Genomic DNA, 115,343 nt, shown 5'->3' with positions numbered 1-115,343 from the left:
AAAAGTTATCAGCAAGCTTGGTGCCTTCTTCGTCATACATAGCAACACTGTAGCTGTTAGGCGATAATTCAACATAGTTAGTATAAGTATCGTTGGCTACTGTATCTGTTGTTAACTCTGTAGTACCACGAGTAATTGAGAAGCTAACAGGTGAATAGCTATCCATTGTATTAATGAATCGTAATTGGCCTTGTGCATCTTGATGATTTAGCTCCGTGACATAGTTATTATCAGTCACTATATCAAGCGTAATACCGTTTTTTTCGGTTGCATAGCTTGGACGGATCATAGCAACGTAGCTTGCTTCGTCGTAGTAATAAACTGAAGGTGATTCAAAAATAACATCCGAACTACCTGCCGCTGTCACATAAATTGTATAATACCCTTCTTCAAGTGTTTGCAGATCGGGCTCAGTCAAATACTGCGCAGAGGCAAATAATGTTGCGCTTTCAAATACACCATCATCCGTAGCTATATAAATATCATAGTTATTATTTTCATTCGTGGTATTAAAAAAACCTAAGTTAAATTCATCAGTGTCACTAGAGATAGGCACGCTAAGCTCTGTGAATATAGGCTCAGCAAAATCGCCACTCATCACAATTAATTGCGTTTTATCACCTTTAATCGACACTTCTTGTTCACTAATGGTTATGTAACTGTCGTTGGCATCAAGGTACTCAAAACTTACATCATAAGTGTCAGTACTGTAGTTGTGACGAGTAGTTACATCAGCAAAGTCAGTACCTGAACGCTCTGTTTCATCAATAAATAGTCGAGTGTATGGGCTGTTATAAGAGCCATTATATAATTGAATATAACCGGTATCACTTGAGCTATCATCGGAGCCACAACCGGCTAAGATAGAGATTAAACTAAGTGGTAAAGCAGCTTTAAACAGGGAGTTGGTCATTAGAGTTATTCCTTATTATTAAAATCCCTTTTATGACTCGAATACCCTATTTTAATTTCATAATTTACAAAGCATTACTCGCACTGACACTTCCTGACGTAAACGTTAAAAAGTGTATGAAAGTGTCTTTAATATTGATAATAGATTACAAAAGGGAAAGTTTGAGGGACAACCACAGCAAATGCTTAGCGTTTTAACGTCTGCGTTTAGAGGTTGAAAAGATCAGCTCACTACATACCTATTACGGCCAGTTTCTTTTGCTTTATACAAAGCAAGATCAGCTCGCTTCATTACCTCATCAAACAACTCTCGTTCAATGCGTTGTGCAATACCTATGCTTACAGTTATAAAGCGGTCGTTTTTCACATTAATTGTATGAGCGAGCTCTAAAATAGTTTGGGAAAAATCAGTCACATCATTAATATTACTTGGGGGGAAATAACCGGCAAACTCTTCACCACCAATTCGAGCAAAAATACTCGTGTCATCAAATAAAGCATTCACTTTATAGGCAAACTCTTTAAGTATTTTGTCTCCCATATCGTGACCGAAGTCATCATTTATAGATTTAAAATGGTCTATATCAATTATTAAAAGAGTGTATGCGGGTGTCGTCACATTTTTCACATATCGATAAAAACAACGCCGGTTATGCACATTAGTCAAATCATCCATAATGAGCTCTTTAGCTAGCCGATTATGCATTTTTTGCATAAATAACATAGTTTTAAACAAGCCAAAAGCGGTTATTGTCATGCCTATAGTTCGGCATAAATCTTCAACATACAAACTTACCCAGTAAGGCGGTATAACTACCTCATCAAGCACATCAGCCGTAATACCGACAATCCATAATAACAATCCAGTGCTTACATAAAAATATGCTTTTTTAGCTAACTTTGAGCACTGTACAACCCAAAAAATAGCAACAATGACTATTAAATTAATAACATCCGTCGTAAAACCATAAATATTATTTTTAAAATCTAAAAAAGGGAAATTCATTAAAGAATAAGCAGAAAACACCAAAATATAGGAAAGAAGTATAAACATTAAAAGCTTATTCAGCTTAGTGAGATGGACAAAGCGACTTAACTTTATACTTACTATTTCGGGATTCATTATCGTCCAATTTTACGTTAGGCTATATGAGCAACACGTAAAATTATAACACACGTTCAAAATTCAGATACAAAACCACTGCGTTAAATGAGTGTACTTACCCCCCATGTCCCTAGTATTAAAACACTTAAACCAATCATAGCCTTAGTTTTATGTTTACTAATTATCCGTTCAGCTTGATTACCCGCGTAATACACAATAATAGCCAAACTAAAATAACGAATAGAACGTGCAATAGCACTGGCTAACAAAAATAACCAAATTGAATATTTAGTTGCACCAGCAGCAAGCATCGCTATTTGAAAAGGGATTGGTACAATACCAAGCGTTATAACAAACCAAAAACCTTGTTCTTGCATTTGTTGCTGAACATTTTTAAATTGCTCTGGTGTTGAAAACGTATTAATGATCCAATCACCAACGGCGTCAAATAGGTAATAACCCAAAGCATAGCCAAACAGGGCTCCCACAATACATCCCAAAGTAGCCATAAATGCAATAAGCCAAAGTTTTTCACGTCGAGCTTGCATTAATGGCACTAAAACAGCCTCAAGTGGAATAGGGACTATGGTCGACTCTAAAAAAGACGCAACGGTAATACCACTTAACATATGCTTAGAATCTATAAATTGACGTGTTTTTTGTTTAAGTTTTTTTTGAATAGCCATTATAATTCCCTTCTATAATTTAAACTCTCGACAATATAAAGTAGAGGCCTTTATTTCTATTTATCAGATACTTAAAAAACAAAATATAAAGTCTATTTCACCTAAAAAACCACTACTGTAAATTTAACCTACAGAGATAAACCCACCAAAATCGAATGCTAATAAAGTTAAATTAACCTGAGATCTGGTTAAGATATTTACCAACGTATTGAATTATAGTGATATGTAAATTTATATTCTCTAGCCAGAGATTTTCAGTGAAAACAAGACGAACTTACGCGTCAATAGCTGGCCTGTTGCAAGTAAATTCAACGCAGTGAGCGCTGAAAATAGCTGCTTGAGATAGATTTATTATCCACAGTTCAGGTTAAATTAACCACCCTACAATCCAAGTAACAATATAACTAACTTGCGAAGTATCATCGCATATTCAGCTTAATACAGGATGAAAATACATATTTATGAGCAAGTCGCTATTTACTACATATGTTTCGCCTTATAAGCAATAAACGTTACAAGCTAAGTCCAAGGTTTTTACTGAAAACATATTCATGTAAAAAACACATCAATTAAATGAAAATGATATTGCGAATTGTTCGCATTTATATATAATGTGACGAAATTATTGCCCGCTCAACTGTATTATTTGTTTACTTAATTAGGAATTTATTATGCGTTTAAAAAAACTATTAACAGGTGTGATGCTACTCACAGTCTGTGCAACAAGTTATGCCCACACTCCTTATTTAGCGCCCTACTCTTTTGATGAATCAAGTCAAGATAACGTTACTTTAGACGCTGCTTTTGCAGAGAAATTTTTTGTTCCTGAGCTTGCGTTTAATAACAGTATTTTTACTGTTATTACTCCTAATGGTGAAACCATAAATCCTGATAATGTTGTTAAATTGCATTTACGTATGGTTGTAGAGCATCAGCTAAAAGAAGAAGGTACTTATCGCTTTAGCACAGGTAAACGCTTAGGCCGTGTGTTTAAAATGTATGAAATAAACGGTGTAAGAAAATCGCTAGAAAACCCAATGGATGCAATCCCTGAGGGAGGAAAGTTACTCGCCTTTTTCCAATCACTCACCTTAGCTGAAAGTTATGTAACCAAAGGTGCCCCAAGTGAAACAGCCCTAAAACCTTACGGTCAAGGCTTAGAGTTTATTGCTAAAAGCCATCCTAATGAACTTTTTGTTGGTGAACGTTTATCAATGGTTAGCGTGTTTAATGGAAAACCACTGGCTGACTTAACTGTTGATGTTTTTCAGGCGAACGATCAATTTAGCAATGATAAACCTTCCATCTCATTAAAAAGTAACGATAAAGGCGAGTTTAGCTTTATGCCACAAAAACAAGGCGTATACCTTTTACGTGCACGTTATAAAAGTGATGCACCTAAAGGCTCTCCGGCTCCTCAAATCAGTAATACCTACACCCTTGTTGTTGAAGCGACAGAATAAACGAGAAATAAAATGAACAAAATAATAACGATTACTTTTACTACTGTTTTAGCACTACTAAGTACAGTCACAAATGCAGCATCGCATAGCAAGTCGATTTACATAAACCAATACGATACCAACAATGACGGCAATGTGCACTTAGCTGAATTTGACAATGCCCGACAGAATAACTTTAACAACACTGACGAAAATAAGGATGGCGCAGTAAGTGAAAACGAATATGTTTTTGAATACCAAGACCGTATGGATAAACAACTAACCCTTGATAGGTTAGTGCAAGTTAAACAAACCACAGTACGCTTCAAAGCACTCGATAAAAATGAAAATGCTAAAATGGAATGGCAAGAATACCAAGCATCTGGTGTACGGAGTTTTACAAAATATGATGTAAATAAAGACGGCACAATTAACGACCTAGATCCTGAGCCAAAAAGAAAAACAGAAAAGAAAACGGTTGAAAAAACTGAGCAGCAATTAGCACAAGAAAAACAAAACAAATTAAACAGAGCAAAACGCCTACTTCGTATGCCAACAACGCACGATCGAAAAGGTTTTTTTATTAAATACGACCTAAATCAAGATAACATTATTACCCAAAAAGAATTTAACCAACGCCGCCGACAAGACTTTGATCGTGCCGACGAAGATGCTAATAATTGGCTAACAGAGCAAGAGTATATTTTTGAATATGAAAACCGTTTAGATAAAAAGATAGCCAGTACACGCAAAGCTGCATTAAAACAAACACACATTCGTTTTAATGTTTTAGATAAAGATGAAGATGGTGCAATGACCTTTGCTGAATACCAGCTGTCAGGGCATCGTAGTTTTACACGTTGGGATACTGACAAAGACGGTATCGTCAACAACCTAGATCCAGCGCCTAAAAAAAATGAATATGTGAGCAACAATAAAACGGCAAAATCATCAAACACTAATTACTGAATATTAAACGCCTCCCTGCCAATAAATTTACAGGCAGGGAGAACAATATTGAATTAAGGAATGTTGATAAATCATGTTAAAAAAAATATTCGGTGCTGCTTTATTACTTATTTTTAACACACAGCCAGCTCTTGCAATGGTAAATGCCCATTACGATAATGTATTAGGTACATCAATGGATATAAGCATTGCAGGTGTACCTCAACTGCAAGCCGAAAAAGCGATAGGTAGTACATTAAATGAAATAACACGCTTAGAAGGGATTCTTTCAACGTGGCAAAAAGAGAGTCAGATTAGCTTGCTAAACAAATTAGGAAGTAAACAAAACCTTCCTAGTGAATTAATTGAAATTGTTGAATTATGTGAAAAATGGCATGCCGCTTCGCATAAAAAATTCAGTTGCAAAATGGGCAAATTAAAAGAGCTTTGGTTAGCCGCTGAACGCACTGATAGCGTACCAGATAGGATTGCCGTACGTTATAAAGCTCGCGACATCCAACGCTCAACCATTAACATTGATGCTGTAAAAAGCAGTGTAATATTAGATGAAAAAATAGCACTTGATCCTGCGGGGTTAGCAAAAGGGTTTATTATTGACTTAGCTTATGCGCATTTGCATTCGTTATTGCCTGATGCAACGGGATTAAAATTAGATATTGGCGGTGATGCATATTATTGGGGAAAACCAAATAATAATGCTAAATGGCATGTTGCAATAGCCGATCCGACAAATCTAAACGATGCTCAATCAGCAGCGCCATATTATGTGAATTTATCAAATATGGCCATTGCATCAAGTAGTCACCATAATCGCTTTAGACAGATTCAAAGAAGAAAATTTAGTCATATTTTAGATCCACAAGATGGCTGGCCAATGGACTATGCGCCATCTGCAACGGTTATAGCTAAAGACGCCGTCACTGCAGATGCCATCGCAACGGCATTAAGCACTCAATCAATATCACAAGGAATAGATTGGGTTAATCAACTAGAAAATGTTGAAGCATTAATAGTATCGCCTCAAGGTTTAAAAGTGGCATCAGCTGGATGGCATACTTTTGTAGGCTCTGAAACTGAAGCCATTGATGAGCTTTCTGCTAACTCACTGCAAATAGAATATCAAATACCTAATTTACAAGTAGCTAAATATGAAAAACCTTATGTTGCTATTTGGATAAGCGATCGCCAAAACCGTAGTGTTTATAATTTACTATTACTGGGTGAAAGTAATCGATGGGCTAAAGAAAACAGTCGTTGGTGGCGACGTGTCGGTCGTAAAAATCCAGATTTATTAGATGGTATAGCTCGTCCAACTCGCCGACCAGGAGAATATAAAGTTCTTTGGAGTGGCCTAAATAACAATGGTGAATTTGATAGAAAAGCTAAATACTATCTAAATATAGAAGCGGCAAGAGAAGGTGGAGGCCACAACTATAAACGGATTGAATTTGAGTTTAGCCCTCATACTGAATCAGCCTCACTACCTAAAAAATTAGTCATTCCTGCTAAAGGTGAACTGGGAATTGTAAGCATAACTTATAAAACAACAAATAATAATCGCCTCTAACGCTTACTCATTTAAAGGTATTATTAAAAAATAAATGTGTAAATCGCAATCGTTTGCCTTTGCATTTAAATTAACATTAAATTAGGGATCATCATGAAATATAAAAAATCCATTTTAACCAGTGCAATAACCATTGCACTTAGTGGGCAAGCTTTCGGACAGACCATACAAACACTAGAAAAAACGGTTGTTAAATATCAAAGCATTGAGCGTGATGCGGTAGTAGAAGTACTTAGTAGTGAAGAATTAGCACTTCGCCAAGTTGATAACTTTGAAGATTTAGTAAAATTAGTACCTGGTGTATCTGTATCAAAAGGTGATGATCGCTGGGGTGCAAGTGGCTTTAATATTAGAGGATTAGATGAAGACCGAGTTGCTATTAATGTTGATGGCGTGCCACAGGGCGAAACACTAAAGTACGAAAGCGGACAAGCTTACGGATATTTTAAAGGTTCACGTAATGGTGTCGATATTGAAGCACTAAAATCAGTTGAAATTGTTAAAGGTGCTGATGCTATTTTATCGGGTAACGGTTCGCTTGCTGGTGCCGTTAATATGACAACGAAAGATCCTGACGATTTTCTTTCTTATCAAGGCGATGACTCAGGTTTTGCCATAAAAGCAGGCTACAGTGGTGAAAATAGCGAAACAATGACCTCACTCACTGCGGCTAATAGAACTGGTGCTCTAGAATCACTCATTATTTATACCTATCGCGATGGTAATGAATTTGAAAACTATGACATGAATGGCGCTGATATAGAAGGCTCTGCCAGAGAAATTCCTGACCCTCAAGATACTAAGTTAAATAGTGTACTAGCTAAGCTTATTTATGAAATTAGTCCTGACAATGAAATTGGATTTGTTGGTACTTATTACAAAACAAAAGTTATTACTGATACGCAATCATTTAATGGGGGTTGGTATTCAAACCGAGTAGGCAACGATATAAGTAAAACAACCCGAGTTGGTGTTTTTCATAAATACGAAGGTGAAACAGCTCTTTTTGATAAAATAACCACTGCATTAAATAAACAAAGTATCGACTTTGCGGCTAATACGAGCCAACACGCTAGATTTGGTTTTGGTGGTGGAATAACTACCGATGAAGACCGTGTTGATACACGTGCTTTTAATCAAGACCTATTCCAAGTAACAGTTGATCTAGAGAAGTCATTTAAGTTTGCGCAACAAAAACATAAATTAGTTTATGGTGCTGAAATATTAAATAAAGACTATGAAAACTCACAAGTACGAAAGTCTAACAGCATTTTAAACGATAAGGGTTGGGTAGAATCAAGCAGCCAAGCTTTGATCCCAAAATCAGAAGCCGACATTTATACTTTATACGCCTTAGATACGTTTAATCTTGGAAAAACAACTCAGGCGCGTCTTGGCGCACGATATGACCACTATACATATAATGCTAAAGCAGATGAAAACTATTCAGATGAATCAGGAACATTAGGAGAAATTTCGTTCTCTATGGCAACATGGACAGCTGGCATTGAACAAGCACTCAATGATTCATTTAGTATTGAAATGGGTGTATCAACTGGCTTCAGAGCACCTACCATTGAAGATATGTACACAACAAGTGGCACTCTCGATGATTGGAATGAAGTTCCCAATGCCGATCTAAAAGCGGAATACAGCACTAACTATGACGTTGCGTTAGTTGGTGAGTTTTCTAAAGGTAGTTTTCGTTTAGGTACTTTTTTCAGTAAGTATAAAGACTTTATTGATAGCGAAAAACGCCAAGGCATAAATACTAATACGGGTGAAACAGACCCAGATGGATTTTTTGTCAACTTTAATTCAGATACCGTTGAAATTAAAGGTATCGAGTTCTCGGCCGACCTTAACCTAAGCCGCACATTTGATTTAACACCCGGTTTAAAAACACGTGTACAAGCAGCTTATACAAGTGGTGAAAATAGCGAAGATACGCCTATCTACTCTATTCAGCCGTTCAATTTAACGTGGGGAATAAGCTACGACCAGCCTGAAGGTAATTGGGGCGTTCACACATATGCTTCTTACACTGCAGGTAAAGAAGATAAAGACTCCTTTACAATCGATGAAAATGGCGAAAAAACATACCCTCTTTATTCTAGTAATGCAGCAACAATTATTGACCTAACTGGGTATTACAATATTACTGAGTCTTTACGCTTGGTTGCAGGCGTATACAACGTAACAGATAAAGAATATTACCGTTGGGATAGTGTCCGCTTTGTTGACCAAGGTGATATGAGACCTGGGATCGGAGTGACTGATAACGGCATTAAACGCTACAGCGAAGCAGGCCGTAATTTAGGTGTAAATGTAAGTTATAAATTTTAAAGGTACACAAAATAATTAATATTTAGGCCGAGTTATGACTATAACTCGGCTTTTTTCCTTCTAGCCAAGATAAATAGTGCTTAAACAAAAAGCACGTTAGAAATAGCAGACAAATTAACTTACAATTAAAAGTAGTGAGTATTTTAATTGTAAGTAGTTATTAATTTATGCAAAGTGCGCGTTTTATTCCCTTTAGAAAACAAGGTATTGTTGATATGTGTAGCGAAGAGCTTAAAAGCAGTACACAAAAAACATCGTTTAAACAATTTTGCGATTTACTAGCAAGCCTTATTCATTACGATTACCACTCAACACTTGAGTCACTTAAAAACAACTACGCCCCTTTTGATCCCAACAGTGACACGCGATCGTTAGCGCCAGTATCGGCGGATCAAAAAGCGCAATGCCAACATGAGTTTGCTAAAGATTTTGCTAAGGTGCTTAATGCCGCTAATTTTGAAGTGATCACCAATGAAGACTTACAAGATGCATTAAACGAAGAGTCACTATTTAAGGTGCGCCTTGAAGTTGAATTTGACGACTTTGAAGAAGTGGTTTTTTATCGTCGTGGCGAGTCGCAACTCACTGAAACTATTACCAGCTTTTGGGGCTTGCGTAAAAAGCCGCTGCACTTTACTAATTACGACCGTGTTGCCGTGTTTATTCGCTTTAAAGACAGCGCTTATTTTGCAGCTAAAAATAAAACGCCACTGGGATTTGAGCCAAGCTCAACCATAGTAAAGCTGTTTCAAAATGTGCCAAAGGCCGATCTCGAAATGCTATTTCCTAATAGCGAAGTACGCATGCGCCCTATTGATAAAGCAATTATTGGCTCATCGGCTTTAGTTGGCGGTGCAGTGGTACTTATAACTAAACTTGGCGCATCAATCGTATTATTGCTTGCTCTGTTTGCTTTTTGGGGTGGTTTTAGAAGTGAAGCTGTAGAAATGACCCAACAACATTTTATTACCTTTGCTATTGGCATGGGAGTATTTGGCAGCTTTATTTTTAAAGAATGGAGTAAGTTTAAAAACCGTAAAATTAAATTTATGAAAGCGCTTAGCGATAACCTCTACTTTAAAAACCTCGATAACAACGCGGGTGTTTTTCACACGCTTATTGACGCCGCCGAAGAAGAAGACATAAAAGAAGCCCTGCTTGCGTATACCTTTTTACTCAAATCAGAAAGCGGCTTAACCGCCCAAACGCTTGATGAGCAAATAGAGCATTGGTTTAAAAGCAAATACCAGTGCGATCTTGATTTTGAAATTAGCGACGCACTTGAAAAGCTGGTACGTATGCGTTTGGTAACGTGCACTAGTGATGTGTATAGCGCAATCAATTTAGAACACGCAAAAACGATATTAGATGAGCGCTGGGATAACCTGTTTCAATATAATTAATGTAGTATTTTTACTAAATAATACCCAACTAAAAAAGCAGCTGTAAGTACAGCTGCTTTTTTATTACATTATCAGTAGCTAGTATTTAAGCTAATTCAGCTTCTGCTTTTTTAGTAAATTTAGAATGTACTAACTTATAAAGCGCAGGCAATATTAACAGTGTCAGTAAAGTTGATGAAATAATCCCGCCAACCACTACTGTCGCGAGAGGTTTTTGCATTTCAGAACCCGTTCCCGAATTAAGCGCCATAGGTATAAAGCCTAAACTTGCCACCAGCGCCGTCATCAGTACTGGGCGCAGGCGCTGTAATGCACCGCTGTGAATTGCATCAAACAAGCTTAAACCATCGCTTCGTAATTGCTTAATAAACGACAGCATAACCACACCGTTTAATACCGCGACACCACTTAGGGCAATAAACCCCACACCCGCTGAAATTGAAAGCGGCATATCGCGCAGCAATAACGCAAGTACACCCCCCGTTAATGCCAGTGGCACACCACTAAATATAATCAATGAATCACGAAGCGATCCAAAGGCGCTGTACAGTAAGCCAAATATAAGCAGTAAAGTGACCGGTACAACCAACGACAATCGCTTACTTGCTGATTGTAGCTGCTCAAACGTGCCGCCGTATTCAATCCAATAACCACTTGGTAAATTAAGTGATTCATTAATGCTTGCTTGCGCATCACTTACAAAGCTTGCTAAATCGCGCCCTTCTACATTGGCAGTTACTACTACATTGCGCTTACCACTTTCGCGGTTTATTTGATTAGGCCCTTTTTCAATGCTGATTGTCGCTACTTCGCCAAGCGGTACAAATGCAAGTTCTGGGTTACTATCTTTAGGTAAAGCAACTGGCAAACGAGCAAGTGCTGATACATCGCTAGACCAACGCTTATCAAGGCGCACTAATAACGAAAAACGTTTATCGCCCTCGTAAATTAGTCCGGTTTGCACGCCACCAACAGCGGCGGCAAGTGTTTGTTGAATGTTGTTTACGCTTAAACCTAATAACGCCATGTGGTCGCGCATTGGTGTTACCGAAAGTGTTGGCAATCCTTCCATTTGCTCCAAACGTACATCGGTAGCACCTGCAATATTACGCATTAGCCCTGTGGCTTTTTCGCCAAACTCTTTAAGTACGCTTAAGTCGTCACCATAAATACGCAGTGCCACATCGGCGCGCACGCCAGCAATTAACTCATTAAAGCGCATTTCTATTGGTTGTGTAAATTCGTAATTATTACCAGGGACATCGTTAACACGGGTACGAATTTGCTGAACCAATTCTGCTTTAGTAAGTGCTGGATTAGGCCACTCATCTTGCGGTTTGAGTATTAAAAAAGTATCGGCAACATTGGGCGGCATAGGATCGCTTGCTACATCGGCAGTACCAATTTTTGAAAATACGTTAGCAACCTCAGGCTGATCTAATATGGCTTGCTCAAGTTCTTTTTGCATTTGCACAGATTGCTCAATACCGGTGCCAGTAATGCGCAGCGCGTGCATAGCAATATCGCCCTCATCAAGTTTCGGTAAAAATTCTGCGCCCATGTTTTTAACTTTAAAACCAAGCACTAATACTAATGCAGTGGCAATACCCACCATCAGCCACGGTAATTTAAGCGATATACCAAGTAATGGCTTATACACTTTTTTAACGCCGCGCATGACTGCGTTTTCGGTTTCATCAACCTTACCGCGAACAAACACTGCAATAGCAGCCGGTACAAAGGTAACGCCAAATATAAGCGCGCCAATTAACGCCACAACTACAGTAAATGCCATTGGCTGAAACATTTTGCCTTCAACGCCGCTTAGTGCAAATAAAGGTAAATAAACTAGCATAATAATAACAATGCCAAATACAGCCGGTGTAAATACTTCTTTGGTGGCTGCGGTCACTACATTTAAACGCTCGTTTAAGGTAAGTAGCCTGCCATGTTTATGCTGAGCCATACCTAATTGGCGCAGGCAGTTTTCAACTACAATTACAGCACCATCAACAATTAAACCAAAATCGATTGCGCCTAGGCTCATTAGGTTACCCGATACGCGATTACCCACCATACCTGTAACGGCAAACAACATACTCAACGGAATAACCATTGCCGTAATAAGCGCGCCCGTTACATTACCCAGCAGTAATAGCAAAATTACTATCACTAAAACGGCACCTTCAAATAAGTTGGTTTGCACGGTTGCTATGGTTTTATCAACAAGAGTTGTGCGGTCGTAAACCGCTTCAACAATAACGCCAGCGGGTAAGCTTTTTTGCACATCAACTAACTTATCAGCCATCGCTTTTGCCACTATGCGGCTGTTTTCGCCAATTAGCATCATGGCGGTGCCGAGCACGGTTTCCTCGCCGTTATAAGTGGCCGCGCCGGTTCTAAGCTCTTTGCCTAAAAACACGTTAGCCACATCTTTAATGCGTACAGGTGCATCGTCGCGCTTAGCTATAACGGTATTGGCTATATCATCTATGGTTTTTAATTGCCCAGGCGAGCGTACTAAATATTGCCCGTCAAAGCGCTCAATATAGCCTGCGCCTCGGTTACTGTTGTTTACCTCAAGTGCACTAATTACATCGCTAATAGTAAGCTTATAGGCAATGAGTTTTTCGGGTACTGGCGCTACTTGGTATTGGCGCTCAAAACCACCTTGGCTGTTTATTTCGGTTACGCCTTTTACTTTTAAAAGCTGCGGGCGAATAACCCAATCTTGTAAAGTACGTAAGTCTTCGGCGTTGTAGGCAGTGCCATCTTCTTTTAACGCATTAGGCGCGGCGTGCACACTATAAGTAAATATTTCGCCTAAACCACTGGCAATAGGACCCAAGTTTGGCTCTACGTTATTAGGTAAGTCGGAGCGAATACTTTGAATACGCTCACCAATTTGCTGACGCGCCCAATAAATATCGGTGCCTTCACTGAAAATAACCGTTACTTGCGAAAGCCCATAACGCGAAAGCGAACGGGTGTAATCAAGCTTAGGTATGCCCGCCATGGCGGTTTCTACCAAATAAGTAATGCGTTGCTCTACCTCTAATGGCGTAAAACCCTGCGCTTTGGTATTAATTTGCACTTGTACGTTTGTTATATCGGGTACTGCGTCTACTGCTAAATTTTGAATGTTGTATACACCAAATCCAGCAAATAAAAATGTAAGCGCAAGCACCAGCATGCGGCGTTTAACCGCAAAAGAAACTATCCAATTAATCATGGTGCCTCCTAGTGAGCGTGGCTTGCGCCGCTTTTTAAAATATCAGCTTTAATGACATAACTATTGTCTGTTACGTATTCGCTACCTGCGTTTAAGCCTGTAAGTACTTCTACCCACTCGCTATTTTTTGCACCTAAGGTAACGGGGCGCACTTCAAATACATTATTTTTACGAACAAACACACTGGGTTGACCGTTAAATTCTTGAATTGCTTGTGGCTTTACACGCACGCTGGCATTTATTTTAGCCACACTTACATCGCTATTTATATGCATGCCTGGGCGCCAATGCCCGTCTGGGTTATTAAGCTCTATACGGGCACGCGCTATGTGCCCGCCAGTCATCATTGGGGCTATAAAAAACACTTTGCCTTGCGTATTTAAATGATGATGCAAGTCGTACACTTTAGCGCTTTGACCAATGGCTAGTTTTTCAATGTTTTCAGGAAAAGCCGACAGCTCAACCCACACTTTATCAAGGTTAACTACCTGCATCAGTGCGCTGGTGCTTGCAAGCTCGCCACGCTTTAAGTATTGCTCGGTTACAACACCACTAATTGGGCTTTTAATAGGGTAGTTTTGCAGTGTTTCCCGGTTGGTTACATTGGCAAGTACTTCGCCTTTTTTAACGTTTTGACCAATGCTTACAAAAATATCACTGATCAATCCTGTATACGGCGCCATTACTTCTACCGTGCCATGTTGTGTTGGTGCAATAACGCCAAAAAGCGTATCGGTAATATCCACTTCACCACTTTGCGCTATCTCGGTTTTAATTCCTGCGCGCTCAATGGCTCGCTCTGTTAGCGTGGTACGGCCTTCGTGTTGGTCGTATTCATAGCTAATGCTCTCGCCTTTATAATTAGCAGTAACGGCAAGTGCAAACGAATGTGGTTCGTTAATTGATTGCGTACTAACAAGATAGTCGCCCTCAGCTGCAAACTGTATATTTTGCGACCCTTCAACTAAGCGCTTTAAACTCATTGTTATGTTTAAGTCGTTTATATTAATTGGCTTATTTTGTTTATAGCCGTATACGCGCAGCTCAACATTACCTGCAAATTCTTGCAATTTAAGCTCAAGGGTTAATTTAGAGTCAGTTAATAAAAAGCCGCCGTGTGGACCTTGTTTTTTCTCGTGTTGCTCTGTTTCTTTATGACCTGACTCGCCATGTTCAGCAGAGGCAAATACATCAGTGCTTACAAAGCTGCAGGCAAACGAAAGTGATACTAGTAATGCGATTATATTTTTATTCATGATTGATGAGTCTCAATTAAAGATTGGCCTGTTAAACGCTCAAGAGTAAGTAGCACTTGGTACAGCTCTGCGTGAGTTGTAATTAGTGTGCGTTTAGAATCAAAAAGTGCTTGTTGAGCATCAAGTAATTGCAACACCGAAATTTGTCCGCGTTGATAACTTTTTAAGCTTTGCTCAATCAATGTTTGTGCCTGAGGAATAATTTGATCAGATAATAGCTTTGCCTGATTAGCTCGACCTTGATAATAAGCGTACAAAGTACGTACTTGCTGGCGTAACTGGATGCGCAATTGCCCTTGCTGCTCATTTAAAAGCATGAGCTGACTATTTGCAGCTGCAATATTTCCGCTATTTGAATTACTTAATTGCAGTGGCATAGAAAACGAAAACACTAATGAGCTGGAGTCGCTTTGTTGGTTATAGCGCACGCCTCCCCCTATATTAATATCGGTTTGTCCGTTTGCTTTTTGCAGTGTTAAGTTAGCTGTTTGCTGTAAATATTGCTGCTGTAATAATGCAAATTCAGGGGCTTGGTTAACCGCATCTAAAAGTGCTTGCGCTGATTTAAGCGCAGTAATTGCATTAATATTGCCAGCAAAAGTGTTGTAGGGTTGATCCTCACTCCACAGCTCGTTAAGCGATAAACTTGCTCGCTCAAATTCACTATTAAGCATGGCTTTATCAAGCTCTACTTGGCTAAGTGCATAACGCATGCGCGTTACATCAGCTTGCGACGCAGCACCCGCATTGGCTCTTTGTTCAATCGCTTTAAGCGCCTGGGTAACTACCTGTTTACGCTCGTTGTTCAAACTTAATAATGTTTGAAATTTAAGCCCTTGATAGTATCGCTCAGCAGTGGTTGCCAATAACGCTAAACGGGTATTTTCATACTGTATTGCTTGGGCTTTAATATTGGCGGTTGCGTAATTAATACGGCTTTGGCGCTTATCGCCCAGCTCTATTAGCTGGCTAAGCCCGAGTGTTATTTCAGCGCCTTGAATGCCACGCGCCTTGTTAGTGCCAAGTAAGTTTTCGGCTTCAACATTCAATACAGGGTTAGGCGAAAGTGCAGCTTGAGATTTAAGCGCACTCAATATTTTTTGATGATACGGGTAGCGTTTTAATACCGGATTTTGTTGTTCGGTATTACTCAGCGCTTGTTTAAGGGTTAATGTTTTAACATTCGCCAAAGTACTAAAAGCAGGTAACGCGCACATTAGCGCCACCAGCATAATTGGTTTTTTATTCATATAGCGTGTCCGTTTTTTAACAAACAGAGTTAACTTAATCACTACGCCTACTTTAAAAACAAGCGCGATCAAGTAACCTAAATATGCATATAACTAGCCTAATAGCGCATAAACGCAGGCTCTAATATACAAAGTATTTAAAATTAGAAACTAGCTATAAAAATTTGGTGGCGGTACATCTGGCGGGTAATTTAACCCGTTATAGCACGCAGGCGAAGTTGCTTTACTTTGCTCAGGGCTTATTGAATGGCTAGAGGTGCTGTTGTAGCCACAATGGCAATGTTGGTGGGCATGAATTTCGGTAGTTGATGTTTTATCGCTTTGGTTATCATCGGCTGTGGAGTCGCCTTGCGATAACGAACTGGTTACGTGATCAACATCTTCTTGCAAATGATACGCAGCGCCATCACAGCTAATAAAGCTGTGTACAAGCACTAATAATATCACTATTAAAAAACGGTTTGAGCGCATTACCTACCTAAAACTCTAAAATGCAATTTAAGAAATCGCACAATACCTTAAATTTATTCAAATGTAGAGAGCCGCTAACGTTATTTTCTAAATTCGCTTGGCGACACACCTACCGACTTCTTAAAACGTTTGGAAAAATTAAAAATATTAGAGTACCCCACATAATTTGCCACATGCGAAATTGGCCAAGCCGTGTTTAACAATAAGTTTTTAGCCCGTTCAATGCGTAAATAAATAAGTTGTTGTATTGGGCTTTTACCAAATTGGGCTTGGCATAAACGGTGTAAATGCGGCGATGAATAATGCACATGTTCGCACATTACCTCTATTGTCCAATCAAACTGCAAGCGCTTGTCTACCTCTTCAAACAAACTAATTAAACGATTATGCGCCGCACCCTGAGAGTTATTTTGCAGCGTAGCATTTAAGTAATGACTTAAAATAGGCGTTACGCTTTCGCGTAAATTAGCATTAGGCTCGCTGTATAAAAGCTCCATAGCAAGGTGTAACGGTTCAAGTTTTTGCTCGGTTAATACCAATGCTTGCGCTAAGTTTAAATGCTGCCAACGTTTAGTATTTGCAAGGTTTAACCAAATAACATCCCAATGATCAGCATCAATTTTCACTTCAAAGCTTTGCTTTGCTGGTAGCACAATAAGTGTATTGGCATTAAGTGTGTACTGCTCATTTTGTGTTGTTAATTTACCCTGCCCTGCAAGCGTATAAAAAAGTGTATGTTCTAGCGGTGCTGAGCGTGCTACGCAATAACGACCCGATAGGTTTGAGCAACCCGCAAGTGCTATTTCAAGGTTTGCCATTTGCGCGAGCGTTTGCGAATCAATAAAGCGCTCTGTGCAGTGCGGGCCAATATCGAGTATGTCTTTAATGTTATAGCGCATAATTACAATGATAGTTTTGGATAAATAAAGGAGAGCTTTAAGCATAACCCCTGCGATTATTTTTAGCTATATTTAGCGCATTATAATTGCCCGCTTATGCAATAGGATAAACATGACCTCTTTACAGCACATAATTAATCGCCGCGATTGGGAAAACCCAATTTCAGTACAAGTTAATCAAGTAAAAGCGCACAGCCCACTCAATGGATTTAAAAGCGTTGACCATGCCCGTACTAACACACAATCGCAAAAAAAAAGTTTAAACGGTCAGTGGGATTTTAAATTATTTGATAAACCCGAAGCGGTTGATGAATCGTTGCTAAGTGAAACACTAAACAGCGACTGGCAAAGCATTACAGTGCCTTCTAACTGGCAATTACACGGCTTTGATAAACCTATTTATTGTAATGTTAAATACCCATTTGCAGTTAACCCGCCTTTTGTACCAAGCGATAACCCTACAGGCTGTTACCGCACTGAGTTTACTATTACAGCGGATCAATTAGCGCAGCGTAACCATATTATTTTTGAAGGCGTAAACTCGGCTTTTCACCTTTGGTGTAACGGTCAATGGGTGGGCTACTCGCAAGATAGCCGCTTGCCAAGCGAATTTGATTTAAGCGAACTGTTAGTTGCAGGCACCAATCGTATTGCGGTTATGGTGATTCGTTGGAGCGATGGCAGTTATTTAGAAGATCAGGACATGTGGTGGCTAAGCGGTATATTCCGCGATGTTAACTTACTTACAAAACCACAAAACCAAATACGTGATGTGTTTATAACCCCCGATTTAGACGCTTGCTATCGCGATGCAACGCTACATGTAAAAACGGCGATTAATGCGCCAAATAACTACCAAATAGCAGTGCAAGTTTTTGATAATGAGCAAGCACTGTGTGAGCCGCAAATACAAAGCACTAATAATAAACGTGTTGATGAAAAAGGCGGCTGGAGCGATGTTGTATTTCAAACAATTGATATACAAAGCCCTAAAAAATGGAGCGCCGAAGCCCCTTATTTATACCGCTGTGTTTTAAGCCTGCTTGATGATCAAGGCAACACAGTAGATGTTGAAGCTTACAACATTGGCTTTAGAAAAGTAGAAATGCTTAACGGGCAACTGTGTGTAAATGGCAAACCGTTACTTATACGCGGTGTTAACCGCCACGAACACCACCCAGAAAACGGTCACACAGTAAGCACCGCCGATATGATTGAAGATATTAAGCTGATGAAGCAAAATAACTTTAATGCCGTGCGTACTGCTCACTACCCTAACCACCCTCGTTTTTATGAGCTATGTGACGAGCTCGGTTTATACGTAGTGGACGAAGCCAATATAGAAACCCATGGCATGTTTCCTATGGGCAGGCTTGCAAGCGATCCGCTGTGGGCTGGCGCATTTATGTCGCGTTATACACAAATGGTTGAGCGCGATAAAAACCACGCCTCAATTATTATTTGGTCACTAGGAAACGAATGCGGACACGGCGCAAATCATGATGCCATGTACGGCTGGTCAAAAAGCTTTGACCCTTCTCGCCCAGTGCAATACGAAGGCGGCGGCGCAAACACAACGGCTACCGACATTATTTGCCCAATGTACGCCCGTGTAGATACCGATATTAAAGACGATGCGGTACCTAAATACTCTATTAAAAAGTGGCTAAGCCTACCAGGTGAGACTCGCCCGCTTATTTTATGTGAATACGCCCATGCAATGGGTAACAGCCTAGGTAACTTTGACGATTACTGGCAAGCATTTAGAGAATACCCACGCCTACAAGGCGGCTTTATTTGGGATTGGGTAGACCAAGGTTTATCTAAAACAGACGAAAACGGCAAGCATTATTGGGCTTACGGCGGCGACTTTGGTGATGAACTAAATGACCGCCAATTTTGTATAAACGGGTTATTATTTCCAGATCGCACGCCGCACCCTAGCCTATTTGAAGCAAAATACAGCCAGCAGCATTTACAATTTACGCTGCGCGAGCAAACTAAAAATCAATACACCATTGATGTATTTAGCGATTACGTATTTAGACACACCGATAACGAAAAGCTCGTTTGGCAATTAATGCAAAATGGCATCTGTGTTGAACAAGGCGAGCAAATTATTAATATTGCTCCGCAAAGTACACACACGTTAACGATTAAAACTAAAACAGCGTTTGAGCAAGGTGCGCAATATCACCTTAATTTAGATGTAGCACTTATTAACGATTGTAGCTTTGCAAGTGCAGAACATATATTAAACACCGAGCAGTTTAAGCTTATAAATAGTAATAATTTAAACAGTAAATCATTTGCATCAACTACAGATCAAAGCGCTATAAGTGTTAGAGAAACCGACTCTCAACTATGTATTGAAAACGATAAATTTAAACTTGTTTTTAGCAAGCAATCAGGGCTTATAGAGCAGTGGTTACAAAACGATATCCAAGTTATTAGTAGCCCACTGGTTGATAACTTTTATCGTGCCCCACTTGATAACGACATTGGTGTAAGCGAAGTAGACAACCTAGACCCTAATGCATGGGAGGCTCGTTGGTTACGTGCAGGTATAGGGCAATGGCAGCGCACATGTAGCTCAATTCACGCCGTGAAATCAAGTGTTGATGTACGTATTACTTGTGTATTTAATTACGAGTTTAATGGCGTGCTACAGGCTCAAACACAGTGGCTATATACACTAAATAATACCGGTAAGATTAGCTTAAATATTGACGTACACTTAAACGATACACTTCCGCCAATGCCGCGCATAGGGCTAAGTACAACGCTTAACAAACAAAGCGATACAAAAGTAAACTGGCTAGGTTTAGGGCCTTTTGAAAACTACCCAGATCGCAAAGCCGCAGCTCGTTTAGGTTATTACAGCTTGAGCTTAAATGAGCTACATACACCGTATATATTCCCAACTGATAATGGCCTGCGTAGCGATTGCCAATTGCTGAGTATTAATAACTTAACCGTGACTGGCGCGTTTTTGTTTGCAGCCAGCGAGTATTCGCAAAGTACGCTAACGCAAGCAAAACATACTAACGAACTAATTGCTGATGATTGCGTACATGTACACATTGATCATCAACATATGGGTGTAGGTGGCGATGATTCATGGAGCCCAAGTACTCATAAAGAGTATTTACTTGAGCAAAAGCAGTACAGTTATTCTTTAACTTTTTCAGCTAAATAATTTAAACAAAAATAGCGGCCAAATTGGCCGCTATTTTTTAATTTAAAAACTCTATTTATTAGCTAGTTTTTTAACTAATACGTTATCAAGCGAAAAACTTCCCGCTCCCTGAATTGCTAAAACCACAGTTACAACAAGTAACGTTAATGCATATTCATAACCATTGTTTGCCATAAATAAGCCATTACTAATATGTACGCTAAAAATAGCAATCAGCATAGTAAAGCCAGAAACTACAGCAGCAGGGCGCGTTAACAAACCAATTGCTAATGCAATGCCACCAAAAAACTCAGCGCTACCTGCCATCATTGCTAACCAATAGCCAGGCTCTAAACCAATACTCGCCATCCACTGCCCAGTGCCTTCAAGCCCGTAACCGCCAAACCAAGCAAATAGCTTTTGTGCACCATGCGCCGCTAAAATAAGGCCAACTGGCACTCGTAAAATTAATGCTGCTACGCCTGCTTTTGAGCTAAGTAATGTGTTTAGTAATTTCATGAGTTTTAGTCCTGCTTTAATTTATTTAATCGTTAGGTTTTTCCTAACCGTTGAACACAGTTTACTATCATCATTAAAAAACATTAACATGGAATTTATTGGTTAATTAGCAACGCAGTATTTATAATAATCCATAAAAAAAACCGCCAACCTAAAGGTGACGGTTTTTTATTAACGTATTACTTAGTATATTTAAGTAAGCGCTTAGCTTTGAAAATTAAGCGACTGCTTGCTCTAAAATTTCGCGGCTTTCTTTAAGCGTAATAGCTTGGTTTTCACCAAGTGCTAACATGCCGTGCGCTTCAAGTTTGCCAATAATATTGTCAATAGCTGCAGCTTTATCATCGCCATGCTCAGTAAGCTGGGTCGCTACGTCAAGGCTGTGGTAAAACGCTTCAATCGCTAGAATTGTTTTCTCAGCCAGGTCGTCAGATTGCTCAAGACCAAACACATTTTTACCCATTTGCTCAAGCTTTGCTTTTTTAACTGCAAATTGGTTGCGCAGTAAAGAAGGCTGAACAATAGCAAGTGAACGTGCATGATCAACGCCGTAAGCGGCTGTAAGCTCGTGACCAATCATGTGCGTAGCCCAATCTTGCGATACACCAGAACCAATTAAACCATTAAGTGCTTGGTTAGCAGACCACATAAGGTTTGCGCGCCATGCGTCGTCTTGGTTTTCAAAGTTATCGCCCAGTGTTTTAAGCGCTTTTAATAGTGCTTCTGCGTAGCCATCTTGTACAAGTGCGCCTGCTGGGAATGTTAAGTATTGCTCACAGGTATGAACCCATGCGTCTACTAAACCATTTACAAGTTGGCGCTGTGGTAATGTTTTCATTACATCAGGGTCCATAATTGCAAACTTAGGTTGTACCGCAGGAGACATAAACGGAAGTTTTTGTTTAGTCGCAGCTTTGCTCACAACAGAACCTTGGTTAGACTCAGAACCTGTAGCAGGAAGAGTAAGTACTGCCCCAATAGGTAATGCGCTAGTTACTTTATGTTTACCAGTAGGAATATCCCAACCTTCGCCATCATAAACTGCAGATGCTGCGATGTATTTAACGCCGTCGATTACTGAACCGCCGCCGACGCCTAATACAAAGTCGATACCTTGTTCTTTACAAATTTTTACTGCCTGGTCTAATACTTCAATTGTTGGGTTAGCACCAACGCCCGAAAACTCTACCCAATCAAAGCCTTCAAGTGCTGCAGCAACTTGGTCGTACACGCCGTTCTTTTTAATTGAACCGCCGCCGTATACTACAAGTACTTTTTGATCCTTTGCGATCAAATCAGTTAGTGAGGCAATTTGTTCTTGGCCGAACTGGATAAGTGTTGGATTTACGTAGCTAAATTTCATTATTTTGCTCCTAGGTGACGGTTAATTGCTGAGTACTTTACTTAGTTACCTAATAAAGTATCGATGTGTGCATATTAATGGTAAAACAAACATAAAAAAAGCCCAATAACTCGCAAAAGCTTGCCTAAAACTATCAACGTTGTTATTTTACGTAAAATACACTCAATTAAAGATGCCTTTTATGCCCACCATAGCCAATATGTTGCAACAATACGCCGAGCATAATCAATTACTCAGCTTTGAAGGCACCATGGAAACTATTATTCCAGGCGTGTATTTTCATCGAGCAACTAAAAGCTCGCCGCGTCAGCCGCTTATATATAACTCAGGTATTATTATTGTTGGACAAGGTCATAAAATAATTCACTTTCCTGAACATCAAATAAGATACGGCGCAGGCGACTACTTAGTCCTTGGCGTACCGGTGCCATTAGAATGTGAAGCATTTACCGATAACGATTTACCCGTTATGGGCATTGCCATAGATATAAACCCTGCAATGCTACACAAACTCGTTAATCAAATAATGCAGCATAAGCCTCTTTCAGCGTCATCGTCGTCAGCACAAATTGGCGCAGTGCAGTCGGCAACTCTAGGTACAGCAATGGAGCTCATTACTCATCGGTTATTGACTGTTTTAAATAACCCACTTGAGGCAGAGATATTTGGCGAAGATATAGTAAAAGAATTGGTATATCGCGTACTCTGCGGCCCTCAAGGCAACACTTTAATAGGCCTTGCGATGCATGATGGGCATTATGCTCGCATAGCACGTACGCTCTCCACTATGCACAGTAGTTATGCAAACCAAATAACTGTTGAAGGTTTGGCGGAAGATGTAAACATGAGTGTATCGTCGTTTCATCGCGCCTTTAAGCAAATTACCTTTGAATCCCCTCTACAGTACTTAAAAAAAGTACGCTTGGCTAAAGCAAAAGAACTCATTACTGCCAGCGGCAGTAAAGCCAATGAAGCCGCGTTAAGAGTAGGTTATACCAGTCCATCGCAGTTTAGCCGTGAGTTTAAACGCCTCTTTAATAAAACACCTAGCGAAGTATTAACTCAGCTACATAGCTAGCCCACAAAAAAGCCACTATAAAAAGTGGCTTTAAATAGCACGAGTGAAAAACTATACTTTTTTAAATAAAACCTCTGGGTTAACCATGGTTTTCATTTCAAGTACATTGCCATTTGGATCTTCAATAAAAAATGTTTCTTGCTCAAACTCATCACCAATAAAGCGACGGTAAGGTTTATCAAGATACTCTATACCCGCACTTTGTATTCGTACTTTTAACGCGTTAAAGTCGGTTTCTGATAAATGAATACCAAAATGCGGTACAGCTACAGCGCCCATATCTACGTCGTGGCGCACTGTAGGAAGACGCTCAACACTTTGATGCAATGTTAACTCGTTACCCCAAAAGTCGATATCAACCCAGCGACCCTCTTCACTATTACCGGTTTTACAACCAAGTACGTCACAATAAAATGCTTTAGTGACTTTTAAATCACCAGCTGGAATAGCTAAATGCAAACAGTTAGACATAAATTACCCTTGGTTAACTCTTTTAATATACTAAATTACCCGCATTATACATAAATCTTAATTTATAGAACATTAACAGCCATATAATTAAGCATATTTAATACTTTCAAAATGATTAATAAACAACCTTATTAAAGTTAGTGAATACTTATGCAATTATATTTGCAGGCAGTGCTTTAAAACCAAAAAGGGTTACTTTAAAATGCGTGGACTATGATTAAATTCTTATCTTTAAAATTTCATCACTTTTTTTATAGGTTTTATATCCTGCTTTGTGATGCATACAACATTTAATGTTCCATTAGTGATTTCGGCCGCATTAACTGGGCTCATTGGCTCGTTTATACCGTTTCCTAAAAATGTTAAAAATCACCCTTATGCTGCTATTTATGCCGGTAGTTTTGCTGGCATGTGCTCGACTAATTTAATTACTAGTTATTGGGAGATTGTAATTATCTCGCTTATAGGTGCTAGTTTGTATGTGCTTACTATGAACTTATTTACTGGTTTTGGCGGCAAGTTAGGTGGTGTTGCTTTTGCAAGTGTTGCAATATTTGTATTAGCTAAAGGGATTGTATTATGAGCCTTGAATATCCGTTAATTGCGCTGCTAGGGGCATTTTTAACGTTTTTTTTAGCAAAACATAATCGCTTTGATGCCATAAGAGCATCAGCTGCGCTTTCCATTGTTGCCTATCTACTTCTTAGCGTGCTTAACTTAAACCCTGAGCTTTACAGCATTGTGTTTTTTGGCGGCACATTTATAGGCATGAGCGCCCCACATCGCTTTGGTATATATACTGTAACTAACTCAGCCATTATTTTTTCAATACTCTTTGAGTATTTAGTTCCAAGGCTCGATGGCTATGGCGGCGCACTTGGCATTAGCGCGTTTTTGTCTGTATGTATTTGCCATACTTTTATTCTACTAGGCGCACCAAGAAGTAAAAAATAGTTAGGATTTACGAGAGCATGTGGGGTAACCAAATAAAACGTTTAGCTTTGCTTTAATGCCTTTTACTCTATAAATGCTTTTTATCAAATAGTCCCATTGGTGAAATGTTATTTTAAATGGGTTGTTAGTCTTTAACTGTCCTACGATGCCATATTTACAGGTTTTATTTGGGTCTTCCTCAATAAAGGTGCCGAATAATTTATCCCAAATAATTAATACACCCGCAAAATTTTTATCCAGGTAGCCTGCATTAATTGCATGATGCACTCTGTGATGAGAAGGTGTATTAAACACCTTTTCAAACCAACCAAGCTTATTCACTATTTGTGTATGCACAAAAAACTGATACGCCAAGTTGAGCGCCACAACAGTTAGGACTGTCATTGGGTCAAACCCGATCAACATCATAGGTAACCAAAATATCCACATGCCCACCAAGGGATACATTAAGCTTTGCCTAAACGCGGTAGTAAAATTCATTTTAGTGGAACTATGGTGTACGACATGCGCCGCCCATAACCAATGAATATGATGTGATGCTTTATGAAACCAATAGTACAAAAAGTCTTGCAATAAAAAAGCACATAAAATAGAAAATACAGAAAGCTCTATATCAAACAAGCGGTATCCGTAAAGCCAATAAAAAAACGGCATGAGTATAATTAATGAAAGCGCATCTGCTCCTTGATGTATTAAAGCCAAAACCGTATTAGCTAGGCTGTCTTTTATACTGTAATAACGCCTAAACGCTATAAATTCAAATACTACAAAGGTTAAAAATACAGGGCTTAAGGCAAGTAAAATAATTTCAACACTCATGTTGTGCACTCCTTAAAATAGCGCTCTAATTTTGTAAGTGCGTTTTTAATATCTTTTTTAATGAAAAATTTAAGTATAAAACTGGGCATCCACCAAGGTGAAATACACTGTATAGAATAAGTAAGCTCAGTAGAGATAAATGCCTGCTTTTCGATAACAGTTAAATAAATATCACCTTGATGAGCAGCCACAGGCTGATTGCCCACAATTTGATAGCAAATGTGATTACCGCTAGCACTTATAACTTGCTCAGTAAAAGTATACCCTGATGTTCTAACTTGCCTCACGGCTCCTTTTCCGCCGTTTATCTGCCCGCAATTTTGCGGTTTCAATAATAAAAATTGAGCGTTAAAAAACCTATTTAAACGTTCATGATCAAGCAACACATTAATTATTTCAGTGGGAGGAGCTGCAAGGTTTTGTTTTAAATTTATTAATATCACTGCTATAACCTTAAAAATTATTCACCTAGGGCCCGTTTATCTTTCTAAGTTAAATTTGCAGCCGTATGCTTGGTTTTTAGGCAAGGCTGCGCCCATGTTGTGTGGTTATTTCCCATAAATAGACGATAACGCAGTATAAATACCAAACATGATCTCCCCTTGAGTTAGTCCTAGGGGCGGTAGCAGGATACAGAACTTTGCTCAGCTTTTAGGATGTAAGCCAGATCGGTAACACATGAGTAGGTACTTAGCCTTCTAGGTTACAAACCTCGCGCTGCGATTAAATTGCCCCTAAATAGAACAAACTTTAATCCCCAAAGGTCAATAGGTCCTAGCATAATAAAATTTTACATGGCAGACTTGCTCATACACGACCATTTTTTAGCTTTAGACGACAAATGTACTCACTTGCTGATCATTACTTTTCAAGTACTCTTGATTACTTACAAAGCCAAGGTATAGCCAATGAAGTGGCTTTGAAGGCCATCAAATTTACTGAGTACAGTGATAATAAAGCACGACAATTCGCACCTCGTATTACCTTAACTAGTTACAACGCATTACTTGAATATTCACAAAAAACACTTAACGATCCCCTGTTCGGCTTTAAGCTTGGGCAGCATATTCGCACAGCAAATTTTGGAATTTTAGGTTACTTAATAGAATCAAGCGATAGTTTAGCCAGTGCTATACAGGTACTTTTAAATTATGACAGCTTGGTCGCTGACATAGGTAAATCACAATTTGAGCAGCTCGGCGATATTGCAATTATTCGCTGGCTACCGCATCCAAGTTGTAACGAACAGGTTATTTTGCGTAATATGACTGCTTGGGTATGTGTAATACGTCAATTACTTAACTCCAAACTATCTCCTAGTTCAATATGTTTTACGCATCACTACTCAAAAGAACATTTAAATACATTGGCTACGTGGTTTAATTGCCCTGTAAGCATAAACGCTAAGTACAATGAAATTTCATTCCCGAGTAGTTATTTAACCCTGCCATTTAAAACCGATAACGCAGCAGTTCACTTAGCACTTAGGCAAATATCAGAGCAGCAGCTTTCTAACTTTAAAAGCCAGCAACATGTAAGCGAAAAAATTAACCATATGCTTATGGTAAAAACCGACTTGCAAGAGTGCGACTTAATACGTACTGCAAATGCGCTAAATATCACGCCAAGGACCCTTCAACGGCATTTAAAGCTAGAGCAAACATCCTTTGCAATATTACTCGAACAAGAGCGTAAAAGACGTATTCCCTTATTAATAGGAACACAATCCTTAGCCAATTTAGCTTTATCACTCGGCTTTAAAGATCAGAGTTCGTTTAATCGGGCATTTAAACGCTGGTACTCATATAGCCCTATTAAGTATTTTAAAATGCAAATAGGTAAATAAACCTACAATATAAAATTTACTTATTTCATACATTTGAGTATATATTTCAGACAAGAGTCTTTAAACTCAAGACATTGTAGTTAAAAAGATTATTGCTATGTATTTGCGTATTGTAGTTAATGCCTTTGTATTTATGTTTTGTAGTACGGTAAACGCAACTAGTCCACTTACCTTTATTGCCGAAGATTTACACCCTTATCATTTTCAAAACGAAAACGGTGAAGCAGACGGAGCCTCGGTAGATATAGCTAAAGCAGTATTAAGAGAAGCTAAGCTAAACGCGAAGTTTGAAATAATGCCTATGGCGCGTGCTTCCCATGAATTAAAAACCAACCCTAATACTATTATGCTCTCTTTTTTAAAAACCCCTGTTAGGCAAAATCAATTTAAATGGTTAGGTGCGATATACTTTACAGATGCGTACTTAGTTAGTTTAAAAGATCATAAAGATAATATTAGCCATTTAAATCACGCCAAATTTTACAAAGTAGCAACCATTCGCGGTTATACGAGCGCCAAATATTTAAAAGATATGGGTTTCGAAGAAGACAAAAATTTAATCTTAGTTAGTTATTATCAGCAGCTATGGCAAATGCTCTACAAAAAACGTATCGATTTTGTTGTAGTGAATACACTTACTTTAAATAATGAACTAAAAATGTCCGGGCTTGATCCTAGCTTAATAGCTAAACGAGTTCATTTAACTGATTTTCCTTCAACCCTCTATCTTGCTACTAATAACCAGTTTGATGAACAAACAGCCATCGCAATATCAAAAGGGCTAAAAACGCTAAAGGTAAATGGCAAGTACCAAGCTATTTTAAAAAAATGGCAACTCCCCCTCCCACCTACCATAAATTAAATGTAATAAAGCTGCCCTATACTCCTCACAAAGCTTGCTAACACTCACTTTGCCATGGCTATTATTAAGACTAAAAAAGGTATTAAACTCAGCTACCAAGATGAAGGCGATAAAACAGCACCAGCTATTATTTTAATTATGGGGCTTGGGGCGCAAATGATAGTTTGGCCAGACTCGCTCTATTATGGTTTAGTAAAAAAAGGCTTTAGAGCGATTAGATTTGATAACCGTGATGTCGGGTTATCTAGCCATTTAGATGATTACAAAAATCCTAGTTTATTTAAAACATGGTTAAGTAAGTACTTACCTATACGCTCGAATATTCCTTACCTACTTGATGATATGGCTGATGATGTACTCGCCTTAATGGCTGCACTTAAAATAAAAAAAACGCATTTAGTTGGCGCATCAATGGGTGGGATGATTGCCCAAATTATTGCAGCAAAACATAAAAAGAAAGTACTTAGCTTAACCACAATAATGTCGAGTAGCTCTACTTTTAAGCCAACAATAAAAAGTTTAAAGGTATTTTTAAAAGTATCTAAACTGCAACCAAAAACACTAACGCGCAGTGCCGCTATAAACTACAACATTCACTTAAACCAACTTATTGGTAGCCCAGCTTACCCACAAAGTGAAGAGTTATTAAAAGAGCATGCAATTAAAATAATTGACCGCTCATATAATCAAAATGGCTATAAACGCCAACTAATAGCCATAGCAGCCAGTAAAAACAGAGCCCAGTTAATAAAAAAAATAAAAGCGCCTACGTTAATTATTCATGGTAGTGCCGATATAGTTTTTCCATCTATTGAAGGTGAAAAAACGGCTAAACTCATTAAAAAATCGAAGTTAAAAATTATAGATGGTATGGGTCATAACTTTGTACCAGAGCTTACGCCTAAAATGACAAAGTGGATTGCTAAGCATATAAAAAAGTCTCAACGAAAGTATTTAGAAAAATTACGCAATAAAAAACACCAACTGGTTAACCAAAATAAACTTTAAAATAAGGTTTAATTATAAAAAACACAAAATTGGTAAGTTTTAATTTTTAAATTGGTATGTTAGATTGAAGTTGAGCGATGTCTTTACCGCACAATTTTTACTTCATCACACAGAGACAATAATGATAAAAAATACATCCACATTTAAACTTACGGCTTTAGCCGTTATCACACCTCTACTTTTTACGGCTTGTTCAAGTACCCAAAGCACTAATCAGCAAAGCGATGCGCCGGTACCTGCAACAAAGTTTGATTTATCACACTGGAAAATAAATGTACCAGTTGATTTAAACAACGACGGTAAAATTGATGAAATAGATGTAGAAGAAATTCAGACTTACGCACACCCTGATTTTTTCTATCTTGATGATAAAGGCTACATGGTATTTACCTCGCCTAATAAAGCGCTTACAAGTGCTAACTCTACTAATACTCGTAGTGAACTTAGACAAATGATCCGTGGATCAAATACTAAAATTAAAACTAAACACTCTAAAAACAACTTTGCTTTAGCTGTACATCCGTTATCTGACCGATTTGGTTCTGTTGGTGGAAAAATGGAAGCAACGTTAAAGGTAGATCACGTTGCGCTACGTGCAACTGATCCTGATAAAAAAGCAGCTTACTCTGTTGTTGTAGGGCAAATTCACGCAGGTAAAGATCAAGCGCTTATTGATACCAAGCTTGGTTATGGCTGGGGCAATGAGCCACTTAAAATATATTACAAAAAATGGCCAGGGCACAAAACAGGCTCAGTTTTTTGGAACTACGAACGTAACTTAGCTAAAACCAATCCTGACCGTACAGACATTACTTACCCAGTTTGGGGGAATACATGGGAAAACCCTAACGAGCCTGGCAGTGCCGGTATTGCACTAGGTGAAGAATTTAGCTACACGGTAAATGTGTATAAAAATGTTATGCACCTTACATTTAGCGCACAAGGCAAAGAAGACGTTAACTACTCTATTAACTTAGGTAATAACGTAGATGCTTATGGCAAAGTGGACGAAAAAGATCATCCACATGGTTACGCTGCAGATTGGCATTACTTTAAAGCCGGCGCTTATAACCAATGTAGTACTAAAAGCGCGAAAGGTATTTGGTACCCAGGTTGTTTAGGTACTGGCGATTGGACTACAGATAAACAAAATGGCGATTACGCTCAAGTAAGCTTTAGTAAACTAGCGTTAAGCCCAGCGACACCGCCAACAAAATAACTAGGCTATTACAGCCTCAGATAAGTAATTTTTTAGTGATGTAAACAGTGGCGTTGGTAGATTATTAATATCGCACCAGCGCCACTTTAAACATTTATTAGGCTCTTTAAGCTCAGGCTCTCCGCCTTCAAAGTCAGCTTTTACATACAGCGTAATATAGTGCTTGTTCTCTGCTGTAAAAATATCATTGGTAAAATCAAGCTTAGTAATTTTACTTACCTTTAAACCTGTTTCTTCAAACACTTCTCGTATTGCACATTGCTCAACACTTTCACCAAACTCTAAATGCCCACCAGGTGTTGCCCATGTATTAGCACCATGCGCGCCAATGCGCTCACCTAGTAAAATTGTGTTTTGATGCTTTATGATAACCGCAACCCCTACTCTTACTACGTTACTCATATCGTGTTTTCTCTTATTTTTACTGCCTGCCATGCTGAACCACACGCTTTGTATTGTCAATTTTGTATTTTTAAAACCAGTGTGTTGATTAACTTTTAACCGACCAAGGTCGAATAGCTTGCTTGCTAAAAAAAGCCTACATTTTGTAAGGTCTCTCACACACAAATTTAGCTTTAGGAGCCTTACATGTCAGGCGAATATAAACAGCAATATAATGGCTTTAAACAAAACCCAGCCCAATTTTGGCTCGAACAAAGTAAAAATATTCCATGGTATAAAACCCCCACAACAGCATACACACAAGACGACGACGGGCTTTATCATTGGTTTAGCGACGGGCAATTAAACACCAGTTTTTTAGCGCTAGACCAACATGTTATTGCCGGATTTGGCGAGCAAACTGCACTTATTTACGACTCTCCAGTCACTAACACAAAGCAAACTTATAACTACTCACAACTACAACAAGAAGTTGCTAAATTTGCAGGCGTAATGCAATCGTTAGGTGTTACAAAAGGCGATCGCGTTGTTATTTATATGCCCATGATCCCACAAGCTGTTATTGGTATGTTGGCGTGCGCTCGCCTTGGTGCTATTCATTCTGTGGTATTTGGTGGGTTTGCTGCACATGAATTAGCTGTACGCATTGACGATGCCAAGCCCAAACTTATACTTAGCGCCTCATGCGGTGTTGAAATAAACAGCATTATTGAATACAAACCACTTATTGATAACGCAATAGACTTAGCTAAGCACAAAGTAGAACACTGCGTTATTTATCAGCGCCCACAAGTAACCGCCACTCTTAAGCCTGAACGAGACATAGATTGGACTCAGGCAATGCAAACTGCTGCAAGCGCAGATCCGGTGCCTGTAAATGGAGATGATCCACTTTATATTTTATATACCTCAGGCACGACAGGCACACCCAAAGGCGTAGTGCGCGAAAATGGCGGTCACGCAGTGGCAATGCAATACAGCATGGCAACCGTTTATGGTATGAAGCCCGGCGACGTATTTTGGGCAGCGTCTGACATTGGCTGGGTAGTTGGGCACTCTTATATAGTTTACGCGCCGCTAATGTATCGCTGCGCAACTGTATTATATGAAGGTAAACCCGTTAAAACACCCGACGCCAGTGCATTTTGGCGCGTGGTTGAAGAATATAAAGTAAATGCATTATTTAGTGCCCCCACCGCATTTAGAGCAATTAAAAAAGAAGACCCAAATGCCAATGGTTTTAATCAATACGATACCTCTAGCTTAAAACGTTTGTTTTTAGCCGGCGAGCGATTAGATCCTCCCACTTACGAATGGCTTAAAGAAAAAACCAAACTGCCAGTGCTTGATCATTGGTGGCAAACAGAAACCGGCTGGGCTATTGCTTGTAACCCTGTAGGGCTTGAGTACTTAGCAACAAAACCTGGCAGCTCTACCGTGCCTACTCCTGGTTTTGACGTGCGAATATTGGATATGGATGGCAATGAATGCGCAGCTAACGAGCAAGGCGCCGTGGTAATTAAACTGCCACTTCCACCGGGTTGCCTACCAACTATTTGGCAAGATACCCCGCGCTTTAAAGCAAGCTACCTAAATGAATACGAGGGTTATTATTTATCTGGCGATGGTGGTTATATTGATGAAGACGGCTACCTATTTATTATGGGCAGAACCGACGACGTTATAAATGTAGCAGGACATAGGCTTTCTACCGGCGAAATGGAAGAGATAGTAGCCGCGCACCCTGCTGTTGCCGAATGCGCTGTTTTTGGTGTGAACGATCCTCTAAAAGGGCAACTCCCTATGGGAATGATCGTGCTTAAAAATGATTTTATGGGCTCAAGTACCGACGTGGAAGAAGCGCTTGTTTTAAGTGTTCGTAATCAGATTGGCGCTATTGCGTGCCTTAAAAATATAGTTAGCGTAGATAGGTTACCTAAAACTCGCTCGGGTAAAATACTGCGTAAAAATTTGCGCCAACTAGTCGATGGCGAAGAGCTACAAATACCTTCAACCATAGACGATGCCAATATCTTTGAAGAAATAAACCAACAACTAACACAAAGATAAACCCAACCAACCTATCTAAAGCCATTTTTATAATGGCTTTTTATTTCATCCTTATATTTGATCCTTTTACTTAAGTTTAGGCTTAGGTTTAAGTTTTAATTTAACTAACAACTGAAATTTTTTACGGCCTTGCACTCTCTTCTTTTAAACGTGTTATTAATTAATTTAAAAAAGAATGGTGTATGCCCCGCTTGCTACAAAAACTATTAACTACAGCCCTATTATTTATGGGCTTTGCCACACAAGCCTATGAAATAGAAGACCTAGGCAATGGCTTACACCGCTTTATAGACGACAGACACCGCTCAGTATTTTTAATCACTTCTGAGGGCGCGATTGTTACCGACCCACTTAATAAAAAAGCCGCCACCTGGTTAAGCGAGCAAATTAAAACTCGCTATAACGTGCCTGTAAAATATGTAATTTATAGCCATAATCACAGCGATCATATTTACGGCGCCGAGGTATTTAAAAGCCCGCACACCACGTTTATAGCGCATAAACTCGCTGCGCAAGATATTAAAAACACACAAATAAAAACGGTAATGCCCAGTCTTACTTTTGATAACGAGCTACTACTTACCCTTGGTGAGTCAACAGTAAGGCTTAACTATCATGGTCCAAACGATGGTCGTGGTTCGGTTAGTATATTATTCGAAAAGCAAAAAACGTTATTTGTGGTTGATTGGATTGTTATTGGCAGAATGCCATGGCAAAAACTGTGGAGTTACGATATTCAAGGCATGATTAACTCAACCCAAGCGGTACTCAAATACGACTTTAATACTTTTGTAGGCGGACATGCCGATATTGGCAGCAAGGCAGATGTAGCGCGTTACTTAAGTTATTTAGAGCTTTTATATAGGCAAGTAACAGCAGGCGTTTTAGCCGGTAATACGCTTGACGAAATTAAACAAAATGTAAAATTAGACCAATTTAGTGACTTTAAACAGTTTGATGCATGGTTACCGCTTAACATAGAAGGCGTGTACGAGCGTTTAATGGAAGAGTCAGGCATGGGCTGGCGCAGCGATCTATAAGCTTTAGTCTAATAATCATTGGTATTGCCGTATTTAACGCAATACCAATGTATTCATTAATTAAGGTTATTACTGATCAAACCTTTTTAATCTATCCCAATTACTTTAAGTAGTAACCTACATATAAACCGAGTAAGTAGTACTCCAAAAGCTCGCTAACGTTGCCAACATTTACTGCGTCTAGCTCATTTACACAAAACCACGCTTTGGAAATAACCATACTTTATAGGCTGGGTATATTTAGGTATTTTAAAAACTTCTTAGGTTTACCAAGCATTCATAGGGATTTTTAAAGGTACTTGGCTACCATCTTCATTCTCTAAAAGTAATTGTAAAATCTCTCCAGACTCCTTGCGCATTAATTCTTTTGCTTCACTGGCAGGGCAGCCTGGAATTTTACAATTTTCTATAGAAATTATTTTTTGCCCAGCAACAATCCCTGCTTTTTCAGCGGGTGAATTAGGTTCTACTTTTTGAATAATAAATGACGTTACCGTCGGGCTAAAAAAACCATCAGTTCCAACGTTCCCTAAAACTCCAAGTTTAACCTTCTCTGCAGCCCTAAACCGTAGCCAACATTAGCGGGCTTATTTGTGTTATTAGTCGCGTGCCGTATTAGTTTGTACGCTGTATTTACTATAGAGATCTCGCTGCGCAATATACCATTACCTTGATAGCCTGACTGGCTGCTTCATGCAGCAAGCGTACAACTAAGCGCAAGTAACAAACTGGTTGAGTGCTTTTTAAAATAAACCATTAATTATACTTAATTCATACCATTACGAGCAGTTTATTAGGGCGAGAGTTAAAGATGGGTTAAATGGGCACACTTTATGAGAGTAAATACAAAAATTATTGTTACGCCATATTTAGCTATTTCTAGATTTTCCCTAAATACCATCTCAACAGGTGTTTTTAAGATTGTAACTACGTTACTGCGTTTTCATGACTCCTTACTACATCACTTCTACTTTATACCTCCCATATTTATGTTTGAGTACGTCCTCAGCCTCAGAAAAACATACAACACAGGTATTTTCTACTCTTAAGCGTAGCTTCTCTGCCCCCTTTGTGAGCACCTCTTTTTAATTTCAAAAAATATAAACTATAGCCATTATTTATCGTCGGATATAAAAACGCCCATGTTAGTTAAACTATGGGCATTGCTTGAAATACATTTTAAGCGTGGGGTTACAAACCAAACACAACCTTTTCACTTTTCAGCATTCGGCCGCTTAAAAAGCTAAACACGCTAAATAATATTAATGTAATCAAGGTAGAAAGTACTAATTGTGGTACTGGCAATGGGTTACCTTTGATAAACTCAATAAGTGCATATTGCTGAGCCGCAATAGGAACCCACTGTATAATATCGGTGGCAATGTCATAGGTAGTTATCATACTTAGCGACATAGGAATAAATAACACCATAGTTACATATGACTGTGCCTCTTTGAACGACTTTGCCATAAACGAAACAAATACCTGCAAGCTTGCCGACATTAATGCAATAGGTAAGCATACTGCAAAACAAAACAGCATAAATGCTGGGGTAATAGTGATACTAAAGCCGAGCTGTTGCCAAGGTACTAAGCCGTATGTAATTTTAGATACAATTAAAATGATTACGAGTCCTAGCATCGAAAAGCTGGCAATAGCAGCCGATTTAGCAAGTACAATTTGTAAGCTACTCAACGGATGGCTTAATAATAACGACAGCGAATTACGTTCGCGTTCACCGGCGCTAGTATCTATAGCTAGGTTCATCGCAGCGTAAAATACCGTTAAAATTATAGACAACGTAGCAATGCCTAAAAACATACCGCCTTTAGAGTCTGGAGTCGCCTCATCATGCGTCTCTACCGCTAAGGTACGCATAATGCTTGGATCAATGCCACGCGATATTAAACGTAAACTAGCCACTTCAGCGTTATAACTTGCCAGAGCTTTTTCAATACGATTTATATGCTTACCAAGTTTATCATTTGATTTATCAGCAATTAATGTAACTGTTGCAGGGCGACCTTCACGCATATTTTTTTGATAGTCATCACTAATATTTAATGTAATAGACTTGAGTAGTTCGTCATTTTTATCGTTTGTACTCTGTATTTCATTGGCCTTTAAATGCGCAACTAAACTAGGGGCTTGCTCCGCATTTACTATGGTGATTTTGAGCCCTTCGGGCGATGTAAGCTGTTGCAGTAATACACTTAATAGTAAACACATTGCAATGGGAGTACCTATTGCGTAATACAAGCCCGCCATCACTGAACGTTTGTCTCGACTGGCATCAATGATTTCTTTTTTATAGAGTACTTTTAATAAGTTAATCATGCTGCTATTCCTTCATCACTACCAATTAGCTCAATAAATGCTTCTTCTAGTGTGGCTTTTCCTGCTTTTTCACACAGTTCATCTACCGAACCTTGCGCTATTACTTGGCCGTTAGCCATGATCACTACGTGGTCACATAATGCGGCAACTTCTTGCATCACATGCGATGAAAAAAGCACGCAATGTCCTTGTTCCTTTAGCTGTATAAGTAGATCTCTTAAAATACGTGTGCTCATTACATCTAAGCCGCGTGTAGGTTCATCTAAAATAACGTTAGACGGATTATGTACCACAGCCTGTGCTAAAGCGGTTTTCATGCGTTGGCCTTGTGAAAAACCTTGGCAGCGGCGATCCGCAATATCGTCCATATTTAATTTTTTTATTACCTCACTGGTTGCTGCTTTCGCTTTTACAGACGAAAGCCCGCTTAATTGTGCAAAAAAGGTAATATATTCTCTAGGTGTTAATCGCTCATACAGACCACACGGATCAGGAAATAATCCTAAATTTTTCTTAGCTTCCATAGGATTTTTTGCTACATCTATGCCGTCTATTTCGGTTTCACCGCTGTCGGCTTTTAATAACCCGAACACGGTACGTAAACAGGTTGTTTTGCCTGCACCATTAGGTCCAAGCAAACCTGTAATTTGGCCATTTTTCGCATCAAAGCTTAGGCCGTTAAGGGCGTTAACATCGCCAATTTTTTTAGTTAGATTAGTTACCTTAATCATACCTTTACTCCATACTTTGAATTATTGAACTGGCTGCGCCATTTATATTCATAAAAAACTTTTTATCGTTATTGTTATTGATACATTTTGTATCTATATCTTGCATATTTTGTTGATTAATAAACTGAGCAATTATTTTGGGCGCGCATGTTTGTGAGCCAATACCATGAGTTGCCGAAGGTGACACCAAATGAGTGGCATTTTTCATATTTACCATTGCCAACTCAGCCCAACTTGCAGGGGTTGCAGGGTCTCGCCCACCAGAAAGTAATAGAGTAGGCACTTCCGTCGTCACGGGCTTATAAAAGCTCTTATTTACTGGGGTTACATCCCAAATTGGGCACATTACATCAAACCCTTCAATCATCATTTTTCCCATGTAGCTTTTATTATATTTTGAACGCTTTTGCTCATTGAGCTGCGGCCAATCTTCACCACATACAATGGCATTGTGCATGCCCATTGCGAGCTGTTCAGTTATATCAACGCCCGACATTAACCCAACCCATGGCGAAAAATTACCATTAGCGGCTTGGCTAATTGCCAAAGGCAAAATTGCTCGCATTGAGTGGCTATAAAGTGCCATACGTATTGCGCCAAAAAACTTAGTTTTAGTCACCACTAGCGTTATGTTTTTGTATGTACGCGGGTGTTTCACTGTTGTTTCAATTGGCTGGCTATCTAACTGCGTCATTAAGGTATTAAATTGATTTTTTAACTGTGGATACTGTGAATTACAAAGCGTATTACTTTCACAACGTGCAAATAAAGCCGCTAACGAATCATCAATAGCTGCGCCTATTGCAGCCAAGCTTTGCTGCATAGGTACAACCCCATCCAATGTACTCGTTAATACTGAATTTGGAAATTGGCGGGTATATTCTTGCGCAATACGTGTACCATACGATACCCCGTACAAATGCAGCCCTTTATAACCTAAAGCTTTACGCACAGCTTCAAAGTCTTTTGCAGCAACAGGTGTTGAAAAGTGACTTAAATCAATATTCAGCTGCGCTTTACATTTTTGTGTTTCTTGAGCGCCCAGTAATGCGAGATCAGTCATTGAATCGTTAAATGCAAACTGTGTTTGCAGGTCATTACTTTCACATTGCAACTTATTTGAGTAGCCAGTGCCGCGTTGATCAACCAATAAAATATCACGCGTTTCGCGGACAAATCGTAAATTACGATTAAAAATAGCAGCTAGCTCTATTGCGCCCTGCCCTGGGCCACCAGCAAAAGCAAGCGCTGCTTCATCAGGGTGGCTAAGTTTAATAGCAGGAATAATCGCAAAGTTAATGTCGATTTCGCCATCAGCGCTGCTATCTGAGAGAGGGCGCTTAATACTGCCACACATTAATCTATCGGCTAACCCTTCCATATAACATGGGGTTAAAGCTGTATGTATTTGATCATTACTTTGAGCAAATACACTACTGCCACTTCCCGCTAATATTGATAAAAGCGTTAGCTTAGTTAGTTTTTTACGTAAATTAAACATGGTTTCCATTACTTTTCCCTTGTTGCTTTTTACACTCAATATGATAACTTTAACTACAGTGTATCGGTGTATTAATGTATTAATACAGTAGAGAAAGAATAATGTTAGAATTTATTAATGTCAACCCTAATAGTGGCGATCCAATTTATAAACAATTGCATGAACAAATTGTGCGGTTGATTGTGGGCGGGCAATTATCGATAGGCGAGCAATTACCTTCAGTAAGGAAAATAGCTGAGCACTTTTCGGTTAACCCTATGACTGTGTCGCGTGCGATAAGTCAATTGGTTGAACAAGGTTGGTTAGAACGAAGGCGTGGGCAACCAACCTGTGTTGCGCAAAAATCACAGCAGCAAACACAACAACAAGATACGCTATTATTTAATGGTGCCGATCAACTTATTCAGCAAGCCAAACAACTCGATGTATCGCAAGCTGTTTTAATAGAATTAATTAAAAAGCGATGGAAATAACCCCTATGGAACAACCACTCCTTAGCTACAAAAATGTATATAAAACAATTAACTCAAAAAATATTCTTAAAAATATTAATTTAGATGTGTATCCAGGTATGGTAATTGGCTTACTCGGTAAAAATGGCGCAGGTAAAACGACTTTACTACGCTGTGCACTTGGATTAGTAACTCCCGATATGGGTGATATTAGTGTTTTTTCAGAGCCAAGTTTACAAATTAATGCTGAAAACAAAGCTAAAATTGGCTATGTTGCTCAACAGTCATTTGGTTATGAGGGGTTTAAAATAGCCGATGCATTGGCACTACATCGTAGTTTTTACCCTAACTGGGATACCGAGCTTGAAACCAAATGGCTAGGTCGGTTTGAACTTTCAAGCACCGCTGCAATTAGCAACTTATCAATAGGTCAAAGACAAACACTTGCGTTAATTATGGCAATGGCATATCGCCCTAAATTACTTATTTTAGATGAACCAGTTGCAAGCCTAGACCCTATTGCCAGACGCGAGTTTATGAGCGATTTGTTCGATCTCGCACTCGATTCCGGTTCGGGGATTTTGTTTTCATCACATATCACTTCCGACATAGAGCGCGTTGCAAGCCATATTGCCCTTATAAAAGAAGGTGAACTGCTGTTATTTGATGAACAAGATGAGATTCGCGAAACTATCCGAAAAGTTAATTTTACCGATAACACTATTAACTTAACTGCTTACACTGTATTAGCTCAAAACAAAAATTCGGCCATTATTTATGGTTATAACAACGAAACAATTGATGGCGCATTGAGTATTAATCCGCTTTCTTTAGAGCAACTGTTTGTGGAGCTACATGCATGAGTTCGCCACAAAGCCGTAAGTGGTACCAAGGTTGGAGCGGTTTATGGTTAAAAGAAGCCGGTCCCGCTAGTTATTTTGTGCCATCAATATTTGCGACTATTTTTTCCCCCCTATTTATTGGTAGTGAACCTGTTATTCTTAATCTGCTCGCAATGTTTGCGATTATTTGCATGTACGCATCACTTGCTTTACAAAGTATTCGCTTACAAGCCACAGAGTGGCAGGCGCTAGTTGTTGATTATTGCCAACATGTAACGCAACAAGGCAAAGTGTTTATTGCAATAATAAATGGTTTCATGCTGATTAATGCAGCTATTGAGCAGAGTATTCATCTTTTATCTACTATCTTTGTAGCGAATACACTTGGTTTAGGGCTATGGCTTTTATGTAGAGTGAGCAGTCATTTATTTACCCTTGGATGTTACATAATATTCACCACAGGCATTATAAGTTGTGTGTTATTAGAAAAAACACCTATTTTTTTAATCCCTATAGCTATTGTTACTTACTTAGTCCTATTAGTATTTAGAGATAAATTTGGCCAACCATATCACTTTAGCAGTCATGCCTTTGCTAATTATCGTCATGGTGTGCAATCGGGGTGGTCGCCTGTTCCTGTTGGTTTTTTATCAAGTTACTCTAAGTATTTAAATAAACAGCTCTTCCCTTTGAGTTACTTTGTAGGTCCTTCACTATCTCAATTTGCTATTTTGCTAGTAGGATTGAGTGCCAGCGCAATAATCATTAACTTTTTTTACGATATATCTAAGCACTCAATGTTTAGTTTAACAAATGTCTTGCTTGCGCTATTCACGCTTTGCCAATGGAGTCGATCACAAAGGACGCAGTCATGGGAATTGCTTTACACTCTCCCTATTTACAATAGCACTGCACAAGCAAAAAGCGCTTTTATTCAAAGTGCATTAAAATTTACAATTTACGTAGGAATATTTTGTTTTATTGTTACGTTGCCATTAATTGGACAACAACAATGGCAGTTTGTATATGCCGCTAATTTTTCACTTACAGCATGCGCAGCTTTTTTAGTTAGTTTTATAATTGGTAACATTGTTAAAAACACCAGTATTATGGGTATACTTTTATGTTTTTCATATGGCGGCCACATGGCTTTAAGTACTTACATCATTCAAAGCGATAACGGCTTTACAGACCTTGTTTTGGTAAGCTTATATGTATGTTCATTAGCATTATTAAATCGTTTCTCTGCAAAATATTTATAGCTTGAATTAAATAGGAATAAACCAAGTAATGATAAAATTAGTGCTTATTTACATATCGTTATTATGCTGTAGCTTTTCAACAAGCGCGCTGGTGGTCGTTAAAAAAAACACCCTGTATTACAGTGGCCAAATTACTGAGGTTCAAAATAATAAAGCTTCTGAACTTTTAAAAAGCAATTCCTCGATAAACGCATTAACGATTACCAGCGGTGGCGGTAACATCGATTTTGGTATGGATTTAGCTGACTTGATCGCCGCTCATAAACTTAGCGTGAGCATAAAAGACTTTTGCTTTTCATCTTGTGCTAACTACATACTACTCGTAGGGCAACCGACAACCATTGAGAAAAATGCAATAGTTGGCTGGCATGGCGATGCAGCCTCTGCAAAATGGCTCGACAGTGATATAGACACTATGGTCAAAAATTTAGATGAACCAAAAAAAGTAAAAAATGGCAAGTACTCCGTGCGCATTATGATCAGGTTATAGCCAAAGCAAGTAAGCGAGAACGAGCAATGTATAAACACTTTAATGTAAATCATGACCTACTTACTGTGGGTCTTGAGCCAAGTTTACGCAAAGCAGCAATAAAAAAACATGCGCGAGGCTGGACATACTCACCCAAGGCACTTGCGTCTTTAGGTGTTAAAAATATAATTTTTAATCAGTGGCAACCTCGTTCCGTTAAGCACTTCCCTTTATTAATAATAAAAGACGTTAATTAAAGCTTAATCTATTGTTTGCTAAGGAATAACCATTCAGCCTTAGCAAACTACCATTCTATTTTTTAGTTTATTTAAACCCCTTAAACTTTATTTCATTCAATAAATCACCTTAATTTATCATATAAATTACTTTTTCCGTATAAAATACAATTGATATGCGTTATCATTTGCAACATCATTAACCTTTACTGTTCAATAATCATGAATAAGCTAATTCAACTCACACCTATATTATGCACTTTAATTTTAACTGGTTGCGGTGGTGGCTCTAGTAATAAAGCACCTTTATTTAATGAGCCAAACCTAAGCTTCACTTTAAACGAAGACACCTCTTTTACTGCTCAAGTAACAGCCACCGACGATGACGTCCTAAGCTATACACTTGCTAACGCGCCAAGTAATGGCATCATAGCAGTAGAGGCTAACGGTGAGTTTACTTACACACCATTTAGTAATTATTTTGGTGAAGATACGGCAACCATAAGTGCAAACGATGGCAGTTTAACGGCAAATGTAGTAATACGCTTTGCTATTGAAAATGTTAATGATGCTCCTCAACTTCTCGCCACTAACGTGTTTGTTACTTCTTCAACCACCACCGAAGGGGTTATAACCACACAAGACTTAGATGGCGACACCGTAACTATTAGCCTAATTACCCCACCAAGCAATGGCGTAATGAGCATAAATAGCACCACAGGTGAATTTACCTATAAGGCACAAACTCTAAGCAGCATTGATGAACAATTTGAAATTAGCTACACAGATGGCTTAATTAGCGAGCCATTAACGGCTATTATTTCGCTAAGCCCTTCTTATGTAACTAACGAAGATAAACTTAATTATTACTACAGCTCTAGCTTATCTCACTTAAAACAAGCAGATGAGTTAAGCGTAAATATTGCTGATGAACTTTCTCGATATGACGTATACGCAACACAAGCTGCTGCCTATGCGCGTGCAGGTTTTTTAGATACTGCTAGCGACTATTTAGCGCTTATAAACGAGCAAACCGCACGTTCTTCAGCATTAAAAGAGGTAGCGCAAGCACTTGATGAAATAGGCCAAACAGAAAAAGCAAACGATTACCGCGACCAAGCAGTCGCAGCCTACAACCAATACTTAGCTGATAAAGGCTTTGATAACATTGCCTCATCAGACGCATCAGCGCTTTATTCTTTAGTAAAAAGCTATTTAGCTGCGGATCAAGTTTCGCAAGCAAGTAATTTGTTAAATACTATTTCGTTATACGCTGAACAAGTACGTGAAGAAGAATACACATCGAGCTATGGCTTTTTTTTAAATGGTGTACGCTTATCAATAGATGACGCTCTAGAAAGCTATGCGCAAAGCCTAGATGAAAGCGATTTAACTCAAGCTAAATTACTTGCAAACAACTACGCGCAACTCGCGGTAAAAGCGGGTTACAGACTAGTACGTAGCGGCGAATACAAAGGCCAACCATACGAGCAATACAAAACGTTGCACGGGGCATGGGCTGCGCAATACCTTTATAGAGCTGGCGAGTTTGAGGCCGCAAAAGATTACACTAACCAAGTACTTGCTATGTATGGCTCAACGGGTTTTGATAGTAACTATAACTATAGTACGTCGGCTTATAGCGCCGCTACATTAGATAACTACACCTACCCTATTCAATTTTTAGCAGGCTTAATTGAAGGCTTATACCAAAGCGACGAAAACCCAGCAATAATGCTATCAGACAGCGAAACCGATATAAACAACGCGCAAGAACAAGTGTACGGCTTTAATATAGCTAACCGCCTACTTGCCGGTGAAGATATAAACAGTGCCGCAGCACAAGCTCGCAGCTTTTTTACTGAAAACGGCGATTACAGCGAATTTTTTAGAGCGCTAACCTCACTTGATAACGTCCCTGGCACAGGCCTAATTTTAAGTGAAGCAGGCAGAAACGACTTAGCACAGCAAGTATTTACCTATGCTGGCGACTTTTTAGTCTCTGATGAATACATTAGCAAAGAGTTATCAACCACAGTTTTAACGGGTTACAAGGGCTGTAAATCGTTAGTTGATTTAACAGCGCGAGTTGGTGGCGATGCAGCAAGTGCAGCGAATAAATGTTTAACTATGCTTAATACGCTCAATGCAGGCGATGTACGTACGCTAAGTAATAGCTCATCAATTACAGCTCATAATCAAGTAATGGTATCGCTTATTAAAGGCGGCTTATCGGAGCAAGTAGCTGGTGTACACAATCAACTACTTAGCTACATTGCACTAGGAGATACCGAAGACAGGTTTGAAGCCCGCCTAGAAACATTAGGTTATTTAGTTAATGCCAACCAAACATCACTGGCAAGCACCACCTTAAATGATGCCATTGCCGAAATAACGCCTGCGTTAAATGAGTTAACAAGCGATCAGCTAGAAACTATATTAGCCGCTGTTAAAGCTGAAGTCATTGGTTTAGAAGCGGCTACAGGCGGGGAATTTGAACGCTACTCTATGCTTTCAAGCATGGGCACAAACGCGGCCAATATAAGTGATTTTTCAGCAAATTATAGTAATGCAAAAAATCAAGCAAGCACGCTTTTAAATACGCTTGAGCCTCTTATTTTGGGTTTTGCCAATACAATTATTGCCGACAACATGGAAGATTTAGTTAACAGCTTTACGTTAATTAACGATATTACCAAAGCACAAAGCCTAATAACTAATGGCGTTAATGGCGAGGCTGATCAGCTTGAGCTTTACATAGGCATGACCAACTTAGTTGCTTCACGCGATGACTTTAGAGGCATAGCTATTGCGAGCGTAGACACCGACCACGACGGCTTACCTAACTTCTTTTTACCTAATAGCAGTGATGAAGACATAGCCTTAGCTGGATTAATAGCCGACCAAGACGCTGATAATGATGGCGTAATTGATAGCGAAGACACAACCCCACTAGGTATTTAACAAAGAGCCGAAATATATGCAGACACCGACTACCCTCGCGTGTCTGCTTTTGCTTTCTCAGGGTGTATACGCCGCAGAACAGCAACAGCAGACAGAGCCAAAACCACAGCCATGTAACGAACTTAAAAATGAGCAAAAAGAGCGCTGTGAAGCACTTGAGCACATTGAAGTAAAAGGCCAGTACATAGGCATAGAAGTACCCGAAGTTATTGGACGTTCTTACTTAAATCGTGACTTTATAAACGCCACACCTAAAGGCAACGGCGATATAAATGAACTAATTGCCCTGCTCCCTGGCGTACAGCTAAGCAACGAGGCCTACTCTATTGGTAGCCTCGCAGAAATTAGCGCACCAGAAATTTCTATATCAGGTGCGCAACCTTGGCAAACGGGGTTTTCGTTAGATGGATTGAACTACAATAACCGCATAGACCCTGGCAGTTCATCTCGGTTGAGCTCATCGTCAAACGATGTGTCGGGCGGCGTACAAAGCATGAATGTAAACTCAGATGTAGTTGAATCAATCACAGTGTACGACCATAACATTCCGGCAGAGTTTGGTGGTTTTTCGGGTGGTATTGTTGATAGTAAAACTAAAAGTGTATTTACGAACGACAGCTATAGTTTTGGCGTACGTGGCAATCAAAGCAGCTGGGGGAGTTATCACTTTATAGAAGCCGAGCAAGACAGCTCTCAGCAAAGTGTTGACCAAAGCACACTTGAAGAACCTAAATACGAAAAAATAAGCTACAACTTACGTGCTAATAAACAAATTAATGAGCGCCATGGCTTAATGATGAGCGTTAATTACTTAACTAGCGATATTAGTGATTTGTCGTTAGGAGAAGTCAAAACGCAAAGCCGTAAAAACATTAATGCCATTGTAAAATATGGTTACCGTAATGGCTGGATAGACGCATTAGATTTAATTTTAATGTATTCACCTTACGAAGTAGATGACTTTATAACCGACGCCAAAGACAGTGACTTTCATTTAGAAGGTGGTGCAATTGGCGCCGTGGCGGCACTAACTGAACACTTTGATTTAGCAACGTGGCACAGTAATCTTAATTTTAGTATGAGCGACAGCAGCCGAGAAGGCCCTGCTCACTTTTATAACTGGCTACAAGCAAAAGGAAAAGATTGGGGGCAATACGCCGACCAAGGCGATGCGCAAACACGTTACTCTCGCCAAGGGGGTTATGGCGCGCTCGATAACACCCAATATACCACCAGCTGGAAAAATACCCTCGACTTTAAGACGTTTGAATTTGCTGGCACAGAGCACCGTATTAAAGCCGGTATTGAGCTTATTCGCCAAGAAGTAGAACGCGAACGTATACAAAATAGCTACGGCTATGACTCGCCAATTATATGGTCTAGCGCTAGCACGCCACTTAATTGCAGTGGCTATACACTTGACTGCCAAGCAATTGAAACAACTATATCGATTGACGAACTTGCAGCGCAGTTAGGCGGAGAAATTGATTTTAATAATAAAGATCACAATAAAGCGTACAGTAATAATGTAACAGCCACCGCGCAGTATTTTAATGGCCGTTTAGTAACTCCTGCAGAGTATATAAATGCAACCTTAAATCGAGCCTCATTTTATGCAACAGATAGCATTACATTAGGGCAATTAAATCTAAACTTAGGTATGCGCTACGAATATGATGACTTTTTAGCTAATCATAATATCGCACCGCGTATATCGCTTGGTTACGATGTATTTAACGACAACCGCACAATTATTAGCGCAGGCGTTAACCGCTATTACGACTCAGCTATTATTGGTTATAAAGTAAAAGAACAGCAGCGTTTTTCATACCGAGAGTACCGTCCTATCGAAAATGGCTACCTTCAAGGTTGGCTGCCATCTAACTACACGGGCGCATTTAAATACCGCTTTGATGATGTAAATACCCCCTACGATGACGAGCTAGCATTAGGCATAGCCCACTCCTTTGAGAAAGCAGGAAATATATCGCTTAAGTATGTAAAGCGTAAAAAGCATCAGCAGTTTTCTCAAGTTACCGACGAGGAAGCAGGCAGTGATGGTTATAAATATATTTATATGACTAACGAAGGTGATGGCAGCTCAGAGCGCTACTCAATATCGTGGAGCGCGCAGTTTGGTAGCCACTCATTATGGGCTAACGCCTCATACGCTGAAAACAAAATTTCAAACGACGAATACAGTGCTAGCGCTGAAAATACCCCACTTGACGAACTTGTTTATTATGTAAATGCAAGTGGCAGCGGCAAGCTTGTAACGCTTGGGCAGCTTGCTCAAATACGTACCAACTTTGGTACCCCTGTTACAGGCGCACTTGGCTGGAATGTTGATTGGAGCGACTCGTTTAGTACAGGCTTAAACGTTACCTATAGTGGCAGCTACACCAGCGCTGTAAGCACCGGCGCAAGTCAAAGCATTGGGCTTGAAAAAAGCTGTGCAAGTTGCCCCGTAGAATCAAGTTTAGCTGATGAATACGAAGAGCGAGAAATGCGCGCCAGAACCATGCTAGGGCTAAGTTTACGCTATAGCCATAACCTAACAAAAACTCAATCTATTGACATTAGAGCGGATATTTCTAACTTATTAAATGCCCGTACTTACACAGTAAACGAAGGTGCATCAGGCATTGAGCCTGGGCGTATGTTTTGGCTTGGAGTAACTTATAAATATGATTAAGCAACTTTGTGTAATTACATTATTACTCTCCTTTAGTATGCACGCTCAACAATACAGCAACAAAGAGTTACGTGGTTTGTATAGTAAGAGCCAAGTAAACTGGCCTGCCATTCAAACCAGTGATGAGCGTATAGTTGAGCCTCTTTCGTTATTGCCAATAGCTACTCCATTGCCAGAGCACGTTGCACTTGGTAATAAGCTTTTTCATGATCCACAGCTTTCGCGCGATAAAACCGTAAGCTGCGCGAGTTGTCATGAACGAGATAAGGGTTTTCATGATGGTCGTGCCACTGCAGTCGGTATAAATGATCAAGTAGGCACTCGCAATACCCCTGCTATTTTTGGTATAGATCAGTGGCAAAGCTTTTTTTGGGATGGTCGCGCTAAAACAGCTGAGCAACAAGCACTTATGCCTATTAGCAATCCAATTGAAATGGACTTAGATCCACAAGAAGCCTTAATACGGGTCAATAAAGATAAAAGCTATACGGCATTTAATAAAAGTGCCTTTAATTCAGACACGCTTTCTATGGCACAAATGGCAGAAGCCCTCGTTGCATTTGAGCGAACACTCATTGCACCTAATACTCGCTTTAAATCATTTATTAATGAGGTTCAGAGTAATCCAAAAAAAGCGCTTAGACGTTTATCAGATAATGAATTAAACGGATTACATTTATTTAGAACTAAAGCAAAGTGTATGACTTGCCACAATGGCGCGCTATTAAGTGACAACCAATTTCATGGCACTGGCCTTCATTACTACGGCCGTAGTTTTGAAGATAAAGGCCGGTTTAATTTTACAAATAATCCAAGTGATATAGGGTTATTTAGAACCCCTTCTCTACTTGGTTTAACTGAAACATTTCCATGGATGCACAATGGACTTTTTGATGATCTACTAGGCATAGTAAATATGTATAACCATGGTGGAGTAAGACCTAAGCCTAGGAAAAACCAATTAAACGATCCACACTTTCCTAAGACGACGAAACTGTTAAAACCATTAAAACTCACCAAGCAAGAGCGTTTAGATCTTGTTGCATTTTTACGGATTTTATAAGTTTTGTAATTGCTCTATCAACCATTTATGAATTGGGCTGTTATTAGTACGTGGATGCCATGCTGCTATCACTTTAAAAGTAGGTGGAAGTGCCTCAACTTCTAGCAGTCTAACTTTACTATTTGGTAATAATCTTGAAGGGTAAAACGCGAGCATATCAGTAGTATGTAAAATGTCGGGCACCGCTGAAAAACTCGGTACCGACATAACAATATTACGTTTTAGCCCTTGGCTTTCAAACCATTGATCGTGCGATCCGCGTAAATTAGCGCGTGAAGGCGACACCACCAGCTGCGGGTGCGCTGCAATTTCCGGCAGTGTTAAGGGCTCATCTTCAAACTCATTTTTACAGCCTGTAATACACAAGTGCTGCTCTTCTAGCAAAGTGACATACGCTAAGTTGTCAGGTATGAACTCTGGAAAGCTTATCAGTAAATCAAGCTCGCCTGCCGTTATAAGTTGATTAACGTTGTCAGACGCAAAGTCGCGCACTATCAGCTTTAAACCTGGCGCTTCACGGCGGGTAATATTAAATAATTGCGGCAATAAAGCCTGCGTGGCGTAGTCGGTTGCGCTTATGGTAAACACACCTTTATAAGTTTGCGGGCTAAACTGCTCAGGCTCTAGTAACGACTCTAATTGCTTTAAAATATGGTTAACAGGCGCCTTTAGCCCTTGCGCTTTAGGAGTAGCAACCATGTTATTGCCTTGGCGAATAAACAAGCGATCGTCAAATAAATCTCGTAGCTTTCGTAGTTGCTCACTAATGGCTTGTTGCGTTAACCCCATTTTTTTGGCTACTTGTGAAAGATTTTGCAGTTCTAATAAGCTACTGAGTACTCTTAACTGCTTTATATCAAGCCGACTAATACCATTCATAATTGTATGCTGTACAAAAAAGTGTTGTTTCAAATTGTATCTTTAAATCTCTATGCTGCCAATGTCGCTTAACCACTATTTAAGCCTTTGTTTGCTTTATAAGAGAATTTAAAATGAAATCAGAATTAATTAACACCGCCCCTTTATTCTCATCAATTGAGCTTGGCCCTTTTACACTTAAAAACCGTATTGTGATGCCTCCTCTTACTCGCTCTCGCAGCACTCAGCCTGGCAATATCCCTAATGAATTAATGGCTGAGTATTACTCGCAGCGCGCATCGGCTGGTTTTATGGTTACTGAAGGCACACAAATAGAACCTCGTGGACAAGGTTACGCTTGGACCCCTGGAATTCACTCGCAAGCACAAATTGAAGGCTGGAAAAAAGTAACACATGCAGTACACGCTAAAGGCGGCGTTATTTTTGCTCAGCTTTGGCATGTAGGGCGCGTATCGCACACCACACTACAACCAAATTCAGGTAAACCGGTTGGCCCTTCAGATATTATTGCTGACAATGTAAAAGTCTTTATTGAAACCGCACCTGGTGAAGGAGTGTTGGCTGATCCAAGTGAGCCCCGCGCACTAACTACAACTGAAGTTGGTGAACTGGTAAACATGTACGCTCAAGCTGCACGCAATGCTTTAGAAGCAGGCTTTGATGGTGTGGAGCTTCATTGTGCTAACGGGTATTTAGTTAATCAGTTTATTTCTGAGCATACAAATAACCGTGATGATCAATACGGTGGGACACTTACTAATCGCCTGCGATTTTTAAAAGAAATAGTTGAAGCGGTAAGTGACGTTGTAGGCGCAAACCGTTTAGGTGTTCGCTTTGCTCCTTTATTTGAAAGCACAGACGAAACACGAGTGTATTTAGGACTTGTTGAATCAAACCCTCACCATACTTATATACAAGCCGTTAAAGTGCTTGAGCAAGCTGGTATTGCTTACTTATCGATTGCAGAGGCTGATTGGGATAACGCTCCCGATTTACCACTAGAGTTTTATAAAGCAGTACGAGCTGAATTTTCAGGTCGCATTATTTATGCTGGTAAATACACAGTAGAAAAAGCGGTGCGTATTTTAGGTGAAGGTTACGGTGACTTATTTGCATTTGGTCGCCCATTTATAGCTAACCCTGATTTACCAGAGCGTATAGCGAATAATTGGACGTTTAACGAAGCCGATGCAGCCACTATGTATGGCGGTACTGAAGTGGGTTATAGCGATTATCCGCTCTACGAAAAATAGTTAATTTAATTAAGCCAAGGAAGGCTTAATTACTAATTTCGTATCCTATTTTTTGTGATACCACTAATAATTTTGGTGTATCAAAATATTCCTAAAATCGTCAAAAACTAGAGATTATGTCAAGAACCGTCAGTAAAATGTAAAAAGCTGTAAGCATAACTCCGTTTGCTGTTGTATGTCAGTTAACATTCAGTTTGAGCCGCTAGTATTGAACCCAGTTATGTAAAAACATAAACGAGGCAATACTATGAAACTTACTTTTTTACTACCTGCCCTGCTCGCCATTGGCGCAGTATCAGGCTCTGCGCTTGGAGCACAAAACGAGCGAGAGAATGATAAAAGCTTTAAACGCGATCACGACAAACGTGTTGAATATAAACGCGATGAACGCCGCTATGAAAAAAAGCAGCGTATTGAGCATAAAGAAGAAAAACGAGAAGACCGTAAGCAAGAAAAACGTAAACTTGCTAAGTACAAACAGGAAAAGCGTGAACTACACCGCTACAACCAGAGAAAATATAACTACTTAACAAACCATCATAATTCAGTCACTTACAGACAAAACCGATTTGTAAACCATTTACCACGCAGTAGCGCATCGATTAGGTTTAATGGTATTTCGTTTACGTTTAACGACGGCCTTTACTACCGTAAAGCTAAAAGAGGCTACCATGTTGTTAAACCACCTAGAGGTCTGCGTATAAATACGCTACCAAGAAATTATAGGCATTTTAAACACCATAATACGACTTACTACACTTATCAAAATGTATACTACATGGCGGATAATGATGGTTATACGGTTGTTGATGAGCCATCAACTCGCCTTAATCAGGCAATAAAAGTGAGTAATGTAAAGGACTATCGCTTAGGTCAAACATACGACTCACTGCCTATGGCTGCACAGGCCGTAATAATTAACTCACAGCAGTATTTTAAATACGGCGATATTTATTTTTTACCGCAAATAAGTGACGATGAGATAAAGTATCTTGCCATTAGTCTTGGTTAATCACCTTAAATTAAAAAGGTTCAACTATTAATAGCTGAGCCTTTTTTAATTGGTAACTGTATCGCCTTTTACCACAACACACCAATCAACCATTTAATTTACTTATTAAACACTTAAATTACGTTCAAAATTTACAATATCAACGCCGGCTTTTACTTTATATAACTGCGCTAAGCGCCCGCCAGATTTAACTTTTTCATCCAGTGTTTCAAACATGTCAGCAGCCTCAATACGTCTAATTATACTTTTACGCTGAACAGGTTTACCTATAATGGTTTCAATTACTGACTTAAATTGCCCTACGGTAAAACGTTCTGGCAAACAATAAACAGGTGCCATTGAATACAATGCTTTTTGCTTTAAACGCTCTTTAGCTTGCTCAATAATATGCTTATGATCAAAAGCCATAGGTAAATCGCTAACTTGTTCAACATCAATCCACTTTGCATCATCAACTGTTTCTATGTGGGTTGATACTTGCGCCTCTGCAATTAAAGCAAAATAAACTAAAGTGACACTAAACCCTCTCGGATCACGATTAATGCCTGAGTATGTTTGTAACTGCTCTAAATATTGAGGCGCTACACTGGTTTTTTCTTTAAGTTTTCTAAGCGCAGTCATACTCACGCTATCGTCAATATCTACGTCGACAAACCCACCTGGTAGTCCCCATCGACCAGAAAAAGGTTCGTTCGCTCGCTTAACCATCAGTACTTTTAGAGCGTCATTCTTAACAGTAAATAACACACTGTCGACAGTAAATAATGGGTTTTTGTATTCGGTAATATCGTAATGATTAGTCATTGCATACCCATGCAAGATTAATGTCTTAGTGACACAATAAATTAAACACACCTCAATTTCAACCTACAGTAAAATTACAGACAATACACAAGTTCAGCTAGTTAGTTTAAAAAATAACTTGATTACTATAGGAACATTTGATAATTTAATTGTGTCGCTAGGACACAAACATTAAAAGGACAAAAAATGAAAGTATTTAGCTATGACTCAACAGGAAGTAAATCGTTAGTTGATTATGAAAATTTCACTTTTTCTGGTGGTGAAGAGCATATCAGATTTAACGCCGCTAATTTTTCAGGCTCTATAAAAATAGAGATTTTTGAACGACTAACCACCTCTTCAAAAATGGTTAGATTAATGATTGCTGTAGATGCGTTAAAAAGATTAACAAATGACAGAACGCCTATCGAACTTGTTATTCCCTACTTTCCTTATGCACGCCAAGACCGTGTTTGCGTTGAAGGAGAAGCTTTAGGCGCTGCTGTTATGGCTAACTTTATTAATAGCTTAAATTTTTCAAAGGTTACTATTTGGGATGCCCATAGCGATGTATCCCCAGCTTTAATTAATAAGGTAACCAATGTTGAACAAATTTCGTTACTTGAGCGCTCTGAAGAACTAAGCCAAAGACTCTTGCAAGGCGAATTAACACTCATCTCTCCAGATGCGGGAGCAAGTAAAAAAACCATTAAAATTTCAGAAAAGTTCAATGGCGTACCTGAGGTTATACAAGCTCAAAAAGTGAGGAACTTAAAAACAGGCGAAATAATTAAAACCGAAATTATTGGCGATGTTAAAGGTAAAAGCGTGCTTATTGCCGATGATATTTGTGACGGCGGCAGAACCTTTATCGAACTTGCCAAGGTACTAAAAAGTAATGGCGCGGTTGAAATTTCTCTTTTTATTACTCACGGTATTTTTTCAAAGGGGCTTGATGTTTTTGAGGGCCTGATAGACCGTATTTATACAACAGATTCGTTTAAACCGGCTAATGACTTTAAAAATAGTAACACCATTAGTTTACAAATAATTGAGATGTAAGGAAAACACCATGACTATTACAGCTGCAAGTATGCAAAAAGATGTTTATAAAGAATTCCATAGCCGCGCTTATCATCCTGACGTAAGTGAGGTTTATGCAAACTTCACATCAAGAAGCGGAAAACTTAGCAATATAGAAAATAACGATAAAGTTGCGTTTGTTGGCCTTCAATACTTTATTAAAAGTTATCTTTTAGAAGAATGGAGTGAGTTTTTTAAAGCTGATAAAGCAACCGCAGTTGCTAATCACAAACGTATTATGAGCTCAATGCTTGGCTATACAGTTGATGTAAAGTATTTAGAAGACTTACACGATTTAGGTTACTTGCCATTAAAAATTAAAGCATTACCGGAAGGAACGCTAGTCCCTTATTTAGTACCTCCTATGACGATAGTAAATACTAAAGCTGGCTTTCAATGGTTAACAAATATGATTGAAACAGTATTGAGCTGTGAAAACTGGCCAATACAAACCAGTACTACAACTTCTGTTGCATATTTAAAAGTATTCAAAGAATTTGCACAAAAAACAGGAATGCCTATGGAATTTGTGCCGTTTCAAGGGCATGACTTTAGCTTTAGAGGTATGTTTGGCAAACACGCTGCGGCAATGAGTGGCTTTGGCCATCTAGCATCAGGGCTGGTAGGCACAGATACCATTCCCGCTGTTTTATTTGCAGAAAAATATTACGGAGCAAATGTAGATAACGAGCTAGTTGGCTGCTCTGTTGATGCAACTGAACACTCGGTTACCTGCTCATGGATTATGGAAGGTGAAATAGAGTTTTTTAAGTACTTAATGAAAGAGCAATCACCAAAAGGGATTTTAAGTGTTGTATCTGACACATGGGATTTTTGGACACTTGTTACTGACTACTTGCCTCAGTTAAAAAGCGAAATAATGGCGCGCGATGGCACCCTAGTTATACGCCCTGACTCAGGCGACCCTGTTAAAGTATTAACGGGCTACAAAGTTTCACCGGTATCTGATTACAAAGAGTTATTTGAAACACAAAAAGAGGCTGAAAAAGAGGCTATTCTAAATGGCTTTGAGGCATATCGCTTTAACGGTCAATATTATGGACTTGAAGATAACAACACCATTGAACTGATGGAATGTGAAGTTAAAGGACTTATAGAATGCCTATGGGATATATTTGGCGGTACAACAACATCAAAAGGTTATAAACTGCTTGATGATCATATTGGCGCTATTTACGGCGACGCAATAACACTAATCCGTCAGCGCCAAATTTTACAACGCCTCATGGATAAAGGGTTTGCATCAAAAGTAGTGCTTGGTATTGGTTCTTACAGCTACCAATACGTAACACGTGATACGCATGGCTCTGCTGTAAAAGCAACTAGCGTAGTTAAAGCTGGTGAACGTTTGGCTATTTTTTAAAGACCCAAAAACTGACTCAAAGAAAAAGTCGGCAAAAGGGCTCTTAAAAATAGACAGAGTAAATAACGAGCTCACCTTATTTGATGATGTAACTGAACAAGAAGAGGCAAAAGGGTTATTAGAAGTCGTATTTGAAGACGGTAAAATAGTTAAAGAAACCACCCTTAGTGAAATAAGAAACTTAATAGATAAACAAATTTAGGGCTTATTCGTATTAAGTTTATGCCTTGAAAATTTATTACGGACCCACTAATTTAAAAGCCGCTGTAGTAATACTACGGCTTTTTAATTTGTAATCGATACAAGATCATCAGACCGTGCTGGCCTTTGAAGATTGAAAATCATTCAATCTAACGACAATTTAATTGCCCTTTAGCATAGTCTTTCGGGCACTGCATGTTTGAACTTTATAAGTTGTTATCGCAAGTTTGTGAAAAGTAACTAAACAACTAACTCCAGTATGACCTACTACAATTTACCTTTTTAACACCAACGCGCTTCCGTAAACTTAACCTCGAAAGGTTAACACTCGCTAGTTATGCGTCTTGCTCTTGATTTGTTATATTCCCGATTCGATTATTTAACTCTTCGTCACTAACATCTTCTTTGTGTGTACCAATGATCCATATATGACCAAATGGGTCTTGTAGCGTGCCGGTCCTATCACCATAAAACTGATCATGTACGGGTCTTATTTCTGTTGCACCAAGCTCAATTGCTTTTTTAAATACGGTATCAACATCTTCAACATAAAGCATAAGGCTTAGCGCTGTACCACCGAGTTCTTTTGGGGTTTTTAAATGCTCTTCAGAACCATTATCTGAAAGCATAATATGCGAATCACCAATTATTATTTCTGCATGGGCTATTCCACCATCAGGTAAAGGCATCTGCATTACATGTTCAGCATTAAATGCATCACAATAAAAATCTATCGCTTTTTGTGCGTCATTCATAATTAAATAAGGTGTAACTGAATGAAACCCTTTTGGTATTGCTGAGACTGCCATAATATTCTCCTTTACTTACGCGGTGATTTTTAATATTTAATTAACTAAATATGCGTTTAATTGCCCCTAAATTTAAGCTTAGCTCATACAAAAAATTGCGTTACTTTTCGAGGTTTAAACGCTTATGCCAAGCAGCAATACTTTCATCAGGGTATTCTTCAAACTGCTTGTCACCTTTATTAATGGGCGCATTTACCCAATTTGCTTTACTACCAAGCATTAAATGAGTGCGCTCTGGCGGTATGGGTAACTCACTATCTATTGCACCTGCAAAGGGGTGAACTTGCTCAGGCCAACGTGCATCGTATAACCACAAGTTAGCACTACAATGCTTACAAAAATGACGCTCTGCAGGGCTGATTTTATCGCCTATTTTTGCATGATAAATAGTTATGTGTTCACGCCCTGTAACCTCAAGCGTGCTGTATTGCGCGTCCAAGTTAATAACAAACCCGCCGCTCCCTGCGGTTTTACGGCATATAGAGCAGTAACATAAATTGTAAGGATAAGGGTGTTTTGAGTTGACCGTAAATACCACTTTGCCACAGTGACAAGCGCCATTAAGCTTCATAATATATCCAATTTTATTGTTGGCTTGAACTAATACCTTAACTAGGTGAGCTAAAAAAAACCACAACAATTACATGCTGTGGTTTTTTAATTATTGAGCTTACTAACGTTTCCAATATCTTAAATTACGTAATGTATTTATAAATTTATCGCCTGAATGTACCTCTAAATCTATCCAACCATCATCTGCTTTTCCATCAAGGCCTGCCGCTTTAAATAAAGGCTTAGCCTCATTTGTAAAGCCTATAAATTTCATATGTGCGTACGCATCACTTACAAAGTCTTTAGCTTCTGCAATGGCAGCTAGTTTTTCAGCTCCATCTTCGGTGGTGAGTACAAGTACCGCATCGTATAAAACCGATGGACCACCATTAATAACCTGATCAGCTTTAAAGTGCTTACCTTTACTGCATTTAGCACCGCCAACTTGTGGGGCAATAATTTCAAAGTTTGCACCTTCACTTTTAAGTGCATTGGTAACCGATTCAAAAATTTCTGCATTAAAGCCATCACTTACTAAAATACCTAATTTACGGCCTTTAAAGGTATTAGGCGCATTTTTCAAAATACTTAACGCATCTGATACAGGTAAGTCTTTACGTGTTGGCATAGCAGCTTCAGCTGGGTCTGGCATTTCTTGCAAGCCAAGTCCTTCGGCAACTTTATTTGCGAGGGTTTCGTCAATATTTAACAAGTGCGATACCAAACGTTCTCGTATTGGTAAATGCTCAACTTTAGACAGCTCAAACACGTACGCAGATTGAATATGCGCCTGCTCTACCTCTGTTTGACTTAAATAAAATTGACGAGCTTGACTGTAATGATCGCTGAATGTTTCTGAGCGATAACGTAGTTTATCACCGCCACTTACTTCAGGTTCATTTGAGCTTTTAAAGCCATGTACTGGGCATTCGCGTGGGTTGTTTTCGCCTGCGCTCCATGAGTTTGGCTCATAATTAACACGCCCTTTTGGATTGTGCATTGCCATGTGGCCATCTTGCTGAAAATGACGCATTGGACATTTAGGCGCATTGACCGGAATATGCGTAAAGTTAGGACCACCTAAACGCTTGGTTTGAGTATCTAAGTATGAAAAGTTACGACCTTGCAGTAGCGGGTCAGGTGTAAAGTCGAGCCCCGGTACAATGTTCTGAGTACAAAATGCTACTTGCTCTGTTTCTGCAAAAAAGTTGTCTACAACACGGTCAAGCACCATACGGCCAACAATTTGCACTGGTAATTGCTCTTCAGGTATAAGCTTGGTGGCATCAAAAACATCAAATTCAAATTCATCAGCAAATTGCTGATCAAACACCTGTACACCTAGCTCCCATTCAGGAAAGTCGCCGTTACCAATTGATTCCCACATGTCGCGACGGTGAAAATCAGGGTCTGCGCCATTTAGTTTAAGCGCCTCGTTCCACACAACTGACTGCATACCGCCTTTTGGTTTCCAATGAAACTTAACGTATTTTTCATCTCCTTTGGCATTAATAAACTTAAATGTATGAACGCCAAAACCTTCCATAAATCGCAATGAACGCGGAATAGCCCTATCAGACATCGCCCACATAACCATGTGCATTGACTCAGGCGACAAGCTTACAAAATCCCAAAAGTTATCGTGTGCGGTTTGCGCTTGAGGAAAACCTCGGTCGGGCTCTGCTTTAGCTGAATGAACTAAGTCTGGAAATTTCATCGCATCTTGAATAAAAAACACCGGTATATTGTTACCGACTAAATCCCAATTACCTTCTTGAGTATAAAATTTAACGGCAAAACCACGTACATCGCGTGCTAAATCCGGAGAGCCCTTGTTACCAGCAACAGTAGAAAAGCGCGTAAACACAGGTGTTTTTTCACCTTTGCGTTTAAAAATATCAGCACAGGTTAAATCTTCAAGCGTGTCGTAAGTTTCAAAGTACCCATGTGCCCCGTAACCACGAGCATGTACTACTCGCTCAGGAATACGCTCGTGGTCAAAATGAAAAAGCTTTTCGCGCAGTACCTGATCTTCCATTAAGCCAGGACCGCGTTTGCCTGCTTTTAACGAGTTTTGATCGTCGCTCACAGGGCAGCCTTGCGCTGTGGTCATTGTTGGGTAGCCATCAGATGCACTTTGGCGCAGCTCGCCGCCATTGCCTTTCTTACCTGCGTATTTAAATGATTCAGCCATGTCTAATCCTTCATTACAATTTAAGTGATTGGGGTCGTTTTTTAAAGTTTGCTTAACAGCAAAAACAACTGAGCTAAATGCAAAATAAAGACCAAACAGTAAGAGCAATAAAAGCGCGGGATACAGAGTGAAAATGATGCTTTAAGTGGTATTAAAAATAGAAAAACTTACAGAGCCCTGTAAGTTTTTCAAGATCAAAAAAAGGGCACTTTAAAGTGCCCTTGCGTTTAAATCGTTATAAATTTAGTTAATCTTTACTTTCGTTAACTAAAATTACTTTACGATGAGGGAAAGGTATTTCGATGTTGTTTTCATCTAGTGCTTTTTTAATTAACTCTGGCACAGTGTAAAGAATATCGAAGTAATGCTCACCCTTACAAAAAGGTCTTACTAAAAAGTCTACTGAACTGTTGTTAAGTGTTTCTACTTCAACAAAAGGCGCTGGATCTTTTAGTATGTGTGGGTGCGCTGCAAGTACGGCATCAATAACTTTACGTACAGCCGTTGTATCTTCACCGTATGCAACACCAAAATGCATATCAACACCACGAATTGGATGATGTGAATGGTTAATAATTTGCGCGCCCCAAATTTGACTATTTGGAATAATAACCTGTTGGTTATCGAACGTTTGTAAAATAGTAGTAAACATATCTACTTCTGTTACTTTACCAAAGCGCCCTGCAGCCTCAATAAAGTCATTCACTTTATAAGGTCTAAAAACAAGTAACATAACGCCTGCTGCAAGGTTCGACATTGCACCTTGTAACGCCAAGCCTATAGCAAGTCCCGCAGCACCGAGTAAAGCAATAATAGAGGCTGTTTGTACACCAAAGCGATTTAACACAGCAATAATAACGAACGCTAATATGATGTAGCGAGCCATGCTGCCTAAAAAGCGAAAAAGCGTATCATCAAGATGAGTATATTTATGGCATAAGCCAATAATTAAATTGCGTACCTTGCCTGCTAACCATAAGCCTACAAGTAAAATTGCAATTGCCAGTAATATGTTGGTTGCCCACGTAACTGCAGCGGGTAAATATTGATTAACATCTATTTGATTTATTATATCTTCCATTTCATTTCCTGTTTATAAAATCATTAAATTACTGTATCCCATACCAAGCACAGTACTTTAACAAAAAATCAACAAACATACGAATATAGGAGTAAGTTAAAGCAGATTGAAAAATATAGATTCAATAGATATACACAACCAAAGTAAGCCTTTAATGCATAATCTCACTAGCTTTCCCCCTCACCGTTATTTTAAGTAAGTAACATAATATTCTTAACTGATTAAATTCTCGACCAATCTATAACTCTGGTTAGGGTTCGATCAAGTGCCTTTATTTTAAATTATTACTGGCACTCACCTATAAATTTACCGATAATCTCACCTAAGCGCATATATTGGCGACACAACGCAATTGGATGAAATTAAAACAAAGGATTATTATGAAAAAGTACTCAATTTTACTTACAGCGGCAGCTCTTACTGTACTTGCTGGTTGTTCAACATCTGTCGCAGTAAGAGACTTCGAACAAAACCCTATTCCGCAAACATCAACAATTACCAACAATGAAGCTGACGTAGCAAAAGGTATTCTAAAAGCATGTATTCAGCTTGGTTGGAAGTGCACACCTATGAGTGAAGGTAAAATAAAAGGTGTGCTGGATATTCGCACACACCAATTAACAGTCGATATTACATATGATAAAACAGCATACTCAATCAACTATAAAAACTCTATTAACTTAAACTACAATGGCAAAAAAATTCACCGCCAGTATGTTAATTGGGTGTCAAACCTTATACGCCATATAGATGCTGAAATGATTTAGTAACGTGTAACCTGCTTAACAAATTATAAAAAGCACTAACTATGAATAATAAAAGTGGAGAAGCTACCTATAGCTTCTCCATTTTTTAGTTGAGATTTAAACAGTAATTATTACGTCAAAAACATTACTAATTTTCAACCAACTACAAGTTCAAATAAGCACCAAATCTAATGCTATTAATAAAGGTTCTCCCCCGCATTTTCACTCTTTAATGAATGAGTAATTTTTTACTCATTTTCCTTCGTAAAAACATATTTTATATCTTGCTATAACGCAGTTTCGCTCATATAGTCAGCAAATTATTACACCTTATTTTGAACACCTTTGTTTATGAAATCTTCTGCTCCTGCTAGTGATTTTGGTACCTTATTAGGTTATGCATCTGGTAATGTTGCTGTGTATTCATCTGATTATGATACGGCTGATGAAAGCATTTATCCTAATCGTAGCGCCTATCGTAGTTACCTAGACGGTATTTACATGGGCTATAAATGGCAATGCGTTGAGTTTGCCCGTAGATGGATGTATCTCAACCATGGTTATATTTTTGATGACATAGCCATGGCTTACGATATTTTTGAGCTGCGTTCAGTGCGCGATGTAAATAGCCAAAATAGACTGCCACTAAACGCGTTTAAAAATGGTGCTAAACATCACCCTCAAGTAGGCAGTTTACTGATATGGGAAGAAGGCGGCGAGTTTGAAGAAACAGGCCATGTTGCTGTTGTTGTTGAAGTGCATGAAGATAAAATACGCCTTGCTGAGCAAAATGTAGGACATCAAATATGGCCAACAAATCAAAACTGGTGCCGAGAACTAAAAGCAAAAGTAACTAAAGATGGCGACTATTGGATTGAGTGCTCTTACAGCGACGCCACTATTTTAGGTTGGATGACACAAACTGATGAAACAGAATATGCTGAGTCAACGCCTGAGCTAAACACTGACTTATTTACTATAGAAGCCCATAAAGCAGCAGATACAGGGCAAGCAAATAAGTCATGGTTAAATATTGCGAATGACGATGAAGCTGCCTACGTAGAAATGATGCAAGGTCATAAACTTACATCAGTAGATGAGGATCAGCATAATTACTTTGCAATATCTCAAACGGCGCAGCAAAGCATTGAGCATGCAACAAATGAGCTGCATGGCTTATTTATGCATGCAACCGATTATGTACTGCAGCACCCTGAGTTATTAAAAAAGTTTAATTTACCCGATGTTGTGCTTAATAAAATTCGCCAATCGTGGGATAACCGCTTAAACCAATTAATTACCAGCCGGTTTGACTTTGCCTTAACAGCAGCAGGTTTAAAAGTTTACGAATACAATTGCGATTCGGCATCGTGTTATATGGAAAGCGGCAAAGTTCAGGGCAAGTGGGCAAAACACTTTGGTGTTAAAGCAGGTGTAGATGCAGGTCAAAACTTATTTAAAGACCTCGTAAAAGCATGGCGTAAAAGTGAAGTGAAAGGTCTTGTTCATATTTTACAAGACGATGAACCAGAAGAGCATTACCACGCATTATTTATGAAAGAAGCTATTGAAGCCGCGGGCTTTGAGTGTAAGTTAGTAATTGGCTTAAGCACACTTCGCTGGAATGAGTCAGGCAACATAGTAGATGCTGATGGCGCACAACTTAGTTACGTATGGAAAACCTGGTCGTGGGAAACCGCACTTGATCAAATTCGTGAAGAATGCGAAGCCGAGCAATCATTAGGTGATAACTTTGAACCACAATTCAAAGCTGGTGAAACGCCGCGCTTAGTCGATGTATTACTGCGTAAAAATGTCATGGTGTTTGAACCGCTGTGGACATTAATTCCAAGTAACAAGGCTATTTTACCAATACTGTGGAGCTTATTCCCTAATCATAAGTATTTACTTAATACCGCGTTTGGGCTTAACGACGAGTTATTACAAACCGGTTATGTAGTTAAACCAATAGTAGGACGCTGTGGCGCTAATATTCAACTTGTTGATGAACAGCAGCAAGTTATAGAAAAAACAATGGGGCACTTTGCCGAGCAAGACCAAATATACCAACAACTATTTGCACTGCCCAAAGTAGATGACTACTTTGTACAAATATGTAGTTTTACAGCCGCCGGAAAATACTCTGGTGGTGGCGTACGTGTTGATAAAAGCATGATCATAAACGGCCATAGCGATTGTATGGCGCTGCGTATTAAATAATAAACAATACTAAGCCCGCAATTTGCTGCGGGCTTAAGTTTGTGTAGCCCTTCCCTCTTTTAAGTTTTATAGCTATCTCAAGCGAGTTACTCCTGATAGAGTAAATTTATTAAACACCACAAATTAAGGTATTTCATGGCGAATCAATTTAATGTACTCGGCACACGCTTAAAACTATGTTGCGGTAATGGTGGCTACACACGTGAAAGGTTTTGTTATGTACCAGAATCAGATCTTGGCAATCACAGTGTGTGTGCAATTATGACTGATGAGTTTTTACAATTTTCAAAATCACAAGGTAACGATTTAATAACCCCGAACCCTCTTTACGATTTCGAAGGTTTAAAAGCCGGTGATAAATGGTGCTTGTGTGCAGTAAGATGGCTTCATGCTATTTCAGCAAACGTTGCGCCACCGGTGGTACTTGAAGCCACAAATAAAAAATCATTAGAAATAGTGCCGCTCGATGTTTTGAAAGCGCACGAATATATAGCCAACGTTTAAATACACCTAAGAGTAACTAAATCGAAGTCTGCATATTTTACAAATATATGCAGGCTTTTCAAAAATCCAATCTCCTCTTCAGCCTTAAAAACCTTAAAAACCTTAAATTAAAATATAACCATTTGTTTTTAAATTACTTTTCAAACAAATCAACTTACGGCATAGCAGTTGCTTTATTAAGCTTAAGTCACGCTCATCACGCAACATATATATGAGCAACACATTAGTTAAGTAGGAGAAATTATGAGTAACAATAACGAATCAAACAAAACAACTAAATTTACCGCGCCAGGTATGAGTGACGAATCAGCTCAAAAAACAATAGCTACCCTCGATAACCGCATGGTTGCATTGATAGACTTACAACTAACTTTAAAACATATTCATTGGAATGTAGTGGGACCAAACTTTATTGGCGTACACGAAATGATAGACCCACAGGTAGACATTGTGCGCGAAATGACAGACACCATCGCTGAGCGAATTGCGACTCTTGGTGGAGTACCAGTGGGCACTCCAAAATCAATTGTAGATCGCCGAACATGGAGCGAATACTCAATTGGTAAAGGGCTAGTGACCGAGCATTTAGCTGCACTTGATAAAGTATATAACGGCGTTAATGCCGATCACCGCAAAGCAATTGAGACTCTTTCTGAATTAGATCCTGTGTCTGAAGATATGATCACCAGCCAACTGGCTGATCTAGAACAATTTCAGTGGTTTATTCGAGCCCACTTAGAATCATCTACAGGCGAACTAAAAAGCTAATATATTTAAGCTAAGAAAGCCCAGCATTTATATGCTGGGCTTTTTTTTTGCGTAAAAATCACTCTATTTATAATTACATATAGACGTGTATCAGTAAGCTCTAATACAAAATCCATATAAAAACAATAGAAAATTGGTATTACCAAAAAAATAACCAAAATAAAATTTAATGATTTTATACTCCTCATTATTTCGCAAGTTTATAAGCCGTACTCAACCTTTAATGAACACCTCATTATTTTAACATCACTTAAAAAACAAACTAAATACATATAAAAGTGCCGCTAAAAGTTCAAAAAAAACGCTAAAAATGATATTAAATAGTACAAAAAATATAAAAAATGCCCCTGGTAAACATACTTTAATAAAACTCACTCAAAATATAAAAAACAAAAGTAAACCATAAGCCGTTAAATTTATTAAATATAAAAAAATAAATGAACACTTTGTAATACATTTTGTGAATTTTTGGTAAACAAAGGTTGTAATAAAAGCTGAATTGGACTAATTTCAACCATACCACCTGTATGACACAGCACAGGTAAAAGCAGTTAAATTGGTTAACCAAACCAAGTAACAACACACACAATGACGTTAAGTCGTACCCAAACGGGAGAGATACATGAAACTCAATCAAATTACTTCAACATTAACTAATAAACATAAAAGAAGTAGCTCTACAACGATCAGTGCCGCAGCCCTTTTATTAATGGCTTCTTCTAATATTGCAGCGCAAGAGGCTCCAACTGCTTCAGAAACCGCATCTGATGATATTGAAGTTATTGAAGTAAAAGGCATGCTAGGTAGCATGAAAGCTGCGGCAATTCTTAAACGTACTGATGGGCGTATTGTTGATGCTATTGTTGCTGAAGATATAGGTAAATTACCAGACAATAACATTGCAGAAGCACTGCAACGTATTACTGGCGTATCTATTAATACCGACTTTGGTGTGGGTGACAGTGTTTCTATTCGTGGCTTACCTCAAAACCGTGTTGAATTAAATGGCCGCTCTACAATTGGTGACTCTCGTGACGGTATTAGTTTGCAAGATTACCCATCAAGCTTCTTAAAAACAGTAGAAGTAGTTAAATCGCCTACTGCCAATATGATTGAAGGTGCATTAGGCGGAACAGTGAGTTTAAAGACAGTTCGCCCACTAGAGCTGGATAAGCTAACCGCCGCAATCTCTCTTGATGGCGAATACGCTGATAAAACAGAGAATATTGCACCTATTTTTAGCGGCTCAATTGGTAACAATTGGGACTTTGACGAAATGGGTACTTTTGGTGCCATTGCTATGTTTTCATATCAAGATCGTGAAATTCGTCAAGATGAAACATCTAGCCGAGTTAAACCTCAAGATATCGAAATTAACGGTCAAGAAGGTAATACACCTAGTGGTAATGCCATTGTTAGAGATGAGCACAGTGTTGAACAATACGTAGAAAAACGTGAACGTACTGCTGTAAATTTATCTCTTCAGTGGGCACCAACATCTGGTAACGGCATGGTGTACCTTGATTTAAGCGGTACTAAGCGCTCTGGCGAGCAAGCTGGTAATTCTATTTTAGGTGTCGTTGGCTCATTATCAACAGATGCAAACACAACTCAAGGTGCTAACGGCGTAAACAACTACACGCTAACAAACGAATTTGGTATCCCAAAAACATACAGTGACTTTCGTGAAACCGACTCGTTTTCAAATGCACTTGGTGCAGAGTGGAACCTTACTGACAGCATAAAAATCTCTGGTGAAATTGCGGTAGCATCATCAGAAAGCGTAAGGCCTGATTCTGAATTTACACTTCGTCCAATCGAAAAGTCGACCTTTGAAGCTAGCGGTGGGGTTGATTTAGTAAATCATTTATATGATGGTGCATTTTCGCAAAACGGTAATAAATTACCAAGCATCATTCATTCAGATCCAAATGCATTTACCGACCCACAAAACTTAGCATTACGTACTTTTAAAAGTGAAGATAAAAGAACAAACAATGATGAAACAGCGGTTCGTTTTGATATTGAAATGTTCGAACCTCTCAGCAGCTTAAGTTGGGTATCTAAAGTAAAAGCAGGTGTACGTGTTACTAACCGTGATTACGAATACGAACAATACAAAGTAGAAATTAAAGACATTTATAAAAATGCATTTAATGACTCAGATGGTTCATTAGCTACTTTATGGGTTGATGATTTCAATGCTGCATTTCCTGATAGCTTTACTACCGTTAGCCACGACAACTCTTTTGACCAACTAGGACACTCGGGGCAAAATGACCTACTAACCTTTTTAAGCTATAACGGTTTATCTAACCCAGCAAATACTTATGCTCAACTTCAACAATTGCTTGTAGGCACTAACCTAGCTTCAACGGGCAGCCTTTCAGACAACCAAAAGTTTCAAGATAGCGCATACCGCAATGTGGTTGAAGATACAGCCGCAGTGTATGTATCTGCATATTTAGATTTTGATGATATCACCGCTATTGTAGGTGGTCGTTATGTAACTACAGATCTTGAATCAAGCGTGTTCCTTAATGGCGAAAAAGTAACTGGCGAAAACGACTACAGTGACTTTTTACCAAGCTTAAACGTTACTTATAACTACTCAGATGAAACACTATTTCGTTTTGCTGCAGCAAAAGTTATGCGCCGCGCTGACTTTAGCGAGCTAAGCCCTGCGTTTGACGTTAACAACGACATTACGGGTGCAACGCAAGGCTCTATTGATTTAGAACCATACCGTGCAACACAATACGACTTATCTGTAGAGCATTACTTTGATGAAGGTAACGTAATTTCTTTCGCAGTATTTTATAAAGATGTTGAATCTTTCTTAAGCAACGAAAGTAGTTGTGTCGCTTCATCAAGCACTACTGCAGGTCAAAACGTGACTCAGTGGAACCAAGTATGTCAACTTGATGCAGCTGGTGTATCTCAAGACAATTTAGTTTACTCTGATGCAACTGACTTTCCAGTAGATGCTGACGGCTTTAACCATGTTGCAGGCTTACGCGACGCAGGACTAACGGGTATCGATACTGTTAAAAATGTAAATGGTGAAAACGGTTCAGTTCAAGGTTTTGAAGTGGGCTACCAGCAGTTCTTTACAAGCCTACCAGGTGCATTTTCTGGCTTAGGCATCAATGCAAACTACACATATGCAGATAGTGAGCAACCAAATGGCAATCCGTTATTAGATATCTCTAAAAACACTTACAACCTACAAGTATTTTGGGAGTACGAAGGGTTCTCTACTCGTATCGCTTATAACTATCGTGACAGTTTCTTGGATACTGAAAACGAAAAACGTGTAGAAAATATTAACTCTGACGGCAGTATTTCAGCAGAAGGTACTGTTTACGGTAATAACTACCGTGACGACAGAGGCCAGTTAGACTTCTCTGCAAGTTGGGACATTAACGAAAACATTACGCTTGTTGGTAATGCAACGAACTTAACAGGTGAACCTTCAATCTATCTATCTGAACTAGGTGGTGCTTGGAAGTACACTGAAGCGGATCGTCGTTACAGCTTTGGTATTCGCGCAAAATTTTAATATCCCCCTAAAGTTTAGCCTGCTCCTTATTTTTATGAGCAGGCACTTTTTAAAACTATAAAATGGCGCGCGTGTTATCACAACGCAAGCGTCATTTTTTATATCTGTAATTTAACTGTTTTTCAGCATAACAATCCCACATTAATTATCAGCTCGTGTTTTAAAGTAATTTAAAATCATTATTAATTTAAATCATCCCCATTTATTAAAATAACCCCGTGCCCGCTATACTTATTTGAATATTAAATTTACTATCAAAACGTTGTAACTATTAGCAGGAAAACTAAAGTGCTGTCGCGTTTATATAATTTTATGCCCGGTTTAAATACATTGCTGCACTATGAGCGACAATGGTTTGCTGATGATATAAGAGCGGCGCTATCGGTAGCTGCCGTAGCTTTACCTGTTGCCATTGCTTACGCACAATTAACCGGTGTTAACGCCGCCGTCGGGTTATATTCTTGCATACTGCCAATGATGCTATATGCTCTTTTTGGCACTTCTAAACAACTAATAGTTGGCCCTGATGCCGCAACCTGCGCCGTTATTGCAGCTGTAGTAACACCTCTTGCTGCAGGTGACAGCTTTAAGCATTGGCAACTTGTTGTCACCATGACCGCTATGACCGGCTTTTGGTGCTTTATAGCCAGTAAATTTAAGTTAGGTGTATTAGCTGACTTTTTATCTAAACCTATTTTAATGGGCTTACTAAACGGCGTAGCCATCACTATTATTGTTGGTCAATTTTCCAAAGTATTCGGTTTTACCTTTGACGAGCGCTACTTACTTGAACGCCTAGGTGGTGTGCCCACATACCTAGCGCAAACACATGTTCCCACCTTATTAATGGCCTTGTTTACACTTGCTGTTTATTTTGCCATGAAGCGGATAAAGCCCACTTGGCCTTCGTCTATGTTCGCCATTACATTCGGTGCGCTTTTGGTATGGATTTTTGATTTAAAACAATTTGATATAAAAACTATTGGCACCGTAACTGGCGGGCTTCCTGTTTTTAATGCCCCTGTTTTTGATTTAGGGATTATTCGTGAGCTGGTGGTACCCGCACTTAACTTAGCCATTGTGAGCTTTGTAAGTATGATGCTAACTGCTCGTAGCTTTGCAGCTAAAAACGGCTACGACATAGACGCCGATAAAGAATTTAGAGCGCTAGGTATTGCCAATATAGCGTCAGCTCTTTCGCAAGGTTTTGCCGTCAGTGGCGCCGATTCTCGCACCGCTGTTAACGATGCAACGGGTGGTAAAACGCAGTTAGTGTCTATAATAGCCGCTGCCATTATTACGCTCATAGCTGTATTTTTAACAGCCCCACTTGAATTTATTCCAAGTGCAGCGCTAGGTGTTGTGCTTATAATTGCCTCAGTTCATTTACTCGATTTAAAAGCGGTTTGGCAATTAAAGCGAAAAGATAAACAGGCATTTTATCTAGCCTCGGCCACCTTACTTGCGGTGTTATTTATTGGTGTTATCCCTGGCATCACGCTTGCTGTATTACTGGGACTATTTCAGTTTATCCGCACAGTAATGCGTCCAACTGACAATATACTAGGCGTAGATATAAACGGAGTTGTAAGAAGTTTAGATGCAACAGATAAAGCAAAAGCAGTGCAAGGCGTGTTTATTTATCGTTTTAATTCCCCTCTAACTTACTTTAATGCCAGCTACTTTAAACGCAGATTACTAGAGCAATACGCAAGACAAAAAGACGACACTCAGTGCGTAATAATTGATGCTGTACCCTGCTTTACTCACTTAGATTTAAGTGTAATGGCCATGCTTGCCGACTTAGACATTATATTTAAAAAGCGTGATATAAGGCTTGAATTAGCAGGTAGAAAACGCCAACTGCTTTCATGGTTTGAAATTGCAGGAATGACATCAGGTAAAGAAGGTATATACATCCACTCCGACTTATATATCGCCTTAAAAAGGAACAGCGTAAGCCAGCACTGTTTAGAAGTTAGTTTATTCGAATCAGCTCAAAACTAACGTACTACATAAATTTATTAGGAAAAAATACTGTCACCAACCGCTCCTAGACATATAAAATGAAGGGCATGAGGGAAATACATAACTATTATAATTAGTCTGTTTTTTTGCTTTAAAATATAGGGCTATGTTCAGCCCTATTTTATAGCCATCCTTTTTGTTTCGCTATACGTGCTGCATCTATTCGGTTTGTGGCATTTAATTTAGCTATAGCATCCGAGAGATAATTACGCGTAGTTCCCTCGCTTATAAACAACTGCTTGGCTATTTCACTCGTTTTAAGACCGTCACTTGCAAGTTTAAGTGCTTTGCGCTCTTTATCTGTAAGTGGATCGGAGTCATCTAATGCATTAATAGCAAGCTCTGGGTCTATTACTTTTTGACCTTGCATTACTTTTTTAAGGGCATTTATTAATTCTTCACTTGGTGCTTCTTTTAAAATAAAGCCTTTAACACCCGCCGAAAGTGAACGTCTGATGTAACCCGCGCGGGAAAACGTAGTCATTATTACTACTTTAATTGATGGGTGTTTTGCAGCTATTTGTTCACTTAGTTCAATGCCATTTATATTTGGCATTTCAATATCGCTAAGTACAATATCTGGTAGTAATACGTTTGATAAACTAGATAGATGATCAAGTGCAGCTTGTCCGTCGCACGCCTGGCCTATTACTTCTATATTAAAGTCGAGACTTAGTAATGCCGATATAGCATCGCGAACTAACCCTTGGTCTTCTACTAAAAATACTTTGATCATACTTTTTCCTTTACTTGGTATTTTTAACTTTGCTTATGGCAAAGGAATGTGTGCTGTCAGTTTAAATCCATTTTGAATTTCAAATTTCACTTGGCCATTTAATTTTGCTACGCGCTGTTTAATACCCGTTAAACCATTGCCAGGAGTGACATTTTCACAATCACCGTTATTAAATATATTTAGCGTTATGCTTTGTTTAGTTGATGTGAGATTAATATCGCATTGATTGGCTTTACTATGACGTAAAATATTCGTCACGCTTTCTTTAATAATTAAACACAGCTCGCTTTCTATTACTGCAGGTAACACCTGTAAATTAAGCGTTACATTAGTGATAATGTTTTGCTCCTCTAAGCGCTGTTTTAGTTGCTCAACTTGCCCTGTCAGTTGCTGCTGTTTTAAATCGGTTACAGCGTGACGAACATCTGATAAAAGCGCACGGGCTAAATCGGCTACTTGGGTAATTTCATTTCCAGCTTGTTCAAACCGCTCAGCGTTATGTAATTTGTTGGCAAGCTCGGCTTTTAGAGCTATTGATGAAAGTGAATGGCCTAAAATATCATGTAAATCACGAGCTATTCGCTCTCGCTCTGCAATTGCTGCTAATTGCTCTAGTTGGTTTGCATTTTCTTGTTCACGCTTTTTATATTGACGCTCCCTTCTTGCTGCAATGCCGTAGCTAAATAATGCAGCACATAAGATTAAAGCAATCGCTAAAAAGTACTGAACCTTTCCTATATCACCAATATATGCGCTTAATAAAACTGAGAATATAATCGCTAATGCGGCATAAACTCTTTGATGCTTGCTGTATGCATAGCCTGCTATATAGGCTACAAAGCCAAACAAGGTAGGAGTGCCAGTGCTGTAAAAAGTAGCACTGAAGCAAATTAATAGCATTGCTACAAATAACTTAGTTACACCAGTACCTTTACAATTTATTGCCTTTACATATAAAAGAATAAAAGCAATATAAAAAGCTAAAGAAATAACGATTTGCTCACTCGTGAAATGAGCAAAATCGATTATCATCGGAAGTAAGTAAAAGCCAGTAAAAATTAGATGTCCATATTTCCAAAAACCTTTATCGCTTTGCTTAGAAAAGACACTAAGTGAACTCATGCTAATACCTCTGGTATATTATTTTTATTTATAATTTTGTTTTTATTACTAAATATAAATAACACGAAAATACATATCAGCATAAAGCAATATGCGTCACTAATAGTAAAATTTAATGTTTCTAGCGCTTCACTAAGAGTCAAACTAAATAAAATTAAGGAATTCATAACTACCTCCAATTAAGTAGAGTAATTATGCCAGTGTGCAAAAATAATGTGAGTGTGGAATGTCATTAACTTTACTGACATTTGTCATGTATTAAAAAATCATCTCAAGAATTTCTAACCGATGCTAATATGCTAAAAAAGCATAACAAGGAAACTAAATGCAACCCCAACAGCAAAGCCTGCTTTATTTACATATTGCCGTATTACTTTTTGGCGGAACCGCTCTATTTGCAAAGCTCATTGGTTTAAATGCACTTGATATAACCGTCTATAGAACCGCAGTTGCTGGCATTGCGATTTGGTTTTTGCTAAGTATGCAAAAAAAGCCTATTAAGCTTAATAAACCTAAAGATTATTTAATGGCTATATTGCTCGGTGTGGCGGTAGGTATACATTGGGTTACCTACTTTGCAGGTATGCAAATGGCGGGTATAACAATTGGGATGCTCGCATTTTTTAGTTATCCAGTAATTACTGTATTTTTAGAGCCTTTATTTAATAAGAGTAAACCCAAAGCTAAAGATATACTTAGTGCAGCGGTGGTTATATTAGGTATTTACCTTCTTGTCCCTACTGCCAGTTTAGGTGATGACGTAACTCTTGGAGTGATAACAGGCGTAGTGTCAGCATTCTTTTTTTCAATAAGAAACATCACTCACAAACGTTACTTTAGCCAATACGGTGGCCCACAAACTATGTTTTATCAAACCTTGGTTGCAAGCCTTATGCTATGTGCATTTATAAAAGTACCTGTGTATGAAGTAAGTAACCATGATTTGTTATTAATTTTGATTGCAGGGGTAATATTTACAGCTACGCCTCATTCACTATTTGCAGCCAGTTTAAAACATTTATCTGCAGCTACTGCGGGGCTCATTTCTTGCCTTCAACCTCTCTATGGCACACTATTAGCGATTATTATAATACATGAACGCCCATCAGCAATGACACTAATAGGTGGCACATTAATTGTTAGTGCCGCCTGCTTTGAAACTTGGTCAATCACAAAAAAGGCACGTAAATGAAAGTATTTGCACACAGAGGCGCAAGCGGACATTTCCCAGAAAACACTAAAAGTGCTATTTTAGAAGCGCTAAAAATAGGTGTAGATGGCATTGAAGTAGATATACAAAGTGCTATTGATGATTACATGTTAATCCACGATTCATGGCTTGATAGAACGACTAATGGCACAGGTAAGGTCAATGAATTTGACGCTGTAACAATAGCCAAGCTTGACGCGGGAAATGGTGAGTATGTACCTAACTTACAGCAGTTATTAGATTGGAATAACGATAAAACATTACTCAACCTAGAGCTTAAGCATACTTTTGAACTTGAAAAACTTGCGACTCAACTTGAATACAATATAAGCATGGGAAAAATATCACGTACCAATGTTTTAGTATCATCGTTTGATCACCATCAATTACTGTGGCTTAAAAACCGTTTACCATGGTTGAAAATAGGCGTACTAACGTCTTCTATACCTATAAGCTATGCAAAATTTGCTGAAGATTTAAATGCCTATAGTGTGCATGTAGATAAAAATTTTGTTAATAAAGCATTTGCTAATGATGCAAAGCAACGCGGACTAAAAATTTATGCCTACACGGTAGACAAAGAGCAAGATATAGCACTAATGCTCGAATATGGTTTAGATGGGATTTTTACCAACTACCCGGCACAAACTAAAGCATACTTACTATCGTTAGATCATAGTTAAACACATCTATACTCCTTACATAGAACGTAAGAGCACTAATACCATAAAGGTTTCAGTAAAATGAGTAGCTACATGAAAATTTATAATTACATCGAGCAGACCTTCTTTTTCACATTAACACGTAAAATTGTAGGCAATCTAAGTTTTGTATTTCTATTTCAAGCCATCACTCTGTTTTGGTTGTACCAAAGCCTTAGCGAACAACAAAGTACAGAGCTATTTTGGCTTTTAACACTAGTAATTGTTATGGGGTTTGGTTTTACACTTTCGTATATGCGTTTTTTAATCGTGCGTCCTATTACCGCGATGCGCGATACACTAATAAAAATAAACCAACAAGATGCTAATTTAGCCGCAAAACTTCCACATTTTTCGTATGATGAATTTAGAGATTTAAGTACCCAATACAACACTTTCACCACTCACTTAGGCGAACTACTAAATACAACTTACAGTAGCGCTGAAGCCAGTGCCAATAGTAATAAAGCCGTTACCGAATCAATGAAAAATACGGACAACTCAAGCGAGCAACAAATACATTTAAGCCACAGTATAATTAATGCGAGTATGCAAATAACGCAAAGCTTACAAAACATAGTCATTAATACCGACAGTGTCCATAACGTTAATAATGAACATCTAAACTTTGTAAAACTCTCAGCTAAAGAGCTTTCAGCGCTTGTCGAACAAGTTAAATTAATCACTAATATGCTAGGTAGTTTTTCAAATACGGTCGCAGGTTTAAAAGAAAACAGTGAAAATATACGTAGTATTTTAAAAATGGTTGAAGAGTTTTCAGATCAAACCAACTTATTAGCACTCAACGCTGCAATAGAAGCAGCCCGAGCAGGTGAAGCTGGACGAGGCTTTGCTGTAGTTGCCGATGAAGTCCGTACGCTTTCTATAAAGGTAAGTGGCGCAACAAGACAAATTAGTGATTTTATTACCCAAATGAATGAGCTAGTAAACGAAACAAATAAAGAGTCAGAGCAACTGATCACCCACTCTAATAGCGCACAAAGTGCAATTAGTGCAACGTCTGACGGGTTTAGCAAGATGCTTAATGAATTTGAGCAAAATCAGCAACAATTGAAGCAAATAGCCAGTGCCGTGCATCTGCTTGAGCAAACACAAACTCAAACTCATCAATCTGTTGAGCAAATTGTAGAGCTAGGTGAGCAAGCTAAGCAATTAATCGACACTGCTGTGGCCGATAGCGAAAACTCTCAGCAGCTAAGCTTACAAACTCAACAACAGTTAAAACGTTTTGTACTGTAGCAAAACGTTTTAACTTATTAGAGCCTGTTGGTCTTTTAGGATTAAAATTTTTTCTACCTAGAGACAGCGCATGGTAGGCATCTATGCTGCGTTATCGACTATTTATGGGGAACAACCATACAACATAGCTTTGCCTTACTTAAAAACCAAACTCACTGCTTTAAATTCAACCCGAAAGATAAACAAGCCCTAGTAAATATGGTAAATTACGCAGCTATTAATTTAAGTGTGTAAAGTGTGTGAGCAACCCAACCCCAGACTATGAAAAATTAGCCCTGCAAATAAAAACCTGGGGACAAGAGCTTGGCTTTAGCGAAGTGGGTATTACCGATATTGACCTAAGTAAGCACGAGGCTCAACTGCAACGTTGGCTTGATGCTGGCTTTCATGGTTCAATGGACTACATGGCTTCACACGGCATGAAACGCGCTCGCCCAGCTGAATTAGTACCTGGCACACAGCGTGTAATATCAGTAAAAATGAATTACCTCCCACCCGATGCTGGCTTTGCAAAAACCTTAAAAATAAAGAAAAAGCATATATAAGCCGATACGCACTGGGTCGTGATTATCATAAATTAATGCGTAATCGATTAAAAAAACTCGGCCAAAAAATAGAACAAGAAATTGGTGAATATGGCTTTAGACCCTTTGTAGATTCAGCCCCAGTACTTGAACGTCAACTCGCCGAAAAAGCGGGTTTAGGTTGGCGTGGTAAGCATTCTTTATTAATTAATCAAGAAGCAGGATCGTGGTTTTTTTTAGGCGAGCTATTTATTGATTTACCACTGCCAATAGACGCCGAAAACACCTTTGAAGGCTGCGGTAAATGCGTTGCCTGCATCACTCTTTGCCCAACAGGCGCAATTGTAGAGCCTTATGTCGTTGACGCACGTAAATGCATATCGTACTTAACAATAGAGCACCAAGGGCCCATTCCTGAGCAATACAGGACTTTATTGGGTAATAGAATTTATGGCTGCGATGATTGTCAGTTAGTATGCCCTTGGAATCGTTATGGCCAAATTACTGACGAAAACGATTTTCACCCGCGCACTCAATTAAAAGACAAAGATTTACTTGAGTTGTTTGCTTGGGATGAAGCTACTTTTTTAAAAAATACCGAAGGCAGTCCTATTCGCCGTATTGGTCACGAACGTTGGTTACGTAACTTAGCAATAGGGTTAGGTAATGCACAATTTAGTCCCGCTATTATTTACGCCTTACAAGACAAAAGCCAAATATGCAGTGAACTTGTTTTAGAGCATATTGAATGGGCACTTTCCCAACAAAATGATAAACAACGAGTAGCGCTTCGTAAAACAGCTAGGTTAATCAGAATTGTAGAAAAAGGCTTACCCAGAGATGCATAATGCAGTTGATGTAAGCCTTTAAAGTAACATTATTTAGTTAAATATATTTAGTCTGAACTCTGGTTAAGAGATTTACTAACATTTGAATAATAACTATATTTAAACTTATTCCCTCTAGCCAGAGACTTCCAGTAAAACAGGCGAACTTGCATGTCAATCGCGGGCCTATTGCAAGAAAATTCAACGCAGTCAGTGCTGAACAAACTGCTTAAGATAGATTTATTATCCAGTCCTCAGGTTACTTAGCTCTTTAAAAGTAATGACAGGTCTTGTTCAATCTCAGCAAAAGAGGCTTTAACTTCTTGAACTGACTCCTCTCTTGCAATTGAATTTTGAATTGTTTCATCTACTTTTTTGTAAATAAAAACCTCTTGGTCCTCATCTAATCCCATTGTTGGTATTCGCACTTCAAGATCTTCTTGTAGTTGCTTAAAAACTCTTTCGTTATTTTTACGATTATCGTTAAGTAAGCCAATTAAACTATGAAATTTACTATGTACGGAATTTGCGACCGTATTTAGTCGTTCTTGCTGGGATACAAGTATTCTTTTGGTCATTATTGCTCGTAATTGCTGCTCTGTAACACTGACAATAAAACATACGTGGTCACGAATTCGTCCATGCTTATCTGGATCATGATCCGGCATATTTAAAACCAGCAAGCTTATGTATTCGTAGTTAACCAAAATTCGATGTGAAAATTCGTGCAACCGACCTTTACTTTTAAGCATTTCAAATAGTTCAATAACAATCGGTGAACAAACCCCATGTAACGCAAAATGCTCTATAACATTCGCATATCGAAACTCTACGTTACTTTGCAAATTAAAAGACTGTAGACAATCTATGAGCGCTTTTCCTAAACTTTGGGGATCATTTATAAAACCAATATTTTCAACATAATTAACTATTTGCCCCATTTCACTACTGTTAGCCATCGCATTAAATGCTGTAGAAGTTGCATCTTCAACTTGTTTTTCAAGACTCTCTTTCTCTACCAGCACTTGATTCAAATTATTTAATTTAGACTTGAGTTCGTCATGTCCAAACGGTTTAACAATATAATCTTCTGCACCAACAGAGTAACCTTCCATACGTTCCTCAACCGTCCCCCTTGCTGATACAAACATCACAATTATATGCGCGGTATTTGGGTTGGATTTAAGGCTATTACAGACTTCGTAACCATTCATTTGTGGCATACTCACATCCAGCAATATAACCTGAGGCATATAGTCCTCTACCATACTCAAGCACTCTGGACCGCTAACGGCTACCTTTAATTCAAAATCGAGGTCCTCCAGAATCTCTTCTATAATTTCAAGATTAAAGGGTTCGTCATCCACTGCGAGTATTTTTGTTAAAGCCATCGTTTCATCATCCATTTAAATTCTAAATATGCTACTTCAAACACTTGTTTAAAAAATTAACTGCTTTGCAGTGCTAAGTGTTCGTCTAGGTTTATTTTAAGTGGTATTTGTATACAAATAGTAGCGCCGCCATTAGTGTTATTTAAGGCTGTAATATTACCTTGATGCAAAGAAACAAACTCCCTACATAATGCAAGGCCTAACCCTGTTCCACCAGCTCCGCTATTGGTTTTACTGCTTTGTACAAATTTAGTGAAAATGTCTTCAAGTTCATCCTCAGGTATACCAATACCATTATCGATAACGGCTATTACTGCAAACTCGTTCTCAGATGCCAATTCCACTTTAATTTTACTTTTTGGCTCACTAAACTTTAATGCGTTACCTAATAAATTACACATTAATTGATTAATTTGTTCCTCATCACACAGAGCGACTACCGGGTTAGACTGCACTGAAAAAATGATTTCAATCTCTTTTTCCATTGCAGTTCCAGCGACATCATCAATACTCGTTCTAATGATATTAGCTAAATTATGTGTTCTAGGATTGAAAGGAAATTTACCCACATCAAGCTTGGATAGATCCAGTAAATTATTAAGTAATGAAAGTAACCGTTCTCCACTGGATTCAATTCGAGACAAGTACTTAAATAATTTTTCTTCCGCAAAATCACCAACCTCTAATTTATTTAAGCCAAAACGAGAAAAGCTTAAAATTGAATGCATTGGTGTGCGAAGTTCGTGAGACATGTTTGCTAAAAATTCTGATTTACTCAAATTGGCGGCTTCAGCCACATTTTTAGCGTGCTCTAACTGTGAGGTACGCGCCCTAACTTGTTCTTCTAAAATATCTTTTGCTTCAAGTAGCAACTCTTCTTTTTGTTTTAAGTGCGTTACATTTTTAAAAATAACTGCCAGCGCAATTTCACCATGGTGATCTATTTCATTAAAAGATCCCACAAGAGGTATATAACCCCCTAGTGTTTTTGTTAAACGTAAATCGCAACTAAACTGTCGATTACTATTTAAAGTCAAAATTTTATCTTTAATTCCTGCGCTTGAATCAACATCTAAAAAATCAAAAAGAGACTTACTTTCTAATTCATTAAACGGTAAATCAAATAGCTTTAAGCAAGCATCATTCGCTTCGATAACTTTACCACCGCGCTCAAATAACATAATTGCATCGGGTGTATGCTTATAAATAACTTGTAATAAGCTATCCTTTTCAATAAGCGCATCTACGGTGTCTTGAAGCCTTTCTACTAACTCTGCATTATGTCGTTTCAATAATTCGGTTTGCCATAGCTTATGGACCGACTGCAAAAGAATACTATCGTTAAGGGGTTTAATGAGTACATCTTCAACTCCCTCACGAATAGCCTCAATCATGGACACTTGATCAGGGCGTGACGTAAAAAGTAAACACCTACAATGTGGCTGCTTTAATTTTAGGCTAGAAAATATACCCAACCCAGTTACATCACCAAAACTAAAATCACTAATTAATATATCAATTTTAGTATCAACGGATATTGCCAATACTTCATCTAAATTTGTCGCGGTGTGGGTGTTTATATGAGCGCCTACTAAGCTGCTTTTCATTTTTTCAAGACGCTCAGGTATATGATCAACCAGTAAAATAGTGGGTAATTGAAGAATATGGTTAGAGCCAAGCTCTAATAAACTCTCAAGTAGAGAAGTTATCTCCTTATTAGAAAAAAATGGGTAAACTACAGTTGCATTAGCAACAGCATGATTAAGCTCACTAAATGCGTTTAGTTGTTCACCATTTTCAGCTTTTGGAGCAAGCAACATAAACCGTGATTGTGAGACCTTAGCAATCAACGGTTCAATAGAAATAACAGGTACTCCATGCGCCACTATAATTAAATCATACGCATCAACATTTATATGCATATCGAGCATAGAAAAATGAATTAATTCAACCTCACATCCAATTAACTCTAAAAGTACTTTTACTCGCATTGCGATAATAGTGCTGCTGTCTACTACTAATATTTTCCGAATCATCAAGCTACACTTTAAAAATAATTAACTTAATATATTAATAGCGTAGCCTATTATTGTTTAGTTAGCATAGGTTCTTAGCGTTATTTCATAAGAATTTTTTACCTAAAAGAGATACGAACTTTATTCTACATGTTTTCCGAAAATAGTAAGGCTATAAAGCTTACTATCCATCATAGCGACATTGGGTAACTCTCCCCAAACATCGAAGCCAAAATGTTTAAATAGATTTACACTTGGTAAGTTGTGGCTAAAAATAAATCCTAGCAATACGCGTATATTTAGTTGTTTAGCTTGGATTTGTGCAAATTCCATCAACTTTTTGCCAAGCCCTTTACCTTGTGCTTTTGCGGTAATATATATGCTCATTTCAACAGTACCATCGTAAGCTGGGCGACCATAAAATGATTTATAACTAAGCCATGCGAGTATTTTGTTATTCTCACAGTAAACATAAATAGGTCTTTTTTGTGTATGGCTATTAAACCACTCACGCTTTTCTTCAACGGTCACTTCTTCAGTGTCAGCAGTCACCATTCGACCAGCAATAGTCTCGTTGTAAATTGCTACGATTTCGCTAAGATCATTTATAGTTGCTAAACGGGTTGTCATAATAGATTGCATGGTTGATCAATTTTCTCCATATTAGCGTATGATCATCCACTCAAACAATCGTAAAGTTTAGGTCGTTAGCTATGCTAAAAAAAATATTACTCGGGTTAGGGGTTTTATTAATAAATACACCACTTCATGCTCAAACAGAATCAATTGATAAGCACGTGGCCACAACATGCCAAGATTTTACTAACGTCAATATACGTAAGTTACGTTCTGAAGAGTCAATCAACTTATGTCAGTTTAAAAATAAGCCTTTATTGATCGTTAATACAGCCAGTAACTGCGGTTTCACACCTCAATTTAAAGGTTTAGAAGCACTTTATAAACAATATAAAAGTCAGGGGTTAGTTGTCTTAGGGTTTCCTTCTGACGATTTCTTTCAAGAAGAAAATGATGAAAAAGCGACAGCTAAAGTCTGCTTTATTAATTATGGGGTTACTTTTCCTATGTTTGCTACCAGTGAAGTACGAGGCAGTGATGCCAATCCTATTTTTAAACACCTAAATGAGCAAACTAGTTCCCCTAATTGGAATTTTTATAAATACCTAGTATCTGCAGATCGCAAAACAATTTTACGATTTAACAGCAAAGTGTCACCTGACTCAGAAAAGATGATTACGGCAATTGAAAATACACTTTCTAATAATTAAGTTTATACTGGTACAATTAGTTGAAACTAACTAGAATGACATTTCATTAGGTTAAAAAAACACCACATAATAAGCGGGAGATTTTATGACAGTGGCAAGCGCACGACACATATTAGTAGATAGCGAAGCACAATGCTTAGACTTAAAAACAAAAATTGAACAAGGTGAAGATTTTGCTGAATTAGCAAAAAACCACTCTAACTGTCCTTCAGGTCAAGATGGCGGCGCCCTTGGCGAGTTTGGACCGGGCATGATGGTACCAGAATTTGATAAAGTGGTGTTTTCTGCGCCTATTAACCAAGTACAAGGCCCAGTACAAACACAATTTGGTTATCATTTACTTGAAGTTACTAGCCGTTCAGAATAAATTTTTGTATTGTAAGTAAAACTTCTAAAAGCCGCTTTTGCGGCTTTTTTAATGAGCAATTAATACCAACTTTCTTATACCAACCCGCAATAATACTTAATCAATCTGCGATATTAAATCTGACGCTAGCTACGTTAAAAACTTCTGATATAGAACAAATAACGAAATTTTTCCTTGTTATCGACACGATTTTCTTACTTCAAAATAGATTATTTAATTAAGCGAATTGGTATTATATATTGAGTCTATTTAACGATAAGAAAACTGCGCTAGAACTAGGCAAAAATTTTTACTAATATATTGAACCATAATGGTATTTAAATTTATTGTTCTCTAAGAGCTATTTAATCGCGGCGTGAGTTTTATAACCTAGTGGGCTAAGTAAAAAAACCGAGCAACAAAGAGTAAATAGCTCTAGACAGAACCTTACAGGCAGCTCATGTTTAACCTCGAAAGATAAACAGGTCCTAGCCAGAGGTTTTCAGTGAAAACAAGGCAAGTTTACGCGCCAATAGTGGGCCAATTACAAGTAAGTTCAACGCAGTTAGCGTTAAAAATAACTGACTAGGGTAAGTTTATTATCCAGAATTCAGATTACTTACGCTTTAATTTCATAAAATGAACATATTGTTGAAACATTAAACTATTTAACTGCCCATTTAACTGGTGATGAATTTAAAGGCTGTGAATGCTTCAACATCAGTTTATACTGCCCGCTTGATTGGATTTGCTTTCGTTTGTTGACTCATTTTTGACAACATTCGTAATTTATTGCTTGTCATAAGTAATATAACCAACGCCAAGCAGCTATAGATACTAATCCTAGTCACTAATTAAAAAGGTAAACACATGAGCGATATCGAAATTGAATCACAACTAGTTAACTTTGTAGAAAAAGTACGTGTTAGCGAAGTAATTTGGGCGCTAGGTGCAGAAGATAATGGCTTTGTAGTATGTGATTCAAATCAATTTGACGAAACTGACGTATTACTACTTTGGGAAAGCGAAGAAGCTGCCAAGGCACAATGTAAAGAAGAATGGAAAGACTACAGCCCTGTAGAAATTAATCTTGACGAGTTTTTAGATGCTTGGGTTGAAGATTTAAGCGAAGATAACGCACTAGTTGGTATTAATTGGAATGATGACCAAGTATGTGTGGAAATTGAACCTGTTGGTCTAGCTCGCGCATTAAGCGAATAAACAGATAGCGTAGCTTATTATAAAGTTACTAAAACCCAACAAGTCCGCTGCTCGTTGGGTTTAATTGATTTTAATCTCAACGACACTCGCATCTTACTGTGGTTTGAGTATAAAATATAACACGTCTTTATTTTCAAGGTATTGCGTTGAAAACCCATCTTGGCCGTCGTCCTTTTTCAGCTATGGAGCTGCATACACTTTATAATGGATATATATACGGTGATGTTAAAGTTATGCGCGAGCAACCAAAACATTGGCACTTTTGGCTGCCCTTAATTTCATATTATAGTGGTGCTTACAGTGACGAAATTGGTTACTTAACACTTGATGATCTAATTTTTAAACAAAATATTTTATGTTTTAGTTTTCATACTCACGGAAAAATAAAGCCCCGCTTAGTCCCTGTACACAAAGCGCTTATAAATTATGGTCTTAATGAATATATAGCGTTTATTAAATCGCAAAATCAACACCGATTGATGTTCGACTTGCCCGCAAAAACTGGCAGGTACAGTGAAAAAGTGCGTATTTGGTTTTCAGGTGAAGGTGAGCGAGCCGGCTATTTACAAAAGTGTGATATACCAAATGTTGATCAACTCGGCATGAAAACAGCAATAAGCAGCTTACGCCTCAACTTTGAGCAACAAGTTCGTATACATGCTCTGCAGGCTAACTCAAAAGACGCCTTTAATTACCTCATGGGATTTAACGAATATTCACATAATGAATTTAACAACGTGCTTTTATTAAATAACGTGATCCAAAAAATACGTGTTATTAACTCACACCTGCATTGGCAACGTTTTATAACACGTGAAAGTCACTGACAAACTTTGTTACTATTTCCCCTTAAAGTCACTGTTATAATCAATTACTCTATTTAAAAAAGCTGTTAGGATATCCACATCCCTAATTATATACGCATAAAAAAGCCTATTTAGGGTAATTTCTAACAACAACAATCTAGGGATCATTATGTTTCTCAAAAGCCTCTTAACTGTGAGCGTTGCGCTGGCAATGAATGCTGCAAACGCTAACGAATTTGTTATCGAAAAACTCGCAAAACCAAGCTCGCAAAAAGTATCGCTAACACTCGACCCAAGCCAAGATACATTCACAGGGATGACAGAGATTTCCCTAGAAGTACTAAAACCAACAAAATACATTGAGCTAAATGGCGTTGCTTACGCTGTTAAAATGGCGCAACTGCTTGGCGACGAAAGCTGTGATTTAAACAACGAAATGCTTAAAACAGGCAAAGTTAAATTTAGTTGTGATGAGCAAATTCAACCAGGTAAATACACGCTTAAAGTTGATTTTTCAGCGCCATATAATCGCCAAAGCGTAGGCTTGTACAAAACGCTAGACCAAGGTACGCCTTATTTATTTACTCAGTTTGAAATGAGCGACGCACGTCGTGCGTTTCCTGTTTTTGACGAACCTAGCTATAAAATTCCATTTCAGTTAACGATTACTGCGCCTACATCACAAAAAGTATATTCAAATACGCCTGAGCTTAAAGCAATCGTTAATGGTGATATGACCACACACTACTTTGATAAAACGCCGCCAATTCCTTCATACTTAGTCGCTATGGCTGTTGGCCCGTTTGAAGAATTAGAAATAAAAGGTATGCCAATTCCTGGTCGTGTAATTACCCCACAAGGTAAAATCCACTTAGCCCAATACGCTAAAGAAAACATGCCAAAAGTACTAGGCGCACTTGAAGCGTATTTTGGTATTCCTTACGTTTACAAAAAATTAGACTCAGTAGCGGTACCAGAGTTTCCATTTGGCGCAATGGAAAACTCCGGCTTAGTAACCTACCGAGAAGATATTTTATTAGTTGATCTAGCTGCAGCAACACGCAGTAAAAAACAGCGTAATGTATCAATTATAGCTCACGAACTTGCTCACCAATGGTACGGTAACTTAGTAACCATGAAGTGGTGGAACGACTTATGGTTAAACGAAGCGTTTGCTAGCTGGATGGCTGCAAAAATTACTAAGCAGCTTAACCCTGAGTTTGAATCGCACTTAGACCTGCCACAAAACAACGTAATGGCACTTGATGCACGCCTAAGCACTAAGCCTATTCGTAAGCCAATTAAAACTGAAGCCGACATTATGGACGGTTTAGGTCTTGCTTACAGTAAAGGCAGCTCAGTACTTGCTATGGTTGAAAACTGGATTGGCGAAGATGCATTTCAAAAAGGTATTCAAAGTTACTTAAAAGAGTTTTCATTTAAAAATGCTGAAGCAGCCGATTTGTGGGAAGCACTTGGTAAAGCTTCAAATAAAGATGTAGCGGGTGTTTTAAAATCGTTTATTGAGCAATCTTCTTTTCCGCTGGTTGAAGTAACTCAACAAGGTAGCAAAATAACTATTTCACAAAGCCGCTTTGTAAACGCAGGCGTTGATGCGCAAGAGCAGTTATGGAATGTACCGGTGGCAATTAAATATGGCGCTGGCGATAAAGTAAAAACAGCAAACGTATTACTTAATAAACAAAGCCAAACGCTAGACTTAGACTTTGAACCAGAGTGGATTTATCCTGACCAAGGAGCACTAGGCTACTACCGCTGGGTAATGGATGACGCACAATTTAGCGCACTTGTTAAAAAGGCGCCAAGCGTATTGAGTGACCGTGAACGCTTAGCGCTGTTATCGGCTACTGACGCGCTACTTGATGCTGGTGTTATATCTGCTGCTAAGTTAATGCAAACACTTGAAGTGTTCGTAAGCGATAGACACCCTCGCGTAGCAAATACCGCACTAGGTTACTTAGTATCGCAACAGCGCACTTTTAAAGACGATAGCAATAAAGACCTATGGCCTGAATTTATTCGCGGTGCAGTAACGCCTGCTGCTAAAAAGTATGGTTTAGAAGCAAAAGCGGGTGAAGATGGTGCTATTGCACAACTTCGTGCAGCCGTTGTATCACGCTTAGGTTTTGATGGTGAAGATCAAAACGTCATCAATAAAGCCAAAGAACAAACGCAAGTTTATTTAAATGATCCACAAAAAGTAGACCCATACTTAGCGGGTACGTACTTAACTCTTGCTGCTTTTCATGGTGACAAAGCGCTGCTTGATCAATTCATGACAACGTTCAAAACAACTAAAGATCCGCAAGTGCGCACAAACATGCTTGCAGCTATGGGCTTTTTTGGTAAACCTGAGTTACAAAAAACAGTATTAGCTTATAGCTTAACGGATGAAGTAACGGCATCTGACATGCGTACTATTTTGTCAGGTCAAAGTTACACAGATGAGCGCCAAGCATTATTTATTGATTGGGTTTACAGTAACTACGATAAAGTAACAGCAAGCTTACCGCCGTTCTTTATACCTAACTTACCTTACTTTACAACGACGAGTTGTAATGCAGAAAGCTTAGCGACAACAAAAACCTTCTTTAACGAAAAAGTAGCTGATGTAGCAGGCTACGCGCGCACATTAAGTAAGCTTGAAGAAAGCACAAACGATTGTATTGCGCTTAAAACACGCGAACTTGAATCGGTTAATAGCTTCTTAAAAAGTAAGTAATTATTAGGTTTATTGAGCTATAAAAATACAAAAGCCGCTGAATATAAATTCAGCGGCTTTTTACATTTATGTTTTATTAATTACCAATAATCATAGTTAGCTTAGCTATAAAGTCTTTTGCTGCTTGCTCAGAGTTTATTTTAAATGCCACACCATAGTGAATAGGTTGAGCGCTTTTAAAAATACGCGTAGGAAAGCGTGTCATCTCACTGCTATGAAAGTACCCTTGCGCACGCGTTACGCCATCAATATCATTAAAGTCATCGCTAAACACCTCAAATGCTGGGCGAATTACTATTTTACCCTTGCCGCTTTCGCTGTGGGTATAAAATGCTTCTTTAGAGTTTACTAACATGTACTCTGCAATATTTTTAATCTTAAAATTACTTCTGCACTGTAATTTAATAAGCTGCTCTGTCAGCTCGTCTGCACTATAAGCCACGTGTAATCCCTATTAGTTAATTTGCGCATTAGATTAACGCATACACACAATAAAATCTGAATTTATTTGTCTGCTTTACTTTGTTATATCACATACAAAAGCGAGCTTTTCATTGTTGTAACTCATTCTTGTTATATTTTTTTCGCAGTAGGTGCTTAAATTAAGCCATTGCGATATTTCATCACTTCCATCAAGTTTACGCTGATAAACGCGGTTTTTAATAGCATAAGCAATGGTCGTATTATCTTTTAAAATAAAATCTTGAACTTGAGCCGGTAACCTTAATAGGTCTTCAACTTGTTTATCTTGCGGATTAAAACTCGCTAAAATGTGTTGCTCGTTTTTAGTGTAACTAAATAAAAATGCAGCCATTGAGTTGTTATAAATAAGCGTTCGCCCAATATTACTGGCTGCTATTTCCCCCTTCGCTTGTGCAACAGAAGTATATTGAAGAGTATGAGGCTTTCCTAAAATGAACATCACTAAATCATTTTGAACACCCCATGCATGGTACCCAACAGGTTCAATCCAATCAAAAATACGACTTGGCGCATCTTCATTTTTGAGTGGGTATTGCCACAATTTTTGCTTACCGTCAGCTTCTACAACAATCGCTGATATCGCATCACCACTTGGCATAACCGTTGGTGAATATTCGCTTACTGGAGAATTAGTTATATTGCTGATTTGTTTTGATGTTAAGTCATAATAAGCAATATCGGTTTGGCTTTGCTCATCAGTAATTACTTCATGAGTAAAGTATAAACCTGTATTTGTTAAATGTGGCTGGTTGTTATAACTGTTTTTATCACTCACAATACTAACTTGTACCCCATAAGGCGTATTTAAATCAGCAAGTAATACTTGGCTTTTTGGCATGCTAGCCTGCACCACAATTGGGCTAAGCGCTGCTATAGAAAATAATCCAAGTAATGGTTTAATAAGTTTCATGCTTTCTCTCGTTTTAATTTTAAGCACCTCATGATAACGTTATTTGCTGATGGCGTCACTTGAGCTAAGTCAGTCAACTCTTAAGATACCCAAACGACTTAAAATAATGTTAAGTTTAGTCTGGTTATAAAATCGGCTCCTAAAAAAGAGAATTAACATGTCAGCTAAAAATCCTATTATTGCGATTACGGGTTCGTCTGGTGCAGGCACAACCACCACAACCAATGCAATTAAACATATTTTTCGTAGCCTTAATATTGAAGCGGCTTTTATCGAAGGGGATAGCTTTCATCGTTACACTCGCCCTGAAATGGATAAAAAAGTACGCGAAGCACAGCAAGAAGGTAAGCACATAAGTTACTTTGGCCGAGAAGCCAATGACTTTGGTGCCCTCGAAACTTTATTTAATCATTATGGTGAAACTGGGCAAGGTAAATTACGCCGCTATTTACATACATTTGATGAAGCGGTTCCGTACAATCAGTTACCGGGCACCTTTACTCCTTGGCAAGAGCTTGAGCATAATACTGATATTTTATTTTATGAAGGTTTACACGGTGGTGTAGTCGATCAAGATGTAGACGTTGCTAAGCATGTTGATTTATTAATAGGCATGGTGCCTATTATTAACCTTGAGTGGATTCAAAAACTGATACGCGATACCTCTGAGCGAGGTCATTCACGTGAGGCTGTTATGGACTCAATTGTCCGTAGTATGGATGATTATATTAATCACATCACGCCACAGTTTTCTCGAACTCATATAAATTTCCAACGAGTGCCGACCGTTGATACTTCAAATCCATTTAGCGCTAAAGATATTCCATCGCTTGATGAAAGCTTTGTAGTTATTCGCTTTAGAGGTATTGATGATGTTGATTTTCCTTATTATTTACGCATGATCGAAGGCAGTTTTATGTCTCGTATAAATACGCTTGTAGTACCTGGTGGCAAAATGGGCTTAGCAATGGAGCTGGTTCTTACTCCACTAATTAAAGATATTATTTTGAAAAAGCGTGCACTGGAAAACTTAGCACCTCTGGATATACCTATTTAACTCCTCTTCTAAGGTTGGGTTCTCTCACGTACACTGCTGATTTTTAGTAACAATAAGGGACATTGTGTTGTACTCATTAAAAATTATTGTGGGTTCTAAAAACCCTGTAAAAATTAACGCGGCTAAATATATTTTTGCAATGTATTTCCCTGATCATGAAATTGATTGCCAAGGTGTTGATGCCCCATCCAATGTGCCCGATCAACCTATTGGCGAAGACGAAACACGCATTGGCGCGCAAAACCGCGTTGATTACTGCAAAGAACATTACCAAGCTCACTATTACGTGGCAATGGAAGGCGGTGCAGAGCAGTTTAGCTATGGCCCAGCAACCTTTGCCTATGTAGTTATTGATAATGCCTTAAATCAAGTTGTAGGGCGCAGCAGTAACCTCCCCTTACCTCAAGTACTTTATAATGCATTACTTAAAGGTGAAGAGCTTGGCGATGTAATGGACAAGGCATTCAATACCACCAATATTAAGCAAAAAGGGGGCGCTATTGGACTACTTACAAACAATCATGCCACGCGTGAAAGTACGTATACACAAGCACTCACTTTAGCTATGGCGCCATTTTTACACTCTGAGCTATACAGCCAAACAAATTAATTTAGGAAGTTTAATGAAATACAGCTATGTATTGTTTGACGCAGACGAAACCTTATTTAGGTTTGATATTTTAGCGGGCATGACTCGCATGTTTAAAGCTTACAACGTAGATTTTAGCCAAGACGATTATATTCATTATCAAAAAACCAATAAGCAGCTGTGGATTGATTATCAAAACGGTTCTATAACTGCTGATTACTTACAAGTAACTCGCTTTAATGAATGGGCTGCAAAGCTAAATGTGCCAGCAAAAGAGCTAAACGATGCTTTTTTAGATGCTATGGCGCAAATTTGCGAGCCATTACCTGGCGCTATAGAACTTTTAAATAAGCTTAAGCCAAATGCTCGACTAGGTATTATTACTAACGGATTTGCCCGCCTACAAACAGTACGTTTAGAACACACTGGTTTAAAAGATATGTTTGAATGGTTGGTTATATCTGAGCTTGTTGGCATAGCAAAACCGAATAAAGCGATTTTTGAACACACATTTGAGCTAATGGGTAACCCAGATAAAAGCGAGATGCTTATGGTCGGTGACACCGCAGCAAGTGACATACTTGGCGGCAACAATGCAGGTATTGATACTTGCTGGTTACAACACCCTGGTGAGCAATTACCCGACGGAATAAAACCAACCTATACCGTAACTCATTTAAATCAGTTACAAGCTATTTTAGAATTGCAATAAAGTAAATTTTACGCAAAAAAATGACGCTAATTAGCGTCATTTTTTATAACTGTTTGCGAACTGTACTTTTATTACTTTTAGGCTGGAGCTAACTCAAGACCGGGTGCAGGCATCGTCACAGGCGTTTCAAATGTTGCCCACTCCCATGCTGACTCTGTAGCCATAATTTTACGAAGTAATTTATTATTTAAATCATGACCCGATTTAAATGCGGTTACTTTACCTAAAAGGTTATGACCTGTCATAAACATGTCACCAACACAGTCTAATATCTTGTGCTTAACAAACTCGTCGCTATAACGTAAACCATTAGGATTTAAAACTTTGAATTCATCAAGTACCACAGCACTATCCATACTACCACCTAGTGCTAGGTTGTTTGCATGCATGTATTCAATATCTTTCATAAATCCGAAAGTACGCGCACGGCTAATTTCTTCAATAAAGCTTTGCGTTGTTATATCTAACCCTATACGTTGGCGACTTTCGTTGATAGCTGGGTGGTTAAACGCAATCTCAAAGTCGATATGAAAACCATCATAAGGTTCAACTTCAGCCCATTTATCACCTTCTTCAATACGTACTTTTTCTTTAATACGAATAAAGCGTTTAGCAACATTTTGCTCTTCAATTCCGCCTTTTTGTAACAGATATATGAATGGTAATGCACTACCATCCATAATCGGCACTTCTGAGCTGTCTAATTCTACAATTAGATTATCAATGCCCATTGCAGCAACGGCTGCAATAAGGTGCTCAGTAGTCGATAAGCGAACGCCATCTTTGTTAATTAAACAAGTACACAATTGCGTATCACCAACGGCTTCAGGTGTTGTTTCAAAATCAACAACCGGATCAAGGTCGACACGACGAAATACAATCCCAGTATTTGCGCTCGCAGGTCGGAGAGTTATTGTGACCTTCTCACCTTTATGAAGTCCAATTCCTATGGCTTTGACTATTTCTGCAATCGTACGCTGTTTAATCATAGGTTCGCTCACTTTTAAATCAGTTACAGTTAGACGGCGGAGTTTAACATAAATCCTTTTGCCTTTCAATATCTGTACATATTTCAAACAAAAGTATTATTAAATGTTAATCTGCCTGCTTACGTAAAAAAGCTGGAATATCAAAATAATCACCGCCTTCTGATTTATCCGCTTTTTTACCGCTTTGCGCTGAAGAGCTCGAACTACTTGAACTCGTTGAAGGCGCTTTTTCTTTGCTTTGCGTTTGTGCTTTAGCAGCATTTTCTTCAGTGTTTGTGTCTTGGCTTGCAAAGCTTGGTACGTACATACTACTTGCTTGGTTTGATGTGCTTGCAACATCAGATCCTGATGCCTTTTTAAAGCCATTATCAACAATACCAAACTGTGGACGACGATCACCGCCTAAACCTGTTGCAACAACCGTTACACGTAGCTCATCAGTCATTTCTGGGTCGATTACCGCACCAACAACAACCGTTGCGTTTTCTGACGCAAGTGCTTTAACGTGATTGCCAACAATTTCAAATTCTTCAATCGCAATGTCCATACCGGCGGTAATATTAACCAAGATGCCTTTAGCACCTGTTAAATCAACGTCTTCTAGTAGTGGGCTTGAGATAGCCGCTTCTGCAGCCTCCTGTGCACGATCAGGACCTGACGCAGACGCCGTTCCCATCATTGCAGTACCCATTGCAGACATTACTGTACGTACATCGGCGAAATCCACGTTAATTAAACCAGAACGTGTAATTAGCTCTGCTATACCCTGTACCGCACCAAATAATACGTCATTAGCTTTAGCGAAGGCATCTAGAAGAGTAGTCCCTTTTCCTAAAACCTTAAGTAATTTATTGTTCGGAATTGTAATAAGCGAATCTACAATTTCTGACAATTCATTAATGCCTTGATCGGCGGCTGCTGCACGTTTTTTACCTTCAAAATCAAAAGGACGTGTTACAACTGCAACTGTTAAAATACCGAGCTCTTTAGCAATTTTAGCAACAACCGGTGCTGCACCAGTACCTGTACCACCGCCCATACCTGCAGCTATGAATACCATGTCGGCGCCTTCAAGGCTGGCACGAATTGTATCGGCGTCTTCTTCAGCCGATTTACGGCCTACTTCAGGATTTGCGCCCGCACCTAACCCTGAGGTTATTTGCGTGCCTAATTGAACTGTAATATCGGCAGCAGAGTTACGTAATGCCTGTGCATCCGTATTAGCAGCAATAAAGCGTACGCCTTCAATCTGTTGTTTTACCATGTGCTCAACAGCGTTACCGCCGCCGCCGCCCACGCCTATCACTTTTATGACAGCTTCTTCGCTGTGTTGTTCCATTATATCAAACATATTTACTCTCCGACTTGAGCATTAAAACTCGCCTTGAAACCATTTTGTAACACGGTTCCATAAATTATTGTTCCCTTCTGCTTTCGACTTTTGTGCATTCATCGATTGCATTGTACGTCCGTATTGTAACAAACCAACAGCAGTTGCGTACGAGGGATCATCTACATAGTCTGTCAAACCAACTATCCCAATTGGTTTTCCTATTCTAACTGGCATTTGGAAAATGTCTTCTGCCACTTCCATTGCACCAGTCATTTTAGCAGTACCACCTGTAACAACGAGGCCTGCAGCAATTTGATCTTCTAAACCAGAACGACGAATCTCTTCCATCGCAAGCTCAAATAATTCTCTAAAACGAGGTTCTACTACCTCTGACAATGTATGGCGTGACATCAATCTTGCTGGTCGTCCGCCAACACTTGGTACTTCAATTGTGTCTTCGCTACTTGCCATTTGGCTACTAGCACATGCGTATTGTACTTTGAGTGACTCTGCATGTGATATAGGTGTACGAAATATTTTTGCAATATCACCTGTAACCTGATTACCAGCAACAGGAATAACGGCAGAATGGCGAAGTGCACCATTAATATAAATGGTGATATCCATAGTACCGCCACCAATATCAAGTACTGCAACACCTAGCTCTTTTTCGTCATCTGTTAATACAGAATAACATGATGCTAGTGCGGTAAAGATAAGTTGATCGACTTCAAGACCACAACGTTCTACACATTTTTCAATGTTTTTTGCCATATCGCTTGAGCAAGTAATGATATGTGCTCGCGCTTCCATACGCACACCACTCATACCAAGTGGGTTTTTAATGCCCTCTTGCATATCAATACTGTATTCTTGCGGCAATGCATGCAGCATTTTACGCTCTGCCGAGATAGGCACAGAGCGTGCAATATGAATGACATTTTCAATATCTTCATCGGTCACTTCAGTGTTGTTAATAGCCACTACACCACTCTCGTTCTGGCACTGAATATGCTTACCAGAGATACCAAGGTACACAGAACTAATACGACAATCAGCCATTAACTCAGCTTCGTCTATAGCTCGTCGAATAGACTCAGATACCAAGTTTAAATCGTTAACGCCGCCTTTATCCATACCACGAGACACTTGGCTGCCCACACCAACAATACTGAGTTTGTTATCTGCGGTGATTTCACCTACCGTGGCAACCACTTTCGAGGTACCAACATCTAATCCAATCACGAGGTTTCTTTCTGCTGACTTAGTCATGCCTTACTCTTATTTTGTAATTGTTCTTCTTGCATCGGCTTAAAGCTTACTGCAAGGCCGGTATCATACCGTAAATCGATTGTATCTATCTGTGCATTTTCAGGATGTTCCATTCTCGGGTAAACATCTATAAAGCGCTGAACTCGCTTGGCTTTATCTTTACGCCCTAAATTTAAACGTACACCATTATCTAACCACAGTTGCCATGAAAAACGCTCAGACAACGCTAAACTATTTAATGTTAACGCATTCACTTTAAGCATTTCATCAAACTGTTTAAAAGCTAACCATGCTTCTTGTTCACTGCCTTCTGGCCCGAATAACTGCGGTAAATCTACATTTAGTTTATCGCTACTAGCCTGAAAAGCTTCACCTTTTTGATTTAGTAATAAATCACTATTCCAATGTGCCACAGCATCATGCTCAACAACATATACTTGCAAAGTATCTGGCCATTGTTTACGTACGGATACTGTCGCAACCCAAGGTAAATCTTGCACCAGTTGTTGCACATGTTTTACATCAAGTTCAAAAAAACTACTTAAATCGGCTCTTTTTATTGCTTTTATTATTGCCGTTTCATCAGTGTACTTAGGATGCCCTTGCACTGTTAAATGCTTAATTTGAGCATCTTTGTTTTCAACTAACCAATGCGAAACCCCCGCCGTGATCTGTATCAAGCCAATCACAACAATTAGAAAAAAGCTCACACCAAAAATGAGCGACCAATTTAGTTGCTGTTTGATTTTCTGAGCTTTTTCTAAAAGGGGGTGCATATTAAAGTGTTTGCTCCAAAATGCGAACAACTAATTGCTCAAAACTTGCCCCATTCGCTTTTGCAGCCATTGGTACTAGTGATTTTTCAGTCATGCCAGGTACTGTATTTACCTCTAGTAGGTAAAAGTGTCCTTGCTCATCTTGCATTGCATCCACACGTCCCCAGCCACTTGCACCTACAAGGTCAAATGCATCAAGTGAAATTTCTTGTAAGTGCTCTGTATCGTGCTTTGATAAATTTGCAGGGCAATGATATTGCGTCGTGCTTGATTGATACTTAGCTTGGTAATCGTAAAAACCATTAGGCGTGGTCATCTCAATTACAGGCTGTACTTCATCACCCAATACAGTAACCGTGAACTCTCGTCCTGTAACCCACTGTTCGACAAGTACTTGGCTATCAAACTTAAATGCATTAGCGAGTGCTTCTTCTAACTCTTGCGCATTACTTGCTTGTGCCATACCTATGCTTGAGCCTTCGTGCGATGGCTTAACCATTACCTTTTTAAACTCATCCATAATGGCAACTGCATCAAAGCCTTTTTTAGCATCGACAACCGCATAAGGAGCCGTACTTAGACCCGCCGATTTAAACAAGTGTTTACAGCGAATTTTATCCATAGCGAGGGCTGAGCCCAATACATTACTACCTGTGTAAGGCAGGTTCATAAATTCAAGCGCACCTTGTACAGTGCCATCTTCACCACCACGACCATGTAACGCAATAAAAACGCGCTCTACATTTAATTCTTTTAATTCCCACAAAGAACGACTTTGTGGGTCAAATGCAATTGCATCAATGCCACTACTTTGCAGTGCATTTAAAACAGCTTGACCAGATTTTAATGACACTTCACGCTCTGCTGAATTGCCACCTAACAGCACCGCTACTTTACCAAATTGTGTGTTTACCTGGGTCATACTTCACCTTGCTTAAGTTTTTCTATCGACATACCCGTTGCAGCTAAGGTTTTTACTAATTGGCCTATATTACCTGCGCCTTGGGTTAATACTAAATCGTTATTTTTTAGGCATTCACCGAGGACACCTGCAAGCTCTGAACTTGAAGCAACATGAAGTGGCTCTTTGCCACGTTGGCGTAAACTTCTACAGAGGCTTTTACTATCAGCACCGACTATAGGGTCTTCACCTGCGCTATACACATCAAGTAATAGTAACTGATCTACATCAGCAAGTACTTTTACAAAATCTTCGTACAAGTCGCGTGTACGAGAAAATCTATGTGGTTGATATACCATAACTAAGCGCTTATCAGGCCAACCTTCACGCACTGCAGCAATTGTTGCTGCAACTTCTGAAGGGTGATGCCCATAATCATCAACTAACATCACATTGCCACGCTCGTTTTCAAATTCACCATAGTGTTGAAAACGACGACCAATGCCTTCAAACTTCTGCAGCGCTTCTAAAATTGCATGGTTAGCAATGTTTTGATCTTTTGCTACAGCAATCGCTGCGGTTGCATTAAGTGCGTTGTGTCTACCTGGCATATTCAACGTGGCAGTTAAACACTCACCTTGTTTGTTAGTTACTGTAAATGTGCACGTATTAGCTGATTGGCTAAAGTCGCTCATGCGGTAATCAGCATCCTTCGATTCGCCATACGTGATAACTGGGCGACCAAATCGCGGGATAAGTTCAGCAGCAACTTCAGAATCAATACATACAACAGCTAAACCATAAAACGGTAAGTTATGAATGAAATCTACATATGTGTCTTTCATTTTTTCGAGACTGCCGCCGTAAGTATCCATGTGATCTTCTTCAATATTTGTGATCACCGAAACCATTGGCTGCAAGTGTAAAAACGACGCGTCGCTTTCATCAGCTTCTGCTATTAAAAAATCACTTTTTCCTACTTTTGCGTTACTACCTGCGCTATTTAACAAGCCACCAATAATAAAAGTTGGATCAAGCCCCGCCTGTCCATAAATACTCGCAATTAGGCTTGTTGTCGTTGTTTTACCATGCGTCCCCGCAATCGCTATACCATGGCGAAAACGCATTAGTTCTGCGAGCATTTCTGCGCGGCGCACAACCGGAACTCTTGCTGCTTTTGCTGCAACAATCTCAGGGTTTGTTTCATCAATAGCACTTGAAACAACGACTACGTTAGCATCTTTTACGTTATTTTCGTGATGACCAATAAATACCTCAGCACCGGCTTTAATTAAGCGATCTGTCATAGCGCTATGAGCAATGTCAGAACCTGTAATACGATACCCCTCAAATGCGAGTACTTCAGCAATACCGCCCATACCGGCACCACCAATGCCAATAAAATGGATAGTATCAATTCGACGCATTGCAGGTCGTGTGTGTTTTTCTTGTACTGATGCTTCTTTCACTTACACTCTCTTATTTGTTACTTGCTCACAGTGTGCTGCAACGCTTACTGTGGCATCTAAAATGGCTTGCTTTTGAGCATTTGCTGCCATTTGTTTAATTAATATAGGCTTAGCTAAATAAGGATTTAAAAGCTCAACAATTGAATGTTGATTAAACTGTGCTTGAGGCATTAACAAAGCCCCATTTGCCTTTACTAAATACTGTGCATTCGCTGTTTGATGGTCGTCCACTGCATGAGGAAACGGAACAAATATAGCCATTTTTCCAGCCGCAGCAATTTCACTAACCGTTAACGCACCCGCGCGGCAAATGACAATATCAGCCCAAGCATAAGCCGTATCCATATCATCAATAAATTCAGCAACGTTTAAGTTATTACTATCAAAACCGTGTGCTTTATAAGCCTCTTTAACGCTGTGTAAATGGCCTTTACCTGTTTGATGCCACACACTAATTGCGGTGGTATTACTCAATACTTTAAATGCTTCAGGTAATGTTTGGTTAAGTACTTGTGCCCCAAGTGAACCACCCACTACCAACATATTTATTGGGCTTGATACATCACGCTTTGGTATATCAATAACACTTTGACGTACCGGATTGCCAACAAGTTCAGCTTGGCCATGCGCAAATGCACTTGGAAATGCCGCTAATACACGATTAGCACACTTAGCTAGCAATTTGTTACTCATGCCCGCTACCGCATTTTGCTCATGAATAACCAGCGGAATACCTAAACTTTTGGCAGCAATACCTGTTGGTCCAGTTACATACCCGCCCATAGCAAGTACGACATCTGGACGCTGTTTTTTTAAAACTTTACGTGCTTGCAATATGGCGTTAAGCACCATAAATGGCGCTTTAACAAGACGTTTTATACCGTTACCACGCACACCCTTAACATCAATAAAATCAATGTCTATGTTATGCTTTGGAACAACGTCAGCTTCCATTCTATCAGGTGTTCCTATCCAGCTAACTTGCCAGCCTTGTTGTTTTAAATAGTCAGCTACAGCGATACCAGGGAAAATATGCCCGCCAGTTCCACCAGCTACAACGACTAATTTTTTACTCATCGCTTACCTCCGCGTGAAGTGGCTTGTTTTGTTGCCATCTTAGTCTCAAAATCTACGCGTAATAAAATGCCCGTGGCTATCGTCATAATCATTAAGCTTGATCCACCGTAAGAAATAAACGGCAGTGTTAATCCTTTTGTCGGTAAAATCCCCGCACTCGCACCTACATTAACCATGGTTTGAAACGCAAACCAAATACCAATAGCAAACGAAAAATAGCCTTCATATTCTTTGCCACACTTTAATGCTTGCTGACCAATTAATAGCGCTCTAAATACCAAGGTAGCTAATACCATTAAAATACTTACAACGCCGATTAAACCAAGTTCTTCACCTATAACAGCAAAAATAAAATCGTTATGCGCTTCAGGTAAATATTGTAGCTTTTGTACACTGTTGCCAAGACCTTGGCCAAACCAACCACCTTGGCTATATGCCATTAGCGATTGCACCAACTGATAACCTTTACCAAAAGGATCATCCCAGGGATCTAAAAAGCCAACAACACGTGCCATACGATATGGCTCAACAATTATAAGTAAAACAACGAGGCCAACCCCCGTTAAAATAAGTACAAAAAACTGCCATAACTTAGCACCGGCTAAAAATAGCAGACCAACCGTAGTTACAAACATAACAACTACAGTACCCAAATCGGGTTGCAGCAAAATAAGCAGAGCATATACCGCAAATACAGCAATAGGCTTTGCAAAGCCTTTAATATTTTCTTGTACCTCTTCGCGTTTTCTTACTAAATAGCCCGCAATATAACTAAAAAAATACAGCTTTGCAGCCTCAGCCACCTGAAAACCAACCGGGCCAATAGGGATCCATCGCCTAGCTCCATTCACTTCACGACCAATAATTAATACGGCTATTAACAGCACCATGCCTAATATTAATAAATAAGGGTTTGATCTTTTCCACCAATCCATTGGTACACAAACCGTTATCCAAAAAAGAACAAAAGCCATAGCTAAAAACATACTGTGACGAATAGTAATATGATACGAGTTATCAAATAATCGTTCAGCGGTCGGCATTGATGCGCTGGTTACCATGATAAAACCAACACCTATCAGCATTATTACGCAGTACAATAGCGGTACATCGTATAACTGCGCCGAAGGCTTAGGTGTTAATGCGTCTTTTATATCGGCAAAGGCAATCATACTTTCTCCGCCATAACGCACTCAACAAAGTCATCACCGCGTTGCATATAGTTGTTATACATATCAATACTGGCACACGCAGGGGCTAACAAAACAATATTGCCAGCACGACTAAGTACTTTGGCCAAAGCAACGGCTTCTTCCATATTGTTAGTTAAATAGCTCTTATTGGTAATCGCAGCTAAGTCACTTGCATCTTTACCAAAACAAATTAATGCTTTAACATGCCGTTGAATATAAGGTTTAAGGGCATTTAAATCAGCGCCTTTGGCATCACCACCTGCAATAACAATCAGGTTTTCACCATCACTAGCTAAGCTATCTATTGCTGCAATAGTTGCCCCAACATTAGTCGCCTTTGAATCGTTAAAATATTTTACACCATCAAATTCAGCTACAAATTGGCAGCGATGCGCCAACCCATTAAATTGGCTCAACGCGTTTACATACTGCTCTTTGCTTACTTCAAACGGACTTAAAAGCGCCATTACAGCAAGTGTGTTTAAATAATTGTGTTTACCCACTACAGCAAGCGTACTCACTGGTAAAAAGGCATCGCCTTTAACCATAAAGTGAGTTTCGCCATTATGCTGCGCTAAATGGTAATCACCTTGTTGAGCACCAAAGCTAATTTGGGGGGTTGTACCGCGCTCAACTGGATGTGTTTGAATATCGTCTGCATTGACAACAATAAGCTCTGCACCGTCATAAATACTTAGCTTTGAGTCTATATAATCTTGGTAACTGTCGTAGCGGTCAAGGTGATCTTCTGACACATTTAATACCGTTGCACTTATTGGCTTTAAGCTCTTTGTGGTGTCTAGCTGAAAACTAGATAGCTCAAGTACATACACATCAAAATCATCATTGAGTAAATCCAGCACCGCAGTGCCAATATTCCCACCCAAAGCAACTTTATAGCCGGCTTCTTTTAATACTTCATAAGCGAGCGTAACCACGGTTGATTTACCGTTGGAGCCAGTTACTGCAACAACCGGTTTTGTATTAATACGTGCAAATAACTCAACGTCGCCAATCACTTCAACACCTGCGTTAATTGCATCTGCAACAGCTGGTATTTTTAAGCTGAGCCCTGGACTTATAATAATTATATCGCTTGTACGAAGCTCTGCGTCATCCAAATTACCAAAGTGTGTATCTAGATTTGGTGCATGCTCTTTAAGCCAATCAATCCCTGGAGGGTTTGTACGGCTATCAACAACTTTTGGCATAAGGCTATGAGATAATAAAAAACGCACAATGCCCAGACCGGTAACACCGAGTCCGAGCACTGTTATTTGTTTATTTTTTATCTCGTTTAAATACTGCATTTATCGAATCTTTAATGTCGCTAGACCAGCGAGGACTAGCACAATAGAAATAATCCAAAAGCGTACGATAACACGTGGCTCCGGCCAACCTTTTAATTCGTAATGATGGTGAATTGGCGCCATTCTAAAAATGCGTTGCCCACGTAATTTATACGATCCCACTTGTAATATGACCGAGAGTGCTTCCATAACAAATACGCCGCCCATAATAATAAGCAGTAATTCTTGGCGTACTAAAACAGCAATAATACCTAGTGCACCACCAAGTGCTAATGAGCCTACATCACCCATAAATACTTGTGCTGGGTAAGTGTTAAACCACAAAAAGCCAAGCCCTGCACCCACAATGGCAGTACACACAACCACAAGCTCACTTGCTAGCGGTAAATGCGGAATATGTAAGTAAGCCGAAAAGTTAATATTACCTGTTAAGTAAGCAATAATTGCCAATGCTGCGGCGACTAAAATAGTGGGTACGATGGCTAAGCCATCAAGCCCATCGGTCAGGTTTACCGCGTTTGAAGTCCCTACAATCGCAAAATACGTAAGCACAATATAAAACAAACCTAACTGCGGTAACACGTCTTTAAAAAATGGAACAACAAGTGATGTTTCAGACGCTTGGGCGCTGGTAAAGTACAAAGCAGTAGCTACCACTAACGCAATTACTGACTGCCAAAAATATTTCCATTTAGCAATTAAACCTTTTGGGTCTTTACGGATAACTTTACGGTAGTCATCAACAAAGCCAACAATACCTAATGAGCCAATTACAAACAGCGTTGCCCATACATACTTATTCGATAAATCAGCCCATAGTAGCGTACTGGTAAAAATAGCCGCTAAAATAAGTAAGCCACCCATAGTCGGCGTACCCGACTTAGATAGATGCGATTGCGGACCATCGTCTCGAACCGTTTGACCTATTTGCATACGTTGCAAACCACGAATTAACTTAGGTCCTAAATAAAGAGACATAATTAGCGCAGTTAAAATACCTAAAATGGCACGTAGCGTTAAATACGAAAAAACATGAAAACCACTAAAATACTGGGTTAAATACTCTGCCAGCCAAACTAACATTATGATACTCCATTGATGGCTTGTTGCTGGCCATTAACTAAATCGGTTACTAATAATTCCATGCGAGAACTGCGCGATCCTTTCACTACTATTGTTGTTTTTGTATTCACTTTATTAATACTTTCTTGAATTTTTTGCTGCATTTGTTCACGGCTCGAAAAGTGGCGATTAGGGAGTTCAAACACATCACTTGCGCATTTACTTAATACACCTAATGTAAATAACTCATCAATCCCTTGCTCAAGTGCATACTCACCAACTTCTTGGTGATATTTACGTGCATCTTCACCAAGCTCCCCCATGTCTCCCAGCGCTAAAATGCGGTGACCTTGCATATCACTTAACAAGTCAATCGCAGCCTTTACCGACTTAACATTGGCATTATAGGTATCATCAACCACGGTGAGTAAATCAGACACTTCAATTAGATTAACGCGCCCTTTTACATCACCCATAGTGGCAAGTGCATTGGCTATTTCTTCAAGAGTTACATCAAATTCACTAGTAAGTGCAGCCGCAATAAGTGCGTTACTAATATTGTGCTTGCCAGGTAGCGCCAAAGTAACAGGGACTTGCTTGTCTTTAGTACAAAGCGTAAAGCTTGCACGCGCATTGGCATCAAGCGTGATATTCTCTGCCCAAATGTCGAGTTTTTCGGTTGTAGAAAAACGTTTAACATTACGCCCTTCAAGTTTATCTAACCAATACTGGCTAAATTCACTATCGCAATTAACAATGGCAACGCCGTCATCTTTTAGGCCATCAAAAATCTCACCTTTAGCTTTTGCAACCCCCATTAAGCTACCAAAACCTTCTAAGTGAGCGGCTGCAACATTACATACAACGGCCACATCTGGTTTGGTCATTGCAGTTGTGTAGGCAATTTCACCTAAGTGATTTGCACCTAGTTCAATTACTGCAAAACGATGTTGAGGCTCTAAGCGCAATAACGTAAGTGGGACGCCAATATCGTTATTAAAATTACCTCTAGTAGCTAATACATCACCGTGAACCGACAAAATTGCTGCACACATTTCTTTTACGGTGGTTTTACCTACACTCCCTGTAATTGCAATTGTTTTAGGCGCCACTTGCGCCATAACAGCAGTGCCAATTACACCTAGTGCAATACGTGTATCGCTTACTATAAATTGTGGAATATCTACATCTACTTTGTGCTGAACAATAACGCCAATAGCGCCTTTTTGTTTAGCCTCAGCTATAAATTTATGGCCATCAAAATTGGGACCTTTAAGTGCTAAAAACACTTCGCCACCGCACACTGTACGAGTATCAGTATTTATATTAAGCACTTGTTGATTATCACCTTGATTATCACCTTGATAATCGGTTGTTAGCACATTGGCTAACCAATCAAAATCCATTGGGATCATTGTGTTATCCCTCTTACTGCTTTTTTTAGTTGTTCTTGTACATAACGGCGATCGCAAAAGTCGATGCGCTTATCGCCTATAATTTGATAATCTTCGTGGCCTTTACCTGCAATCAAAATAACATCATCAGCTGTAGCATTTTCTATAGCAAAACGAATTGCAGTTGCTCTATCAGCCTCTAAATGTGCGTCTTGAGGGTTCACTAAACCGCCAGCCACATCAGCAATAATGTCATCAGGATTTTCAGATCGCGGGTTATCGCTGGTAATAATAACTTTATTAGCATTTTGCTCAGCTGCTTGCGCCATTAATACTCGCTTACCTTTATCTCTGTCACCACCGCAACCAAATACACAACTCACACCACCTGGTACATGCTGTTGCAATGCTTGCAATGCAAGTGCAAGTGCATCGGGCGTATGTGCATAATCAACAACACACGTTGGCATGCCTGCTTGACTAAATGCTTGCATTCGCCCAGCGACTGGCTGTAACTGCGCACAACCTGTAATTAATTGCTCAAGCGGATAACCAAGCCCTAGCAATGTAGCGAGCGCTGCCGTTAAGTTATATAAATTAAATTCGCCAAACAGAGGCGATTTAATTGATATATCACCCCAACTCGTCGATAACTGCGCCGAAATACCTACACTTGAATATTCAACATCAGAAAAATAGACGTATCGAGTATTCTTAGGAGCTAAGTTTTTGCGGCCATAACAAATTAGATTATTAAAATCATACTTTTCAAGCCATTGCTCCGCTTGAAAATCATCTTGATTAAGCACCACAACTTGCGGTTCAAAATCACGAAAAAGCATTAATTTTGCATCACCGTAACTTGCCATATCACCATGATAATCTAAGTGATCACGCGAAAGATTAGTAAACACAGCCGCTTTAAACTCACATTTAGCAACACGCTGTTGCACTAACCCATGCGATGACACTTCCATGGCGACTAGCTTTTTATGCTGTAAATTTAGATCACTCAAAATATGCTGTAAATCAACCGTTGAAGGCGTAGTATTCATCAGTGGAGTTAAGTTATTAGGATGTCCATAACCTAGCGTGCCAATAATCGCTGACTCAGTACTACAAAATTGCGCTAAGTGAGCAATCATTGCTGTGGTGGTTGATTTACCATTTGTGCCAGTCACACCAATTAAATCCAAAGCCTGACTTGGTTGGTTATAAAAGCGACTTGCTAATTCTGGAAGCTTTTTATCAAGCTCTGAAACTAAATATAGCGGTTCGAAACTTGTTTCAAATTCGCATAATCTGTCAGCAATAATCGCTGTTGCGCCATTTTCAATTGCTTTAGCAATAAATTGTCCGCCATCAAGTGAATGGCCTTTAATAGCAACAAATACATCACCTGGTGTTACCTCACGACTATCAATGCGTAAATGTTTTACCAGTTGCGAGGGCGCATCAATTTCGATGTATTTTAAAATATCTCTTAAATCACGCATCGTTCTTTTTACCTTCCACGTAGGCAACATCTTCCTTGTCCGGTGCTACATTTAATATTCTTAATGAATTCGAAATTATTTCAGCAAATGCAGGCCCAGCGGTGGCCCCTCCGTAGTACACATCCCCGCCGGGTTCATTAATCATAACAACAACGGCTAATCGAGGATTACTTGCAGGTGCGACACCTGCAAAATAGCCAACATATTCGTCACCATAACCACCAACAGCTGCTTTTTTAGATGTACCTGTTTTACCTGCTGCCCGATAGCCATCAACTTTAACGCGACTGGCTGTGCCGCCCTCTTCAAATATACTTTCCATCATATGGACCACGGCTTCTACGTCTTTTTGTTTAAAAATACGTTCGCCTTCTGGTACATTATCTTGTTTTAAAATCGTTAATGGACGGTTGACTCCCCCAGCGCCTAACATGGCATAAAATCGTGCCATTTGGGCTGTACTTACTGCAATATTGTAACCAAATGAAAGCGCAGCAATTTCATGATCCGACCAACGGCGATTAGGGTAAAACAAACCACTGCTTTCCCCCACCATACCGGTGCCTGAATCTGAGCCAAACCCTACCTTTTGAAACAATCCCACTAAATAATCTTTAGGTACTAACTGCGTTACTTTCGTAACTCCCATATTTGAAGAGTATTTTAAAATTTCGCGCAGTGTCATCTCACCATGATTGCGAGTATCTTGAACTAAGCTACCGCCTAAACGCATCCAACCAGGGTAAGTATCAATTTTGTCATCGGCTTTAATTGCGCCGTAGTCTAGCCCAGCTAAAATGGCTAGGGGCTTAACAGTTGAGCCTGGTTCAAACAAATCGGTAATTGCGCGGTTACGGCGCTTATGCGGGGCTGCATCGCTTAAGTTGTTTGGATTAAACGAAGGGCTATTAACCATCGCTAATACTTCGCCTGTTTTTATATCAACAACCATCGCTGAACCCGATGTCGCTTTATAAGTAAGTACAGCAGATTTAATCGCTTTATAAGCGATGCCTTGAATACGTTGATCAATACTTAATTGAATACTTTCAGGTTCTACGCGTTCGCGCTCATCAAGCACTTCTACTTCGCGTCCTTGTGCATCTTTGCGTATAGTACGACGGCCTTCTTCGCCCGTTAATGCATTCTCATACAGCTTTTCAATACCTTCAATACCTTTGCCATCTATATTGGTGAAACCAATAATATGTGCAGTTACTTCACCGGCAGGGTAATAACGCTTAGATTCATCTAATAAATGAATGCCAGGCAAACGTAAGTCGCCAATATAATTTGCAACGGCAGGAGTTACTTGGCGCTTTAAGTAAACAAAGCGACGAGAAGGATCGTTAAGAAGGCGTGAATTAATTTTTTTCGGATCGGTACGCAGAACGTCAGCGAGTTCACGCCAGCGCATATCATTTTTGTAATACTGCACTGTACGTTTATCAAGTTCGACCGCATTGTCTGCAAGTGATTGTTGATCCTCGCCATTTTTACGCGCTTGCTTAATCACTTTAGAAACAAGTGATTTGTGAAGTGCTTTAGGATCTGCATACACACTCACTACCGGTACACTCACCGCGAGCTCTTTGCCATTACGATCAAAAATCATCCCACGCTGGACATGAAGTTTTTCGACACGTACGGTACGTTTATCACTTTCAGAACGGGCTTTGTCAGGTTCAATTACTTGTAAATAAGCAGCACGAGATACCAGTGTTACAAACACCATAAACACAACGCCACACACCAGCATAAAGCGCCATGTAATTAAGTTATTTACTGGTTTTTTGCCTCGATTTCTCATTGCAGTATTATTACCTGTTCATCTTGACTCGTTGGTCGTTTCATTTTTAGCTGTGATTTCGCAATTTCTTCGATACGTGCATGCTGTGAATAAAATTCCTCTTCAACTAATAAATAACGCCATTCTAAATCAAGTTCATCACGCTCTTGGAGTAACGAATCTTGTTCAATAAGTTGCCCTCGAGCAAGATGTGTTACTTGTACGACAGTTAAACTTGACGCGAATATCACAACCAACAAGGCCGAGGTAAGCTTATTAGCTCCTAGGCCTTTAACAATTTCAAAAAATAAATTAGGTGGTTGACGATGATTCGCTTTTATATTCATTCCAGCCTCTGAGCAATCCTAAGTACAGAGCTACGAGAACGCGGATTACGCTCAACTTCAGCGGCACTTGGCTTAATCGCTTTACCCACTGCCTTTAACGTCAGATTTTTATTTATTTGTGCGTCAGTTAAAGGCAGACCTCTGGGTAATACTTCTCCCCGACTCTGTTTTCTAATAAACTGTTTTACAATACGATCTTCTAATGAATGAAACGAAATAACAACCAAACGACCACCGGGTTTAAGGACCTTAATTGCAGACTGCAATGCCGTTTGAATCTCTTCAAGTTCGCTATTAATATAAATACGAATAGCCTGAAAAGTACGAGTAGCAGGGTGTTTAAACTTATCTTTTACAGGTACTGCTTCATCGACTAAATCAGCTAACTGCTTAGTCGTAGTAATTGGCGTGTGCTCTCTAATCTCAAGTATTTTATGCGCAATACGCTTACCAAATTTCTCTTCACCCAGCTTTTTAATTACATGGGTAATATCATCCAATTCAGCTTCAGCTAACCATTGGGCTGCACTGCGACCACTTGTTGGATCCATACGCATATCTAGTGGGCCGTCTTTCATGAAACTAAAACCACGCCCAGCATCATCTAACTGTGGCGACGACACACCTATATCTAATAAAATCCCGTCGACTTTACCAATGAGATCGTTTTGCTCTGCTACTTCGTAAAGTTTTGAAAAGCGAGTATGTGCAATTGCAAATCGCGGATCATCAGCAAACTTTTCAGCTGATTGTATTGCCTGCGGATCTTGGTCAATCGCTTGCAAACGACCTTCATTACCAAGGCGTGCTAATATTTGCCCTGAATGACCGCCACGTCCAAAAGTGCCGTCCATGTATATGCCGTCTGGCTTAATTGCAAGGGCATCTATGGTTTCGTCCATTAAAACGGATACGTGTTCAAATTGCGCTGTCATTAGCTATTATTTGCCTTTTATTGTGCTGTTAGAGAGTGAAATTATCTAAATCAGGGTGAGGTTCAAAATCACCAAGCCTCTCAAGCTCAGTATCTTGGCGCATTTGTTCGTTCCAACGCGCCTCATCCCAAATTTCAAACTTATTCATCAAACCAACCAACATTATTTTTTTGCCTAGATCTGCATGTGCACGCAATGAAGGCGCTAGCAAAATCCGACCATTTTTATCAAGTTGATATTCTGTGGCATTCCCTAGCAACATACGCTGCATACGTCGAGCTCGTGGATTCATATTTGAAATTTTAGCTAAACGATTTTCTATTTCTTGCCACTCAGCAAGCGGATATAACCATAAGCACGGCTCATTTAGCGCAACAGTACAAATAACAGTTCCTTGGTCTTCAGATAGCAGAGATTCTCGGTACTTGGTTGGTACCGCAAAGCGTCCTTTATCATCCAAACTCAGTGAACTTGCGCCACGAAACATAAACAGCCTGCTTTAAATTATTTTAATCGCCTAGCGATTACTTTGATCCAGTTTGATCCACTAAAAACCACTTTTTACCACAGTCCTCCAGTTTAGGGCTTGACAAGCCTTTTTGTCAAGTAAGCTGACCAGCTTTAACGAGTCTCAAAGCTAGAAAAAATAAGGGTTCAAGCAAAGCGATTGAATTACGTGGGAAAAAGTGGAATAACAGCGAAAAAAAAATTTACTTAGTTTTAATATGCTTATTTCTACATGTTCTGCTTACTGAATAAACAATGAATATTTACAGTTTTTTAAGCATTTTCACCTTCTTTGTAAAATTTACCTGACCGTGTAGTAATAGTTACTGTTTTTTTAAATTACCAACCTTGACAAAACCAGGGGAAACAAAAAAACAAATAAAATTCAACAAGTTAAAACAAAAGTTAAATTTGGTTTAATCATTGCATCATCTAAATCACTACTTAAATTTTTAACTTATTAAGGATTGATTATGGCTACTGCAACAAATACGAAACCAAACACAACTTCAGATGTTAAGCCTGACGTTAAACTAAAAAATACTGACTCGCCACTTACAGAGAAAGCCACATCAGCGGCGCACGATGCTGTAGATGCACTTTCTAGCAAAGCAGCAACAGCTGAAAGCAGTGTTCGTAAAGGCGCTTCTAGTTCAGCAGAAGCACTAAGCGAAAAACAACTTATTGCACGCGAAAAGCTGAGCGAATGCACTGCAAAAACGCGTGCTTTCGCTTCTGAAAATCCATTAGCAACTGCGGGCATTGCTTTTGCTGCTGGTATGTTAATTACATCATTATTTCGTCGTAAGTAATCAGTGATGAATAACCCACAAACAACCGCAACCAAGGATGGTAACGCGCAAAACCAAGCTACTGAGCAGCCAAGCCAAAAGGACGATTGGCAAGATCATATTGCAAAGATTTTAGAGTACTCTAAGCAACTCAAGGATGATTACCAGACCCAAGGAGAGATCACCCATCAGCTTGCTAAAGCTGAATGGCGGTTGTCGCTTAGATCGCTTGCATTGATCACTATATTTTTAGGCTGTTTTGCCAGTGGCTTGGTTTTGTTGTGGGCAGGATTTCTAGGTGCTGTTGGATACGGTGTATATGATCTCTTTGGGTCGGTATGGCTGAGTATTGCAACAGCTACTTCACTGCAAGTTGCTTGTTTAGTATGGCTTTGGAAAAACACAGTTTACCTAAGCAATAAAATTGGTTTTAGTAAAACACTTAAAAGCTTAAAGCAGCTATTAAATTTACATGGGAATTAGTATGTTAGTAGATAATTTGATTAAGGCCCCAAACAAAAACGTTCAAGCTCTTAGTAAGCAAATGGATATGCGCAGTGAATTAAAACGCCAACACCATGCGGCGTTTCAATATCGGTTAAAACGTTTTGCAGCAACTAAAGTAGGACTAACAAGTGCTTTTTTAGCCGGTGCTGCTGTACAAGCAGGGAAAAGCGAAACCAGCTTGGTTAGAAAATATGGCTGGCTTGTTAGGCTACTCGCTTAAAGATAAATACCTCTACCGTGATCAGATAAGTAATCAATACTTGGACCACTTGGCACAACTTGTGTCGGGTTGATCATTGTATGGCTAAAATAGTAATGACGTTTAATATGATAAAAATCAACTGTTTCAGCCACACCTCTAACTTGATATAGCTCTCTAAGATATCCGCTCAGTGCAGGGTAGCTTTCAATTGTGCGTAAATTACATTTAAAGTGACCAACGTACACACTATCAAACCGAATCAGCGTAGTGAATAATCGCCAATCAGCCTCGGTGAGTTTGTTTGTGGCTAAATAACGCTGCTTGCTCAGTATCCCCTCTACTGTATCGAGTGCTTTAAATAAATCGTTAAACGCCTCTTCATACGCATCTTGAGTTGTTGCGAAACCCGTACGATAAACTCCATTATTTATATCTGGATAAATCAACGCGTTTAATTCGTCAATTTTTGGTTGCAATTCTTCAGGATAAAAGTCATCGGTATTGCCTGTTAATTCATTAAATGCACTATTAAACATACGTATAATATCGGCAGACTCATTACTGACAATTTTATTTAGCTTTTTATCCCACAATACGGGAACGGTTACCCGCCCGGAGTACTTTGGGTTATTTTTTGTATAAACTTGATGTAAGTAATTACTATTAAATAAAGTATCGCCAGTACTGTGGTTTTGCGTATCAAAAGCCCAACCACTATCAAGCATATCAGGGCTAACAACCGACACAGTAATTAAATTTTCCAACCCTTTTAACGCTCTAAATATAAGCGTTCGATGCGCCCAAGGGCACGCAAGTGATACATATAAATGATACCTATTAGATTGGGCTTTAAAACCTGCGTCGCCCGTTATTCCAGCGCTACCATCAGCAGTTATCCAATGACGTAACTGCGCAGCTTCACGCTCAAACTTTCCGTTACTTGAATCGGTGTCGTACCACTTATCTTGCCATTGACCATCAACTAATAATCCCATGAAACTCTCCTAAAAATAGGGTTAAATTTTGCCGAACTCGCCGTTTTGATAATCACGCACTGCTTGCTGTACTTCAGCTTGCGTCGTCATTACAAACGGCCCCATGTGAGCAATCGGTTGATTAAGTGGATCGCCTGCTAAAACCAAAACACCAGCGCCTTGCTCTGAGGTAATATTAATATTACTGTCTGGCTCTAAAATAAGTAACTTACCAGCTGGGATTGTTTGATCGTCGCTTGTTATTATTGAGCCGCTATGAATATAGATCATTACTTTTTGTTGGCTAAGAGGCTCCAAATGAACGCTTTTACCGGCGGGTAATGTAATGTCAGCAAGTAGAGCATTAGCAGCTAAACCCTGCAAACTACTTGTAAGCGTTTCACTTTCGAACTGCCACGATCCCGCAAGTGCTTTTAACGTCACACCGTGCGTATTTGTAAAACTCGGAGCTGAATTTTGCGTAGTATCTTGATAACGTGGGTCGCGCATCTTATCCAAACTTGGCATGTTGATCCAAATTTGAAAGCCATGCAATCCATCAACGGTATCAGCGAGTGGCATCTCACTGTGCATAACGCCGCGCCCTGTACTCATCCATTGCACATCACCTGCTTTAATTGCTTTTTTGTTACCCATTTGGTCACGATGTTCAAAGCCACCTTTTAAAATATAAGTAAACGTTTCAATTCCTCGATGGGGATGCTCTGGAAAACCTCCCATATAATCTTTTTTGTCGTCTGACTTAAGTTCGTCAATCATTAAAAATGGATCTAAATATTTACCATCAAATCCTGGGATACGACTAATACTTACGCCATCGCCATCTTGAGTTGCATAAGCTGTAAGCACTTTTGATATTTTCATTTTTTAATTCACTTTAAAAAAGAAGTTGATGAGGGTATTAAATCATTCATTAAATAAAACAACTATGTCTTTAAATTGGTCATAACATTCTAAAAAATAGAAAGCTATGCTTTATTGTTCATATTTCAAACCTTGTATTACCGTGGTTATTTTTACTTATTTTTTAAATATCCGCTTTATCAATTACTTAAATTGCTGAGTAATTGATTGTTAATCCTGAAGTACTAATGCAAAGTTGTTTAATAATGATTAGTAAAATTAGAATGCAGCTTGCTTTCGACGGCTTTGATACAGGCTCCTCATCACTTACTTACAATAAATGGATACGACTACTTAAAAATAGAAATGATTTTATGGCGTTTCGAAAAATAAAAAATCATTCTATCTAAATAATCCAACAAAAAGTTTAACTGTTACGCAATAAATAATGAGTCTATGCGGTCAAGTTATGCAATCAGATAAAAGTGGTAGTAGGATAAAATATGGCGAAAGCAACACTAGAGCAGTGGAGAATGTTTAAGGCTGTTGTTGACCATGGTGGATTTGCTGGTGCAAGTGCAGCTGTTCATAAAAGCCAGTCAACGGTTCATCACGCAGTGCAAAAACTAGAAGTCGCTTTGCAAATTAAATTACTTGAAGTAAAGGGTCGCAAAGCCTTTTTAACAGACAGCGGGAAACTTATTTTACGCCGCGCAGAGTTTTTAATTGAAGAAGCGAGTAAAATAGAATCTGTCGCCAATACGCTCAGCGAAGGTGTGGAGAGCACATTAAAAATTGCAGTTGATGAAGTATTCCCCCACCCCATTTTGTATCAAGCACTGGCCAGAACCAGTGAACTTTATCCGCTTTTAAAAATCGATTTAATAGAAAGCGTGTTAACGGGCGCTAACGAGTTATTAAATAATGCCGTTGTTGATTTAGCTATTTCTTCAATTCCTATTTACGGTATTAGTTGTAACCAGCTTTGTGATATAGAATTTGTCGCTGTAGCACACCCAAATCATCCGCTGCATCAGCGCACAGAGACTTTGTCATTTCGTGATTTAAAATTGTATAGGCAAATTGTAGTTCGTGATTCTGGCACGCAAACTAGCCATGATGAAGGTTGGCTAGGCGCAGATATGCGCTGGACGGTTAGTCATTTACGAAACTCTATTGATATGGTTAGCCAAAATTTAGGTTATGCATGGCTTCCTCGTACACAAGTATCTCACCTAATTGAAGAGGAAAAATTAAAGGTACTAAATCTAGAGCAAGGGACAACCCGTGCCCTTAAGTTATATTTAATGTGTAATGACACAGACAGACTAGGGCCTGCTGCACAAGAGTTTAAAGAGCAATTAATTAACCTGAGTTTAGATTAACAATCTTTAACTCATCGCCCTAAGTTATAGTAAATTAAATCACTTGTTTTTCACATCGAGGTGGTCGGCTACATATGCGCCTCGATTGCCTCTTTTTTTTGCGGGGCCTATTGTGCTGTCTATCGCCGTTTGTTGTTCCGTTGCGGCATTAGTCGAAGCGCCTAAAATAACAATATAGGCACTTATATAAAGCCACATTAACATAATAACTACCCCACCTAACGAGCCATAGGTTTCGTTATAGCTCGAAAAACGCGACACATAAAATGAAAAACCAATAGATGCCAAAATCCAAAGCACGGTAGCAATGGAGGATCCTATTGTGATCCAACGCCATTTAGCTGGCTTTCGGTGCGGGGCGTAGCGATATAAGAGCACTAATGTAAAATTAAATATTAAAGCCAATAATGGCCAAGAAATAAGCTTGATCAGTAAATCTATGCCTTCTTTAAGTCCAACTAAGTTAAGTACAATTGGCAAGATACCAATAATTATAAGTGAAAAAATAGCAACGATAATCGCACCCATAGAAAATAAAAAGCGCACTAGTAACGCTTTAAAAAATGAGCGTTTTTCGTATTCTCGATAACTAATATTACACGCAGTAATAAGCGCCTGACTCCCTTTAGAACTACTCCAAATAGTAAGTACTAAGGTTCCCAATGCACTGATACTTAAACTAGCGTTTGAACTTTGAGCAAGACTTGAAACTTGAGACAAAATGAGTTCTCGTGAGCTGTCAGGTAATAATGTAACAAACAAACTCAAATGTTCACTAATATCAGTAGGAGAGGAAAAATAAGCATAAATAGAAACAACGGCGGCAATAGCCGGAAAAATAGCAAGCAGTGCATAAAACGCAACTCCTGCAGCAACAAGCGATAAATTGTCCTCGTTCATTTGCTTAAAAATACGCTTAACAATATCCCACCAACCTACTACAGGAATATGCACAGGTTGAGCTGCTTGCTGCCCTCGTTTAGTCTCTTTCATTCTAAATCCCAAAATTTGTGTTACGTTATCTCAGCAAAATGTTTGCCAAGTTATATTGAACATTTGGTACTAAACTTGCTGCTAACAATTATAAAAACTAAACACGGATGACAGCCATGCCCAGTAGCCAAGCAAACAACATAGTACAAAATAATGCCCCTCTCATAACACATAGTTTTGAAGGTGATATACTTTCATGGCATTTTTTCCACGAACAAAGTCTGCAATTACTGCACGCAACAGCGCAAATATTACCCACTCTATTACTTGGCACAGTCCTTTTAGTACTGAGCTATTTAATCGCAGGGCCGCTTTCGCGACTACTTATAAAACCCATCGATTATATGACCGACAGTAAACTCGTTCACTTAGTCGCAAGGCGCAGTATTAGCACCTTAATTATTTTATTAGGCGTGTACTTATTTTTACGTTTAGCTGGGCTTACTGAGTTTGCAGTCGCTATTATGAGTGGAACAGGATTAATAGGCTTAATATTAGGTTTCGCTTTTAGAGACATAGCAGAAAATTTCATCGCCAGTTTATTACTAAGCATACAAAGACCTTTTAAAATTGATGATGTAATAGAGGTAGATAATCGCTTAGGGATCGTTAAAAAAGTAACCGCACGGGCAACAACACTAGTGGATTACGATGGTAATCATATTCAAATACCAAATGCGACTGTGTACAAAAACACCATTAAAAATCTCACCGCCAATCCCAAAATGCGCGGTAAAGTAGAAATAGGTATTGGCTATGATAACGATATACGCAATGCACAAACTCTCGCACTCGACATTGCCAATCAGCAAAGTGCCGTACTAAGCGACCCACCAGCGCAAGTATTAATAAAAAACCTTGGCTCATCCACTATTAACTTTACCTTGTTCTTTTGGGTTAATAGCGAGCAGCACAGCCCATTAAAAGTAGGCTCACAACTTATGCGAGAACTTGTAAACGAATTTACAAAGCACAATATCAGCATGCCTGACGACGCAAGAGAACGTATTTTACTTACCCCTGCTAACGAAACTATTTTTGGTTCAGAGCAAAAACAATCACCAAAAGTAAAAAACATAGTTAACGAAACAGACGATAAAACTAAAACACTCGATGATGTGAGCAGTGATACTGACGAAATACGTGAACAAGCAGATAAATCAAGAGATCCTGAACAAGGAAAAAATATTATTTAACCTGAGCTCTGATTAAGAGATTTTCAGTGAAAACAAGGCTAATTTACGCGTTAATAGCTGGCCTACTGCAAATAAATTTATTGCAGTTCGCGCTGACAATAACTGCTTGAGATAGATTTATTATCCAGAGTTCAGGTTCTTTATTATAAACACTGCGCATTTGCAGCTTAGCTTGCTAAAATAGGAAAAAATATGTTTTAAGTAAAACAATATGGCATTAACTACTACCTATACACTTGATAGACCTTACTTTTATGAATGCTTCGATGAGTCGCTTCCTTATAGTAAACGTGCGCAACCTAAATATTTTCTACTCATGCTATTAACAGCACTGGGTTTGTTTGGTATTTATGGTTTAAATGATCATTACTTAGGTTCTTTTTTAATCATGCTGGCAATTCTTGAATGCGTTGCCTTTTACTATCGTCGTCCTTGGTGGGTAACCAGACAAATGCTCAGCAGAGCATCTGGCTCAGAAGTCACCCTTACTTTTGATGAAGAAGGCATTAAATCGGTTAATCATTACAAAAACTATCAATTAGTATGGCAAGATATAAACGAAGTTATAGATACAGAGCGCGGATTATTATTAAAAAATAAACGTGGTATGCAATATATTTCAAAACAAATTTTAAGCCCCGAAATTATTAATTATATAAACAAA

At 39.0% G+C, this 115,343-nt stretch carries 100 protein-coding genes and 2 pseudogenes (1 of these 102 running past the window's edge); 52 read left to right on the top strand and 50 right to left on the bottom strand.

Annotated elements, in window-relative coordinates; genetic code table 11:
- The 3 genes from P20495_RS13450 to P20495_RS13460 all read right to left on the bottom strand — a co-directional run.
- Positions 1-913, bottom strand: the 5' portion of a protein-coding gene (locus tag P20495_RS13450) for a hypothetical protein (RefSeq protein ID WP_008135145.1). 449 nt of this gene lie to the left of the window's left edge; only the first 913 of its 1,362 coding nucleotides appear in the window; its start codon is at positions 911-913; the stop codon falls past the left edge of the window.
- Positions 914-1,135: 222 nt separating this feature from the next.
- Positions 1,136-1,966: a GGDEF domain-containing protein gene (locus P20495_RS13455; RefSeq protein WP_008135144.1), complete on the bottom strand. Its 831-nt coding sequence runs from the start codon at positions 1,964-1,966 to the stop codon at positions 1,136-1,138.
- 152 nt (positions 1,967-2,118) lie between these two features.
- A complete protein-coding gene (locus P20495_RS13460) occupies positions 2,119-2,703 on the bottom strand; it encodes a YqaA family protein (protein WP_008135143.1) in 585 nt (194 codons plus the stop codon).
- A gap of 671 nt (positions 2,704-3,374) precedes the next feature.
- On the opposite strand from P20495_RS13460, the gene P20495_RS13465 reads away from it, so the two are divergent.
- From P20495_RS13465 to P20495_RS13485, 5 genes are all read left to right on the top strand, one after another.
- Positions 3,375-4,166, top strand: coding sequence for a DUF4198 domain-containing protein (locus P20495_RS13465; protein ID WP_008135141.1), 792 nt, complete (start codon positions 3,375-3,377; stop codon positions 4,164-4,166).
- Between the two features lie 12 nt (positions 4,167-4,178).
- Positions 4,179-5,114, top strand: coding sequence for a hypothetical protein (locus P20495_RS13470; RefSeq protein WP_008135138.1), 936 nt, complete (start codon positions 4,179-4,181; stop codon positions 5,112-5,114).
- A 73-nt stretch (positions 5,115-5,187) separates the two neighbouring features.
- A complete protein-coding gene (locus tag P20495_RS13475; RefSeq protein WP_008135136.1) occupies positions 5,188-6,681 on the top strand; it encodes a DUF2271 domain-containing protein in 1,494 nt (497 codons plus the stop codon).
- A gap of 93 nt (positions 6,682-6,774) precedes the next feature.
- A complete protein-coding gene (locus P20495_RS13480) occupies positions 6,775-9,027 on the top strand; it encodes a TonB-dependent hemoglobin/transferrin/lactoferrin family receptor (RefSeq protein ID WP_008135134.1) in 2,253 nt (750 codons plus the stop codon).
- 167 nt (positions 9,028-9,194) lie between these two features.
- A complete protein-coding gene (locus P20495_RS13485; RefSeq protein WP_008135132.1) occupies positions 9,195-10,430 on the top strand; it encodes a TMEM143 family protein in 1,236 nt (411 codons plus the stop codon).
- An 85-nt stretch (positions 10,431-10,515) separates the two neighbouring features.
- Here P20495_RS13485 and P20495_RS13490 read toward each other — a convergent pair whose 3' ends face one another.
- The 5 genes from P20495_RS13490 to P20495_RS13510 all read right to left on the bottom strand — a co-directional run bounded on the left by P20495_RS13490 (position 10,516) and on the right by P20495_RS13510 (position 17,538).
- Positions 10,516-13,662 (bottom strand): efflux RND transporter permease subunit, encoded by a 3,147-nt coding sequence (locus tag P20495_RS13490; RefSeq protein ID WP_008135131.1) that lies wholly within the window; start codon positions 13,660-13,662, stop codon positions 10,516-10,518.
- 8 nt (positions 13,663-13,670) lie between these two features.
- Complete coding sequence (locus P20495_RS13495; RefSeq protein ID WP_008135129.1) at positions 13,671-14,918, bottom strand: efflux RND transporter periplasmic adaptor subunit; 1,248 nt, start codon at positions 14,916-14,918, stop codon at positions 13,671-13,673.
- The gene (locus P20495_RS13500) at positions 14,915-16,168 is read right to left on the bottom strand and encodes a TolC family protein (RefSeq protein WP_008135127.1); all 1,254 of its coding nucleotides are present in this window, start codon (positions 16,166-16,168) and stop codon (positions 14,915-14,917) included. The genes P20495_RS13495 and P20495_RS13500 overlap by 4 nt, the downstream gene beginning before the upstream one ends.
- A gap of 150 nt (positions 16,169-16,318) precedes the next feature.
- Positions 16,319-16,639: a hypothetical protein gene (locus tag P20495_RS13505; RefSeq protein WP_008135125.1), complete on the bottom strand. Its 321-nt coding sequence runs from the start codon at positions 16,637-16,639 to the stop codon at positions 16,319-16,321.
- Positions 16,640-16,719: 80 nt separating this feature from the next.
- Positions 16,720-17,538, bottom strand: coding sequence for a helix-turn-helix domain-containing protein (locus tag P20495_RS13510; protein WP_008135122.1), 819 nt, complete (start codon positions 17,536-17,538; stop codon positions 16,720-16,722).
- 112 nt (positions 17,539-17,650) lie between these two features.
- Between P20495_RS13510 and P20495_RS13515 the strand changes: the two genes are divergently transcribed.
- Positions 17,651-20,737, top strand: coding sequence for a beta-galactosidase (locus P20495_RS13515; protein WP_008135120.1), 3,087 nt, complete (start codon positions 17,651-17,653; stop codon positions 20,735-20,737).
- Positions 20,738-20,788: 51 nt separating this feature from the next.
- On the opposite strand, the gene P20495_RS13520 is transcribed toward P20495_RS13515, so the two are convergent.
- Positions 20,789-21,235 (bottom strand): DoxX family protein, encoded by a 447-nt coding sequence (locus tag P20495_RS13520; protein ID WP_007378229.1) that lies wholly within the window; start codon positions 21,233-21,235, stop codon positions 20,789-20,791.
- Between the two features lie 217 nt (positions 21,236-21,452).
- On the bottom strand, positions 21,453-22,598 hold the full coding sequence (locus P20495_RS13525; RefSeq protein WP_007378228.1) for an iron-containing alcohol dehydrogenase: 1,146 nt from the start codon (positions 22,596-22,598) through the stop codon (positions 21,453-21,455).
- Between the two features lie 181 nt (positions 22,599-22,779).
- On the opposite strand from P20495_RS13525, the gene P20495_RS13530 reads away from it, so the two are divergent.
- Positions 22,780-23,676 (top strand): AraC family transcriptional regulator, encoded by an 897-nt coding sequence (locus P20495_RS13530; RefSeq protein ID WP_008135115.1) that lies wholly within the window; start codon positions 22,780-22,782, stop codon positions 23,674-23,676.
- Between the two features lie 51 nt (positions 23,677-23,727).
- Here the strand turns inward: P20495_RS13530 and P20495_RS13535 are convergent, their stop codons facing one another.
- A complete protein-coding gene (locus tag P20495_RS13535) occupies positions 23,728-24,147 on the bottom strand; it encodes a VOC family protein (RefSeq protein WP_007378226.1) in 420 nt (139 codons plus the stop codon).
- A gap of 277 nt (positions 24,148-24,424) precedes the next feature.
- On the opposite strand from P20495_RS13535, the gene P20495_RS13540 reads away from it, so the two are divergent.
- Positions 24,425-24,730 (top strand): hypothetical protein, encoded by a 306-nt coding sequence (locus P20495_RS13540; RefSeq protein ID WP_007378225.1) that lies wholly within the window; start codon positions 24,425-24,427, stop codon positions 24,728-24,730.
- Positions 24,727-25,101 carry a hypothetical protein gene (locus P20495_RS13545; RefSeq protein ID WP_007378224.1) on the top strand — a complete coding sequence of 125 codons (375 nt, stop codon included), beginning with the start codon at positions 24,727-24,729 and terminating at the stop codon, positions 25,099-25,101. Before P20495_RS13540 ends, P20495_RS13545 begins: the two co-directional genes overlap by 4 nt.
- Here P20495_RS13545 and P20495_RS13550 read toward each other — a convergent pair whose 3' ends face one another.
- Both P20495_RS13550 and P20495_RS13555 read right to left on the bottom strand, forming a co-directional pair.
- Complete coding sequence (locus tag P20495_RS13550) at positions 25,102-25,920, bottom strand: sterol desaturase family protein (RefSeq protein ID WP_008135110.1); 819 nt, start codon at positions 25,918-25,920, stop codon at positions 25,102-25,104.
- A complete protein-coding gene (locus P20495_RS13555; RefSeq protein WP_008135109.1) occupies positions 25,917-26,363 on the bottom strand; it encodes an SRPBCC family protein in 447 nt (148 codons plus the stop codon). The genes P20495_RS13550 and P20495_RS13555 overlap by 4 nt, the downstream gene beginning before the upstream one ends.
- Positions 26,364-26,761: 398 nt before the next feature.
- Between P20495_RS13555 and P20495_RS13560 the strand changes: the two genes are divergently transcribed.
- The 4 genes from P20495_RS13560 (at position 26,762) to P20495_RS13575 (ending at position 30,855) form a co-directional block, all read left to right on the top strand.
- Entirely contained in the window at positions 26,762-27,766 is a 1,005-nt protein-coding gene (locus P20495_RS13560; RefSeq protein ID WP_008135108.1) for an AraC family transcriptional regulator, read from the top strand.
- A 97-nt stretch (positions 27,767-27,863) separates the two neighbouring features.
- A complete protein-coding gene (locus P20495_RS13565; RefSeq protein ID WP_008135107.1) occupies positions 27,864-28,628 on the top strand; it encodes an ABC transporter substrate-binding protein in 765 nt (254 codons plus the stop codon).
- Positions 28,629-28,682: 54 nt separating this feature from the next.
- Complete coding sequence (locus P20495_RS13570) at positions 28,683-29,636, top strand: alpha/beta fold hydrolase (protein WP_008135106.1); 954 nt, start codon at positions 28,683-28,685, stop codon at positions 29,634-29,636.
- 121 nt (positions 29,637-29,757) lie between these two features.
- Entirely contained in the window at positions 29,758-30,855 is a 1,098-nt protein-coding gene (locus tag P20495_RS13575; RefSeq protein ID WP_008135105.1) for a polysaccharide lyase family 7 protein, read from the top strand.
- On the opposite strand, the gene P20495_RS13580 is transcribed toward P20495_RS13575, so the two are convergent.
- Positions 30,856-31,257 (bottom strand): NUDIX hydrolase, encoded by a 402-nt coding sequence (locus P20495_RS13580; RefSeq protein ID WP_007378216.1) that lies wholly within the window; start codon positions 31,255-31,257, stop codon positions 30,856-30,858. It abuts the gene before it with no gap.
- A gap of 186 nt (positions 31,258-31,443) precedes the next feature.
- Here P20495_RS13580 and P20495_RS13585 point away from each other — a divergent pair, with 186 nt between their 5' ends.
- Positions 31,444-33,327 (top strand): propionyl-CoA synthetase, encoded by a 1,884-nt coding sequence (locus P20495_RS13585; protein ID WP_008135103.1) that lies wholly within the window; start codon positions 31,444-31,446, stop codon positions 33,325-33,327.
- A gap of 182 nt (positions 33,328-33,509) precedes the next feature.
- Positions 33,510-34,367 (top strand): MBL fold metallo-hydrolase, encoded by an 858-nt coding sequence (locus tag P20495_RS13590; protein ID WP_033015396.1) that lies wholly within the window; start codon positions 33,510-33,512, stop codon positions 34,365-34,367.
- Positions 34,368-34,633: 266 nt separating this feature from the next.
- Here P20495_RS13590 and P20495_RS22780 read toward each other — a convergent pair.
- The 4 genes and pseudogenes from P20495_RS22780 to P20495_RS13605 all read right to left on the bottom strand — a co-directional run.
- Positions 34,634-34,906: pseudogene (locus tag P20495_RS22780) on the bottom strand (PDZ domain-containing protein); the annotation flags it as partial.
- Positions 34,907-35,558: 652 nt separating this feature from the next.
- Positions 35,559-36,704, bottom strand: a complete 1,146-nt coding sequence (locus P20495_RS13595; protein WP_008135100.1) for an ABC transporter permease — start codon at positions 36,702-36,704, stop codon at positions 35,559-35,561.
- Positions 36,701-37,435, bottom strand: coding sequence for an ATP-binding cassette domain-containing protein (locus tag P20495_RS13600; RefSeq protein WP_008135099.1), 735 nt, complete (start codon positions 37,433-37,435; stop codon positions 36,701-36,703). Before P20495_RS13600 ends, P20495_RS13595 begins: the two co-directional genes overlap by 4 nt.
- 4 nt (positions 37,436-37,439) lie before the next feature.
- The gene (locus P20495_RS13605) at positions 37,440-38,945 is read right to left on the bottom strand and encodes an alpha/beta fold hydrolase (RefSeq protein WP_008135098.1); all 1,506 of its coding nucleotides are present in this window, start codon (positions 38,943-38,945) and stop codon (positions 37,440-37,442) included.
- A 92-nt stretch (positions 38,946-39,037) separates the two neighbouring features.
- Between P20495_RS13605 and P20495_RS13610 the strand changes: the two genes are divergently transcribed.
- The 8 genes from P20495_RS13610 (at position 39,038) to P20495_RS13645 (ending at position 48,919) form a co-directional block, all read left to right on the top strand.
- Positions 39,038-39,409 carry a GntR family transcriptional regulator gene (locus P20495_RS13610; protein WP_007376926.1) on the top strand — a complete coding sequence of 124 codons (372 nt, stop codon included), beginning with the start codon at positions 39,038-39,040 and terminating at the stop codon, positions 39,407-39,409.
- A gap of 5 nt (positions 39,410-39,414) precedes the next feature.
- A complete protein-coding gene (locus P20495_RS13615; RefSeq protein ID WP_007376927.1) occupies positions 39,415-40,251 on the top strand; it encodes an ABC transporter ATP-binding protein in 837 nt (278 codons plus the stop codon).
- Positions 40,248-41,492 carry a hypothetical protein gene (locus tag P20495_RS13620; protein ID WP_008135094.1) on the top strand — a complete coding sequence of 415 codons (1,245 nt, stop codon included), beginning with the start codon at positions 40,248-40,250 and terminating at the stop codon, positions 41,490-41,492. Before P20495_RS13615 ends, P20495_RS13620 begins: the two co-directional genes overlap by 4 nt.
- A gap of 28 nt (positions 41,493-41,520) precedes the next feature.
- Positions 41,521-41,982: a hypothetical protein gene (locus P20495_RS13625; protein WP_008135091.1), complete on the top strand. Its 462-nt coding sequence runs from the start codon at positions 41,521-41,523 to the stop codon at positions 41,980-41,982.
- A gap of 26 nt (positions 41,983-42,008) precedes the next feature.
- Positions 42,009-42,218, top strand: a complete 210-nt coding sequence (locus tag P20495_RS13630) for a hypothetical protein (protein ID WP_007376930.1) — start codon at positions 42,009-42,011, stop codon at positions 42,216-42,218.
- Between the two features lie 201 nt (positions 42,219-42,419).
- Complete coding sequence (locus tag P20495_RS13635) at positions 42,420-45,161, top strand: Ig-like domain-containing protein (protein WP_008135089.1); 2,742 nt, start codon at positions 42,420-42,422, stop codon at positions 45,159-45,161.
- A 16-nt stretch (positions 45,162-45,177) separates the two neighbouring features.
- Positions 45,178-47,856, top strand: coding sequence for a TonB-dependent receptor (locus tag P20495_RS13640; protein WP_008135087.1), 2,679 nt, complete (start codon positions 45,178-45,180; stop codon positions 47,854-47,856).
- Positions 47,849-48,919 carry a cytochrome-c peroxidase gene (locus P20495_RS13645; protein WP_008135086.1) on the top strand — a complete coding sequence of 357 codons (1,071 nt, stop codon included), beginning with the start codon at positions 47,849-47,851 and terminating at the stop codon, positions 48,917-48,919. The genes P20495_RS13640 and P20495_RS13645 overlap by 8 nt, the downstream gene beginning before the upstream one ends.
- On the opposite strand, the gene P20495_RS13650 is transcribed toward P20495_RS13645, so the two are convergent.
- Positions 48,914-49,831, bottom strand: a complete 918-nt coding sequence (locus P20495_RS13650) for a LysR family transcriptional regulator (RefSeq protein WP_008135084.1) — start codon at positions 49,829-49,831, stop codon at positions 48,914-48,916. The two genes, P20495_RS13645 and P20495_RS13650, sit on opposite strands and share 6 nt — an antisense overlap.
- An 80-nt stretch (positions 49,832-49,911) precedes the next feature.
- On the opposite strand from P20495_RS13650, the gene P20495_RS13655 reads away from it, so the two are divergent.
- Both P20495_RS13655 and P20495_RS13660 read left to right on the top strand, forming a co-directional pair.
- Positions 49,912-51,051, top strand: coding sequence for an alkene reductase (locus P20495_RS13655; protein ID WP_008135082.1), 1,140 nt, complete (start codon positions 49,912-49,914; stop codon positions 51,049-51,051).
- Positions 51,052-51,298: 247 nt separating this feature from the next.
- A complete protein-coding gene (locus P20495_RS13660) occupies positions 51,299-52,063 on the top strand; it encodes a DUF6515 family protein (protein ID WP_008135080.1) in 765 nt (254 codons plus the stop codon).
- A gap of 105 nt (positions 52,064-52,168) precedes the next feature.
- Here the strand turns inward: P20495_RS13660 and P20495_RS13665 are convergent, their stop codons facing one another.
- Entirely contained in the window at positions 52,169-52,867 is a 699-nt protein-coding gene (locus P20495_RS13665; protein WP_008135078.1) for an NUDIX domain-containing protein, read from the bottom strand.
- A gap of 186 nt (positions 52,868-53,053) precedes the next feature.
- On the opposite strand from P20495_RS13665, the gene prs reads away from it, so the two are divergent.
- The 3 genes from prs to P20495_RS22450 are packed head-to-tail and all read left to right on the top strand — an operon-like array spanning position 53,054 to position 55,515.
- Positions 53,054-53,908 carry a ribose-phosphate diphosphokinase gene (gene prs / locus P20495_RS13670; protein ID WP_008135076.1) on the top strand — a complete coding sequence of 285 codons (855 nt, stop codon included), beginning with the start codon at positions 53,054-53,056 and terminating at the stop codon, positions 53,906-53,908.
- 10 nt (positions 53,909-53,918) lie between these two features.
- Complete coding sequence (locus P20495_RS13675; protein WP_008135074.1) at positions 53,919-55,313, top strand: nicotinate phosphoribosyltransferase; 1,395 nt, start codon at positions 53,919-53,921, stop codon at positions 55,311-55,313.
- Positions 55,291-55,515, top strand: coding sequence for a hypothetical protein (locus P20495_RS22450; RefSeq protein WP_008135072.1), 225 nt, complete (start codon positions 55,291-55,293; stop codon positions 55,513-55,515). The genes P20495_RS13675 and P20495_RS22450 overlap by 23 nt, the downstream gene beginning before the upstream one ends.
- A gap of 334 nt (positions 55,516-55,849) precedes the next feature.
- Here the strand turns inward: P20495_RS22450 and P20495_RS13680 are convergent, their stop codons facing one another.
- The 4 genes from P20495_RS13680 to P20495_RS13695 all read right to left on the bottom strand — a co-directional run bounded on the left by P20495_RS13680 (position 55,850) and on the right by P20495_RS13695 (position 60,150).
- The gene (locus P20495_RS13680; RefSeq protein ID WP_002958065.1) at positions 55,850-56,323 is read right to left on the bottom strand and encodes a VOC family protein; all 474 of its coding nucleotides are present in this window, start codon (positions 56,321-56,323) and stop codon (positions 55,850-55,852) included.
- A gap of 100 nt (positions 56,324-56,423) precedes the next feature.
- Positions 56,424-56,894 (bottom strand): GFA family protein, encoded by a 471-nt coding sequence (locus P20495_RS13685; protein ID WP_008135069.1) that lies wholly within the window; start codon positions 56,892-56,894, stop codon positions 56,424-56,426.
- 102 nt (positions 56,895-56,996) lie between these two features.
- The gene (locus P20495_RS13690; RefSeq protein WP_008135068.1) at positions 56,997-59,069 is read right to left on the bottom strand and encodes a catalase; all 2,073 of its coding nucleotides are present in this window, start codon (positions 59,067-59,069) and stop codon (positions 56,997-56,999) included.
- Positions 59,070-59,316: 247 nt separating this feature from the next.
- Positions 59,317-60,150 carry a mechanosensitive ion channel family protein gene (locus P20495_RS13695; RefSeq protein WP_007376939.1) on the bottom strand — a complete coding sequence of 278 codons (834 nt, stop codon included), beginning with the start codon at positions 60,148-60,150 and terminating at the stop codon, positions 59,317-59,319.
- Positions 60,151-60,530: 380 nt separating this feature from the next.
- Between P20495_RS13695 and P20495_RS13700 the strand changes: the two genes are divergently transcribed.
- The 6 genes from P20495_RS13700 (at position 60,531) to P20495_RS13725 (ending at position 69,957) form a co-directional block, all read left to right on the top strand.
- Positions 60,531-60,917 carry a hypothetical protein gene (locus P20495_RS13700; RefSeq protein WP_008135064.1) on the top strand — a complete coding sequence of 129 codons (387 nt, stop codon included), beginning with the start codon at positions 60,531-60,533 and terminating at the stop codon, positions 60,915-60,917.
- Between the two features lie 330 nt (positions 60,918-61,247).
- Positions 61,248-63,116: a bifunctional glutathionylspermidine amidase/synthase gene (gss, locus tag P20495_RS13705; RefSeq protein ID WP_007376941.1), complete on the top strand. Its 1,869-nt coding sequence runs from the start codon at positions 61,248-61,250 to the stop codon at positions 63,114-63,116.
- Positions 63,117-63,251: 135 nt separating this feature from the next.
- A complete protein-coding gene (locus P20495_RS13710) occupies positions 63,252-63,620 on the top strand; it encodes a DUF2237 family protein (protein WP_008135062.1) in 369 nt (122 codons plus the stop codon).
- Positions 63,621-63,863: 243 nt separating this feature from the next.
- The gene (gene dps, locus P20495_RS13715; RefSeq protein WP_007376944.1) at positions 63,864-64,388 is read left to right on the top strand and encodes a DNA starvation/stationary phase protection protein Dps; all 525 of its coding nucleotides are present in this window, start codon (positions 63,864-63,866) and stop codon (positions 64,386-64,388) included.
- Between the two features lie 622 nt (positions 64,389-65,010).
- A complete protein-coding gene (locus P20495_RS13720) occupies positions 65,011-67,950 on the top strand; it encodes a TonB-dependent receptor (RefSeq protein ID WP_008135058.1) in 2,940 nt (979 codons plus the stop codon).
- A gap of 288 nt (positions 67,951-68,238) precedes the next feature.
- Positions 68,239-69,957, top strand: coding sequence for a SulP family inorganic anion transporter (locus tag P20495_RS13725; protein ID WP_008135055.1), 1,719 nt, complete (start codon positions 68,239-68,241; stop codon positions 69,955-69,957).
- 142 nt (positions 69,958-70,099) lie between these two features.
- Here the strand turns inward: P20495_RS13725 and P20495_RS13730 are convergent, their stop codons facing one another.
- Together P20495_RS13730 and P20495_RS13735 are read right to left on the bottom strand one after the other, a co-directional pair.
- Complete coding sequence (locus P20495_RS13730) at positions 70,100-70,714, bottom strand: DNA-binding response regulator (RefSeq protein WP_008135054.1); 615 nt, start codon at positions 70,712-70,714, stop codon at positions 70,100-70,102.
- Positions 70,715-70,747: 33 nt separating this feature from the next.
- Positions 70,748-71,836 carry a sensor histidine kinase gene (locus tag P20495_RS13735; RefSeq protein ID WP_008135051.1) on the bottom strand — a complete coding sequence of 363 codons (1,089 nt, stop codon included), beginning with the start codon at positions 71,834-71,836 and terminating at the stop codon, positions 70,748-70,750.
- Between the two features lie 325 nt (positions 71,837-72,161).
- Here P20495_RS13735 and P20495_RS13740 point away from each other — a divergent pair, with 325 nt between their 5' ends.
- The 4 genes and pseudogenes from P20495_RS13740 to queG all read left to right on the top strand — a co-directional run bounded on the left by P20495_RS13740 (position 72,162) and on the right by queG (position 76,379).
- Positions 72,162-73,028 (top strand): DMT family transporter, encoded by an 867-nt coding sequence (locus tag P20495_RS13740; RefSeq protein ID WP_008135050.1) that lies wholly within the window; start codon positions 72,162-72,164, stop codon positions 73,026-73,028.
- Positions 73,025-73,729 carry a glycerophosphodiester phosphodiesterase family protein gene (locus P20495_RS13745; RefSeq protein WP_008135048.1) on the top strand — a complete coding sequence of 235 codons (705 nt, stop codon included), beginning with the start codon at positions 73,025-73,027 and terminating at the stop codon, positions 73,727-73,729. The genes P20495_RS13740 and P20495_RS13745 overlap by 4 nt, the downstream gene beginning before the upstream one ends.
- Positions 73,730-73,789: 60 nt before the next feature.
- Positions 73,790-75,007, top strand: coding sequence for a methyl-accepting chemotaxis protein (locus tag P20495_RS13750; RefSeq protein ID WP_007376955.1), 1,218 nt, complete (start codon positions 73,790-73,792; stop codon positions 75,005-75,007).
- A 239-nt stretch (positions 75,008-75,246) separates the two neighbouring features.
- Positions 75,247-76,379 (top strand): annotated as a pseudogene (gene queG / locus P20495_RS20360) (tRNA epoxyqueuosine(34) reductase QueG).
- A gap of 242 nt (positions 76,380-76,621) precedes the next feature.
- Here the strand turns inward: queG and P20495_RS13755 are convergent.
- The 3 genes from P20495_RS13755 to P20495_RS13765 form a co-directional block, all read right to left on the bottom strand.
- Complete coding sequence (locus P20495_RS13755) at positions 76,622-77,749, bottom strand: PleD family two-component system response regulator (RefSeq protein ID WP_008135043.1); 1,128 nt, start codon at positions 77,747-77,749, stop codon at positions 76,622-76,624.
- A 56-nt stretch (positions 77,750-77,805) separates the two neighbouring features.
- Positions 77,806-79,785 carry an ATP-binding protein gene (locus P20495_RS13760; protein ID WP_008135042.1) on the bottom strand — a complete coding sequence of 660 codons (1,980 nt, stop codon included), beginning with the start codon at positions 79,783-79,785 and terminating at the stop codon, positions 77,806-77,808.
- 120 nt (positions 79,786-79,905) lie between these two features.
- A complete protein-coding gene (locus P20495_RS13765) occupies positions 79,906-80,394 on the bottom strand; it encodes a GNAT family N-acetyltransferase (protein WP_033015403.1) in 489 nt (162 codons plus the stop codon).
- Positions 80,395-80,477: 83 nt separating this feature from the next.
- On the opposite strand from P20495_RS13765, the gene P20495_RS13770 reads away from it, so the two are divergent.
- The 5 genes from P20495_RS13770 (at position 80,478) to P20495_RS13790 (ending at position 86,166) form a co-directional block, all read left to right on the top strand.
- Positions 80,478-81,050: a glutathione peroxidase gene (locus P20495_RS13770; protein WP_008135041.1), complete on the top strand. Its 573-nt coding sequence runs from the start codon at positions 80,478-80,480 to the stop codon at positions 81,048-81,050.
- Positions 81,051-81,135: 85 nt separating this feature from the next.
- Positions 81,136-81,417 (top strand): peptidylprolyl isomerase, encoded by a 282-nt coding sequence (locus tag P20495_RS13775; protein ID WP_007376961.1) that lies wholly within the window; start codon positions 81,136-81,138, stop codon positions 81,415-81,417.
- A gap of 849 nt (positions 81,418-82,266) precedes the next feature.
- Positions 82,267-82,617: a DUF2750 domain-containing protein gene (locus P20495_RS13780; protein ID WP_007376962.1), complete on the top strand. Its 351-nt coding sequence runs from the start codon at positions 82,267-82,269 to the stop codon at positions 82,615-82,617.
- A 146-nt stretch (positions 82,618-82,763) separates the two neighbouring features.
- Complete coding sequence (locus P20495_RS13785; protein ID WP_007376963.1) at positions 82,764-83,444, top strand: hypothetical protein; 681 nt, start codon at positions 82,764-82,766, stop codon at positions 83,442-83,444.
- 148 nt (positions 83,445-83,592) lie between these two features.
- Complete coding sequence (locus P20495_RS13790; RefSeq protein WP_033015387.1) at positions 83,593-86,166, top strand: M1 family metallopeptidase; 2,574 nt, start codon at positions 83,593-83,595, stop codon at positions 86,164-86,166.
- 76 nt (positions 86,167-86,242) lie between these two features.
- Here P20495_RS13790 and P20495_RS13795 read toward each other — a convergent pair whose 3' ends face one another.
- Together P20495_RS13795 and P20495_RS13800 are read right to left on the bottom strand one after the other, a co-directional pair.
- Positions 86,243-86,608 carry a hypothetical protein gene (locus P20495_RS13795; protein WP_007376965.1) on the bottom strand — a complete coding sequence of 122 codons (366 nt, stop codon included), beginning with the start codon at positions 86,606-86,608 and terminating at the stop codon, positions 86,243-86,245.
- 75 nt (positions 86,609-86,683) lie between these two features.
- The gene (locus P20495_RS13800; RefSeq protein WP_008135037.1) at positions 86,684-87,559 is read right to left on the bottom strand and encodes a hypothetical protein; all 876 of its coding nucleotides are present in this window, start codon (positions 87,557-87,559) and stop codon (positions 86,684-86,686) included.
- Between the two features lie 157 nt (positions 87,560-87,716).
- On the opposite strand from P20495_RS13800, the gene P20495_RS13805 reads away from it, so the two are divergent.
- From P20495_RS13805 to yjjG, 3 genes are all read left to right on the top strand, one after another.
- Positions 87,717-88,616, top strand: coding sequence for a phosphoribulokinase (locus tag P20495_RS13805; RefSeq protein WP_007376967.1), 900 nt, complete (start codon positions 87,717-87,719; stop codon positions 88,614-88,616).
- Positions 88,617-88,680: 64 nt separating this feature from the next.
- Positions 88,681-89,226 (top strand): inosine/xanthosine triphosphatase, encoded by a 546-nt coding sequence (gene yjjX, locus P20495_RS13810; protein WP_086007036.1) that lies wholly within the window; start codon positions 88,681-88,683, stop codon positions 89,224-89,226.
- Between the two features lie 13 nt (positions 89,227-89,239).
- Positions 89,240-89,917, top strand: a complete 678-nt coding sequence (gene yjjG / locus P20495_RS13815) for a pyrimidine 5'-nucleotidase (protein WP_008135033.1) — start codon at positions 89,240-89,242, stop codon at positions 89,915-89,917.
- Between the two features lie 77 nt (positions 89,918-89,994).
- Here the strand turns inward: yjjG and lpxC are convergent, their stop codons facing one another.
- The 16 genes from lpxC to mraZ form a co-directional block, all read right to left on the bottom strand.
- Positions 89,995-90,906, bottom strand: a complete 912-nt coding sequence (gene lpxC / locus P20495_RS13820; protein WP_007376970.1) for a UDP-3-O-acyl-N-acetylglucosamine deacetylase — start codon at positions 90,904-90,906, stop codon at positions 89,995-89,997.
- Positions 90,907-91,012: 106 nt separating this feature from the next.
- A complete protein-coding gene (ftsZ, locus tag P20495_RS13825; protein WP_007376971.1) occupies positions 91,013-92,257 on the bottom strand; it encodes a cell division protein FtsZ in 1,245 nt (414 codons plus the stop codon).
- A gap of 21 nt (positions 92,258-92,278) precedes the next feature.
- Positions 92,279-93,511 (bottom strand): cell division protein FtsA, encoded by a 1,233-nt coding sequence (ftsA, locus tag P20495_RS13830; RefSeq protein ID WP_008135032.1) that lies wholly within the window; start codon positions 93,509-93,511, stop codon positions 92,279-92,281.
- Positions 93,508-94,287: a cell division protein FtsQ/DivIB gene (locus P20495_RS13835; protein ID WP_008135031.1), complete on the bottom strand. Its 780-nt coding sequence runs from the start codon at positions 94,285-94,287 to the stop codon at positions 93,508-93,510. Before P20495_RS13835 ends, ftsA begins: the two co-directional genes overlap by 4 nt.
- Position 94,288: 1 nt before the next feature.
- Positions 94,289-95,209 (bottom strand): D-alanine--D-alanine ligase, encoded by a 921-nt coding sequence (locus P20495_RS13840; protein ID WP_008135029.1) that lies wholly within the window; start codon positions 95,207-95,209, stop codon positions 94,289-94,291.
- Entirely contained in the window at positions 95,206-96,657 is a 1,452-nt protein-coding gene (murC, locus tag P20495_RS13845; RefSeq protein WP_008135027.1) for a UDP-N-acetylmuramate--L-alanine ligase, read from the bottom strand. Before murC ends, P20495_RS13840 begins: the two co-directional genes overlap by 4 nt.
- On the bottom strand, positions 96,658-97,734 hold the full coding sequence (gene murG, locus P20495_RS13850; RefSeq protein WP_008135025.1) for an undecaprenyldiphospho-muramoylpentapeptide beta-N-acetylglucosaminyltransferase: 1,077 nt from the start codon (positions 97,732-97,734) through the stop codon (positions 96,658-96,660). It lies immediately after the preceding gene.
- Complete coding sequence (ftsW, locus tag P20495_RS13855; RefSeq protein ID WP_007376977.1) at positions 97,731-98,906, bottom strand: cell division protein FtsW; 1,176 nt, start codon at positions 98,904-98,906, stop codon at positions 97,731-97,733. Before ftsW ends, murG begins: the two co-directional genes overlap by 4 nt.
- On the bottom strand, positions 98,903-100,237 hold the full coding sequence (gene murD, locus P20495_RS13860; RefSeq protein WP_008135023.1) for a UDP-N-acetylmuramoyl-L-alanine--D-glutamate ligase: 1,335 nt from the start codon (positions 100,235-100,237) through the stop codon (positions 98,903-98,905). The genes ftsW and murD overlap by 4 nt, the downstream gene beginning before the upstream one ends.
- Complete coding sequence (mraY, locus tag P20495_RS13865; RefSeq protein ID WP_007376979.1) at positions 100,238-101,320, bottom strand: phospho-N-acetylmuramoyl-pentapeptide-transferase; 1,083 nt, start codon at positions 101,318-101,320, stop codon at positions 100,238-100,240.
- On the bottom strand, positions 101,320-102,714 hold the full coding sequence (gene murF / locus P20495_RS13870; RefSeq protein WP_008135021.1) for a UDP-N-acetylmuramoyl-tripeptide--D-alanyl-D-alanine ligase: 1,395 nt from the start codon (positions 102,712-102,714) through the stop codon (positions 101,320-101,322). The genes mraY and murF overlap by 1 nt, the downstream gene beginning before the upstream one ends.
- Positions 102,711-104,189 (bottom strand): UDP-N-acetylmuramoyl-L-alanyl-D-glutamate--2,6-diaminopimelate ligase, encoded by a 1,479-nt coding sequence (murE, locus tag P20495_RS13875; protein WP_008135019.1) that lies wholly within the window; start codon positions 104,187-104,189, stop codon positions 102,711-102,713. The genes murF and murE overlap by 4 nt, the downstream gene beginning before the upstream one ends.
- Positions 104,182-105,999, bottom strand: coding sequence for a peptidoglycan glycosyltransferase FtsI (locus tag P20495_RS13880; protein WP_007376982.1), 1,818 nt, complete (start codon positions 105,997-105,999; stop codon positions 104,182-104,184). Before P20495_RS13880 ends, murE begins: the two co-directional genes overlap by 8 nt.
- Complete coding sequence (ftsL, locus tag P20495_RS13885) at positions 105,996-106,325, bottom strand: cell division protein FtsL (protein WP_007376983.1); 330 nt, start codon at positions 106,323-106,325, stop codon at positions 105,996-105,998. The genes P20495_RS13880 and ftsL overlap by 4 nt, the downstream gene beginning before the upstream one ends.
- Positions 106,322-107,260, bottom strand: a complete 939-nt coding sequence (gene rsmH / locus P20495_RS13890) for a 16S rRNA (cytosine(1402)-N(4))-methyltransferase RsmH (RefSeq protein WP_007376984.1) — start codon at positions 107,258-107,260, stop codon at positions 106,322-106,324. Before rsmH ends, ftsL begins: the two co-directional genes overlap by 4 nt.
- Positions 107,261-107,288: 28 nt before the next feature.
- The gene (gene mraZ / locus P20495_RS13895; RefSeq protein WP_007376985.1) at positions 107,289-107,747 is read right to left on the bottom strand and encodes a division/cell wall cluster transcriptional repressor MraZ; all 459 of its coding nucleotides are present in this window, start codon (positions 107,745-107,747) and stop codon (positions 107,289-107,291) included.
- A gap of 493 nt (positions 107,748-108,240) precedes the next feature.
- Here mraZ and P20495_RS13900 point away from each other — a divergent pair, with 493 nt between their 5' ends.
- Genes P20495_RS13900 through P20495_RS13910 form a run of 3 tightly spaced genes read left to right on the top strand, consistent with a single transcriptional unit; the run spans position 108,241 to position 109,285 of the window.
- The gene (locus P20495_RS13900; protein WP_007376986.1) at positions 108,241-108,579 is read left to right on the top strand and encodes a hypothetical protein; all 339 of its coding nucleotides are present in this window, start codon (positions 108,241-108,243) and stop codon (positions 108,577-108,579) included.
- Positions 108,580-108,585: 6 nt separating this feature from the next.
- Entirely contained in the window at positions 108,586-109,041 is a 456-nt protein-coding gene (locus tag P20495_RS13905) for a hypothetical protein (protein WP_008135015.1), read from the top strand.
- Between the two features lies 1 nt (position 109,042).
- Positions 109,043-109,285 (top strand): hypothetical protein, encoded by a 243-nt coding sequence (locus P20495_RS13910; RefSeq protein ID WP_007376988.1) that lies wholly within the window; start codon positions 109,043-109,045, stop codon positions 109,283-109,285.
- Here P20495_RS13910 and P20495_RS13915 read toward each other — a convergent pair.
- Both P20495_RS13915 and P20495_RS13920 read right to left on the bottom strand, forming a co-directional pair.
- The gene (locus P20495_RS13915) at positions 109,282-110,262 is read right to left on the bottom strand and encodes a glutathione S-transferase family protein (RefSeq protein WP_008135013.1); all 981 of its coding nucleotides are present in this window, start codon (positions 110,260-110,262) and stop codon (positions 109,282-109,284) included. The two genes, P20495_RS13910 and P20495_RS13915, sit on opposite strands and share 4 nt — an antisense overlap.
- A 21-nt stretch (positions 110,263-110,283) precedes the next feature.
- Positions 110,284-111,126, bottom strand: coding sequence for a pirin family protein (locus P20495_RS13920; protein WP_008135012.1), 843 nt, complete (start codon positions 111,124-111,126; stop codon positions 110,284-110,286).
- A gap of 482 nt (positions 111,127-111,608) precedes the next feature.
- Between P20495_RS13920 and P20495_RS13925 the strand changes: the two genes are divergently transcribed.
- On the top strand, positions 111,609-112,490 hold the full coding sequence (locus P20495_RS13925) for a LysR family transcriptional regulator (protein WP_008135010.1): 882 nt from the start codon (positions 111,609-111,611) through the stop codon (positions 112,488-112,490).
- Positions 112,491-112,529: 39 nt separating this feature from the next.
- On the opposite strand, the gene P20495_RS13930 is transcribed toward P20495_RS13925, so the two are convergent.
- Positions 112,530-113,483 (bottom strand): YihY/virulence factor BrkB family protein, encoded by a 954-nt coding sequence (locus P20495_RS13930; RefSeq protein ID WP_008135009.1) that lies wholly within the window; start codon positions 113,481-113,483, stop codon positions 112,530-112,532.
- A 116-nt stretch (positions 113,484-113,599) separates the two neighbouring features.
- Here P20495_RS13930 and P20495_RS13935 point away from each other — a divergent pair, with 116 nt between their 5' ends.
- Positions 113,600-114,679: a mechanosensitive ion channel family protein gene (locus tag P20495_RS13935; protein ID WP_008135008.1), complete on the top strand. Its 1,080-nt coding sequence runs from the start codon at positions 113,600-113,602 to the stop codon at positions 114,677-114,679.
- A gap of 211 nt (positions 114,680-114,890) precedes the next feature.
- Positions 114,891-115,343 (top strand): YcxB family protein (locus P20495_RS20355; protein WP_033015379.1); only part of this gene is annotated, 453 nt, incomplete at its 3' end.

Origin of the sequence: Pseudoalteromonas sp. BSi20495 (genome assembly GCF_000241185.1) — a bacterium.
GTDB classification, from domain to species: domain Bacteria; phylum Pseudomonadota; class Gammaproteobacteria; order Enterobacterales; family Alteromonadaceae; genus Pseudoalteromonas; species Pseudoalteromonas fuliginea.
This window is presented reverse-complemented; position numbering and strand designations above follow the sequence as displayed.

Bases quoted from the DNA above. Each gene is read 5' to 3' on its own strand.
- P20495_RS13455 (WP_008135144.1), bottom strand. From the start codon at position 1,966: ATGTTTATACTTCTTTCCTATATTTTGGTGTTTTCTGCTTATTCTTTA.
- P20495_RS13460 (WP_008135143.1), bottom strand. From the start codon at position 2,703: ATGGCTATTCAAAAAAAACTTAAACAAAAAACACGTCAATTTATAGAT.
- P20495_RS13465 (WP_008135141.1), top strand. From the start codon at position 3,375: ATGCGTTTAAAAAAACTATTAACAGGTGTGATGCTACTCACAGTCTGT.
- P20495_RS13470 (WP_008135138.1), top strand. From the start codon at position 4,179: ATGAACAAAATAATAACGATTACTTTTACTACTGTTTTAGCACTACTA.
- P20495_RS13475 (WP_008135136.1), top strand. From the start codon at position 5,188: ATGTTAAAAAAAATATTCGGTGCTGCTTTATTACTTATTTTTAACACA.
- P20495_RS13480 (WP_008135134.1), top strand. From the start codon at position 6,775: ATGAAATATAAAAAATCCATTTTAACCAGTGCAATAACCATTGCACTT.
- P20495_RS13485 (WP_008135132.1), top strand. From the start codon at position 9,195: ATGCAAAGTGCGCGTTTTATTCCCTTTAGAAAACAAGGTATTGTTGAT.
- P20495_RS13490 (WP_008135131.1), bottom strand. From the start codon at position 13,662: ATGATTAATTGGATAGTTTCTTTTGCGGTTAAACGCCGCATGCTGGTG.
- P20495_RS13495 (WP_008135129.1), bottom strand. From the start codon at position 14,918: ATGAATAAAAATATAATCGCATTACTAGTATCACTTTCGTTTGCCTGC.
- P20495_RS13500 (WP_008135127.1), bottom strand. From the start codon at position 16,168: ATGAATAAAAAACCAATTATGCTGGTGGCGCTAATGTGCGCGTTACCT.
- P20495_RS13505 (WP_008135125.1), bottom strand. From the start codon at position 16,639: ATGCGCTCAAACCGTTTTTTAATAGTGATATTATTAGTGCTTGTACAC.
- P20495_RS13510 (WP_008135122.1), bottom strand. From the start codon at position 17,538: ATGCGCTATAACATTAAAGACATACTCGATATTGGCCCGCACTGCACA.
- P20495_RS13515 (WP_008135120.1), top strand. From the start codon at position 17,651: ATGACCTCTTTACAGCACATAATTAATCGCCGCGATTGGGAAAACCCA.
- P20495_RS13520 (WP_007378229.1), bottom strand. From the start codon at position 21,235: ATGAAATTACTAAACACATTACTTAGCTCAAAAGCAGGCGTAGCAGCA.
- P20495_RS13525 (WP_007378228.1), bottom strand. From the start codon at position 22,598: ATGAAATTTAGCTACGTAAATCCAACACTTATCCAGTTCGGCCAAGAA.
- P20495_RS13530 (WP_008135115.1), top strand. From the start codon at position 22,780: ATGCCCACCATAGCCAATATGTTGCAACAATACGCCGAGCATAATCAA.
- P20495_RS13535 (WP_007378226.1), bottom strand. From the start codon at position 24,147: ATGTCTAACTGTTTGCATTTAGCTATTCCAGCTGGTGATTTAAAAGTC.
- P20495_RS13540 (WP_007378225.1), top strand. From the start codon at position 24,425: ATGCATACAACATTTAATGTTCCATTAGTGATTTCGGCCGCATTAACT.
- P20495_RS13545 (WP_007378224.1), top strand. From the start codon at position 24,727: ATGAGCCTTGAATATCCGTTAATTGCGCTGCTAGGGGCATTTTTAACG.
- P20495_RS13550 (WP_008135110.1), bottom strand. From the start codon at position 25,920: ATGAGTGTTGAAATTATTTTACTTGCCTTAAGCCCTGTATTTTTAACC.
- P20495_RS13560 (WP_008135108.1), top strand. From the start codon at position 26,762: ATGTACTCACTTGCTGATCATTACTTTTCAAGTACTCTTGATTACTTA.
- P20495_RS13565 (WP_008135107.1), top strand. From the start codon at position 27,864: ATGTATTTGCGTATTGTAGTTAATGCCTTTGTATTTATGTTTTGTAGT.
- P20495_RS13570 (WP_008135106.1), top strand. From the start codon at position 28,683: ATGGCTATTATTAAGACTAAAAAAGGTATTAAACTCAGCTACCAAGAT.
- P20495_RS13575 (WP_008135105.1), top strand. From the start codon at position 29,758: ATGATAAAAAATACATCCACATTTAAACTTACGGCTTTAGCCGTTATC.
- P20495_RS13580 (WP_007378216.1), bottom strand. From the start codon at position 31,257: ATGAGTAACGTAGTAAGAGTAGGGGTTGCGGTTATCATAAAGCATCAA.
- P20495_RS13585 (WP_008135103.1), top strand. From the start codon at position 31,444: ATGTCAGGCGAATATAAACAGCAATATAATGGCTTTAAACAAAACCCA.
- P20495_RS13590 (WP_033015396.1), top strand. From the start codon at position 33,510: ATGCCCCGCTTGCTACAAAAACTATTAACTACAGCCCTATTATTTATG.
- P20495_RS13595 (WP_008135100.1), bottom strand. From the start codon at position 36,704: ATGATTAACTTATTAAAAGTACTCTATAAAAAAGAAATCATTGATGCC.
- P20495_RS13600 (WP_008135099.1), bottom strand. From the start codon at position 37,435: ATGATTAAGGTAACTAATCTAACTAAAAAAATTGGCGATGTTAACGCC.
- P20495_RS13605 (WP_008135098.1), bottom strand. From the start codon at position 38,945: ATGGAAACCATGTTTAATTTACGTAAAAAACTAACTAAGCTAACGCTT.
- P20495_RS13610 (WP_007376926.1), top strand. From the start codon at position 39,038: ATGTTAGAATTTATTAATGTCAACCCTAATAGTGGCGATCCAATTTAT.
- P20495_RS13615 (WP_007376927.1), top strand. From the start codon at position 39,415: ATGGAACAACCACTCCTTAGCTACAAAAATGTATATAAAACAATTAAC.
- P20495_RS13620 (WP_008135094.1), top strand. From the start codon at position 40,248: ATGAGTTCGCCACAAAGCCGTAAGTGGTACCAAGGTTGGAGCGGTTTA.
- P20495_RS13625 (WP_008135091.1), top strand. From the start codon at position 41,521: ATGATAAAATTAGTGCTTATTTACATATCGTTATTATGCTGTAGCTTT.
- P20495_RS13630 (WP_007376930.1), top strand. From the start codon at position 42,009: ATGTATAAACACTTTAATGTAAATCATGACCTACTTACTGTGGGTCTT.
- P20495_RS13635 (WP_008135089.1), top strand. From the start codon at position 42,420: ATGAATAAGCTAATTCAACTCACACCTATATTATGCACTTTAATTTTA.
- P20495_RS13640 (WP_008135087.1), top strand. From the start codon at position 45,178: ATGCAGACACCGACTACCCTCGCGTGTCTGCTTTTGCTTTCTCAGGGT.
- P20495_RS13645 (WP_008135086.1), top strand. From the start codon at position 47,849: ATGATTAAGCAACTTTGTGTAATTACATTATTACTCTCCTTTAGTATG.
- P20495_RS13655 (WP_008135082.1), top strand. From the start codon at position 49,912: ATGAAATCAGAATTAATTAACACCGCCCCTTTATTCTCATCAATTGAG.
- P20495_RS13660 (WP_008135080.1), top strand. From the start codon at position 51,299: ATGAAACTTACTTTTTTACTACCTGCCCTGCTCGCCATTGGCGCAGTA.
- P20495_RS13665 (WP_008135078.1), bottom strand. From the start codon at position 52,867: ATGACTAATCATTACGATATTACCGAATACAAAAACCCATTATTTACT.
- prs (WP_008135076.1), top strand. From the start codon at position 53,054: ATGAAAGTATTTAGCTATGACTCAACAGGAAGTAAATCGTTAGTTGAT.
- P20495_RS13675 (WP_008135074.1), top strand. From the start codon at position 53,919: ATGACTATTACAGCTGCAAGTATGCAAAAAGATGTTTATAAAGAATTC.
- P20495_RS13680 (WP_002958065.1), bottom strand. From the start codon at position 56,323: ATGGCAGTCTCAGCAATACCAAAAGGGTTTCATTCAGTTACACCTTAT.
- P20495_RS13685 (WP_008135069.1), bottom strand. From the start codon at position 56,894: ATGAAGCTTAATGGCGCTTGTCACTGTGGCAAAGTGGTATTTACGGTC.
- P20495_RS13690 (WP_008135068.1), bottom strand. From the start codon at position 59,069: ATGGCTGAATCATTTAAATACGCAGGTAAGAAAGGCAATGGCGGCGAG.
- P20495_RS13695 (WP_007376939.1), bottom strand. From the start codon at position 60,150: ATGGAAGATATAATAAATCAAATAGATGTTAATCAATATTTACCCGCT.
- P20495_RS13700 (WP_008135064.1), top strand. From the start codon at position 60,531: ATGAAAAAGTACTCAATTTTACTTACAGCGGCAGCTCTTACTGTACTT.
- gss (WP_007376941.1), top strand. From the start codon at position 61,248: ATGAAATCTTCTGCTCCTGCTAGTGATTTTGGTACCTTATTAGGTTAT.
- P20495_RS13710 (WP_008135062.1), top strand. From the start codon at position 63,252: ATGGCGAATCAATTTAATGTACTCGGCACACGCTTAAAACTATGTTGC.
- dps (WP_007376944.1), top strand. From the start codon at position 63,864: ATGAGTAACAATAACGAATCAAACAAAACAACTAAATTTACCGCGCCA.
- P20495_RS13720 (WP_008135058.1), top strand. From the start codon at position 65,011: ATGAAACTCAATCAAATTACTTCAACATTAACTAATAAACATAAAAGA.
- P20495_RS13730 (WP_008135054.1), bottom strand. From the start codon at position 70,714: ATGATCAAAGTATTTTTAGTAGAAGACCAAGGGTTAGTTCGCGATGCT.
- P20495_RS13735 (WP_008135051.1), bottom strand. From the start codon at position 71,836: ATGAGTTCACTTAGTGTCTTTTCTAAGCAAAGCGATAAAGGTTTTTGG.
- P20495_RS13740 (WP_008135050.1), top strand. From the start codon at position 72,162: ATGCAACCCCAACAGCAAAGCCTGCTTTATTTACATATTGCCGTATTA.
- P20495_RS13745 (WP_008135048.1), top strand. From the start codon at position 73,025: ATGAAAGTATTTGCACACAGAGGCGCAAGCGGACATTTCCCAGAAAAC.
- P20495_RS13750 (WP_007376955.1), top strand. From the start codon at position 73,790: ATGAGTAGCTACATGAAAATTTATAATTACATCGAGCAGACCTTCTTT.
- P20495_RS13755 (WP_008135043.1), bottom strand. From the start codon at position 77,749: ATGGCTTTAACAAAAATACTCGCAGTGGATGACGAACCCTTTAATCTT.
- P20495_RS13760 (WP_008135042.1), bottom strand. From the start codon at position 79,785: ATGATTCGGAAAATATTAGTAGTAGACAGCAGCACTATTATCGCAATG.
- P20495_RS13765 (WP_033015403.1), bottom strand. From the start codon at position 80,394: ATGACAACCCGTTTAGCAACTATAAATGATCTTAGCGAAATCGTAGCA.
- P20495_RS13770 (WP_008135041.1), top strand. From the start codon at position 80,478: ATGCTAAAAAAAATATTACTCGGGTTAGGGGTTTTATTAATAAATACA.
- P20495_RS13775 (WP_007376961.1), top strand. From the start codon at position 81,136: ATGACAGTGGCAAGCGCACGACACATATTAGTAGATAGCGAAGCACAA.
- P20495_RS13780 (WP_007376962.1), top strand. From the start codon at position 82,267: ATGAGCGATATCGAAATTGAATCACAACTAGTTAACTTTGTAGAAAAA.
- P20495_RS13790 (WP_033015387.1), top strand. From the start codon at position 83,593: ATGTTTCTCAAAAGCCTCTTAACTGTGAGCGTTGCGCTGGCAATGAAT.
- P20495_RS13800 (WP_008135037.1), bottom strand. From the start codon at position 87,559: ATGAAACTTATTAAACCATTACTTGGATTATTTTCTATAGCAGCGCTT.
- P20495_RS13805 (WP_007376967.1), top strand. From the start codon at position 87,717: ATGTCAGCTAAAAATCCTATTATTGCGATTACGGGTTCGTCTGGTGCA.
- yjjG (WP_008135033.1), top strand. From the start codon at position 89,240: ATGAAATACAGCTATGTATTGTTTGACGCAGACGAAACCTTATTTAGG.
- lpxC (WP_007376970.1), bottom strand. From the start codon at position 90,906: ATGATTAAACAGCGTACGATTGCAGAAATAGTCAAAGCCATAGGAATT.
- ftsZ (WP_007376971.1), bottom strand. From the start codon at position 92,257: ATGTTTGATATAATGGAACAACACAGCGAAGAAGCTGTCATAAAAGTG.
- ftsA (WP_008135032.1), bottom strand. From the start codon at position 93,511: ATGACTAAGTCAGCAGAAAGAAACCTCGTGATTGGATTAGATGTTGGT.
- P20495_RS13835 (WP_008135031.1), bottom strand. From the start codon at position 94,287: ATGCACCCCCTTTTAGAAAAAGCTCAGAAAATCAAACAGCAACTAAAT.
- P20495_RS13840 (WP_008135029.1), bottom strand. From the start codon at position 95,209: ATGACCCAGGTAAACACACAATTTGGTAAAGTAGCGGTGCTGTTAGGT.
- murG (WP_008135025.1), bottom strand. From the start codon at position 97,734: ATGAGTAAAAAATTAGTCGTTGTAGCTGGTGGAACTGGCGGGCATATT.
- ftsW (WP_007376977.1), bottom strand. From the start codon at position 98,906: ATGATTGCCTTTGCCGATATAAAAGACGCATTAACACCTAAGCCTTCG.
- murD (WP_008135023.1), bottom strand. From the start codon at position 100,237: ATGCAGTATTTAAACGAGATAAAAAATAAACAAATAACAGTGCTCGGA.
- mraY (WP_007376979.1), bottom strand. From the start codon at position 101,320: ATGTTAGTTTGGCTGGCAGAGTATTTAACCCAGTATTTTAGTGGTTTT.
- murF (WP_008135021.1), bottom strand. From the start codon at position 102,714: ATGATCCCAATGGATTTTGATTGGTTAGCCAATGTGCTAACAACCGAT.
- murE (WP_008135019.1), bottom strand. From the start codon at position 104,189: ATGCGTGATTTAAGAGATATTTTAAAATACATCGAAATTGATGCGCCC.
- P20495_RS13880 (WP_007376982.1), bottom strand. From the start codon at position 105,999: ATGAGAAATCGAGGCAAAAAACCAGTAAATAACTTAATTACATGGCGC.
- ftsL (WP_007376983.1), bottom strand. From the start codon at position 106,325: ATGAATATAAAAGCGAATCATCGTCAACCACCTAATTTATTTTTTGAA.
- rsmH (WP_007376984.1), bottom strand. From the start codon at position 107,260: ATGACAGCGCAATTTGAACACGTATCCGTTTTAATGGACGAAACCATA.
- mraZ (WP_007376985.1), bottom strand. From the start codon at position 107,747: ATGTTTCGTGGCGCAAGTTCACTGAGTTTGGATGATAAAGGACGCTTT.
- P20495_RS13900 (WP_007376986.1), top strand. From the start codon at position 108,241: ATGGCTACTGCAACAAATACGAAACCAAACACAACTTCAGATGTTAAG.
- P20495_RS13905 (WP_008135015.1), top strand. From the start codon at position 108,586: ATGAATAACCCACAAACAACCGCAACCAAGGATGGTAACGCGCAAAAC.
- P20495_RS13910 (WP_007376988.1), top strand. From the start codon at position 109,043: ATGTTAGTAGATAATTTGATTAAGGCCCCAAACAAAAACGTTCAAGCT.
- P20495_RS13915 (WP_008135013.1), bottom strand. From the start codon at position 110,262: ATGGGATTATTAGTTGATGGTCAATGGCAAGATAAGTGGTACGACACC.
- P20495_RS13920 (WP_008135012.1), bottom strand. From the start codon at position 111,126: ATGAAAATATCAAAAGTGCTTACAGCTTATGCAACTCAAGATGGCGAT.
- P20495_RS13925 (WP_008135010.1), top strand. From the start codon at position 111,609: ATGGCGAAAGCAACACTAGAGCAGTGGAGAATGTTTAAGGCTGTTGTT.
- P20495_RS13930 (WP_008135009.1), bottom strand. From the start codon at position 113,483: ATGAAAGAGACTAAACGAGGGCAGCAAGCAGCTCAACCTGTGCATATT.
- P20495_RS13935 (WP_008135008.1), top strand. From the start codon at position 113,600: ATGCCCAGTAGCCAAGCAAACAACATAGTACAAAATAATGCCCCTCTC.